Origin of the sequence: Phaeobacter sp. HS011 (assembly GCF_018101215.1) — a bacterium.
Lineage (GTDB): Bacteria > Pseudomonadota > Alphaproteobacteria > Rhodobacterales > Rhodobacteraceae > Phaeobacter > Phaeobacter inhibens.
The window spans coordinates 1-114,859 of record NZ_JAGEUF010000010.1; the positions used below are offsets into that span (position 1 = coordinate 1).

104 protein-coding genes, 1 tRNA gene and 1 pseudogene (1 of these 106 cut by a window edge) are annotated in these 114,859 nt (G+C 61.6%); 56 read left to right on the forward strand and 50 right to left on the reverse strand.

Translation table 11 applies throughout. The features are described from left to right. Positions 1-103: 103 nt before the first annotated feature. The 4 genes from fdhF to J4721_RS16905 all read right to left on the reverse strand — a co-directional run bounded on the left by fdhF (position 104) and on the right by J4721_RS16905 (position 6,279). Positions 104-2,878 (reverse strand): formate dehydrogenase subunit alpha, encoded by a 2,775-nt coding sequence (gene fdhF, locus J4721_RS16890; RefSeq protein WP_211003458.1) that lies wholly within the window; start codon positions 2,876-2,878, stop codon positions 104-106. Positions 2,879-2,881: 3 nt separating this feature from the next. Beyond that, positions 2,882-4,612, reverse strand: coding sequence for an NAD(P)H-dependent oxidoreductase subunit E (locus tag J4721_RS16895; protein ID WP_211003459.1), 1,731 nt, complete (start codon positions 4,610-4,612; stop codon positions 2,882-2,884). Positions 4,613-4,663: 51 nt separating this feature from the next. After that, the gene (locus tag J4721_RS16900; protein WP_044040825.1) at positions 4,664-5,560 is read right to left on the reverse strand and encodes a LysR family transcriptional regulator; all 897 of its coding nucleotides are present in this window, start codon (positions 5,558-5,560) and stop codon (positions 4,664-4,666) included. Between the two features lie 176 nt (positions 5,561-5,736). After that, positions 5,737-6,279, reverse strand: a complete 543-nt coding sequence (locus tag J4721_RS16905) for a winged helix DNA-binding protein (protein ID WP_231739821.1) — start codon at positions 6,277-6,279, stop codon at positions 5,737-5,739. Between the two features lie 1,015 nt (positions 6,280-7,294). Between J4721_RS16905 and J4721_RS16910 the strand changes: the two genes are divergently transcribed. Beyond that, positions 7,295-9,160, forward strand: a complete 1,866-nt coding sequence (locus tag J4721_RS16910) for a methyl-accepting chemotaxis protein (protein ID WP_014880804.1) — start codon at positions 7,295-7,297, stop codon at positions 9,158-9,160. Between the two features lie 459 nt (positions 9,161-9,619). Here the strand turns inward: J4721_RS16910 and J4721_RS16915 are convergent, their stop codons facing one another. After that, positions 9,620-10,843, reverse strand: a complete 1,224-nt coding sequence (locus tag J4721_RS16915) for a 50S ribosomal protein L11 methyltransferase (protein ID WP_211003331.1) — start codon at positions 10,841-10,843, stop codon at positions 9,620-9,622. A gap of 323 nt (positions 10,844-11,166) precedes the next feature. On the opposite strand from J4721_RS16915, the gene J4721_RS16920 reads away from it, so the two are divergent. The 12 genes from J4721_RS16920 (at position 11,167) to J4721_RS16975 (ending at position 21,332) form a co-directional block, all read left to right on the forward strand. Further along, positions 11,167-12,684 carry an ABC-F family ATP-binding cassette domain-containing protein gene (locus J4721_RS16920; RefSeq protein WP_211003330.1) on the forward strand — a complete coding sequence of 506 codons (1,518 nt, stop codon included), beginning with the start codon at positions 11,167-11,169 and terminating at the stop codon, positions 12,682-12,684. Between the two features lie 187 nt (positions 12,685-12,871). After that, on the forward strand, positions 12,872-13,351 hold the full coding sequence (locus tag J4721_RS16925; protein ID WP_211003329.1) for a GNAT family N-acetyltransferase: 480 nt from the start codon (positions 12,872-12,874) through the stop codon (positions 13,349-13,351). Positions 13,352-13,385: 34 nt separating this feature from the next. Beyond that, positions 13,386-13,462, forward strand: a tRNA-Arg gene (locus tag J4721_RS16930). A gap of 307 nt (positions 13,463-13,769) precedes the next feature. After that, on the forward strand, positions 13,770-14,804 hold the full coding sequence (locus J4721_RS16935; RefSeq protein ID WP_247656182.1) for an ABC transporter substrate-binding protein: 1,035 nt from the start codon (positions 13,770-13,772) through the stop codon (positions 14,802-14,804). Position 14,805: 1 nt separating this feature from the next. Continuing rightward, the gene (locus J4721_RS16940; protein ID WP_211003327.1) at positions 14,806-15,837 is read left to right on the forward strand and encodes an iron ABC transporter permease; all 1,032 of its coding nucleotides are present in this window, start codon (positions 14,806-14,808) and stop codon (positions 15,835-15,837) included. After that, the gene (locus tag J4721_RS16945) at positions 15,834-16,850 is read left to right on the forward strand and encodes an iron chelate uptake ABC transporter family permease subunit (protein ID WP_211003326.1); all 1,017 of its coding nucleotides are present in this window, start codon (positions 15,834-15,836) and stop codon (positions 16,848-16,850) included. Before J4721_RS16940 ends, J4721_RS16945 begins: the two co-directional genes overlap by 4 nt. Further along, positions 16,850-17,632, forward strand: a complete 783-nt coding sequence (locus J4721_RS16950) for an ABC transporter ATP-binding protein (protein ID WP_014875494.1) — start codon at positions 16,850-16,852, stop codon at positions 17,630-17,632. Before J4721_RS16945 ends, J4721_RS16950 begins: the two co-directional genes overlap by 1 nt. A gap of 11 nt (positions 17,633-17,643) precedes the next feature. Continuing rightward, positions 17,644-18,696 carry a siderophore-interacting protein gene (locus tag J4721_RS16955; protein WP_211003335.1) on the forward strand — a complete coding sequence of 351 codons (1,053 nt, stop codon included), beginning with the start codon at positions 17,644-17,646 and terminating at the stop codon, positions 18,694-18,696. Further along, on the forward strand, positions 18,693-19,703 hold the full coding sequence (locus tag J4721_RS16960) for a MotA/TolQ/ExbB proton channel family protein (protein ID WP_211003325.1): 1,011 nt from the start codon (positions 18,693-18,695) through the stop codon (positions 19,701-19,703). Before J4721_RS16955 ends, J4721_RS16960 begins: the two co-directional genes overlap by 4 nt. Before the next feature lie 4 nt (positions 19,704-19,707). Next, complete coding sequence (locus J4721_RS16965) at positions 19,708-20,085, forward strand: biopolymer transporter ExbD (protein ID WP_014875497.1); 378 nt, start codon at positions 19,708-19,710, stop codon at positions 20,083-20,085. 9 nt (positions 20,086-20,094) lie between these two features. Continuing rightward, positions 20,095-20,472, forward strand: coding sequence for a biopolymer transporter ExbD (locus J4721_RS16970; RefSeq protein ID WP_211003324.1), 378 nt, complete (start codon positions 20,095-20,097; stop codon positions 20,470-20,472). Further along, positions 20,469-21,332 (forward strand): energy transducer TonB, encoded by an 864-nt coding sequence (locus tag J4721_RS16975; protein ID WP_211003323.1) that lies wholly within the window; start codon positions 20,469-20,471, stop codon positions 21,330-21,332. The genes J4721_RS16970 and J4721_RS16975 overlap by 4 nt, the downstream gene beginning before the upstream one ends. A 153-nt stretch (positions 21,333-21,485) precedes the next feature. Here J4721_RS16975 and J4721_RS16980 read toward each other — a convergent pair whose 3' ends face one another. After that, positions 21,486-23,585, reverse strand: a complete 2,100-nt coding sequence (locus J4721_RS16980) for a TonB-dependent siderophore receptor (protein WP_211003322.1) — start codon at positions 23,583-23,585, stop codon at positions 21,486-21,488. Between the two features lie 504 nt (positions 23,586-24,089). On the opposite strand from J4721_RS16980, the gene J4721_RS16985 reads away from it, so the two are divergent. Next, complete coding sequence (locus J4721_RS16985; RefSeq protein ID WP_211003321.1) at positions 24,090-25,238, forward strand: FAD-dependent oxidoreductase; 1,149 nt, start codon at positions 24,090-24,092, stop codon at positions 25,236-25,238. A gap of 94 nt (positions 25,239-25,332) precedes the next feature. Here the strand turns inward: J4721_RS16985 and J4721_RS16990 are convergent, their stop codons facing one another. Both J4721_RS16990 and J4721_RS16995 read right to left on the reverse strand, forming a co-directional pair. Then, the gene (locus J4721_RS16990) at positions 25,333-25,773 is read right to left on the reverse strand and encodes a MarR family winged helix-turn-helix transcriptional regulator (RefSeq protein ID WP_076616691.1); all 441 of its coding nucleotides are present in this window, start codon (positions 25,771-25,773) and stop codon (positions 25,333-25,335) included. A 54-nt stretch (positions 25,774-25,827) separates the two neighbouring features. Beyond that, positions 25,828-26,325, reverse strand: a complete 498-nt coding sequence (locus tag J4721_RS16995) for a MarR family winged helix-turn-helix transcriptional regulator (protein ID WP_211003320.1) — start codon at positions 26,323-26,325, stop codon at positions 25,828-25,830. Positions 26,326-26,464: 139 nt separating this feature from the next. Here J4721_RS16995 and J4721_RS17000 point away from each other — a divergent pair, with 139 nt between their 5' ends. The 4 genes from J4721_RS17000 (at position 26,465) to J4721_RS17015 (ending at position 28,432) form a co-directional block, all read left to right on the forward strand. Then, on the forward strand, positions 26,465-26,962 hold the full coding sequence (locus J4721_RS17000) for a signal transduction protein (RefSeq protein ID WP_211003319.1): 498 nt from the start codon (positions 26,465-26,467) through the stop codon (positions 26,960-26,962). Between the two features lie 31 nt (positions 26,963-26,993). Further along, positions 26,994-27,545, forward strand: a complete 552-nt coding sequence (locus tag J4721_RS17005; protein ID WP_102855140.1) for a cytochrome b — start codon at positions 26,994-26,996, stop codon at positions 27,543-27,545. Then, positions 27,542-27,988: an anthrone oxygenase family protein gene (locus J4721_RS17010; protein WP_014875506.1), complete on the forward strand. Its 447-nt coding sequence runs from the start codon at positions 27,542-27,544 to the stop codon at positions 27,986-27,988. Before J4721_RS17005 ends, J4721_RS17010 begins: the two co-directional genes overlap by 4 nt. Positions 27,989-28,063: 75 nt before the next feature. Then, a complete protein-coding gene (locus tag J4721_RS17015) occupies positions 28,064-28,432 on the forward strand; it encodes an antibiotic biosynthesis monooxygenase (protein WP_211003318.1) in 369 nt (122 codons plus the stop codon). A 107-nt stretch (positions 28,433-28,539) separates the two neighbouring features. Here the strand turns inward: J4721_RS17015 and J4721_RS17020 are convergent, their stop codons facing one another. From J4721_RS17020 to J4721_RS17055, 8 genes are all read right to left on the reverse strand, one after another. Then, positions 28,540-29,469: an MYG1 family protein gene (locus J4721_RS17020; protein WP_211003317.1), complete on the reverse strand. Its 930-nt coding sequence runs from the start codon at positions 29,467-29,469 to the stop codon at positions 28,540-28,542. Between the two features lie 233 nt (positions 29,470-29,702). Next, complete coding sequence (locus J4721_RS17025) at positions 29,703-30,461, reverse strand: hypothetical protein (RefSeq protein WP_102914681.1); 759 nt, start codon at positions 30,459-30,461, stop codon at positions 29,703-29,705. Positions 30,462-30,591: 130 nt separating this feature from the next. Beyond that, complete coding sequence (locus J4721_RS17030) at positions 30,592-31,572, reverse strand: sterol desaturase family protein (protein ID WP_211003316.1); 981 nt, start codon at positions 31,570-31,572, stop codon at positions 30,592-30,594. Between the two features lie 215 nt (positions 31,573-31,787). Beyond that, positions 31,788-32,111 (reverse strand): antibiotic biosynthesis monooxygenase, encoded by a 324-nt coding sequence (locus J4721_RS17035; RefSeq protein ID WP_211003315.1) that lies wholly within the window; start codon positions 32,109-32,111, stop codon positions 31,788-31,790. Between the two features lie 146 nt (positions 32,112-32,257). Next, positions 32,258-33,799, reverse strand: coding sequence for an ankyrin repeat domain-containing protein (locus J4721_RS17040; RefSeq protein WP_211003314.1), 1,542 nt, complete (start codon positions 33,797-33,799; stop codon positions 32,258-32,260). Positions 33,800-34,017: 218 nt separating this feature from the next. Then, positions 34,018-34,416: a hypothetical protein gene (locus J4721_RS17045; RefSeq protein WP_211003313.1), complete on the reverse strand. Its 399-nt coding sequence runs from the start codon at positions 34,414-34,416 to the stop codon at positions 34,018-34,020. An 83-nt stretch (positions 34,417-34,499) separates the two neighbouring features. Then, the gene (locus J4721_RS17050) at positions 34,500-37,838 is read right to left on the reverse strand and encodes a M10 family metallopeptidase C-terminal domain-containing protein (RefSeq protein WP_211003312.1); all 3,339 of its coding nucleotides are present in this window, start codon (positions 37,836-37,838) and stop codon (positions 34,500-34,502) included. 592 nt (positions 37,839-38,430) lie between these two features. Then, on the reverse strand, positions 38,431-38,742 hold the full coding sequence (locus J4721_RS17055) for an ETC complex I subunit (RefSeq protein ID WP_014875515.1): 312 nt from the start codon (positions 38,740-38,742) through the stop codon (positions 38,431-38,433). Between the two features lie 228 nt (positions 38,743-38,970). On the opposite strand from J4721_RS17055, the gene uvrB reads away from it, so the two are divergent. Continuing rightward, complete coding sequence (gene uvrB, locus J4721_RS17060) at positions 38,971-41,169, forward strand: excinuclease ABC subunit UvrB (protein WP_102914663.1); 2,199 nt, start codon at positions 38,971-38,973, stop codon at positions 41,167-41,169. A gap of 139 nt (positions 41,170-41,308) precedes the next feature. On the opposite strand, the gene J4721_RS17065 is transcribed toward uvrB, so the two are convergent. Further along, positions 41,309-41,614, reverse strand: coding sequence for a hypothetical protein (locus tag J4721_RS17065; protein ID WP_014880837.1), 306 nt, complete (start codon positions 41,612-41,614; stop codon positions 41,309-41,311). A 147-nt stretch (positions 41,615-41,761) separates the two neighbouring features. Between J4721_RS17065 and J4721_RS17070 the strand changes: the two genes are divergently transcribed. Then, entirely contained in the window at positions 41,762-41,947 is a 186-nt protein-coding gene (locus tag J4721_RS17070; RefSeq protein ID WP_027246438.1) for a PLDc N-terminal domain-containing protein, read from the forward strand. A gap of 152 nt (positions 41,948-42,099) precedes the next feature. Here the strand turns inward: J4721_RS17070 and J4721_RS17075 are convergent, their stop codons facing one another. The 3 genes from J4721_RS17075 to J4721_RS17085 form a co-directional block, all read right to left on the reverse strand. Further along, on the reverse strand, positions 42,100-42,357 hold the full coding sequence (locus tag J4721_RS17075; protein ID WP_102855147.1) for a zf-TFIIB domain-containing protein: 258 nt from the start codon (positions 42,355-42,357) through the stop codon (positions 42,100-42,102). 107 nt (positions 42,358-42,464) lie between these two features. Next, positions 42,465-42,872: a universal stress protein gene (locus tag J4721_RS17080; protein ID WP_076616723.1), complete on the reverse strand. Its 408-nt coding sequence runs from the start codon at positions 42,870-42,872 to the stop codon at positions 42,465-42,467. Positions 42,873-42,969: 97 nt separating this feature from the next. After that, positions 42,970-43,287 carry an antibiotic biosynthesis monooxygenase gene (locus tag J4721_RS17085; protein ID WP_014875520.1) on the reverse strand — a complete coding sequence of 106 codons (318 nt, stop codon included), beginning with the start codon at positions 43,285-43,287 and terminating at the stop codon, positions 42,970-42,972. A 158-nt stretch (positions 43,288-43,445) separates the two neighbouring features. On the opposite strand from J4721_RS17085, the gene J4721_RS17090 reads away from it, so the two are divergent. Beyond that, complete coding sequence (locus J4721_RS17090) at positions 43,446-44,150, forward strand: hypothetical protein (protein WP_247656183.1); 705 nt, start codon at positions 43,446-43,448, stop codon at positions 44,148-44,150. A gap of 27 nt (positions 44,151-44,177) precedes the next feature. On the opposite strand, the gene J4721_RS17095 is transcribed toward J4721_RS17090, so the two are convergent. The 3 genes from J4721_RS17095 to J4721_RS17105 form a co-directional block, all read right to left on the reverse strand. Beyond that, the gene (locus J4721_RS17095) at positions 44,178-46,463 is read right to left on the reverse strand and encodes a right-handed parallel beta-helix repeat-containing protein (protein WP_211003311.1); all 2,286 of its coding nucleotides are present in this window, start codon (positions 46,461-46,463) and stop codon (positions 44,178-44,180) included. A gap of 172 nt (positions 46,464-46,635) precedes the next feature. Beyond that, entirely contained in the window at positions 46,636-47,049 is a 414-nt protein-coding gene (locus J4721_RS17100; RefSeq protein WP_211003310.1) for a DUF4864 domain-containing protein, read from the reverse strand. A gap of 145 nt (positions 47,050-47,194) precedes the next feature. Then, positions 47,195-48,838, reverse strand: a complete 1,644-nt coding sequence (locus J4721_RS17105) for a lysine--tRNA ligase (RefSeq protein WP_211003309.1) — start codon at positions 48,836-48,838, stop codon at positions 47,195-47,197. A 294-nt stretch (positions 48,839-49,132) separates the two neighbouring features. On the opposite strand from J4721_RS17105, the gene J4721_RS17110 reads away from it, so the two are divergent. Both J4721_RS17110 and J4721_RS17115 read left to right on the forward strand, forming a co-directional pair. Further along, entirely contained in the window at positions 49,133-49,555 is a 423-nt protein-coding gene (locus J4721_RS17110; protein ID WP_014875525.1) for a tellurite resistance TerB family protein, read from the forward strand. 36 nt (positions 49,556-49,591) lie between these two features. Further along, on the forward strand, positions 49,592-50,113 hold the full coding sequence (locus J4721_RS17115) for a GNAT family N-acetyltransferase (protein ID WP_211003308.1): 522 nt from the start codon (positions 49,592-49,594) through the stop codon (positions 50,111-50,113). 89 nt (positions 50,114-50,202) lie between these two features. Here the strand turns inward: J4721_RS17115 and dacB are convergent, their stop codons facing one another. Continuing rightward, positions 50,203-51,687, reverse strand: a complete 1,485-nt coding sequence (gene dacB, locus J4721_RS17120) for a D-alanyl-D-alanine carboxypeptidase/D-alanyl-D-alanine-endopeptidase (RefSeq protein ID WP_211003307.1) — start codon at positions 51,685-51,687, stop codon at positions 50,203-50,205. Positions 51,688-51,787: 100 nt separating this feature from the next. On the opposite strand from dacB, the gene J4721_RS17125 reads away from it, so the two are divergent. Beyond that, the gene (locus tag J4721_RS17125) at positions 51,788-52,636 is read left to right on the forward strand and encodes a DMT family transporter (RefSeq protein WP_247656184.1); all 849 of its coding nucleotides are present in this window, start codon (positions 51,788-51,790) and stop codon (positions 52,634-52,636) included. Here the strand turns inward: J4721_RS17125 and J4721_RS17130 are convergent. Next, the gene (locus J4721_RS17130; protein ID WP_247656185.1) at positions 52,616-53,230 is read right to left on the reverse strand and encodes a nicotinate-nucleotide adenylyltransferase; all 615 of its coding nucleotides are present in this window, start codon (positions 53,228-53,230) and stop codon (positions 52,616-52,618) included. The genes J4721_RS17125 and J4721_RS17130 overlap by 21 nt on opposite strands. Before the next feature lie 492 nt (positions 53,231-53,722). Between J4721_RS17130 and ettA the strand changes: the two genes are divergently transcribed. The 5 genes from ettA (at position 53,723) to J4721_RS17155 (ending at position 57,433) form a co-directional block, all read left to right on the forward strand. After that, positions 53,723-55,390, forward strand: a complete 1,668-nt coding sequence (gene ettA, locus J4721_RS17135; protein ID WP_014875530.1) for an energy-dependent translational throttle protein EttA — start codon at positions 53,723-53,725, stop codon at positions 55,388-55,390. A gap of 103 nt (positions 55,391-55,493) precedes the next feature. Beyond that, positions 55,494-56,090: a hypothetical protein gene (locus J4721_RS17140; RefSeq protein WP_211003306.1), complete on the forward strand. Its 597-nt coding sequence runs from the start codon at positions 55,494-55,496 to the stop codon at positions 56,088-56,090. Positions 56,091-56,349: 259 nt separating this feature from the next. Beyond that, positions 56,350-56,601, forward strand: a complete 252-nt coding sequence (locus tag J4721_RS17145; RefSeq protein ID WP_014875531.1) for a hypothetical protein — start codon at positions 56,350-56,352, stop codon at positions 56,599-56,601. A 217-nt stretch (positions 56,602-56,818) separates the two neighbouring features. Beyond that, on the forward strand, positions 56,819-56,992 hold the full coding sequence (locus J4721_RS17150) for a hypothetical protein (RefSeq protein ID WP_155805537.1): 174 nt from the start codon (positions 56,819-56,821) through the stop codon (positions 56,990-56,992). 222 nt (positions 56,993-57,214) lie between these two features. Continuing rightward, complete coding sequence (locus J4721_RS17155) at positions 57,215-57,433, forward strand: hypothetical protein (RefSeq protein WP_102859092.1); 219 nt, start codon at positions 57,215-57,217, stop codon at positions 57,431-57,433. Positions 57,434-57,483: 50 nt separating this feature from the next. Here J4721_RS17155 and trxC read toward each other — a convergent pair whose 3' ends face one another. Next, a complete protein-coding gene (gene trxC / locus J4721_RS17160; protein ID WP_014875533.1) occupies positions 57,484-57,909 on the reverse strand; it encodes a thioredoxin TrxC in 426 nt (141 codons plus the stop codon). A 119-nt stretch (positions 57,910-58,028) separates the two neighbouring features. Beyond that, positions 58,029-59,270, reverse strand: coding sequence for a hypothetical protein (locus tag J4721_RS17165; RefSeq protein ID WP_211003305.1), 1,242 nt, complete (start codon positions 59,268-59,270; stop codon positions 58,029-58,031). A gap of 434 nt (positions 59,271-59,704) precedes the next feature. Here J4721_RS17165 and J4721_RS17170 point away from each other — a divergent pair, with 434 nt between their 5' ends. Beyond that, on the forward strand, positions 59,705-60,256 hold the full coding sequence (locus tag J4721_RS17170; RefSeq protein WP_211003304.1) for a L,D-transpeptidase: 552 nt from the start codon (positions 59,705-59,707) through the stop codon (positions 60,254-60,256). A gap of 296 nt (positions 60,257-60,552) precedes the next feature. Then, positions 60,553-60,759 carry a cold-shock protein gene (locus tag J4721_RS17175; RefSeq protein ID WP_014875536.1) on the forward strand — a complete coding sequence of 69 codons (207 nt, stop codon included), beginning with the start codon at positions 60,553-60,555 and terminating at the stop codon, positions 60,757-60,759. A gap of 129 nt (positions 60,760-60,888) precedes the next feature. Here J4721_RS17175 and J4721_RS17180 read toward each other — a convergent pair whose 3' ends face one another. Further along, a complete protein-coding gene (locus J4721_RS17180) occupies positions 60,889-61,530 on the reverse strand; it encodes an arylesterase (RefSeq protein ID WP_211003303.1) in 642 nt (213 codons plus the stop codon). Positions 61,531-61,581: 51 nt separating this feature from the next. Between J4721_RS17180 and J4721_RS17185 the strand changes: the two genes are divergently transcribed. Both J4721_RS17185 and J4721_RS17190 read left to right on the forward strand, forming a co-directional pair. Continuing rightward, positions 61,582-62,298, forward strand: a complete 717-nt coding sequence (locus tag J4721_RS17185; protein ID WP_102855156.1) for an ABC transporter ATP-binding protein — start codon at positions 61,582-61,584, stop codon at positions 62,296-62,298. Beyond that, the gene (locus tag J4721_RS17190) at positions 62,295-64,820 is read left to right on the forward strand and encodes an ABC transporter permease (RefSeq protein ID WP_211003302.1); all 2,526 of its coding nucleotides are present in this window, start codon (positions 62,295-62,297) and stop codon (positions 64,818-64,820) included. The genes J4721_RS17185 and J4721_RS17190 overlap by 4 nt, the downstream gene beginning before the upstream one ends. A gap of 90 nt (positions 64,821-64,910) precedes the next feature. Here J4721_RS17190 and J4721_RS17195 read toward each other — a convergent pair whose 3' ends face one another. After that, a complete protein-coding gene (locus J4721_RS17195; protein ID WP_014880855.1) occupies positions 64,911-65,375 on the reverse strand; it encodes an Rrf2 family transcriptional regulator in 465 nt (154 codons plus the stop codon). Between the two features lie 216 nt (positions 65,376-65,591). Between J4721_RS17195 and J4721_RS17200 the strand changes: the two genes are divergently transcribed. Both J4721_RS17200 and J4721_RS17205 read left to right on the forward strand, forming a co-directional pair. Next, on the forward strand, positions 65,592-66,179 hold the full coding sequence (locus tag J4721_RS17200) for a gamma-glutamylcyclotransferase family protein (protein WP_102855158.1): 588 nt from the start codon (positions 65,592-65,594) through the stop codon (positions 66,177-66,179). Beyond that, entirely contained in the window at positions 66,176-67,363 is a 1,188-nt protein-coding gene (locus J4721_RS17205) for a DUF2254 domain-containing protein (protein WP_211003301.1), read from the forward strand. Before J4721_RS17200 ends, J4721_RS17205 begins: the two co-directional genes overlap by 4 nt. 238 nt (positions 67,364-67,601) lie before the next feature. Here J4721_RS17205 and gltX read toward each other — a convergent pair whose 3' ends face one another. After that, positions 67,602-68,927 (reverse strand): glutamate--tRNA ligase, encoded by a 1,326-nt coding sequence (gltX, locus tag J4721_RS17210; RefSeq protein WP_211003300.1) that lies wholly within the window; start codon positions 68,925-68,927, stop codon positions 67,602-67,604. Positions 68,928-69,124: 197 nt separating this feature from the next. Between gltX and J4721_RS17215 the strand changes: the two genes are divergently transcribed. Next, complete coding sequence (locus J4721_RS17215; protein ID WP_254683953.1) at positions 69,125-70,648, forward strand: sensor domain-containing diguanylate cyclase; 1,524 nt, start codon at positions 69,125-69,127, stop codon at positions 70,646-70,648. An 83-nt stretch (positions 70,649-70,731) separates the two neighbouring features. Here the strand turns inward: J4721_RS17215 and J4721_RS17220 are convergent, their stop codons facing one another. After that, the gene (locus tag J4721_RS17220; protein WP_014880860.1) at positions 70,732-72,390 is read right to left on the reverse strand and encodes an NAD+ synthase; all 1,659 of its coding nucleotides are present in this window, start codon (positions 72,388-72,390) and stop codon (positions 70,732-70,734) included. Between the two features lie 170 nt (positions 72,391-72,560). On the opposite strand from J4721_RS17220, the gene J4721_RS17225 reads away from it, so the two are divergent. Together J4721_RS17225 and J4721_RS17230 are read left to right on the forward strand one after the other, a co-directional pair. Next, positions 72,561-74,075 (forward strand): MORN repeat-containing protein, encoded by a 1,515-nt coding sequence (locus tag J4721_RS17225; protein WP_247656186.1) that lies wholly within the window; start codon positions 72,561-72,563, stop codon positions 74,073-74,075. Between the two features lie 278 nt (positions 74,076-74,353). Next, complete coding sequence (locus tag J4721_RS17230; RefSeq protein WP_211003298.1) at positions 74,354-75,925, forward strand: 2-isopropylmalate synthase; 1,572 nt, start codon at positions 74,354-74,356, stop codon at positions 75,923-75,925. Between the two features lie 76 nt (positions 75,926-76,001). On the opposite strand, the gene J4721_RS17235 is transcribed toward J4721_RS17230, so the two are convergent. Next, entirely contained in the window at positions 76,002-76,802 is an 801-nt protein-coding gene (locus J4721_RS17235; RefSeq protein ID WP_211003297.1) for a 23S rRNA (adenine(2030)-N(6))-methyltransferase RlmJ, read from the reverse strand. 72 nt (positions 76,803-76,874) lie between these two features. Continuing rightward, positions 76,875-77,945 (reverse strand): annotated as a pseudogene (locus J4721_RS17240) (agmatine/peptidylarginine deiminase). 337 nt (positions 77,946-78,282) lie between these two features. Between J4721_RS17240 and J4721_RS17245 the strand changes: the two are divergent. From J4721_RS17245 to rodA, 5 genes are read left to right on the forward strand one after another with little or no spacing between them, the layout of a single operon-like run. Further along, positions 78,283-79,329, forward strand: a complete 1,047-nt coding sequence (locus J4721_RS17245; RefSeq protein ID WP_014875550.1) for a rod shape-determining protein — start codon at positions 78,283-78,285, stop codon at positions 79,327-79,329. Positions 79,330-79,381: 52 nt separating this feature from the next. Then, positions 79,382-80,317 carry a rod shape-determining protein MreC gene (mreC, locus tag J4721_RS17250; RefSeq protein ID WP_014875551.1) on the forward strand — a complete coding sequence of 312 codons (936 nt, stop codon included), beginning with the start codon at positions 79,382-79,384 and terminating at the stop codon, positions 80,315-80,317. Continuing rightward, positions 80,307-80,843, forward strand: coding sequence for a rod shape-determining protein MreD (gene mreD / locus J4721_RS17255; protein ID WP_014875552.1), 537 nt, complete (start codon positions 80,307-80,309; stop codon positions 80,841-80,843). The genes mreC and mreD overlap by 11 nt, the downstream gene beginning before the upstream one ends. Next, positions 80,843-82,789: a penicillin-binding protein 2 gene (gene mrdA, locus J4721_RS17260; protein ID WP_102914653.1), complete on the forward strand. Its 1,947-nt coding sequence runs from the start codon at positions 80,843-80,845 to the stop codon at positions 82,787-82,789. The genes mreD and mrdA overlap by 1 nt, the downstream gene beginning before the upstream one ends. 25 nt (positions 82,790-82,814) lie before the next feature. Beyond that, the gene (rodA, locus tag J4721_RS17265; protein ID WP_014880865.1) at positions 82,815-83,954 is read left to right on the forward strand and encodes a rod shape-determining protein RodA; all 1,140 of its coding nucleotides are present in this window, start codon (positions 82,815-82,817) and stop codon (positions 83,952-83,954) included. Here rodA and J4721_RS17270 read toward each other — a convergent pair. Continuing rightward, the gene (locus tag J4721_RS17270) at positions 83,951-84,808 is read right to left on the reverse strand and encodes a LysR family transcriptional regulator (RefSeq protein WP_211003296.1); all 858 of its coding nucleotides are present in this window, start codon (positions 84,806-84,808) and stop codon (positions 83,951-83,953) included. The two genes, rodA and J4721_RS17270, sit on opposite strands and share 4 nt — an antisense overlap. A gap of 91 nt (positions 84,809-84,899) precedes the next feature. Here J4721_RS17270 and J4721_RS17275 point away from each other — a divergent pair, with 91 nt between their 5' ends. From J4721_RS17275 to J4721_RS17285, 3 genes are all read left to right on the forward strand, one after another. Next, complete coding sequence (locus J4721_RS17275; RefSeq protein ID WP_211003295.1) at positions 84,900-85,310, forward strand: VOC family protein; 411 nt, start codon at positions 84,900-84,902, stop codon at positions 85,308-85,310. After that, positions 85,307-86,233 (forward strand): glyoxylate/hydroxypyruvate reductase A, encoded by a 927-nt coding sequence (locus J4721_RS17280; protein ID WP_211003294.1) that lies wholly within the window; start codon positions 85,307-85,309, stop codon positions 86,231-86,233. Before J4721_RS17275 ends, J4721_RS17280 begins: the two co-directional genes overlap by 4 nt. A gap of 584 nt (positions 86,234-86,817) precedes the next feature. Then, positions 86,818-88,503 (forward strand): tryptophan halogenase family protein, encoded by a 1,686-nt coding sequence (locus J4721_RS17285; RefSeq protein ID WP_102914649.1) that lies wholly within the window; start codon positions 86,818-86,820, stop codon positions 88,501-88,503. A gap of 93 nt (positions 88,504-88,596) precedes the next feature. Here the strand turns inward: J4721_RS17285 and J4721_RS17290 are convergent, their stop codons facing one another. The 8 genes from J4721_RS17290 to J4721_RS17325 all read right to left on the reverse strand — a co-directional run bounded on the left by J4721_RS17290 (position 88,597) and on the right by J4721_RS17325 (position 97,206). Further along, positions 88,597-90,612, reverse strand: coding sequence for a M3 family metallopeptidase (locus tag J4721_RS17290; RefSeq protein ID WP_211003293.1), 2,016 nt, complete (start codon positions 90,610-90,612; stop codon positions 88,597-88,599). 96 nt (positions 90,613-90,708) lie between these two features. Then, positions 90,709-91,530: an amino acid ABC transporter permease gene (locus J4721_RS17295; RefSeq protein WP_102873702.1), complete on the reverse strand. Its 822-nt coding sequence runs from the start codon at positions 91,528-91,530 to the stop codon at positions 90,709-90,711. A gap of 64 nt (positions 91,531-91,594) precedes the next feature. After that, positions 91,595-92,407, reverse strand: a complete 813-nt coding sequence (locus tag J4721_RS17300; protein WP_027246413.1) for a transporter substrate-binding domain-containing protein — start codon at positions 92,405-92,407, stop codon at positions 91,595-91,597. A gap of 33 nt (positions 92,408-92,440) precedes the next feature. After that, a complete protein-coding gene (locus J4721_RS17305) occupies positions 92,441-93,592 on the reverse strand; it encodes a HesA/MoeB/ThiF family protein (protein ID WP_211003292.1) in 1,152 nt (383 codons plus the stop codon). Next, positions 93,592-94,047 (reverse strand): dUTP diphosphatase, encoded by a 456-nt coding sequence (dut, locus tag J4721_RS17310; RefSeq protein ID WP_211003291.1) that lies wholly within the window; start codon positions 94,045-94,047, stop codon positions 93,592-93,594. The genes J4721_RS17305 and dut overlap by 1 nt, the downstream gene beginning before the upstream one ends. Before the next feature lie 42 nt (positions 94,048-94,089). Further along, positions 94,090-95,292, reverse strand: a complete 1,203-nt coding sequence (gene coaBC / locus J4721_RS17315) for a bifunctional phosphopantothenoylcysteine decarboxylase/phosphopantothenate--cysteine ligase CoaBC (protein WP_211003290.1) — start codon at positions 95,290-95,292, stop codon at positions 94,090-94,092. A gap of 100 nt (positions 95,293-95,392) precedes the next feature. Further along, positions 95,393-96,331: a ChaN family lipoprotein gene (locus J4721_RS17320; RefSeq protein WP_211003289.1), complete on the reverse strand. Its 939-nt coding sequence runs from the start codon at positions 96,329-96,331 to the stop codon at positions 95,393-95,395. Next, positions 96,328-97,206 (reverse strand): RNA polymerase factor sigma-32, encoded by an 879-nt coding sequence (locus J4721_RS17325; RefSeq protein WP_014875566.1) that lies wholly within the window; start codon positions 97,204-97,206, stop codon positions 96,328-96,330. The genes J4721_RS17320 and J4721_RS17325 overlap by 4 nt, the downstream gene beginning before the upstream one ends. A gap of 295 nt (positions 97,207-97,501) precedes the next feature. On the opposite strand from J4721_RS17325, the gene cobU reads away from it, so the two are divergent. The 4 genes from cobU (at position 97,502) to J4721_RS17345 (ending at position 100,988) form a co-directional block, all read left to right on the forward strand. After that, entirely contained in the window at positions 97,502-98,020 is a 519-nt protein-coding gene (gene cobU / locus J4721_RS17330) for a bifunctional adenosylcobinamide kinase/adenosylcobinamide-phosphate guanylyltransferase (protein ID WP_102849535.1), read from the forward strand. Next, entirely contained in the window at positions 98,017-98,622 is a 606-nt protein-coding gene (locus J4721_RS17335) for a histidine phosphatase family protein (RefSeq protein WP_211003288.1), read from the forward strand. The genes cobU and J4721_RS17335 overlap by 4 nt, the downstream gene beginning before the upstream one ends. A gap of 58 nt (positions 98,623-98,680) precedes the next feature. Continuing rightward, positions 98,681-99,364, forward strand: coding sequence for a glutathione S-transferase (locus tag J4721_RS17340; protein ID WP_211003287.1), 684 nt, complete (start codon positions 98,681-98,683; stop codon positions 99,362-99,364). Positions 99,365-99,485: 121 nt separating this feature from the next. Then, positions 99,486-100,988 (forward strand): YifB family Mg chelatase-like AAA ATPase, encoded by a 1,503-nt coding sequence (locus tag J4721_RS17345; RefSeq protein ID WP_211003286.1) that lies wholly within the window; start codon positions 99,486-99,488, stop codon positions 100,986-100,988. A 22-nt stretch (positions 100,989-101,010) separates the two neighbouring features. Here J4721_RS17345 and gshB read toward each other — a convergent pair whose 3' ends face one another. The 3 genes from gshB to rsmI form a co-directional block, all read right to left on the reverse strand. Further along, positions 101,011-101,943 carry a glutathione synthase gene (gshB, locus tag J4721_RS17350; RefSeq protein WP_076616796.1) on the reverse strand — a complete coding sequence of 311 codons (933 nt, stop codon included), beginning with the start codon at positions 101,941-101,943 and terminating at the stop codon, positions 101,011-101,013. A 98-nt stretch (positions 101,944-102,041) separates the two neighbouring features. Then, complete coding sequence (locus J4721_RS17355) at positions 102,042-102,446, reverse strand: YraN family protein (protein WP_211003285.1); 405 nt, start codon at positions 102,444-102,446, stop codon at positions 102,042-102,044. Between the two features lie 2 nt (positions 102,447-102,448). After that, a complete protein-coding gene (gene rsmI, locus J4721_RS17360) occupies positions 102,449-103,309 on the reverse strand; it encodes a 16S rRNA (cytidine(1402)-2'-O)-methyltransferase (protein ID WP_211003284.1) in 861 nt (286 codons plus the stop codon). Between the two features lie 84 nt (positions 103,310-103,393). On the opposite strand from rsmI, the gene J4721_RS17365 reads away from it, so the two are divergent. Genes J4721_RS17365 through murJ form a run of 3 tightly spaced genes read left to right on the forward strand, consistent with a single transcriptional unit; the run spans position 103,394 to position 108,907 of the window. Beyond that, complete coding sequence (locus J4721_RS17365; RefSeq protein ID WP_044040829.1) at positions 103,394-104,566, forward strand: penicillin-binding protein activator; 1,173 nt, start codon at positions 103,394-103,396, stop codon at positions 104,564-104,566. Further along, positions 104,526-107,354, forward strand: a complete 2,829-nt coding sequence (locus J4721_RS17370) for a [protein-PII] uridylyltransferase (protein WP_199536270.1) — start codon at positions 104,526-104,528, stop codon at positions 107,352-107,354. Before J4721_RS17365 ends, J4721_RS17370 begins: the two co-directional genes overlap by 41 nt. Beyond that, positions 107,351-108,907: a murein biosynthesis integral membrane protein MurJ gene (gene murJ, locus J4721_RS17375; protein ID WP_211003283.1), complete on the forward strand. Its 1,557-nt coding sequence runs from the start codon at positions 107,351-107,353 to the stop codon at positions 108,905-108,907. Before J4721_RS17370 ends, murJ begins: the two co-directional genes overlap by 4 nt. 50 nt (positions 108,908-108,957) lie before the next feature. Here murJ and J4721_RS17380 read toward each other — a convergent pair whose 3' ends face one another. Continuing rightward, on the reverse strand, positions 108,958-109,644 hold the full coding sequence (locus tag J4721_RS17380; protein ID WP_027246400.1) for a rhomboid family intramembrane serine protease: 687 nt from the start codon (positions 109,642-109,644) through the stop codon (positions 108,958-108,960). Between the two features lie 128 nt (positions 109,645-109,772). Between J4721_RS17380 and trpS the strand changes: the two genes are divergently transcribed. Next, positions 109,773-110,801: a tryptophan--tRNA ligase gene (gene trpS / locus J4721_RS17385; RefSeq protein ID WP_027246399.1), complete on the forward strand. Its 1,029-nt coding sequence runs from the start codon at positions 109,773-109,775 to the stop codon at positions 110,799-110,801. A 54-nt stretch (positions 110,802-110,855) separates the two neighbouring features. Further along, positions 110,856-111,062, forward strand: coding sequence for a cold-shock protein (locus J4721_RS17390; protein ID WP_014875579.1), 207 nt, complete (start codon positions 110,856-110,858; stop codon positions 111,060-111,062). 172 nt (positions 111,063-111,234) lie between these two features. Here the strand turns inward: J4721_RS17390 and J4721_RS17395 are convergent, their stop codons facing one another. The 4 genes from J4721_RS17395 to paaG are packed head-to-tail and all read right to left on the reverse strand — an operon-like array spanning position 111,235 to position 114,377. Further along, complete coding sequence (locus J4721_RS17395; RefSeq protein WP_014875580.1) at positions 111,235-111,831, reverse strand: TetR/AcrR family transcriptional regulator; 597 nt, start codon at positions 111,829-111,831, stop codon at positions 111,235-111,237. Between the two features lie 6 nt (positions 111,832-111,837). After that, positions 111,838-113,148 carry a phenylacetate--CoA ligase PaaK gene (gene paaK, locus J4721_RS17400; RefSeq protein ID WP_211003282.1) on the reverse strand — a complete coding sequence of 437 codons (1,311 nt, stop codon included), beginning with the start codon at positions 113,146-113,148 and terminating at the stop codon, positions 111,838-111,840. Between the two features lie 15 nt (positions 113,149-113,163). Further along, positions 113,164-113,589, reverse strand: a complete 426-nt coding sequence (gene paaI, locus J4721_RS17405) for a hydroxyphenylacetyl-CoA thioesterase PaaI (RefSeq protein WP_211003281.1) — start codon at positions 113,587-113,589, stop codon at positions 113,164-113,166. Between the two features lie 2 nt (positions 113,590-113,591). Then, entirely contained in the window at positions 113,592-114,377 is a 786-nt protein-coding gene (gene paaG / locus J4721_RS17410) for a 2-(1,2-epoxy-1,2-dihydrophenyl)acetyl-CoA isomerase PaaG (RefSeq protein WP_211003280.1), read from the reverse strand. Positions 114,378-114,503: 126 nt separating this feature from the next. Between paaG and paaZ the strand changes: the two genes are divergently transcribed. Beyond that, on the forward strand, positions 114,504-114,859 hold the 5' end (the start) of the coding sequence (gene paaZ, locus J4721_RS17415; RefSeq protein ID WP_211003279.1) for a phenylacetic acid degradation bifunctional protein PaaZ. Its footprint extends 1,675 nt past the window's final position; 356 of the gene's 2,031 nt are visible here — the first part of the coding sequence; its start codon is at positions 114,504-114,506; its stop codon lies off the right edge, out of view.

The window sequence follows — 114,859 nt, forward strand, 5'->3', positions numbered from 1 at the left end:
CCCCCCCCCCCGGCGCGGGGCGCCCCCCCGCCGCTACGAGATGAAACGGGCGCGGTACCCCTGGTTCCGCGCCCGCTCTGTTACTTCTGTCAGCTATACCGGATTACTCGGCTGCGATCTGCCCTTCGATCTTCTCGACCTTCACGGCCGAGAATTTAAACTCGGGGATCTTGCCATAGGGGTCCAGAGCCGGGTTGGTCAGGATGTTGGCGGCCGCTTCCACATAGGCAAAGGGCACGAACACCATGTCCTCGGCGATGGCCCGGTCAGCCCGCGCCATGATCTCGATTGAACCGCGACGGGTGGACAGGCGCACCATTTCGCCCGGCTCAACGCCCATCAGCTTCAGCGTGCGCGGGTTGAGCGAGCAGTTCGCCTCCGGCTCCACCGCATCCAGCACCAGTGACCGGCGCGTCATCGAGCCGGTATGCCAGTGCTCCAGCTGGCGGCCGGTGGTCATGATCATCGGATACTCCGCATCCGGTGCCTCATCCGGCGGGATCACCGAGGCCGGGGTAAAGCGGGCGCGACCTTCGGGGCGCGGGAAGCCATCACCGAACACAATCGCCTGACCGGGGTCGGTCTCATGCAGCGACGGATAGGTGATGGTCTCGGTCTCCAGACGCTCCCAGGTGATGTTGTTCAGGGACTTCATGTTCAGCTTCATCTCGTTAAAGACTTCGCTGACATCCTTGTAGTCCCAGGGCAGGCCAATGCGCTGCGCCAGTTCCACGGTGACTTTCCAGTCCTCGCGCGCTTCGCCCGGAGGCGCCACGGCAGGACGCACCCGCTGCACCTGACGGTTGGTGTTGGACACGGTGCCGTTCTTTTCATAGAGCGCCGAGGCCGGCAGGATGATGTCGGCATAGTTCGCCGTCTCGGTCAGGAAGATATCCTGAACGATCATCAGCTCCAGCTTGGCAAAGGCATCGCGGGCGTGATCCGCATCCGGGTCGGACATCGCCGGGTTTTCACCCTGGATGTACATGCCCTTGATATTGCCGGCATAGGCCTGATCGACAATCTCGGTCACGGTGAGGCCCTTCTCGTTTGAGAAGTCGCCGCCGCCCCAGACATCGGTGAAGGATTTGCGCACATCATCCGAGGTCACGGTCTGGTAATCCGGCAGGAACATCGGGATCAGGCCCGCGTCGGACGCGCCCTGCACGTTGTTCTGGCCGCGCAGCGGGTGCAAGCCCGCCCCCGGTTTGCCGACGTTACCAGTCATCAGGGCTAGCGAGATCAGACAGCGCGAATTATCCGTGCCGTGAATGTGCTGGGAAATCCCCATGCCCCAGAAGATCAGCCCCGCATTCCCACCGGCAAAGATCCGGGCAACACGGCGCAGCTGGTCCGGCTCAATACCGCAGATCTCCGACATCTTCTCGGGGGTGAACTGCTTCAGGTGCTCTTTCTCGGCGTCCCAATTCTCGGTCCAGCGATGGATATACTGGCTGTCGTAGAGCTCTTCTTCAACGATCACATTCATGATCGCGTTCAGCATCGACACGTCTGCACCAGGGCGGAACTGCACCATCTCGGTCGCGAACCGGCGCAGGCCAACGCCGCGCGGATCCATCACGATCAGCTTGCCGCCGCGCTTGGTGAACTGCTTGAAATAGGTCGCCGCCACCGGGTGGTTCTCGATCGGGTTGGAACCGATGACGATCGCCACATCTGCGTTTTCAATCTCGTTGAAGGTCGCGGTCACCGCGCCGGAGCCGACGTTCTCGATCAGCGCCGCAACGGAGGACGCGTGACACAAACGGGTGCAGTGGTCGACGTTGTTGTGCTTGAAACCCTGACGGATGAACTTCTGGAAGAGGTAGGCCTCCTCATTGGTGCATTTCGCAGAACCAAAGCCCGCAACCGATTTCGGGTCTTCGTCCCGCAGCTTCATCAGGCCTTTGCCGGCCAGATCCATCGCCTCTTCCCAAGTCGCTTCGCGGAAATGGGTGGAGAGATTGCCCGGATCGACGTTCAGGCCTTTGGCAGGCGCGTCATCGCGGCGGATCAGCGGCTTGGTCAGCCGGTGCGGGTGGTGAATGTAATCGAAACCAAATCGACCCTTGACGCAGAGGCGGCCTTCGTTCGCGGGGCCATTGATGCCCTCGACATGCTTGACCTTGCCGTCCTTGACCTTCAGCGACACTTTGCAGCCGACACCGCAGAACGGGCAGACGCTTTCGGTCTCGGAATCATAGTCCTTGCTGTCACCAACCTGATTGTCGTCCATCACGGTCGCGGGCATCAGCGCGCCGGTCGGGCACGCCTGCACGCATTCACCGCAAGCCACACAGGAGGACGCGCCCATAGGATCCGCAATGTCAAACACCGGATAGGCATCATGACCACGGCCGGCCATGCCGATCACGTCATTCACCTGCACTTCGCGGCAGGCCCGCACGCAAAGGTTACAGGAAATACAGGCGTCCAGATTGACCTTCATCGCCACATGGCTGTCGTCCAGCAGCGGGATGCGGTCCTTTTCCAGCTTGGGGAAACGCGACTCTGAAACCCGGTTCAGCTCCGCCATATCCCACAGATGCGAGGACTTATCGCGCGCCTCGTCCTGCTTGGGCTGATCAGCCACCAGGAGTTCCATCACCATCTTGCGGGCATTCTCAGCCCGCGCGTTGTTGGTGGTGACAACCATGCCTTCAGCGGGTTCCCGGATACAGGAGGCTGCCAGCGTGCGCTCGCCTTCGATCTCGACCATACAAGCCCGGCAATTGCCATCCGGGCGGTAGCCCGGCTGCGGCTTGTGGCACAGATGCGGGATTTTCAGCCCACGACCGTTGGCGACTTCCCAGATGGTCAAACCTGCGTCTGCTGTGACCTGTTCGCCATCGAGTGTGAAAGTGATTTTATCGCTCATGGCTTATACCTCCTCGGGGAAGTGTTTGATGGTCAGGCGGATCGGGTTGGGTGCGGCCTGTCCCAGACCACAGATCGACGTATCAACCATCGCGGCGCTCAGCTCTTCCAACAGCCCCTGATCCCACTTCTTTTCGCCCATCAGCTTGACGGCTTTTTCGCAGCCCACCCGGCAGGGGGTACACTGGCCGCAGCTTTCATCCTCGAAAAAGCGCAGCATGTTCAGCGCCGCATCGCGGGCCGAGTCCTTGTCGGACAGAACCACAACAGCGGCTGACCCGATGAAGGTGCCATGCGGCTGCAGCGTGTCAAAATCGAGCGGAATGTCATGCATCGAGGCGGGCAACAGGCCCGAGGACGGGCCACCCGGCTGATATGCTTTGAAGGCGTGGCCATCCAGCATACCGCCGCAGGCCTCGATGATGTCAGTGATGGTCGACCCGGCAGGCAGCAGATGCACGCCCGGCTTCTTCACCCGACCCGACACCGAATAGCTGCGCAGCCCCTTGCGACCGTTCTTCTCAACCGAGTTCAGGCACTCCGGCCCCTCGCGGTTGACCTTACAGACCCAGTAGAGGGTCTCGACATTGTGAACCAACGTCGGACGGCCGAAGATACCCACCTGCGCCACAAATGGTGGGCGGTGGCGCGGCTCGCCGCGCTTGCCTTCGATCGATTCAATCATCGCGCTTTCTTCACCGCAGATATAGGCCCCTGCCCCGCGGCGCAGGTCGATATAGCCTGCCTCGACGATGCCCGCCTCTTCCAGCGCGGTGATTTCACGGCGCAGAATTTCCAGCACTGCCGGATATTCGTCGCGCATATAGATAAAGGCTTTCTCGGCTTCGACCGCCCAGGCGGCAATCAGCATCCCCTCAAGGAAGACATGCGGCGTGCGCTCAAGGTAGTAGCGATCCTTGAAGGTGCCCGGTTCGCCCTCATCACCGTTCACGGCAAGATAACGCGGGCCTGCGTTGGCGCGCACAAAGCCCCATTTGGTGCCGGACGGGAAACCAGCACCGCCCAGACCGCGCAGACCGGCTTCTTTGACCTTGGCCTGAACCGCTTCCCAGTCGCCATTCGCACGCAGGTCTTTCAACGTGGCATAGCCGCCTTCGGCCTCGTAGGCCGCAAAGGTTTCATACGCGGGGATATGCGCGTGGGTATCATCTGCCGCAATCGCGGCCTGTACCTTCTCGGGCGTCGCGTGGTCGATGTGGTTGTGGCCAATCTCCAGCACCGGCGCCGTGTCGCAGCGGCCCATGCAGGGCGCGCGCAGAACGCGAACCTGGGAGGCATCGAGACCGTCTTCCAACGCCTTTTGCAGCGCTTCGGCCCCCGCCAGCTCGCAGGACAGCGAGTCACAAACCCGGATGGTCAGCGCCGGTGGCGGTGTCTCGCCTTCGCGCACCACATCAAAATGGGCGTAGAAACTCGCAACCTCATAGATCTCCGCCTGCCCGGTGCGCAGCTCCTCAGCGAGGGCGCGAATATGGGCCGCGCTGAGGCAGCCGTATTTATCCTGAATGAGATGCAGGAATTCGATCAGCAAATCCCGATTGCGGGGCTGGTCACCAATCAGGTCCAGAACCTCGCTATGCGCCTGATCCTCCAGCTGTCGGCCCTTGGGGGTTTTGCGCCCCTTGCCTTTGCCAGATTTCCACACGCCCTTGCTATTGTCCAAAGGTGCCACAATGACCTCCACTTCGCGTCGCCAGTTAAGGCGGCATTCCATTGAAGAAGCCTATCGTCAAATCGGAAATTTCGAAGGTACGATAACGAACGCTTATTGCACGAAATCGTCAACCACCGCCCGCAGAGCCTGTACCGTGGTCAAAGCAGGCTGCCGGTCCAGCGTCACCATTGCGATCGGTTTGGTTGGGGCCGGGTCTGTCAGCGGCAGCACCGTTGTTCCGTCCAGCGTACCAAGCGCCTCGACAAGCGCCTGCGGCAGGATTGTTGCAACTGACCCCGCCCGCGCCATCACCATCGCCGCCATGAACCCGCTGGATTCCGAACGCACCTCAGGTCGCAGCCCCTGATCGGCAAAGATCCGGTCCAGAATACGTCGGTTCTGCATTTGCGGCTCCAGTAGGCTCAGCGGCAGGTCTGCCGCCTCCGCCCAGCTGATGCCATCAGCGTCCGCAGGTCGCTCCGCCACCATATTCTCTGGCGCAACCAGAACATATGTCTCTTCATAGAGCGGCTGAATGCTCACCTGATCCGGGCCCAGACTGTCGTGATAGGTCACGCCGGCATCGATGGTCCCATCAAACAGCCGCTGTTGGATCACCAGCGAGCTGAGCACCTCGATACGCGCCAGCACCCGCCGGTGGGCCAGATGCAGCCGGTCCACCAGTTGCGCCGCATAAGCTGTCGCCGTCGGCACCACGCCCAGCACCAGCGTGCCGGTAACCTCCCCACGCGCCGCCGCAACCTCCTGTTCCAATGCCTTGGCATCATCCAGAATGCTGCGCGCCCGCCGTACGATCATCATGCCTTCTTCGGTCAGGCCCTGAAACCTGTTCCCACGGCGCACAATCGACACGCCAAGACGTTCCTCAAGATTGCGGATCCGCATGGAGAAGGCCGGTTGCGACATGCCGCTGTCCTGCGCCGCCTTGGCAAAATGCCGATGGCGCGCCAGGGCGCTCAGCAACCTCAGATCCTTGAGTTCAATCACCGCTCTACGTCCATGCTGCTGCCGGAGCGCCCGATCCGTGCCCGCGCCCCCTCCGCCGGAGGAGCGATTGGCCGAACACGCATGGGCGCAGGCCACCCTGCACCGAAATCCACTCTCTGTCGAGAGAGCGACAGATGTCGGCGGGTTCCAGCAGACGGACCGGCGCCGGGCGGACCTTAGGCTTGCCGCTGAGCCGTTGCCGAACGGGCAATGCCATCGTAGATGCCGGTCAGGATATTCAGGACCCGCGTCGCCTCGCCCACTCGATTTTCCACGCCCGGCACTTGTTCCAGCGCCTGCAGCAACAGCTTGCGGCGCTGTACATCATAGGCTGCGGTTATCTCCAGCCCGTCATCAGTCGCCGAATAGGTCACCCCGCCACGCCCGGACCCCGTCTTGCGGATCAGACCCGCAGAGGCCAGCTTGCGCAGCGAATACTGAATATTCGGCACGTCATCACGGTTAGTGACCCGGGCCAGTTCCTTGATCGTCTTGGGCCGGTCATTCATGCGGATTACATTCAACAAGGTGATTTCAGGACCCGAGGCCGCCAGATCCGATACCAGACCCAGACATTCTGATTGCCAGCGTGCAAATCCCTCAAACGTCCGCATCAAGGCAAACTCGAAATCGCTCAGATCGTCTTCCGCCCCCTGATGCGCGATCTGATCCACAGCCTCAACGGCCTCTGTCTTGGGTGATCCGGAATATGTATCCAACAATAGTCTCCTTACATCAGCGGCAAAATGAGCCTCCGGTGGCGGCGAAACCCTCTGTCAAGGTGTTTTGCCTGCATTCGTTCCCCAAAAACGTCACCACGCCCCTTAGTAAATGTCTGGCGTTAGGTTTCAACCCGTCCGTGCAGCAGAAAGTGAAGCCAAACCCGGTGAATTCTTCCAACAGCTTGGAGAATCAACGGAAAATAAAAAGCCAGATAAATTTTAAATGACGCAAAACACGATGGAATATAGATAAAATACCACCCTGCAGAGACTTTACGACAGAAAATTTCACACAAACCCCTACGGAAACGGACCTCATTCCAGCGTCAAGGGCATAGAAACAGCACCGTCAACGCGACGCAAAACCACAAGTGAATCATCATCTTGCGCAAAGACCGACCGCCCCTCACCGATATCACAGCGCAAAACGCCCAACCTGGTGAGGCGCCGGTCATTGCCGCTTGAGCCATTAATTCACCGGTAAGTCCTGATGGCTATGCTACCCGCCGAATATGTGCAGACGCACATGTCATGAAAAGGAGCAGACCTTGGAACGACGGGCGGACCTCAAGTTGGTTATCGCGCAGATGGTGGCCACGATCACGACGATCCGCCGCCCTGTCGCGAACCGGCGAGTCACGAACCGGCCTCTTACCAACCGGCCAGCCCCGGTCCGATACGCGCGCTGCACGTCCGTCTCAGGGCGGTGTCTGCAGTTGTGCCGCGGGGTAGCCGCGCCTTTTTCTGTCGTTTTTTGTCTTAATTGGGGCCGCGCAATTTCGCGCTTGCTGACTACCGGCATCCAAGCCTGTGCAAAGGAATGCCATGTTGTGTTCGCCATGTCGCCGCCCCCAATCGGGCATGGTTTTCTGGGGTGTCCAATTCCGGTCACCCCTTTCGTGAAGCGAGGCAGCCCGATAGCGCGGCTGCCCATTGGGGGCTGTCGGTTGTGATCCGACACACATACCGCCCGCGCGCCGGTTCCGCGCAACGGTGATTGAAAGGTGCTGAAATGAAATTCCGAAACCCTGCACGTGCGGCCCTGAACAGGCTCTCTGTCTTTGCCAAATGCAGCCTGCTTATTGCAGTGTCCACCCTTGTGGTCACCCTGTTTCTAACCTGGGAGAACCAGAAAATTCTGGGTGAAGCAGTCGACAGCGGTGTGCGGACGCTGGCCGAAGGCGTCACCGTAACTGTGGCCGCGCGCAGCGGCGGCGCAATTCGCTTTGGCGACACCGATCGCCTTGAAAGCGATCTTGAATCGCTGATCGAGCTGTCGAACGGTCGCGCCAACCACGGCATCGCGATCAACGGCAAGGGTAAGACGGTTGCCTCCACCGGCGTCGCGACAGAGGCCGAAATCGCCGAGCTGACGCTCGTCGCCCAAAAAGCGATGGAAACCAATCAGATGGAGTATAGCGAGAACGGCTATCTCGTCGCTGCACCAGCAACAGCGGGGGCCGAAGGCACTGTCGTGGTTGGCGCTGTCGGCATGGTCTGGTCGCCGGATGTGGCCTTTGCCGAAGTTGCCCCGAACCAGCTGCTGTCCTTCCTTGCGGCCGGCGGCGCCTTTGTGGTCATGCTGGGCCTTTCCGTGGTTGCGCTGCGGTCGATGATGTCCCGCCCCCTTGGTGATGTGGCCACCGCCATCAACCGCCTCGCCGATGGGGATTATGACCATGACACAGAACACCAGACGCGCGGCGATGAAATCGGCCTGATTGCACGCCACATTGAGGCGCTGAAGGCTCAACTCTCTGCGGCCCGCACCGTCGAAAAACAGCGCCATGCCGATCAGGCCGCACAGAAGCTGGTTGTGGAGCGTCTGAACGTCGGGCTTCAGACGCTCTCCGAAGGGGATCTGTCGCAGACCATTGATGAGGAATTCTCGGCCGACTACGAAAGCCTGCGACAGAATTTCAACAAAACCGTCGACAAGATGGTCGGCATCATCGATGCGGTGATCGAAAACTCCTCGCGGATCCGCGCCAGTGCCGAGGAAATCAGCCAATCCTCCGGTGATCTGTCACAACGCACCGAATCGCAGGCAGCCACGCTGGAAGAAACGGCCGCCGCGATGGAGCAGCTGACCGTCAGCGTAAAATCCGCAGCGGATGGCGCGCGTGAGGTCGAAGGCATCGTATCCGAGGCCAAGGAAACTGCCGTCAACAGCGGCGAGGTCGTCACCCGTGCCGTGGATGCCATGTCCAAGATCGAAAAGTCTTCGGAACAGATCTCTCAGATCATCTCGGTCATCGACGACATCTCGTTCCAGACCAATCTTCTGGCCCTGAACGCTGGCGTCGAAGCCGCCCGCGCGGGCGAGGCCGGACGTGGCTTTGCCGTCGTCGCATCCGAAGTGCGCGCCCTGGCGCAACGCTCCTCGGATGCCGCGCAGGAGATCAAAGCACTGATCAGCGAGAGCACCAGCCACGTAGGTGAGGGTGTGGACCTTGTCGGCCGCGCCGGCGAGGAATTGAAGCAGATCATCGATCGGGTCGCCACCATCTCTGGTCACGTCAGCGGCATCGCAACCGGCGCGCAGGAGCAATCCACCACGCTGGGCGAGATCAACACCGGCGTCACCCAGCTGGATCAGGTGACCCAGCACAATGCCGCCATGGTCGAGGAATCCACCGCAGCCAGCCAGATCCTGCGCAACGACGCCAATGAACTGGCCCGTCAGGTTTCGGTATTCAAGACCCGCAAGGCCGCAGGCAATGTGGTGGCAATGGCTTCAAACAGCCCCGCACCAGCCCGGCCACCTGCAAAGGCCCAGCCACCGGCTGCGCCAAACCCCGCGCCCTCGGCGCATGGTGACGATGATTTCTTTGACGCCAGCCCAACTAAGGCAGCCGCCGGGTGGGAAGATTTCTGATCCTGCGGGTTCGGCCCAAGAACAAAGGCGCGCCCCTTCGGGCGCGCCTTTTTCGTTGCCCCAATCCTCCCCGCCACATGAGGCAGAGCCAGGGCGCATATGATCCGTCGCAAACCTGCCCGCAGTTTCCAGCCCCGCATTTCCCGTCGCGAGCCCCAGCAAAACATCGCAGGCCAATGGTGGCGCAGAGGCTGGGGTTCCCCCAACAATGGGCTGTCTGGTCAAGCGGGCCGCCACGCTAATATGCAGGCGCAGTTGTGTTCACAAAAATATGGGGGCTGCCTCCTGCGAAGCGCCCCCCTTTTTACATGACAAGCCGCGGCAGGCCGTGATCACAGGCCTCGATGACAGGCCTCGATGACAGGCGCCAATGACCAATGGCAACGACTGATCACATACGCTCAGCCCGACCAACCCCATTGCGCAGGCGCAGCCTTGGCAAAGGCTGCGCGCCGAGGGTCAGGAATAGGCACGGACCGGCGCCTCAACCGGCGCGCCAGGCGTCGGCGTCCAGACCGGATAATCCAGCGCAGCCAGAGGCTTCGGTTCGGACGGTTCCGCCTCCAGCCGCCAGGCGGGCTGCAGCCAGACCTCAGCGCGATCTGCCGCAGGCTCCGCATTATGGACCGTCACGCTCAGCGCGGCCGCGTCATGCTGCGCTGTCACCTGCAGGCAATCGCCGGGCGACAGCCGCCGGGACGCATCCAGCAGGAACGCCGTCCGCCCCCAATGCCCATCCGAATAAAGCCCGTTTGTCAGCCCGATCCCCGGTGCCAGCTGCATCTCAAAGCTGACAAAGACCGCATGCACCACACCGCTATGGCTGCAGCTCAACCGCTGGCTGCTGCGCGCCGGTGTCACATCGGGGCGGGTAAAATCAAACTGAAACAGATCCGTGCTCGGTCCCAGAGGTCGCAGCCCGCAGGCCTTGAAATCGCCGGGCGTGATCTGGGCCACACGCGCCAGATGATGAAACGCGCTGAGGTCGAACCCCTCCGCCGCCTGCGGTCGCCACTGCTGCAGCAATGCCTCACTCTCAACCAACTGGGCCACCAATGTCCCGGTTTCCGGGATCGCCCGCGCACCCGGCTTGGCCAGCGCGGACATCGCATGGCTCAGCGTATCCAGCGCCCCTTCCCCCAGCAGCACCGTATCCACGATTTCGGAGACCACCACATCGGCCTGCTCCGGCATATCGACGCCGATGACAATCTCATGCGACCACTTCGAAAGAACCGTAATGCGGTCGCTCAGACCATTGTCAGCGATGACCCGTCGGGCCGCCTGCGCGATCAGCGGCTGCTGTTCACAGGTATAGACATGTTTGGCCCCGGCCCGTGCCGCCAACATCGCCGTCAGCCCCGCGCCGCAGCCGATATCCAGCACGATGTCTCCGGGTTTCACCTTCATTGCGATGGCCTCGGCATAGGCGCGGTTGCGCGCTTGATCTGCCAGCATGGGAAAATGCCAGCGCGGCACAAACGTCTGATGCAGCCGCTCCTGCAGGATCTGCGCCTCATGGTGGTGTGGGTCCAGCTGCAACGCCTCTGCCAACAGCTGCGAGGTCTGCACCCCGCCATCCGCAAGGGAGGCCGTTTTCGCAAGCTGCACAAATGTCCCGGCATCCGCGCGCCCCGCATGTGTGACCAGCGAGACGGGGTTCAGCGATTGTGTTTTAAGCAATTTTTAGTCTTCCCTATTTGAGGCAAATGCAACTGATCGTGACTATCCTCCACGCGGGTCTAAGAATTGGTAAAGGCATCGCAGCGCATCTCTCATGCACGCCCCACGGCCCCCTTGCCAACCGCTGCTCAGTTTCCTAGCCTGAGGCAAAGGTCACACATACAATGGGAGGGCATCAGCTGAACATGCGTATCATCCGCCGACTTCAGCACGGCCCCCGTCTGGCCCTGTAAATCCGTTTGCAGGGCTGGCCAGAGGACAGTTTCAGACCTGGTCTGCCTATTGCCGCTGCCGCGGCCATATCTTCTTGACCCGAGTTTTCCATGTCTGTCATCAATCTCAATGCCTTGGGTATCACCCTTGGCGACCCGCTGTTTTCCGACCTCTGCCTGACCCTTTCAAAAGGCGACCGTATCGGTCTGGTCGCCGCCAATGGGCGCGGGAAATCAACCCTTCTGGCCTGTCTCGCCAATGAATTGCCCCCCACAACAGGCGAGATCACCCGCGCCCGTGGCCTGCGTATCGGCTATGTGACACAAAGCCTGCCCGCTGAGGCGCTGCCCATCACGCTTTATGATTGGGTGCTCGCCGCGCTGCCCGCCGATCAGGCCGACTACGAACGCTGGCGCGTCGATGTGGTGCTGGATGAGCTACAGGTGCCTTATGACTTCCAGCACCAGCCGCTGGGCACGCTCAGCGGCGGCTGGCAACGCACCGCCATGCTTGCTGCCGCCTGGATCACTACGCCGGATCTGCTGCTGCTGGATGAACCGACCAATCATCTGGATCTGCATCGCATCGCCTTTCTGGAAGGCTGGCTGTCGCAGCGCCCGCGCGATCTGCCGATGGTGATCACCTCCCATGACCGCGCCTTTCTGGATGCCACGACCACGCGCACCCTGTTCCTGCGCACTGAGGGATCGCGGGTGTTTCAGCTGCCGTTTTCCGCCGCCCGCACCGCTCTGGACGACCATGACGCCGCCGAGGCGCGCCGCCACAGCAACGACCTGAAGAAAGCTCAACAGCTGCGCCAGCAGGCGGCCAAGCTGAAGAATGTCGGCACCAACTCCGGCTCCGATCTGCTGTTGACCAAGACCAAGCAGCTCGCGGATCGCGCCGATCGGCTGGAGGCTGCGGCAACACCCGCGCACCGCGAACATTCCGCAGGCGACATCCGGCTGGGCAACAGTGGAACCCATGCCAAAGCATTGATCACATTAAATGATGTCATGGTGGACACACCAGATGGACGGCCTCTTTATAGCACAGGCCAGAAGTGGATTACCCCCGGCGACCGCATCGTCCTGCTGGGCGCCAATGGCACCGGCAAAACGCAGTTGGTCCGAATGATCCAACAGGCCCTGACCGGCACACACGCAGATATCAAATGCGCGCCCTCGGTTGTTCCGGCCTATTCGGATCAGCACCTCAGCCAGCTGTCCGGGCAGGATACCCCGCTGGCGCTGATCACGGCGGCCTCAGATGTTGGCGACCAATCCGCGCGCAGCCTTCTGGCTGGTGCCGGGGTCAAATTCGCCCTGCAGGACGCACCAGTGGCGGCACTCTCAGGCGGGCAGAAGGCGCGGCTGGCGATGCTGCTTCTGCGGCTCAAAAATCCGAATTTCTATCTGCTGGATGAACCGACAAACCATCTGGATATCGAAGGACAGGAAGCCCTGGAGGCAGAGCTGGTCGCCCATGGCTCCGCCTGTCTGCTGGTGAGCCATGACCGCAGTTTCCTGCGCGCGGTTGGCAACCGGTTCTGGCAGATTCGCGGCCGCCGTCTGGAGGAGGTCGCTGACCCCGAGGCCTTCCTCGCCTCTGAAATGGCCCCCCTCTGAGAGACCGGGGCGGCGGGTCCGTCGCCCCGCCGTCATCTGCCTAAATTTTAGGCAACCGCGCAGCGCGCGGCCCAGCCGGTCGTCTCAGTGCCGCAGAACCGCTTGCGCTGACGAGGGCTTTTGGGGACCCTGCGGACAAAGATACAAGCCCCAAACGGGGCACGGCCCGATCAGAGGATAGCCCCCAATGCCCGCCACGATTGCCATCACCCGCGCCAGCCCGGCAGAGCCTGAGGCCCGGTCTCTGATCCGCCGTCACCTGGACCAGATGGCCGCACAATCCCCCGAAGAGAGCTGCCATGCGCTCGACGGCAGCGGGCTTGACGCCCCGGATGTGGCCTTCTTCCTGCTGCGGCGCGAGGGCACGGCGATTGCGATGGGCGCGCTCAAAACCTTGTCAGGCGGTGGGCGCGAATTGAAATCAATGCACACCCTTGCCGAGGCCCGCGGCAGCGGCGCCGGACGTCAGATGCTCGAGTTTCTTCTGCATCAGGCCCGCGCGGAACAGGCAACAACCATCTATCTGGAAACCGGCTCCACATCCGATTTCCTCGCCGCAAGACGGCTTTACGAAAGCTACGGTTTTGTCGAATGCCCGCCGTTCGAAGGCTACGCCGAAGACCCATGGTCACTCTTTATGCGCCTCGACCTGCCCGCCGCGGCTTGACCCTTCCCCGCGTCCTGTCATAACTGGCGCCAGCGGTCCCTTAGCTCAACTGGATAGAGCAGCTGACTTCTAATCAGCAGGTTGAGGGTTCGAGTCCTTCAGGGATCGCCAGTACTCCTTTGCCATTCGGCAATATGCAACAGACCTGTCAGCTGTGACGGCTCTGGAAAATTCCGCCTGCCCTCTGTGACCGACACCTCAATTGCCCTTAACTTGACAAAAGAACTAAGGTTAAATAGGTGACGGAATGCGCCCAAAAGGGCGCTCTCAGCAAGATTCTGCGCCTCTCGCGGCGCCGAAATCCAGCCATCCCCGAGATCAGACAGTGATCAACAATGCGGCAGCCTCCTGTCGCTGGCTGGAGAGACACGTGAGACAGGCCTATCCACCTCAGAAGACGGGGAAAAACCTCCGACATATGCGGGTTTCCCGACGTGGATCCAGCTGGCGCAAACCACTGGCGTCCTGTGCGGCGCCACTGGCCGCGCTGCTGCTGGGCCTCCTGCCGCTGCACAGCAGCGCAGATCCTTTCCCGGTGGTGATTGACCATCGCTACGGCACCACAACAGTGCCCGCCAAACCCACGCGCATCGTCTCGCTCAGCTTCATCGGGCATGATTTTCTGCTGGCTCTGGGAGAGCGCCCTTACGCGCTGCGCAAATGGTATGGCAGCGATCCCTATGGCGTCTGGCCATGGGGACATGACGCATTGGGGGACGCCCAGCCGGTGGTGATGCAGGGCGAGATCGATATCGAACGGATCGCGGCCATGGAGCCTGACCTGATTGCCGCCCAATGGTCCGGCATCACCGCGCAGCAATATGCGCTGCTGTCTCAGATCGCCCCGACCCTGCCGCCCCGTACCGAAGATGGCGACTACGGCGCCCCCTGGCAGCAGATGCTGCTGCGACTGGGAACCGCCACAGGCAAACACGCCGCCGCAGAGGCCATCGTGACCCGGATCGAGGGGCGTTTTGCGGATCTGCGTGAAGCCCACCCAGAATGGCAGGACGCCAGCGCCATGATGGCCTGGGCAGGCCACACCCGCGCCTATACCCGCGCCGATATTCGCGGCCAGTTCCTCAGCGCTCTGGGATTTTTGGTGCAGGACGCGCCGGATGGGCAGAACGCGCTCAACCAATTCTACATCGAATTCCCCGCCGAAGACCCGTCGGCAATGGATGTGGATGCGCTGATCTGGCTGGATACCGGGCGCAACGTCGAAAAACTCGCCCGGATGCCGCTGCGCCATACCACGCGGGCCTACCGCGAGGGGCGCGAAATCTATGCGGACAAATTGCTGTCCGCCGCGTTGTCCCATTCCAGCCCGCTCAGCCTCGATTATGCGCTCGACCAGCTGGTGCCCTTGCTGGAGGCGGCGGTGGATGGCGACCCCGCAACCGTGGTGACCAGCACCGCAGGTGCCGGGCTGCTGGCGGACGGAGGCTCCTGACATGGCTGTTTCAACACTCACACTGCCGGGGCGAGCCCCCACGGGTGATCTGCGGTTGCTGTGGCTCGCGGCCGCGCTACTCACGCTCTGTCTGCTGTCGGCTGCCGCCCTCAGCCTTGGCGCACGCGCCACCAGCTGGGCGGAGATCTGGGGGGGGCTGACAGCCTATGACCCGAACAATGCTGATCATATTGTGGTTCGCAATATGCGCCTGCCGCGGTTGATCGGGGCCGGGCTGGCGGGCGCCGCCCTTGGTATGTCTGGCGCGCTGATTCAGGCGATGACCCGCAATCCGCTGGCCGATCCCGGCCTGCTGGGGATCAACGGTGGGGCAGCCCTCGGGGTTGTGCTGTGCATTCTTGTCCTGGGGGTGACCGATCCGGCAGAGTTCATCTGGGTGGCCCTCGGTGGCGGTCTTGCCGCATCCGTTCTGGTGTTCCTCCTTGGTGGTGGAAGTCAGGCCAATCCGCTGCGCCTGATCCTGGCCGGGGCCGCTGTCAGCGCGTTGTTTCTCGCGCTCACCCGCGCCCTGCTGCTGGTCAGTCGGCAGACGCTGGATGTCTATCGTTTCTGGGTACTGGGCGGGTTCGACGGCATTCTGCCCGCCACGCTCCAGTCGCTGCTGCCGTTTCTCATTCTGGGCGCTCTGCTGGCCATCATCGCAGGCTTCGGTCTCAACGCGCTGATGCTGGGCGAGGACACCGCCAAGGGGCTGGGCGTGCGCACCGGGCTCACGCGGCTCACTGCCGGGGCCGCGATTGTGCTCCTTTGTGGCGCAACCGTTGCCATGGCCGGGCCGATTGCCTTTGCCGGGCTGATCGTACCGCATATGGCCCGCTGGGCCGCGGGACCTGCGATTGGCTGGTTACTGGCCTTCTCTGCCGTGTTCGGCGCGCTGCTGCTGATCGCGGCGGATCTCCTTGGTCGGCTGGCCCTCTTTGGTGGCAACATGCAGGCCGGGGTGATGACTGCGCTGATTGGCGGGCCGGTGCTGATCTGGCTGGTCCGTCGCAACGGGGTGCGCAAGCTATGATCTGGACCCTCCGCTTCTCCAGCCTGTCAGTGCAGATATCCCGCCGCGCGGTCCTCACCGCGACCCTGTTGCTCAGCGTCCTGCTGATGACGGCCCTGCTGGCCCTGACCCTTGGCAGCTACCCGCTGCGCCTAGCGGATATGCAGGAGATCCTGGCCGGTGGCGGCACCGCGATCCAGCAGATGATCCTGCTGGACCATCGTATGCCGCGCATCCTGACCGCACTTGGCGCAGGCGCTGCTTTTGGCCTCTCTGGCGCGATGTTTCAGACCATGATGCGCAACCCGCTGGCCTCCCCTGATGTGATCGGCTTCAACGCCGGGGCCAGCTGCGGCGCGCTGGTCGCGATGATGCTCACCGGCGGCATGGTACTGCCCGGTGCCATTGCCGGCGCGCTCATCACCGCCGCCGTGGTGACACTCTTGGCCTGGTCGCGTGGCCTGCCGCCCTATCGGCTGATCCTGACCGGCGTTGGGGCCAGCCTCGTGCTGACCGCAATCGGAGACCTTCTGATCAGCCGCATGGATGCCCAGACCGCCGCTGATATGGCGCAATGGCTGATCGGCACGCTGAACGCCCGCAGCTGGAGTGACGTTACCCTCGTCTGGGGTGGCCTGCTTGTGCTGGCCCCGGCTGTGATCTGGCTGCAATTCCCGCTTACCCGGATGGGCATGGCCGATGATCTTACAACCGGGCTGGGAATGGCGTTGTCACCGCTCAGACTTGCCGTCACCGGCACCGGCATCCTGCTCGCCGCGTTGGCTGTCAGCACGGGAGGTCCGTTGCCATTCGTGGCCTTCGCCGCCGGTCCCATCGCCCGCCGCCTGATCCCCAATGGCCGACCGGTCCTGCTAGCCGCTGCGGCGTCCGGCGCGCTGATCACTCTGCTGGCCGATACAGCCGCCCGCGCGGTGCCGATGATCCAGCTCCCCGCCGGTGTCTTCACCGCACTGATCGGCGCCCCGGTACTGATCTGGCTGCTCTTGGCCCAATTCAGAAAAGGAGCCCTGTGATGGCTGCCACCGCCCGCCTGCGCGCCGAGGATCTCTCGGTGTCCTACAGCCGCACACCCGTGCTCAACAGCCTGTCGACAGATCTCCCCGATGGTGCGCTCACCGTGATCGTCGGCCCCAACGCCTGTGGCAAATCCACCCTGCTGCGGGCGCTGGCGCGGCTCCAGCCTGCGGGCAAGGGTCAGGTGCTGTTGGATGGCAAGGCAATCCACCGACAAGGCAGCCGCGCCGTGGCGCAGCGGCTTGCGATCCTGCCGCAGACCCCAACCGCCCCGGAGGGGCTGACCGTACGCGACCTCGCCACCCGTGGTCGCACCCCGCATCAATCCCCGCTGCGGCAATGGTCCAGACAGGATGCCGAGGCAGTCACCCGCGCGCTTGATCTGACCCATATGACACCCCATGCCGATCGCCCGCTTGAGGCACTCTCCGGCGGGCAGCGCCAACGTGCCTGGATCGCCATGGCGCTGGCCCAGGACACAGACATCCTGCTGCTTGATGAACCCACGACCTACCTCGATCTGCCGCATCAGATCGAACTGCTGAAACTGGTGCAGCAGCTCAACCGGGACACCGGGCGTACCGTGGTCATGGTGCTGCATGACATCAATCTGGCCGCACGCTTTGCCAGCCATATGATCGCGCTGAAGGATGGGCAGGTCTTCTGCGAAGGTCCTCCGGATGAGGTGATCACCGAAGGCGTCATGCAATCCGTCTTCGCCCTGCCCTGCCGGATCATTGCCGATCCCGTCCACGGCAGCCCGCATGTCATCCCGGAGTGAGTGAGACCACCATGACCATCAACCCGACCTTCCCGCTACAGACCACCGCCACCCTGTCCACGCTGCCCTTTGGCACCCTGCGCGCGCCCCTTGTCGCCATGGCGCAGGAGCATGAGCTGCCGGTGATCGAAGACACCGACAGCGCCGTCACGGTCGAGGTGCCCGGCTTTGGCCATTACCATTTCACAGCACAGGGTGACGGTCTCGAGATCCGCGTCTCTGCCGCCCTGCCCGACCGTCTGCATATGCTGAAGGATGGGTTTGCCGAGCATCTGGAGGGGCTCCAGCCCGGCCTGTCCCAGACCCTGCGGTGGTCGGACACCGCCACCGTCGGCGCGCTTCCCCCAAACGTGCATGTCACCACCGTGCAGTCGATCACCCCGGTGGGCCGCGCCTTCCTGCGGGTCCGGGTAAAGGCGGCGGATCTGAGCAGCTTTCAGGAGGACGCCATTCATTTTCGGCTGCTGTTGCCCGCTGCGGATTGCGCCGATCCCGAGTGGCCCCGTGTTGCTGAAAACGGCGCCACCGTCTGGCCTCTGGGTGACAAATCCCTGCACCGCCCGGTCTACACCACCCGCCATATCGACCATGCCGCCGGAGAGATGACCTTTGACATCTTCCTGCACGATGGTGGCCGCGCCACCAATTGGGTTCTCGGCGCCAAACCCGGTGATACGCTCAGGATTGCAGGTCCCGGCGGTGGCGGCATTCCGCAGACCTCGCAGATCCTGATCTATGCCGATGAAACCGCCCTGCCCGCCGCCGCGCGCATTCTGGAAACCCTGCCGCGCGACAGTCGCGGAGCGGCGGTCCTCCTTGCCGCAGACGGGGCCGATTGCGGTTATCCCATCGCCGCGCCGGAGGGCATCAGCGTCACCTGGCTGCGCCACGCTGACCAGCAAAGCCTGTGCGATCTGGCTCTGACCGCCCGTGCCGAACGCCCCGATCATTTCCTGTGGTTTGCCTGTGAGAAATCCGATGTGCAGCGCCTGCGCGCCGCCGTGAAGCAGGATAAACCCGCCCCCGGACAAAGCTATATCGCTGCCTATTGGAGCCAGTCATGACCCTTCGCAGACCAGCGGCCCTTGCCGCGCTGTTGTTGATCCCCTCGCTTGGTATGGCGCAGGAGGCCCCCGTTGCCCCGACCACATCAGCGCCACAGATCATCACGCAATCCCCGGCGACCACGGCACCTGCCGCACCGGCAGGCACATCCACGCCTGCGGCTCCGGTTGCATCGGTTGCACCGTCAACACCGGACCGCTCCGGCACCAGCACCTCCGCGACCGCCGCTGACGATCTAACTGCCGAGACGACACCCGCAGCCGCGAACAGCACCCCGCTCCATGACAGCTCCGCAGCAACGCCTGCACCCGACCCCGAGGCACCGCTCTCCCGGCAGGAGATGCTGGCTGAAACCGCCAGCGACGCGGCCACGCAGGCCGCCAAATTCCTGCGCGATGGCGGCCCCTCCATCTGGGCGATTGCGGCGCTTTCCGTGATCACGCTGGCGCTGATCCTGTGGAAAATCTGGCGGCTGGCGCTGATCGGCGCCTGGTCCCGGGGCAAGGCTGGCCGCGCCGTCGCCGCCTTTGAGCGGGGCGAACAGGACACCGCCCGCGACATCGTCCGGGGCCGCCGTGGCATCCGCTCCAAAGTTGTCGCCTCCGCGCTGGCCTCGGTCTGTACCCTGCCTGAGGATCGCGCCCGCGAGGAAACTGCCCGCGTCGCCAAGCTGCATCTGGCCTCCGCCGGCACTGGCCTTGGCGCGTTGGAACTGATTGCCACCATCGCCCCGCTGCTGGGCCTTCTGGGCACGGTTCTGGGCATGATCGCGGCCTTTCAGGCGCTGCAGGCCGCCGGGTCCAAAGCTGATCCCGCGCTGCTGGCCGGCGGTATCTGGGAGGCGCTGTTGACCACCGCTGCCGGCATGGCCGTGGCCATTCCTGCCTCCGCCGCGCTCACCTGGTTTGAGGCCGTGATCACCCGCATTCGCCGCGACGTTGAGGACAGCGCCACCCGCATCTTTGTCGCCCATCAGCCGCAGTCGCTGAAACTCGCCGCTGAGTAAACCGATGCAGTTCACCCAAGCCCCGAAACCCCGGCGCAAACCCAGCCTGACGCCCATGATCGATGTGGTGTTTCTGCTGCTGGTGTTCTTCATGCTGGCGTCCCGCTTTGGCACCGATGCGGTGCTGGACCTGCCGCTTGCAGGTCAGGGGGGCAGCTACACCGGCCCGCCCCGGCTGATCGGCATCGGTGCGGGCAATCTGGATCTGAACGGGCTGCCGGTGGCCGACAGCAACCTGGCCGAGGCCCTGGCCCCGCTGATGGACAGCCCCGGCGATATGCTGGTGCTGCGCGGGCGGGATCAGGCCGATCTGCAACGCATCACCGATGTGACCAGCCTGCTGCGGCAGGCGGGGTTCACCAATTTTGTTCTGGTGGAGTGAGGAGGCCCCATGGACATGACCGATCCCCCCCGCCGCGCGCGCGGTGAATCCATCGTGCCAATGATCAACGTGGTGTTCCTGCTGTTGATCTTCTTCCTCATGACCTCGCGCCTCGCCCAGCCTGACCCGTTTGAGGTCACCCCGCCCGAAGCCGGGCTGGAAGGCGAGGCCAAATCCGATGATGTGCTTTATATCGATGCCACGGGACGGCTGCATTTTGATGGTAGCGAAGGCCGCGCTGCGCTCAGCCGGCTTGCCAGCGCCCCCGGCAAAACCATGCAGCTGCGCGCCGATGCGCAACTGCAGGCAACAGATCTGGCGCGGATCCTGCGACAACTGGCCGAGGCCGGGCTGGCCCACGCCGAACTGGTGGTGCGCCCGCAATGAAACGTGCCGCCGAACTCACCGTCTTTGCCGGGATCGCCACGATGATTCACGTGGCGCTCTTTGTCAGCGCACCGAAATCCGGCGCTGAGGCCAGCGGCGGGGGCGGCGATGCCATGGTCTCGGTGCAGGCCGCCAGCGCCACGGTGGCCGAGATGGTCGAAACCTGGGAGCGCCCGCCGCAGACCCAGCCGCAGATCGACACCACCCTGACACCGCCGCAGACCGCCCCGACCGCCCCTGTGGTGCCCCAGTTCGAACTGGCCCAGGCGCCCAGCGCCGCGCGGCAGATCGCCCTTGCCAAGCCCACGCCCGACGATAGGCTGCAACTGGACACGACACCGCCGCCCCCACCACCGCCGGTCGCCAAACCGCGGCCGGAACCGGACCCGACATTGCGCCCCCGCGCAAAACCCCGTGCAAAACCGCGCCCCAAACAGGAACCGACCCCGCAGGACGCGCCGAAGGCCGCGCAGACCTCTGCAGGCCGCAGCGAACAACGTGCCGCCGGTTCGGGTGGTGGCGCACAGGCCGGTCAGGCCGGACGCGCTGCCGCTGCGACGGCGCAGGCCGGGCAACAGGCGAAACTCAAATCCATCTGGGGCGCAAAAATCCGCGCCCGTGTCGAACGCAACAAACGCAGGACCTCTGGCACCCGCGCCACCGGACGGGTGCTGCTGCGCATCACCGTGGCGCGCAATGGTCAGCTGATCAGCCACCGTATCGCCAAATCCTCCGGCAATGCAGCGCTGGATCAGGCCGCGCTGAAGGCCGTGGCGCGCGCGCGCAAGTTTCCCGCCGCCCCCAAGCAGCTGACGCTCAATCAAATGACCTTCACCCTGCCAATGACCTTCTCAAAATAACCCGTCAGATCGATGACACATCCCAAACAGCCCGCAGATCTCATGCGGGCCGTTTGCATATTCGGCCTACAAAACCGGTCCGCACGACACAAAAAACTGCGCCCGCAGATCTTGCGGACGCAGTTGTCGTTCACCCTTCACACGGGTTCAGGCTCAGAACTTCGATGTCAGTGTCAGCGCAATATTGCGCCCGTCTCCAAAGTAGCAAGCGCCGCCCTGACAGGTGGTGACATACCGCTCATCCGTGAGGTTCTGCACATTGAGCGACACCAACCAATTGTCCTGACTGTAGGACACCGCCGCATCATACAGCGTATAAGACGGCGTCAGATAAGTCCCCGTCCCGCCCCAGGCTTCGCCGTTGTAACGCACGCCGCCGCCAAAGCTCCACCCCTGCAACGCGCCCGCTTCAGGTGCGTAATTCAGCCAGAGCGAGGCCGCATTTTTGGGCACCTGCGCGATATAATCGCCTTCGGCATCTTCGCTATCGAGATAGGTATAGGCCGCATCCACTGTCAGATCACCAAAGCGGTGGAACAGCTCCAGCTCCAACCCCTTTGCCGAGGCAGCACCGGTCTGCACCTGGAAACCCGGGTTATTCGGATCTGCGACTGTCATATTGGATTTCGTCAGATCGAACACCGCCGCCGTCAACAGCGTGTTACTGCCAACTGGCTGGTATTTGATACCCAGTTCGTATTGCTCGCCACGGGTCGGTTCAAACGCCTTGCCGTTCACATCGCTGCCAATCGCATCCTGACGGAAACTTTCGGCGTAACTGACATAAGGCGCCACACCATTGCCAAAGCGGTACATCACCGCCGCATTTCCGGTCCATTCGCTATCGCTGGCCGCAATACTGGACGCGCCAAAGCTGCCATTGCTCGGCCCGCTTTCGATCTTGCCATAGCGCAGACCAAAATCAACAAACAGCCGGTCATCATAGGTCGCGCGCTGCTGCACATAAGCGCCGGTTTCGGTGATGGAGGTCCCGGGTGTGTCCGTCACCGCAATCGTCGGGTAACCGACATAAACCGGGTTGAACGGATCAATCGGGCCAACCTGTGCGCCGTAACCTGTGTCGCTGTCATAATGACCGCGTGTATAGCTTGCCCCGACAATGGTCCGCATATCGAAACCACCAAACCGATATTCCGCCGTGCCATAGGCATCAAATCCCCAGGTCTTCAGCGTGTTTTCAGCGCGGTAGAAGGTCCGATTGATGGTGCCATCCGGATTGTAGCGCCCAGAGCCAAAGTTATCAAAGGCCCACCAGGCATGCTGATACTCGCCGTCACTCTCCAGATAGCGCGCATTGGCGTTGAGGCTCCAAACCGCGTTGAAACGGTGTTTGAACATCGCCGTGATGGCACGCTGTTCTGTGTTGAACCTGTCAAACCCCGGCTCCCCCACAAACAGGCTGTTGGGCAGGTAATCGCCATTGCCAAGCCCGGTCGCAGGCAACAGCGTGCCCGCCATGGAGGCAAACTGGATCAGCGGGCTGCCATCGCTTTTCTGATAGTTGGCCAGAATGGTCAGCTCCGTGTCGTCGCTGGGCCGCCAGGTGATCGACGGCGCCAGCACAACAGTGTCATCCTGCGAATGATCAACCTGTGTTTCCGCATCGCGCAGTAAGCCAACAAAACGATAGCGCAGGGTGCCGCTGGCGTTCAGATCACCGCTGACATCCACCGCCGCCTGTTTGCGGTCATGAGATCCGACCTGCACCTGAAACAGATTTTCCGCCTCCTGTGCGGCGGTCTTCGACGTGGTGTTCACCACCCCGCCAACCGCGCCGCTGCCATAGATCCCAGAAGACGGACCTTTCAGCACCTCGACGCTGTTCAGCAGGAAAGGTTCGGGCTTGGTGTCATTGTAAAACCCGTACCGCGCAGGCAGCCCGTCGTGCAGGGTGCTGGCGTCAAAGCCACGCACCAGATACCAGTTGGCGCGGCTGTCCAGCCCCCATTGGCCGCCCACGACCCCGGCAGAATATTGCAGCGCCTGTTCGACATTCTGAGCACCGCGCTCCGCCAGCTCCTGCGCGGTCACCACAGTGACCGAGCGAGGCGTCTCGGCGATGGCATCACCGGTTTTGGCCACAGTGCCGGTATCAAGGGAAACGCTCTTGCCAAAGAAGGCATCACCGGTTTCCTGAGTTACAATAATTGGTTCCAGTTCGACAACTTCAGCCATTGCCGGCACAGAGGCCAGCAGGGCAAAGGTCGACACAGCAGTTCGTCGCAGAATCATGTCCCGTCTCCGCTTTTGCGGTTGATGTTCTGCCTGACGTTTCGCTGGGTATTTGGGGGTTAACGGCGCCCTGCCTCCGTGGCAAGACCTGATGCCCACCCCGGTTACAAAAGCACTTGCGGCGGCGCAAAAACCGCATCCCATACCCGCTTTGGCCTCATCAACGGCGGGGCAGAACAACCTATGGTCGGCGGATGCACGGTGCGCATGCCTACGGTCGGATCCTGTTAACCCCGCCGAAACTTCTGTTGCAGCGCCACCAGATATCCGCGCCCGCAGCCTGCGCAACGCCCAGAAAAAGTATCAACATCGCTGCCCGAATGTTTCGCACGCGAAACAATTGGACAGAAAGGCTGACCTGCCACGGCACATGCGGTATCCGTCAAGGCGGCGGTCGGCCAATGCCCTCTCTCGCATGGAGGTAGCAAAACGTCATTGCAATTACATAGTGTGCTATTTATATAGATAGCAGGCATTGTAATTTACCCAGTCCGGAGACCCGCCATGAAGACACGTATCCATGCCATCGCAGGCACAATTGGCTTTCTGACCATTCTGCTTTTCTGGACGTCCACCGTCCTGTCTGAACTGTTTGGCTCCCATGCGACAGTGGCGGCGGTGAAATCCGCGATCCTGATGGGCATGTTCGTCCTGATCCCGTCGATGGCGATTGTCGGCGGCTCCGGTTTTTCGCTGGCCAGCGGGCGTAATGAGGCCTTGGTTTCGGCCAAGAAGAAGCGGATGCCCATTATTGGCGCCAATGGTCTGCTGGTGCTGGTGCCGATGGCCTTCTTCCTTGAATCCCGGGCCGCGGCCGGACAGTTCGATGCCACCTTCTACAGCTTGCAGGTCGTCGAACTGCTGGCGGGGGCAACCAATTTGGTCCTGATGGGGCTGAACATGCGCGATGGTATTCGCCTGTCAGGAAAGGCCGCGCCGACCACCCAGGTCACACTGACCAGCAGCGAGACAATCGCAACCGGGACGATGGCGTTTCACTTGACCAAACCTGCAGGGTTTAAGCATCAGGCGGGCCAATGGATCCGGCTGACCATCGCGGGCACCGCCGCAGATGATGGCAAAGCCAGGTCCCGTATCCTCTCCATCGTCAGCGCACCGGATGAGCCGCAGATCACGATCGCGACCCGGCTGAGCGACAGCGCTTTCAAACGCAGCCTCAGCACGCTGCCCGACGGGGCCGAGCTGACGGTCGCCGGCCCCTCCGGCACCTTCACCCTGCACGAGGATGCCAGCCGACCTGCGGTTTTCATTGCCGGTGGCATCGGGATTACCCCGTTCATGTCAATGCTTCGGGACGTCACCGCAACCAAGACCCCGCATAAGATCGCGCTGTTCTATTCCAATCGCGCACCGGCGGCAGCCCCTTTCCTGAGCGAACTGGAGGAGCTGCAAAAGGCCAACTCCAACATCCAGCTGATCGCCACCATGACGGATCTGGATGCACATGACGGCTGGGTCGGCGAGACCAGCAAGATTGATCAGGATATGCTCCGCCGCCACCTCAGAGAGCTTGATGCGCCGATCTACTATTGCGTCGGCCCTGCGGGCATGGTGACCGCCACGCAAAAAATGCTCAGCGCCGCCGGCGTGGCAGAGCAGGACATCCGGGTGGAATCTTTCACCGGCTACTAGGGTCTTTTGACAAACGTGAAACCGGTCCGCCCCCCGGAACCGGTGCGCCCGCCCCCCTCCCCAGGCCTTTGCCGGAGAAAGGGGGCGGGTTGCCTCAGGCCAGGTCCGCCCCACGGAATGTTTTGACCACCCGCTGAAGCAGGTCGATAAATGTTTGGCGTTCCGCCTCGGACAGATCAGCCAGCATCGCGCCGTTCACATCTCCAGCCGCCCGGTAGGCCTGATCACGGATCGTCTTGGCCTTCTCCGTCAGATAGATCACCCGGGCCCGCCCATCCTCAGGATGCGCCTGTCGGACAATCAACCCGTCTCGCTCCATCCGGTTCAGCGTATTAGCCATGGTTGCCTGTTCGACATCCGTTTTGGCCACCAGTTCACGCTGGGTCTGCCCGTCGCGCTGCCAGAGCGCCAGCAGCGCCGGAAACTGCCCGGGCACAATGCCCAGCGGCTCGATTTCCTTGCGCAGCCCCTCAAAGGCAAGCCGCGCCAGTTGATTTATCAGATATCCGGCTGAGGTATTTTGATCAAAGGTCATGCGTTACCTATATTATTCCATAGCATAGAATGCAATAACGCCGCGAAACGCGGGTCACCTCGTCTCTCCATCAACCCTGTGAGAACTGACCCTGTCAGCACGGGCTTCTTTTTCGCTGATCGCGGAGCGTTCGACACTTCGGATGATCTTGGTGACCAGAGTCAGGATCTCCGCCTGCTCCTCTTTTGTGAGACCAGACAGCATATAGGTGTTCTGCTCCGCCGCGATCCGCAATGCCGGACTGCGCAGAGACCGTCCGTGCTCTGTCAGGCGTATTTCCCGCCGCCGCCCGTCACTCAGATCCCTCTGGCTGACGACCAGACCATCGCGCTCCATCCGTTTGAGCGTATTGGCCATGGTGCCCTGTTCAATCCCAACCCGTTGGACCAGCTGTTTCTGCGTCAGCCCCTCCTCCTCCCACAGGTGCAGCATGATCGGAAACACACCAATCGACAGCCCCAACGGCTGTATCCGCTCTTGCAGCGCCTGTGCAAACAGCCGCGCCAGATGGTTGAACAGATATCCGGCAGACGTCTCTCTTGGCTGTTTCATAACATCCTCAGTTAAATTGCATTGCAGGCTATTCATTTATAAATAGCTCACTATATAATACACCACAGCAACGATGATTCGGAATGCATGTAACAAAATAAATAGCTCGCTATAAAATCAGACCCGAAGGAGCGCTAGAATGATGAACTCAAAATCCACCCTCGCCCTGCTGTTGACCCTGATTGCGCCAGTCGCAGCCCCTCTTGCAGCCCAGTCCACTGAAACCACCCCCGGTCAGGAGCTGTCGGACCTGATCTTTGGATCAATCGGCGACGGCGCGACGGCTGAGATCGACATGGGGCAATTCGTGGACTTCGGCCGCTCGATCTTCACCTCCATTGACAGCAATGAAGATGGGGCCATAGCGCACGGCGAATTTCTCGAATGGGATTTCGGCTTTGAGTTCATCGCCGATGAAAAGGGCCGACAGCAGGCGTTTCAGGCCGCACGCAATATCCTGTTCGCAAATTGGGACCGCAACAGTGATGGTACGATTGACCTCCGCGAATACCACCGCGCGATGGCCTGGGACTATCGCCGGGCGGATACCAATGATGATGCTTTCCTGAGCCGTGAAGAATTCCTGCGAGGCTACACCGTCATCAAGACCTACCGCGCCGCGCTCTCTGAGCAGTGAGCCGCCACAGATCTGACAAGGAGGGACCAACATGAAAAGCCGATCCAATCGCTATGGCACCGTCGCGATCACCATTCACTGGCTAAGCGCGCTGTTGATCTGTGCCCTGCTTGCCTCCGGGTTCCGTGCTGCGGGCCTGACGGATGGCGACGCCAAGATCGGGATTCTCAGCGCGCATGTGCCCATGGGGATCACCATTCTGGCTCTCACACTGGTTCGGATTGCATGGTGGGTCTTTGCAGACAGCAAACCCGCCAGCCCGAAGGGGGATCCGATCTGGCAGAGCTTGAGCGCCAAAGCCGTGCATCTGCTGTTCTATGTAGTGATCCTCGGGATGGCGGCCAGCGGCATTGGCATGCTCGCGCTGTCCGGAGCCGGTGCAATCATCCTTGGCGCCGCCGCCGGGGATCTGCCGAATTTCCACGACTACGCCCCCCGGATACCCCATGGGATCGGGGCGCGGGCCATCGTCGGCCTGCTGGTGCTGCATGTCGGCGCTGCACTTTATCACCATTTCATCAAGCGTGACGGGCTCATCTGGCGGATGTGGTACGGCTCACGCGCGGACGGAGATGCAAAATGATACAACAGACGTTCAACATCCTCGCGATTTGCGGCGCAGCCGGGTTTTCCGGCGTGATGCTGTGCATCGGGGTCACATTGGGTGGCTACTGGCGCAGCCTGCCACCCGAAGAGTTCCTCACTTGGTTTGCCGCCAACAATCACTTTGTCTCGAACACCATCCCGCTGATCGTGGGGCCGACGCTGATCGGCCTTGGCGGCTCCCTCTGGGCCGGTTGGGGCGCCCCCGGCTTTGCGCTCTGGGTGGCCAGCGGGCTGTGCATGCTGGTGGTTCTGGGGCTGACGTTTGCCTATTTCGTTCCGACGAATGCCGCCTTCGCCAGCAAATCCATTGAGGTCGCGGCCACAGCCGCCAAGCTGGATCAATGGCTCATGCTGCATAACCTGCGCATCGGTCTGGCCATGATCGGCGCCCTTCTCGGCTGTATCGCCCTCAAGCTGTGAGGCCACGTTCTGTCGCCTCACACCAGAAATCACATAGCTCACTATTTAAAAAACCTCCCTAAGAAAGGACCCATCATGAAACATCTGCTCGCCCTGATCACCGCCCTGTCGCTGAGCCTCGGCCTGTCCCCTGCACAGGCGGATGAAAGCACCCAGAATGTGGTGCTGATCAATACCTTCACCGTTCCCGCCGACAAGCTGGACGAGGCCATTGCCATGTGGGACGCCGCCCGCGAGTTCCTGCACACACAGCCTGGCTATATCTCGACCAAACTGCACCAGTCTCTTTCGGCGGATGCGCAGTACCAGCTGATCAACGTCGCCCAGTGGGAAACCCCTGGGGCCTATCAGGCTGCCACCGCCCTGATGCGCGAAACCGCAAATCTGCCCCGTATCGAAGGCGTGGTGCCCGGCCCGGCGCTGTACAATGTGATCCGCGACTGAGTGGAACTCTGCGGAATAGGGCGCGTGTCGTCCCCTATTCCGGCTCTCGGCCCTGCCCCTCCTGCATGACGCGAAGTGGCAGGGTCAAGCGCCTTGGCAAAGACAGGCTATTCGCTGGTCTGCGACACAGCCTGAACAGCGCGATTTGCCAGGTCCATAATCGCCTCTCGGCTGCGCGCCACCGCGATGAACCGAGCGTTGTGGCAGAATTTTGCCCCCGCAACACCAGAGGCAGCCTCAAGCGCCTCATCGGTGAGACCCGCCCAGGCCGCAGGCAGATCGGCGCGGCTCTCGAAACTGTCGCCGCTCTTGCGGATGGTGGTCAGCGTCCAGTCGCTGCCGCGCGGATGCACCACGAACAGCAGGTGATCGGCGCCCGCTTTCTCCACCGCTGAGCGGAAGGGCATGCCCATCGGCAGTTCCAGCACCTTGCCCGCACCTGCCCCCTCAATCGCCTGAAGCACCATGGTCTCGGCCCGCCGTTTCGCAGCCTTGCCCCGGATCGAGGCCTCTACAAAGGCCCGCGCCACCGGCAGCGCCGCAAGGAACGCCTGATCATCCGCGCCATCGCGACGGTCATCAAACACCGGCTTCAGGGTTTCCAGCAACACCGGCAGCGTCATCCCCGCCAGAGGCCCGGCAACACCGGGGTCAATCGCGCCATTGTCCAGCAGATCCACCGGAAGCACGAAGCTCTGATCAAAACCGTGATGAATGGCGTCGACATCAGCCTCCGGCACATCAAGACCACGGAGGTAATCGCGCCCGAAATGGTGCCAGATCAGACCAAAGGAGCTGTAGGGCTGGCCATCCTCGCGCAGGGGATTGGGGCGCTGGTGATGGTCGAAGATCTGCGCCTCCCCATCATAGGCCTGCCCCACATCATAGATGATCCGCCCCGCCGCCGGCGTGATCCACGCAGCATCCCGCGAGCGTATCAGCTCCGCATCGGGGAACAGGCGGGTCAGGATCACCGAGGACAGAAGTTCATCGGCATGAAACCCGCCGGAATGGGTCACAAGATGGGTGATGGTCATAAAAAACGCTCCACAGCGGCAGGACATAATACAGGCGCTACAACGACACCCATCGGGTTCAGGGGCGGTGCTGAAAGGGGCGCCAAGTCACACCGCTGCCCCCGTCAGCACATCGCCCGGTTTCCCCCCGCGATACCTCAAGACCCGGCCCGAAGACAACCGCGCCCTGTCAGGCATGCTGCGTGATCTGCTGGATCAGAATTCATCCGGAACAACATCCGATGGCCGTCTTCTTATGCACCGGATTTGCTGACCAGAACACGGGCCCATTTCTCGCCGCGCCACAAGTCGCGCAGCGCTCCGATCTGGCTCAGTTCCTCGCGCTGGCGGGCAGCTCCTGCCTCCCGCAGATCAAGGATGATGGACCCGTCTTGCCTAACACTTGTCTCCCAGAACCGCGCATAGGTGTTCGCCGGGTAATGAAAACCGCAGCTGAGCAATGACAGCGCCAGATCGACCTCTGTGATCCGGGTTGCATCCTCGTGTCCGGGGTTGAGCGTCGTCACGGCCTCTGCCGCCACACCATTGGCCAGCAGGAACGCCCGCGCCGTGGCAAGACTGCTGTAAGCCGCCGCCTCAGCGTGAAACCCGAAATGCGTTGCGTCATTGCTTTCCAGATCAATCAGCGTCAGCGCAGGCTGGAAATCCCGGGCGATGAACAGGTCAATGAACCCATAGCCACATCCGATGTCCGCGACATGTTTCGGCGCGAGGGAGTCCAAGGTGGGTTTCAGCGCGAGATATTCGAGATAGAGAACCGAAATCGCACGCCGGAGCAGCAGATCGCCCCGTCGGGCCACCTCCGCCTGAAGCGCCTCAGGCTTTCCCTTGGACCATTGGCGGATCGGCAGGCCCCGGCGATCAAGATCAAAGAGAACCTCAGAACGCTGCAACACCGTATTGAGAATGTCCTTTTCGGAGAACATTGACAGGTCAAGCGTATTCACAAGCTGCGACTGGGCGACCTCCTGCACACGATCTGCATCGAACATTTCTGTCTTCCTTGTCTTCGCATCGGATCTGCGCAGTATCGCAGCTTATTTCACTTATACGAGACACAGGTTCGCGACGAATAACAACCGGCTTACCAAACATATTCAGCCACAAAGGACGCGTCTGGTCTCAGCTTTTCATCAAACGCTTGCGACGCTCCCGGATGCGCGCATCAGCCCCGATCGTCCCGTCATGAAAAGATCCGAAGAACTTGTCCCAGGGGATCTCAAGCGAGCCATAGTTACACTCAAAATAGCGATGGTGCATCTGGTGGTGAAACGTCCCGAGGGCCAGCCGGTTCTTGTCCTTCACCAGCAACCCTTCAAAACCTGTGTGGGTCGTTGCGGCCGTCAGCGCATAATATTGCAGATGAAACAGGATATGGATCGGGTGCGCCGCAACACCCCAATGGATCAACACCGAGCCGAGAAAAATAAGATGTTCAACCGGGTGCATGGACAGCCCCGACCAGGGACCAACATTGATGTTTCGGTGATGCAGCGCATGCACGTGTTTGTAGAGAAATGACACATGCAGCAGGCGATGAATCCAGTAGAAATAGAAACTCTCCCAGATCGGGATCAGCAGGAACAACGCCACAAACCAGATCGGATGCGCCGCGAAGGTCAGCATCGGCGCATAGCCATTGGCCAGCGCCCAGAACATCAGGACCTCATAGGCGGTCCAGACCGTCACGCCGCTTGCCAAGGTCCAGAACATATTGTCCCGGATCTGCCCGCCTAACGTGAACTGGCGTCCGGCCTTCATCAGGGGGCGCGGGTCATATCGCAGCCTCTGGCCCTGTTTGGTGAAGGTATAGAAATAGAGATGCAGCCCTCCGGCGACAGCTGTCATCAGGATAAGATTGCGCAGATACATCTGCGCGATCCAGTCAAATGCAAACTCCCTGCTCTCTGCCAGAGGGGGCTGAAACCAGTAAAAGGACATGAATGCGACAGCGACGAGGATCAGCTTTTCTGTGATCAGAAACCAGGAGTTCCAGATCCACCCAACCATCTCCAGAGGCCGTGGCGGCCATGTGAAAAACGGGGATACCTTGATCGGAACAGGCGGAACATGGTTCCAGCCCTTGAGCGGTGTCTTGTCCATCAGCTTTGTCTCCGCGCGAAACGGTATGCTGCCAGTCTGACAGAACATCCCGCGCGTGAACATATTTAATAGCTGCCCAGAAAACCGATGCCTTTCAGCATCTTCCATGGACATATAGGCACGTATCGCCCGCATCGACGCTGATGACCGGGGCCATCACAGAGGCGCGGTGCGAAAATGGCGCCGTGATCAGCGGGTCCAGTGGCCAGCTGCGTTCAGTCGGTTTCGATCACCGTGTAGAGACCGGGGGTGAATTTAAGCCCGTCTACAGGCGCGATCCCTGCGGTTTGCATCATCTTCGCCGAGGCCGCCTTGAACGCCTCTGCGCTTTCCCAAACCGCAATATTGACCAGCATGAATTTGGCATTTGGCGCGATCGACTGATGCAGAGCGGTCGAGACATATCCGGGTTGGGTTTGCAGAAAATCGCGTGACAATTTCCAATAGTCGATCGAGGCCTGCAAAGCGCCTTCCGGAACTTCAAAGACGTTGATCAAGGTGACAGTACCGCCCTCTGCCTGTGCAGCGTCGGCGCTCATGATGCACCTGAAAGGTGAAGAACAGTGAGAGAGATCATATACAAAGGCTCCAAGAGTTCAATTTGCATAGCTGACTGTATAAAGTTAAACAGTCAGCTATGCAACTCCCTACAGCTATCGGGCGCCTGACAGAACGGCCCCAGGAGTCAGACGACGCCGCCGTCGACAACCTGCCCGGGGTATTTCTCGGCCCAGTCCATCAGGAACTCCGCCACCTCTGCCACGCCTGTCAGCTCCATCGCGCGGCGCGGCAGGGCAATGCCCTCGCCCAGCGCCAGCTCCAGACAGGCAATGTGATCGCGCGCGGCGGCCTGAGGGCAGTGTTCCGCCCCATGCAGGATGGTCGACAGCAGCGTGCCGCCATAGCCGTTCACATGGGTGAGATCGGGCTTCAGGCTCAGCAGGTAGCGCAGAACCTCCGCCACCCCTTCCCAGCCCGCGACCTGAACCGGGGTAAGCCCCTCGCTGTCAGGGCGATCATGGTCAAGGCCGAGAGCGACAAGCCGCCGGATATGATCCAGCTTGTCGGGCAGATGCAGGATCTGGCGAATGATGTCGCGGTAGGCCTCAGGGATCGCCTCAGGCGTCAGCACTGTCCCCGGCAACGTCCCCTCTGCGGCTGCTGCCAGGGTCTCCTCCACCGGGGTCAGGGTTGTGTCCGCGCCCCGCTCTGCCAAGAGCTGCGCCAGATCGCGGTTGCCGAAGATCCGCGCATAAGCATAGGGGGTCGCGCCCTGAAACCGGCGGTTCAGCGCCGCGCCATTGTCCAGCAGCAGCGTGATCATCTCCCGGTCGGCCATGCGGCGGGCAGCCTGATGCAGCGCGGGCACCACCCAAGGCGCCTCACCGCCGACAGAGCGCCCGTCAAAGGCGTCCACCCTGGCACCGTGATCCAGCAACAGCTGCACCGCCGGTACGTCGTGAAAATCCATGGCCCGCAGTAGCGCGTTGGTGCCTTCCGGCTCCGCGCCGTGCGCCAGCAGCATCCGCAAGCCGTCGTGGTGCCCCAGCTCGGTCGCGTGATAAAGGCTTTCGCCATCATCAGGATTGGCCCCCTGCTCCAGCAGCCATTGCCCCAGCGCCATATTGTCGGCGTGGCCAATCGCAAAATAAAGCGGCGACAGGCGGTGGTCGCTGTCGTCATGCACCGGCGCGCCAAGGTTGATATCCGCGCCCGCCGCAAGAAGCGCCTCGGCGATTGCCAGCATATCCGCCTCCCGCTCCGGGGCGTGGTGGATCCATCTGGAGCGCGCCAGAATGGTCAGCGGTGGTGCAACATCGCCAATCAGCGCCGTTGCATGCTGCGTGGACTGGTCCAGCGCCGTTAGCACATCCGCCTTGCGCAGCAGGCTGAGGCAGAGGCCGAAATCGCCATCCGCGAGTGCTGGGCTATCGGCGAGCAACTGATCTGCAATCGCAAAATGACCGGCGTAGAGCGCCCGGCACAGACGCTGGCGTTTGGTGGCCAGATCCATCCCCAGCAGCTCCGCCGCGAACTTAAGCGCAGGCCAGGAGGGAAATCCGTTTTCCCGCGCGATCACATGCAGATAGTCGGCATGCCTCAGTGGGGTGCCGGGCTTGCGTGGTCGCAGGCTCGCAATCCGCTGCAGGGCGATTGTGTCGTGGGAGTGATGGGCTTTGCGCAGCGCCTTTGCGTCGCGGCGCAGTTGGTCCAGAGATTTGGTCATCGGTGTCCTCATTCAACGCCCGACGGTCCGCTAGGTGCGAGCATGAGACATACCGAAGAAGGCTGTCGTCTGATGTGGTTTGGGGTGCCGATGACGGCTTTCCGCGGACCTGGTGGCTAACCCGATAGCGATGTCATGTTAGGCCGATGCTCCGCTTGGAGCAAGAGGCCGGGGGCACGTCGATTGGCACTCCCTATCTGCCTGCGGGAACGGTCCTGTCAGTACATCACTGTATTGAGGGTGATATGGATCGGGGAGCCTGTCGGCATTTTGGTGCTGCCGCGGGCGATCAGCCAGCCATCTGCACGTTCAAGTCGCGCCACCACCTGCAGAGTCGGGGATAGGGCTGACAGCGCCGCCGACGAGAGGGTGAAATCAATCCGCTTGGCCCGCCCTGTGCTGATAAGGTCGAACTCCAGCGCCGGATCCGAGGTGCCAGGCTGACCCGGATCTGACAGGGAAATGGTGATCCGCCCTTTTGGGATCTTGGCGTTTTCTGCAAAGATTAATCTGCCCTGCACGACCTCCGACTGGGCCTTGGCGCGATACGTCAGAGCCGTCAGTGCGAAACCGGCAGCCCCCAGCAACAACGTGCGGCGATGAGAATGGTGGGGCATGGTGTGTCCTTTGTCGGCCTGAGGCAGGCACAGGGAGTGATGAGACCCCCTGCGCCAAGTTTATCGGCTATTTCTGGACCGGATCAGATGATCACAAAATCATCTGCGCCCAGTTGCAGACCGGACTGCAGCTGCGCAAACTGGATCGCATCAACGCCCCCCAGCCGATCCGCATCATAGGAAAGCGCACCGCTGTCGGTGTTGTAGACAATGCGATCCCCGCCATCCAACGCGGTGCCAGAGGCGCTGCTGTGGAAGGCGCCGAAGTCCAGCACACCGATCTCTCCCGCGTCGCTGAAGATGGCGCTGTCCAGCAGGATCGTATCGCTGGCGGCATCGAAATCCCGGATCTCGTCGATATTGTCCGCACCGAGTTCGGTGGAGAAACGGAAGAAATCGTCGCCTTTGCCACCGATCAGCGTATCAGCCATCAGCCCGCCATCCAGCAGGTCATTGCCACGTCCGCCCCTGAGGACATCCGCGCCAGCCTCACCCGGTTGCGCCGGTGCCGGTGGGAATTCGACCGAGACATTCAGCTCATAAGTGGAGCCTTCTGGCACGCTTTCGGACCAGCCTTCAGGGGCATCCGGCGACCAGCTGCCCTCGACGATGAAATAGGTGCCGGTTTCCTCGACCACAAACACCGTGCTGGAATCACGGTTGCTGGTGGAGCCGGGATCGCCGCCGCCATCATCGTTCTGGGTGACGATATTGCCCTCGCCGTCCAGCAGACGGACCCAGCTGTCGTGGACATTGGGATCGGCGATACCGTCGATGTCGATGGTCAACACGGTGCCCGCCGCCAGATCGATGCTGTAGTAGCCCCCCTGCCCGTTGCCGGTGGCATTCACCGTTGTATGCAGCACGCTGGTGGAGTCAAAGATATCCGGGTCCTCGGTCAGCGAGAAATTATCCGAGATATCAAAGGCCGTCTCAATCGAATTGTTGGTCGCATCCGGACCCAGTGTGGCATAGCCGGTGCCCAGACCGGGCTGTGGTATCGCATCCGCTGCATCGGCGAAATCACCCAGCAGGATGTCATCCCCGGCAGCACCGCGCAGGGTGTCATTACCGCCCTGCCCGGTCAGCACATTGTCCGCAGCGTCGCCCTTCATCCGGTCGTTGAAACCAGAACCAGACAGATTTTCGATGGAAACATAGGTGTCGCCCTCGGTCTTGCCATTGGTCATGTTCAGCTTCACGCCACGGGTCGCATTGGCGTAGTCGGCGGTATCGCTGCCCGCTCCGCCGTCCAGCAGGTCCGCCCCGCCGCCGCCACTCAGAACATCGTCGCCCGCACCACCGCTCAGGGCATTTTCGCCGTCCGTGCCGATCAGGTGATCGTCATGGAGCGAGCCAACCGCGTTTTCCACGTCAACGATGATATCATGGCGGATGGTGGTGCCGCGTCCGACGATCTGCACCGGGCCGTCCGCGTCACCGCCACGGGCCGTGCCGTTTTCCAGATCGACAGTCACCCCGACCGAGCTGGCGGTATAGACGACCGTGTCCACGCCTGCGCCGCCGTCGAGATAGTCCTGACCGCTGCCGCCGATCAGAACGTCGTCGCCGTCCTCACCATAGAGCATGTCACCGTCGTTGCCGCCATCCAGCGTGTCGTCACCGCCGCCGCCATTGAAGACGTCGCCGCCGCCCTGACCCCAGAAATGGTTGTTGTCGGAGGTGCCGATAAAGCGGTCGATGCGGTCATCCGAGCCGATCAGGTTTTCAATGCTGTAGAAGGTATCGCCCGAAGCGGTGCCCCCGCTGGCCACATTGGTCTCCAGATTGACCAGCAGTTGGAACGGGCTTTCCTGGCTGAAATCCACGGTGTCGATCCCGGCACCACCGCGGAACACATCCACACCCGCCTGACCGCGCAACAGGTCATCGCCGTCGCCGCCGTCCAGCAGATCATCACCGGCACCGCCGTTGATGGTATCATTGCCATCGCCACCATAAAGCGCGTCATTGCCATCGTCGGTTTCGGTCTGATCCTCAAGATCGGCAATATCAATGGTGTTGTTGATATCGCGGCTGGCCAGCGTATCGCGCCCGCCAATGATCAGATCATCGCCCCCAAGGCCAAAGATGGTGTTGCCACCGGCACCACCATCCAGTGTTTCACTGCTGGCATCGCCAATGATCAGGCTGTCGGTTGCATCAGTTGGCCCTTCATTCGGCGCATCCGGCGCGTCGCTGCCCGGTGTTCCCGGCGTGCCGCCTGCGTAGATGATGGTCTCCACATTGGCGATGTCGCCCAGATCCAGCCCATCGGCCACCACGATCACGGTGTCATTGCCGCCGTTTTCGTCCTCGCGAACGATGTCATCAATGGAATCAACAAAATAGACGTCATCGCCACCATTGCCCGCCATACGGTCATTGCCTGCGCGCCCGTCCAGAACATTGTCGCCGTCATTGCCGATCAGGATATCGTCGTAGCTGCTGCCAATGCCGGTTTCGACGTAATATTCCGTCTGATCCGCGTTGTGCCCGGCAAAGATCGACACGTTGTTGTTGTGCCCGTTGACGCTGGAGAACTCACCCGCGCGCAGGTCCAGAATGGTGCTGGCGGTAGAGCCGGAGAAATCGATGGTATCATCGCCGCCGGTGTCATGGATCACAAAGCCGATATCGTGCTGAGGCCCGTCCTCGGTCAGCAGGTAGCCATATTCGGTGCTGTTGAAGCCATAGGTATTGTCATCGGTATTGAGGTTGATGGTCTGATAGGTCCGCACCCCCTCATCATCGACGGTGGAGAAATAGCGGCGAATGATCGCCTCGATATCGCCCATAAGCGGTGTGACCGCCGACCAGCGCGTATCCTCGCCCACGTCGATACCATCGAAATAGGACATGACGCTGTATTGCTGGCGGTCATAGGTCCAGGTTGCATTGTTCAGATAGTTGATCTGCACACCGCCGGGGCCGCTGTAATTATAAAGGCCGGGGTGGTTCAGGCCGAATTCATGGCCAAACTCATGCACGAAGGTATCAAAGACATAACCACCAAGGTCGGTGATATCCGGCTCGGTATCGTGGAAGCGCTGGCCAACGCTGACATAGCGGTCGCTGGAGAAGGCGCTGCCGTCACTTTGTTCGCCGATTTCGGGGCTGACAACCTCCATCCAGTGCAGATCCGCGTCATAGGGCGCATCATCGACGATCTCGAACTGCAAAGGCGTGACCGAGGACCACATTTCAAGCGCGCCGATTGCGGCGTCCTTATAGGCGGGGTGATCATTCAGCCCGGTCAGGTTGATCACCAAGGGTTCGGCGGCGATTTCCGGGGTCAGACTGCGGCCAAGCGCGCCCAAGTAGTCAAGAAACCCTTCGTAATCCTCGCTCTTGCCGAACGGGTTCTCCGGCGCCTGATCATTGGTCCACCAATCGGTGTTGCTGTCGGTTGTTGCGGGCATTTTTGCCTCCCTGTCATTCAACCCCGAGTGGTCAGACGTGATGGGCAAAATTCACCCGCAGCCCTCCGCAGGCATGGCGGAGCGCCCGGGCAGCCATCGGCTGACCTCGGAGATTATAGATATATTGGTTTCGTGCCCTGATCGTTTCCGAATTGAATGATCGTTCAACTCACTATTTTTGGTGAGTTTTTCGACAGTCCTTCGTTTTGGCAAAAGCTGGCCCATTGACGTCGGGGCATGAGCGGAGTTGTGCGGGCAGATGCAAAGGCCGTAGAACCGCGCAGAACCGCGAATTGACAGATAGTCGCCGCCGTGTCGGTCGAATCAATCATAGGTAGCAAGGTTAAGGCATGCCGGGTGGCCCCGAAGCTAGCCCCGCCGTGCCATGAAGGGCCAACTGTCCGGGTGCCGGGCCGCAGGCATCCTCTGCCATCAGGGGGGAAGCCAGATTTGGTGAAAGCCAGATACAGAAAAAGGCGCCCGATGGGCGCCCTGTCTGGCGATTGCCCTGCCCCTCTCGCCCGAAATAACGCGCAGTTAAAGGGGGAGGCAAGTCGCCCAAATATGAGTAGCAGGCTAAATGCCCACAGCCTTAATGCGTCCAGGGGGCGCGGCGGTTGGTGGCGAAGTTTTCGCCGTAGCCACCGGCGCGGACATTGGCCTTGCGGCTCTTTGGCTCGGTCACCACAGCGTCGATGCCATTGGCCTCCGCATATTCAAGCGCCGCTTCCTTGGTGTCGAAACGCAGGCGCACCTGGCTCTGGGTGTCATGAGAGGAGGTCCAGCCCATCAAAGGGTCAACTTCCCGTGCGCTGGACGGCACGAAATCCAGAACCCACTTGCGGGTCTTGGCCATACCGGAGGTCATGGCGTTTTTGGCTGGCCGATAAATCCGCGCTCGCATGGGATATCTCCTCTCAGATCTCTGTCCCCTATATGCGCTGAACCCTGCGGGCGGGCAAGGTGGCAAATGCCGCAGATTGCGCAGGTTTGGGTGGAAAACCGGGGTTTTCCTGACCTTTGGCGCGCGTTTGAGGGCAAAGCGGGGCCTTCATCCAGGCGCGCAGGCAAAATCCCCCTTGAATAAGAACAAAAACAGACCAATCTCTGCCCCTAGCAGGAGAGAGCCACAATGCCATACGCCCATTCCGACAAATCCATGCCGATGATGGCTGACCGCGCGCCGCAGCACCGCCCCAAGCTGGAAGGCGGACGCGAATTTGTGATGCATACGGAATTCGATCCTGCAGGCGACCAGCCCACCGCCATCAAGGAACTCTCCGAAGGGGTGCTGGAGGGCGAGCGCAATCAGGTGCTGCTGGGTGCCACCGGAACAGGCAAGACATTCACCATGGCCAAGGTGATCGAGGAAACCCAGCGCCCGGCCATCATACTTGCGCCGAACAAGACGCTGGCGGCGCAATTATACGGAGAATTCAAAGGCTTCTTCCCTGAGAACTCGGTAGAATACTTCGTCTCATTCTACGATTATTACCAGCCGGAGGCCTATGTCGCGCGCTCCGACACCTATATCGAGAAGGAAAGCCAGATCAACGAACAGATCGACCGGATGCGCCACTCCGCCACCCGGTCGCTGCTGGAACGGGATGATGTGATCATCATCGCGTCGGTCTCCTGTATCTATGGTATCGGCTCGGTCGAGACCTATTCAGCGATGACGCAGGACCTGAAGGTCGGCGACGACTATGACCAGCGGCAGGTGATGGCCGATCTGGTTGCCCAGCAGTACAAACGCAACGATCAGGCGTTTCAGCGCGGCAGTTTCCGGGTGCGCGGCGATTCGCTGGAGATTTTCCCCGCCCACCTTGAGGATCGCGCCTGGCGGCTGTCCTTCTTTGGTGAGGAGCTGGAGGGCATCACCGAGTTCGACCCCCTCACCGGCGAGAAAACCGGCACATTCGATCAGATCCGGGTCTATGCAAATTCCCACTATGTGACGCCGAAACCGACGCTGAAACAGGCGGTCATCTCGATCAAGGAAGAGCTGAAGATGCGGCTTGACCAGTTGGTTGGTGAGGGCAAGCTGCTGGAAGCGCAGCGGCTGGAACAGCGTACCAACTTTGACATCGAAATGCTGGAGGCCACCGGTCATTGCAACGGGATCGAGAACTACTCGCGCTATCTGACCGGCCGCGCCCCCGGAGAGCCGCCCCCCACCCTGTTTGAGTTCATCCCTGACAATGCCATTGTTTTTGCAGATGAATCCCATGTCTCCGTGCCGCAGATCGGCGGCATGTACAAGGGCGACCACCGGCGCAAATTCACGCTTGCGGAGCATGGCTTCCGCCTGCCCTCCTGCATGGACAACCGCCCGCTGAAGTTTGAGGAATGGGATGCCATGCGCCCGCAGTCGGTGTTTGTCTCCGCCACGCCGTCCAAATGGGAGCTGGAACAATCCAGCGGCGTCTTTGCCGAACAGGTGATCCGCCCCACCGGCCTCTTGGACCCGCAGGTCGAAATCCGCCCCGTCGACATGCAAGTGGACGATCTGCTGGACGAGGTGCGCCGTGTCACCGCCGATGGGTTCCGCACGCTGGTGACAACCCTCACCAAACGTATGGCCGAGGATCTGACCGAATATATGCACGAACAGGGGATCAAGGTCCGCTACATGCACAGCGACATTGATACGCTGGAGCGGATCGAGATCCTGCGCGATCTGCGTCTTGGGGCCTTTGACGTGCTGATCGGCATCAACCTGTTGCGCGAAGGTCTGGATATCCCCGAATGCGGGTTGGTCGCCATTCTGGATGCCGACAAGGAGGGGTTCCTGCGCTCGGAGACGTCTCTCATTCAGACCATTGGCCGTGCCGCCCGGAATGCCGAAGGCCGGGTCATCATGTATGCCGACCGGATCACTGGTTCGATGGAGCGCGCACTGGGGGAAACCAACCGCCGCCGTGACAAGCAGATCGCCTATAACGAGGAACACGGCATCACCCCCGCAACCGTCAAGAAAAACGTCGAGGATGTTCTGGCCGGTCTTTACGCGGGCGATGTGGATATGAACCGCGTGACCGCCACCATCGACAAACCGATGCATGGCGCCAATCTGGAAGCCCATCTGGCCGGGCTGCGCGAGCAGATGCGCAAGGCCGCCGAGAACCTGGAGTTCGAGGAAGCCGCGCGTCTGCGCGACGAGGTCAAGCGGCTGGAAGCGGTGGATCTGGCGATTTCCGACGACCCGCTGGCGCGGCAATCCGCGATCGAGGCCGCATCCGATGCGGCGGTCAAATCACGGGGGCGGTCCACCGCAGGCAAGGCCGGGACACGGGCCTATCGGGGCAAATCGCAGAAGAAATTCTCGTAGGCTGAGCGCGGGCTGCGGATCAGGTTAGACCCACGAGAAGACAGCGGAAGAGTTGGGGCCAGCGCCCCAAGAACAGGACACGAAAAAGCCCCCCGCGATGGCGGGGGGCAAACTGTGCCGGATCAGGCAGCTACGTCTATCAGTTGGATTCGGCGGCGACTTCGTCAGCGGCGTCTTCCGGCGGGGTCACCTTCAGGCCGGGAACCGAGATTTCAGCCTCTTCCATGGTTACATCGACGTCCGGAACCTTCACCGTTGCGGTTTCTTCGGTGATGGAAACGGAGCCAACCTCAGCATCGAATTTCGGCAGGTTGCCGCCCTCTACGCTGACATCAACGTCAGGCAGGCTGGCTTCTTCGGTCTGGTCCACATCTACCATGTAAATGCCAATTGCGATGGCAACTACAGCAATAACACCCAGAATGATTCCTGTTGCGGTTTTCATATCATCGTTCCTTTCCAAAGACGGTGCATCACGTCGATGCGTCGAAAAGCAAACGACCTCATTGCGCAAATGGTTCCCGAAAAATTATCGGAACCTTTTTACGAACCGAGGGGTTGATCTAGCAGAACACAAATAGTGGAGAGAAAAATGGGTTACAGTCTTCTTGGTCTAATTATTCTAATCGCAGATCTATACGCGATTTATCAAGTTCTGACATCCGGCGCCTCGACAGCGGCCAAGGTGATCTGGACCCTCGTCATTCTGATCCTGCCTGTCATTGGCCTGATTGCATGGCTGATCGCAGGTCCGCGCGGCAGCAAAGCGCATATCTAACAGTATGTTACGAAAACATCCCGGCACCAAGACATGGTGCCGGGGCGTTTTTTATAGCTGCGCGAGCACGGTCACAGAAGACGAAGGCCCAGACGCAGACTCTGATGCGCAGTCTTCACGCACCCAAGATCCGACGTCGGTCCGGGTCTGCCTCAAAAATCAAACAGATCCTCAAGAAACCCACCGCGTTTTTTCTTATAGCGTTTCTCGGAATAATTCCGGTCTGAATCGCGTTTTTCAGGGCGATGGCTGTCACGCGGCGGCGCGGATTGCTGCGGCGCGGATCGCTCAATGATTTTGTCCAATTCACCACGGTCCAGCCAGACACCCCGGCATTGCGGACAGTAATCGATTTCCACTCCGGCCCGATCGGTCATTACCAGCTGTGTGCCATCAATTGGACATTGCATCGTTTTCTCCTCACAAAACATGATTGCATTGCAAGTGGGGTCGCTCTGCCCCGGCGACAAGTCTTACGGCGCAATATTGCGGTCCCGGTGTCAAAAGATCGCAAGCCTCAGCGCACGACATGCACCGCACAGGCCGCATGGCGCACCACCTGCGTGGCGGTGGATCCCAGCAGCAGATCCTGCATTCCGGGGCGATGTGACGCGATGATGATGAGATCGGGAGAATTATTCTCGGCCCAATCCAGGATGGCGCGGCCGGAGTGGCCGTCGATCAGCAGGCCGCTGGCATTCGGCAGCGTCTTGGCCAGACCGTCCAACTCTGCCTGCAATGCCTTGCGGGCAGCCTCAAGATAATCAACCGGCATGTAAGAAATTGCGTAGGCCGGCACCTGTTCGACCACGTGCAAAAGCGTAATCTGCGCCTCTGGCGTAGCCAGCAGACCCGCAAGCTTCAGCGGGCCGCTGACATCGCGATCCGGATCAAATGAAATCGGGACAAGAATATGGCTATACATCTGCGCTCTCCTCTGTCTGCAACCGTATCATGGGACAGGCCTCAAGCGCCTGCCTTGATCGAGATCAGCCGCCCACAGATGGGAAACGCGCCAGAGATCAAAAGGTTGCGGCAACCTCATACATCACCGGTTCAAAACTGCGACAAAGCTCGTTGATCTTGCGGTTACGGTTGCGCATCTCGGCACTGCGCAACATGGCCATGAAATCCTCACGTCGACGCCACTGGGAATAATTGGCAATCCGCGTCTGTGCGTCGTTCACATGCAGCCCGGCGGAAATGAACCCCGGCTGATGTGAAATAAATTCGGCATAGGCCTCTGTCAGGGCATCCAGCAGATCCTGGCAGGTGCCCGGCGTCATCTCAAATGTGGTGATGACGGTTTGGGTTTCGGTATTGGTCGCGATCGTCGGCATGGCTTCCTCCGTTGTCCGCCCCTAGCCTACGCCGGTTTGGGCAGATCCGGCAGAAGTTTTTGCGCAAACCGGCCCCGGATAAGTTGCCCCATAAAAAGAGTGGTGAAAAATATAAACAACTTTAAGATGTTTATATGTGTCACCGGTTTGCTCGTCTCATGGCTCTGATTTTTGCCTGTCTGATGCCTTTGGCCCCGGCCTTTGCCGGGGCGTGGTTGCAGCAGGAGGGTCAGGGGTTCAGCGCGACCAGCCTGACGCTGCGGCGGGATCTGGCCGCCGTGAGGGGCCTTAGCCCGGAGCAACGCATCCCAGCGGAGTTCGGCTATTACGGGGAATACGGGCTGCATGCGCGCTGGACGGTGGGGGTGGACCTGAACGTCACCCGAGGCAGGAGCGCCCATGCGTTGTTGTTTGCCCGCCGTCCCCTGCCCCAACTGGGACGGGCCAATACGGCGGTGGAGCTGGCACTGGGGCTGAACCAGAGCAGCGAGGTCTGGGCACCAATGCAGCGGGTGACACTGTCGTATGGCCGTGGGTTTGACACCCGGTGGCGCGACAGAGCGCTTTCGGGGTGGATTGCACTGGATCTGGGGCATGAGTGGCGCAGCAAGGGGCGGGAGCAGACCTGGAAACTGGATGCGACAATAGGGCTGAACCGCCCCGGCAAACTGGCGCCACTGCTGCAGGTGGAAACCAGCAAGACGGCCGGGGCTGCAGTTTCCGTTGCGGTCACCCCCAGTCTGAGGGTGCCGCTGGCGCGCCGCTTCGGAAAGGACGCGCCAGAGCTGGTGATTGGTTTGCAACACAAGCGGGCCGAGACCCGGTCGCTGGGCGTCAAACTGGCGATCTGGCACCGGTTCTGATCCCCGCCTGCCTGTGTCCAGGTCGGGTTATTTGTCCACCCGGACCGTCACCTGCACGGTGCCGCGCACCGCCTCCGGCCAGATCAGCTGCACCTGATCCCGGCGACTGCCAACCCGCAGTTTGGTGTGAGGCATGGCGTGGCGATCAGCGCCGCCGCTGACCTCCACCGGGCCAATTGCGATGACGCTATCAACCCCCCGCGCCTGCCCACGGAACGGCAGCGCATCATCGGTGTCCACGGTCCAGGTCTTGGCGGTACTGCCCTGCACATGTTCAATCCGCAGCGGATTGGCAACGGCGGCTGAGACATTGTGATAGGTGTTTCCCTCGTAAAAGATGCTCTTGGAGCGGCTGAAATCGAGATCGGCAAAACTGGTGTCGACCCGCTCGGCCCGGTCGATGGACCCGTTGATGGAGCGGAATTTGTTCCCCGACACCGTCATCCCATTCAGGAAATGGCCGGTGCCATAGGGTTTGACCACGATATAGCTGAACCAGCGCGCCACATCGCCAGAGAGGAACACATTGTCGGTGATCGACAGCGCGCTGAAGGAAAAGCCGCTGCTGAAATCGGGCCGCGCATCGCGTTCATTGGTCCATTCGACAAAACAATTGTCGATGTAATTGTCCGACACGGTGGAGGCGCAATTGGTGCTGGTCAGGATCAGACCAGCGGTGCGGCTGCCATCAGCGACGGTATCGCCCTGAAAGAAGTGGTTGCCGGTCACTGTCTGGTTCTGCCCACCCAGCAATGCGAAATGGCGAAACTTGGTGGCGCGGTTGTTGCGCAGCTTGGCGTCATTGGCATTGATATTGAGCGCGATGGATTGCCGGGCGCTGACATTCAGTGGTTCCTCATCGGACAGGAACTGGCAATTGTCGATCAGGATACCCTGACAGCCGGATCCGATGGAGGTGATGCCACGGTTTCTTGGCCGCGAGATAAAGCAATGGTCCAGGCTGAACACGGTGCCGGCTGGGGCCAGACGAATACCGCTACAGCGGCCCGCGCATTGGATCTCGACCTCGGTCATGCCGAACTTGCTGAGCGCGCTGAAGCCGCTGAAATCCAACATGTATTTGAAATCGCGGAAAGTGAACTGCTGGGTGCCCACCGCATCATAGAGCGGCGCGGTCAGGGTCAGTTCCCGCGCGCCCACGTTCTTATCCCGGACATAGATTTCGCGCCCGACGCCGCTGCCTTCGACCAGCGCGCCGACGGGGATGTTGGCGATATTGGCGACATTGGTCAGCTTGCGCGCATCGCTGGTGCTGTAGGTCACCTGCGCGGTCACCGTATCGGTGTCCCAGGCGGCATTGGCGGCAGCCTCCAGCTGGCCGTTGCGGATCACCCGGCGGGTGGCATAGCTGGTCTTGTTGGGCACCGCCGCCTGCATATCAACCGGTCCGCGCAGCGTCACCTTGCGCCCGCAGAGGTCCAGCGATTCATGGTCGGCATTGTTCAGAAGCGCCTGAAACGCCTTCTTGAAGCCCAGTTCCTCATCCCCGAAAGCCGCAGCATAGCTGGGGAAATCGAAATTGCGGGTCAGCAGCAGCATCCGGCTGGTGGGCATGCGAACGGTGCCTTCGAACTGCATCTCATGGTTCATCGACACCGTGCTGCCGAGGTAGAATTCCCCCGCAGGGACCAGCACACGGCGGCCAGCGGCAGCAGCATCGGCCGCCTCAAAGGCGGCGGTATTATCGGTGCTGCCATCCCCGATTGCGCCGTAATCCGTCACATCCACAAGGCTGATCATGTCCCGCAGGAACACGCCTGTGACATCGCGCACCGCGATATCCTCAATCCGCACAACACCGCCATTTGGCCCGATCAGATCCAGCCCCACATGGGCAAAGCGCGCGGCACGGCCCCAGGGCATATCTACGCCATTGCGACTGCCCGTGCCGACAATGGCCGAGACCTCAACCACCTCCCCATAGGTGGAGAGGCTGGTTCCCGGCCCGGTTTCCACAACGCCGCCCAGATGGCCACCGCCGGACTGCCCGGCCCAGGCTGCGATGCGCACGGTGGGCAGGGCGCCGCTGATCGCCTTCACCTTTGCGGTGATCTGCAGATAGCATCCGGGCGTCAGCATGGTGCGCGTCATATTGCGCAGCTTCTGCACCGAGGTGGTTTTTTGCAGCTCAAGACAGCCGCCGAAATCGGCGTCCGCCGCGACAAAGGCCGCATTGGCTGCCCCCTGATAGGTGTCCGACCCCGGTGTACCATTGCCGCTAGACCAGTTGTTCAGCCCCTCAGCAAAGGCCGGGGGCATCAGCTCTACGCCGTCAGTGATCGCTATGTTCATCAGTCACCCTTTCCAAAACCGCCGTTTCCGGCTGATCAGGCCGCAGCCCGGTTCAATCAGGGAAAGGGTTATACCGGGCGGGATTTAACGCGCTGTCAGAGGGGCGTTCGCAGGGTGTGCACCACCCGGCCTCTCAGAGCGGTCGGCCGGATAGTTGGGACAAGTGGTCAGGTCAGGCGGTGGGGGCATCTGCGGTCAGCAGCTGGACGGCATTGATTTTCCAGCCCGACCCAGTCTCAACCATCTGATAATCAAGGAGATGTACGCGTCCCTCTGGGTCGGTGATCATCACCCGCTGCCACAGTCCACCCGCAACAGTGCGCAGGTCCAGATAGCGCACTTCATCCGGTTGCCAGACCATGGGGTAGCCGGACTGCACCATGGTCGCAAACCGCTCAGAGCTGCCAAAGAGCCCTTGGATCATCGGTGACGCATGAGAAAAGGCGGCCTCAGCATCGCCGCGCAGGAAGGCGGCGATCTGATCACTGATCACCCCGGTAATTGCCGTATCCCGCCCCTCGGCAGCGGTGGAAACAGGCAGCGCCATCATGGCAACACAGGCACTCATCAACATAAACTTGCGCATAGAAGATCTCCCTTGATGGGAATTCAGCTAGGCCGCCGCCTGCACCCGTCAATTCACGTGGCGCAAACGGAACCTTCCCCAAGACGGAAAAAGGGCACCCGTTGGGGTGCCCTTTTCACATGTTTTCCTGTCGTGCAGCGGCTGGTCAGACCAGCTCACCTGCCAGCGCCTGATCAATCAGTTTGATGGTGTCCTCAACCCCGTACAGGGCGATGAACCCGCCAAACCGCGGCCCTTGTGAGGCACCCAGTAGCACCTCGTAGATCGCCGAGAACCACGCCCGCAGCGGTTCAAACCCGTGGATCTTGCCGATGGCAAAGACGACGGACTGCAGGAATTCCTCATCAGCGAAATCCGCCTCGGGCAGCGGGTCGGTGTTGCCTGCGATTTCGTTCTTCTTGGCAATGGCCGCGAGGGCCGCATCCGAAGATTTCAGCGCATCCGCCAGATCCTGAAGCGCCCCGCGCTCCTGATCGGTGGGCAGGCGATAGGTTTTCTCCGGTTTCACGAAGTCATTGAAATAGGCCACCGCAAAGCCGGCCGCCTGATCCATTGTCGGATTGCTTTCAGGCGTCGCATCAGGGGCGTATTTGTTGATGAAGCCCCAGAGCGTTTCCTTGTCCTCTGCGTTGGATACGCTGGCAATGTTCAACAGCATCGCGAACGGCACCACCATATCCGACTGCGGCACGTCACCGCCGTGGATGTGCCAGACCGGGTTGTTCAGCTGCCCTTTCAGGTCTTGGGCGTGATAGGCGCGCAGCTGCTGGTGGTATTCGTCCACCGCCTTGGGGATCACGTCGAAATGCATCCGCTTGGCGGTCTTCGGCTTTTGGTACATGAAATAGGCCAGACTCTCGGTCGAGGCATAGGTCAGCCATTCGTCGATCGAAATGCCGTTGCCGGAGGTTTTCGAGATCTTCTGACCGTTGGCGTCCAGAAACAGCTCATAGGTGAAATGCTCCGGCGGGCGGTGGCCCAGCACCCGGCAGATGCCATCATAGATCGGCGTATTGGTGGAATGGTCCTTGCCGTACATCTCAAAATCGACACCCAGCGCCGCCCAGCGGGCGCCGAAATCCGGTTTCCACTGCAGCTTCACATTGCCGCCGGTCACCGGCAGAGTCCATTCGCGGCCGTCTTCATCGTCAAAGGTGACGGTGTAGGTCTCGGCGCAGACCTTCTTCATCGGCACATAGAGAACGCGGCCAGTCTCTGGGTGGATCGGCAGGAAGATCGAATAGGTCTGGCGGCGCTCCTCGCGCAAGGACTTCAGCATGATCGCCATGACGTCGTCGTATTTGTCGACGGCGCGTTTCAGCACGTCGTCGAACTGGCCAGATTTGTAGAATTCCTGCGCCGAATAAAACTCATACTCGAACCCGAAAGTATCAAGGAAGCGGCGCAGCATGGCATTGTTATGGTGGCCGAAACTCTCGTGGGTGCCGAAGGGATCGGGAACGCTGGTCAGCGGCTTTTGCAGATGGTCCTGCAGGCTTTCGGCGTTGGGGACATTGCCCGGCACCTTGCGCATGCCGTCCAGATCATCCGAGAAGCAGATCAGCTTCGTCGGGATGTCGGAGATCACCTCAAAGGCGGTTTTGATCATGGTGGTGCGGGCGACCTCGCCGAAGGTACCGATATGCGGCAGGCCGGAGGGGCCATAGCCGGTCTCGAACAGAACATAGCCCTTTTCCGGCGCGCCCTTGGCGTAACGTTTGAGAACCCGGCGGGCTTCTTCAAACGGCCAGGCTTTGCTCTTGAGAGCTTCTTCGCGCAGATCAGACATTGTTTTCTCCATCGGCAACCGGGCACTGCTCCGGTCGGGTTGCCTGCCGCCGCGAGTGGTGCCGCTACGGGCACCGGAATTGCGGGCGACAAACCACTGCCGGGCACCCCATGCACCCGGTCGGCTTCACCTATGGCGGCGGGCGAAATGAGTCAAGAAACAGCAGCCCTGACGGACCTTCCGCGCCGGTGCCTGCGGCAGAATATGCGCGATGACGTATTGTCCCGTTGATCGGGGTCGACACGATGCCTATTCTCCTATGCAGAACATGCGCCAATTTACTGGAATTTCATAATGAACACCCAAACCGCCCATCCCTTTACCCCGCAGGATTGCCTTGTTGCGCTGATGGTGGCGGTGTCGGCCTCGGATGAGAATATCCGCACCGCTGAACTGGTGAAGATCCAGTCGGCGGTCAATATGCTGCCCGTGTTTGCTGATTACGACATTGATCGGGTCAATCGCACCTCGCAGACGGTGTTTGACCTCTTTGAGCAGGAAGACGGGCTGGATGCGCTGTTTGGGCTGATCCGTGAGGATCTGCCGGAGCGGCTGTTTGAGACCGCCTATGCGCTGGCCTGCGATGTGGCCGCAGCGGATGGCAGCCTGGCGGAGTCCGAACTGCGCCTGCTGGAAGAGATCCGTTATGAGCTGAACATCGACCGGCTGCATGCTGCTGCTATCGAACGCGGTGCCCGCGCCCGGCATATGGTCTGATGTGACATAGGTACGGGCAGACAGGGACAGGCGGATATGACAACGCTCACGACCGCGCCCCGGCTGACAACGTCGCGGTTGGTCCTGCGAGGACCCGAGCGCGACGACCTGCCCGCCTTTACCCGCTTCATGACCAGCGCCCCGTCGATGATTGCACAGGGTGAGACGATTACCGCAGATCAGGCTTGGTTCGGGTTTCTGTCTGGGGTTGGCCACTGGCATTGGCATGGCTTTGGCTTCTTTATGGTCACATTGCGGGAGAGTGGGCAGCCGGTCGGTCGCGTTGGCCTGATCAAACATTCCAACTGGCCGGAGATTGAGCTGGCCTGGCATCTGTTTGAAGGGGCCGAGGGACAGGGTTTTGCCACCGAAGCAGCCATAGCCGTCAGGACATGGGCTTCTGAGGATCTGGGGCTGGACCACCTCTACAGCTATATTGATCATGACAACATACGGTCGCAGGCGGTGGCAAGGCGGCTGGGGGCTGTCACAGACGGCACCCGCGCCCCGCATGAGCCGCAGGCAGAGATCTGGGTCCACGCCATGGCGGGCGGTTAGACCTGCCAGCCAGATCCACGGCTGAGCCGCAGGACAGACCCGGAGGCAGGCAGGCAGGTAAAGCCGCGTTTCTCGTCTCGCGCAAAGGGTCAACTGCCGTAAACCCGCCCCCATCGCTCAATCAGCTTTTGTTGCACCTGTTTGGCGCGGCGGTTCCAGGATCTTGCCCCCTGCGGGCGTTCGCGCTCCGCCCGCGAGATGCGGGACCGCGCCTTCTGATCGGCACTGAAAATGGCAAAGGCCAGCACGGTGCCATCGGTGGCCGTCATGAAACCGCCCAGACCGGACACGAAGTTGAGCGTCCCGGTCTTGGCCGCGACCTTGATCGGGTGGCCTTTCAGGATACGGCCCTTGCTGTCGCGCATGGGAAAGGATTTCAGCAGAGGTTTCAACCGCCCATCGCGATAGGCGGCAACCAGCGCGCTGACCATATCATCTGGCGTCACCCGCGAATCCTCGCCAAGGCCGGAGTGATCCACCAGCCGGGTGTTGGCCATGCCATAGGTTGCCGCCGCCCAGCGGTTCATCTCCGCGGCAGAGTCGCGCAGACTGCGGGGCCGCCCGCCGCGTGCCTGCGTCGCAGCCAGACCAATCATTTCGGCCATCAGATTGTTGGAATATTTCAGCGTTGCCTTCAGCATCAGATCCAGCGGCGGGCTGTTGTGATGGGCCACCACCTGCCCCGAGGGGCGGGACTTGGCCATCTTTGGGTTGCCCAGCTTGACGCCATTGGCCCGCGCCATGGTGCGGAAAACATCCGCCGCATAGGCCCCCGGATGGCGCACGGGCAGCCAGCGCGCGCCCCCTTTGCCCAGCGCCTTGCTGGCGACAGTCCAACGGTCGGTGTCCTTGCCCTCGGAATAGCTATAAACTGGCAGGCTGCGCTGTGCGATTTTCATCGTCGCAACAGAGACCTCGGGGCGATATTTCTTGGTCCGGGCATCCATGGTGACGGCCCAGCCCTGACCGGCGCGCTTCCACTCAAAATGGACCCGGTTGTAATTGAGCGCCAGTCCTGAAATCGCCGGGCTATAGCCGACATGATCGGGTTGGCCGGGATCAATTGTCCTGATCTGCGGCAGCGTGCCCTCCCAGACGCGGAAGGCGCCGCGGACTTCGCGGATGCCCGCAGTCTTGAGCGCCTGAGCCAGCTGCGCCAGATTGTCTGTGTTCAGCATCGGATCGCCGCCACCCACAAGCACCAGATCACCCGCAACCACACCGCCGCTGATGCCGCCGGTCGCAACAATCTGCGTGGTAAAGCGATGGTCAGCCCCCAGCGCATCCAGCGCGTAAAGCGCGGTCAGCGCCTTGGCGACACTGGCTGGCGGTAAACCGGCACCTGCCCCTTCGGCCTCCAGCCGCAAACCGGTTTTCACATCGGCCACCGCGCAGGCAACCTCACCCGAGAGGCCTGCGCGGGACAACAGCCCCTTCAGCCCGCCACCAGCACGGATCAGGCTGGCCGGATCGCGCGCCACCGGACGCAGAGAGACCGCAGGCGCATTGGCCAGGGCGGTGTTCGTCGCCGCAGAGGCGAGGCAGGTGGTCAGAAAAAAACGTCGCGAAATCATATTAGCAATAGTCTACTCAAAACCCCTACAATTCTGCAAACGTGCCACAGGTTTTTATGTCGCGGGGCCGCGGGGATTTGGCCGCTTTCCCCGGATGTGGATGCCTGTTACCGCTGGCGCGATGGTACGGGCAGTGATGATCATGTTTGTCGCCATGTCAATGATCCCTGCCGGGGACCTTTGCGGGAAACTGCTCACATCGGGCGGTCTGGCGACACCGGGATTTGTGGCATGGTCGCGGTTTGCAATCGGCACAGTCTTGGTGCTGCCCTTTGCCTGGCGCGGGGCGTGGCCGCTGTTTGGCGACTGGCGGCTATGGCTGCGGGCGGCTCTGCTCAGCGGTGGCATCCTATCCATTCAGATCGCTCTCAAGACAGAACCACTGGCCGATGTTTTTGCCGCCTTCTTTATCGGGCCGATTGTCAGCTATGTGCTGTCGGTGCTGCTGCTGCGCGAAGCGGTGACACCAACGCGCAGCCTGTTGATGGCGCTGGGGTTCTGTGGCGTGTTGCTGGTTGTGCGCCCCGGGCTGGGCGGATCCGCCAATCTGATCTGGGCCGCAGCAGCAGGCGTCTGCTATGGTGGCTTCCTTACCAGCTCACGCTGGCTTTCGCATCTGGGCACACCGTTGCAGCTGAGCCTAACGCAGCTGTCAATCAGCGCGCTGCTGACCCTGCCGTTGGGGCTTGCTACCCTGCCCGCCCCCAGCCTGAGCGCCGCCGCCCTGACCTTTGGCAGCGCCGGGTTCTCAATGCTGGGCAATCTGCTGCTGCTGTTTGCCTATGCGCAAGCGCCCGCATCGCGCCTGGCACCGCTGATCTATTTCCAGCTGATAGCAGCTGTCTCACTGGGATGGTGGGTCCTTGATCAATGGCCCGACGCGCTGACCTGGGCTGGTCTTGCGGTGGTGATCGGCGCCGGGCTTCTCTCAGCGGGGCTGCGTCGCTGACCAATCGCCACGGGCCCGGATCTCGGTTGAGCTGGCGTTGACCATCGGCACATTGACGAAACACCATGCCGGTGCGCAGACCTCTGCCAACAGCCGGCTCTGCCCGCCCTTCAGCCGGTAGGGCGCATAGAGCCGCGCCGCAGGCGACAGCCGTGCTGAAATCCGATCACCGGGTCGCGCCAGCACCCCCACAGGCACCGTTTCCAAGATCTGCTGCCAATCCTTCCAGCGATGGAAATCCGCCAGATTGTCCGCCCCCATCAGCCAAACAAACCGCACCCCGGGATGGCGTTTGCGCAGGCTGCGCAGGGTTTCGGCAGTGTAGCGCGTGCCAAGCTGAGCCTCGATCCCGCTGATCTGCACACGGGGGTGATCCATCAGCTCCTGCGCTGCCGCGATCCGCCGCTCTAAGGGGGCTGGCGAATGCGCCTTCAGCGGATTGCCCGGCGAAACCAGCCAGACCAGCTGATCCAGCCCGAACCGCTTCAACGCCGCAAGCGAAATCGCCCGGTGCCCCTCATGCGGCGGATCAAAGGACCCCCCCAGCAGACCAACAATGGTTCCGGGCGGGATATGGGGCAAGCGATGCATCATAACTGCCTTGATGCACATAGTTTCAAGAGAGATCAATCAGGTGTTGTGGACCAACCGAAGAACAGTTTGAAGTCATCCCGCCTGCCCGCCCTGCATGCATCGGCATCTCGCGGCATTCCAACCTGGGGACCTGCGGTGCGCGCATCGGGGACATACGCGCATGGGTCGACACAGCTTCCTTTTCGGTCTGACGGAGTGGCGCTGCCGCCCAGGCAGCTAGGGGCGCTGCCCCTCGGCCATATGGCCTCACCCCGGAGTATTTGAAGAAAGGTGACTGGTTGCACCGCCTGTCATCTTTCCCAAAATACTCTGGGGTCCGGGGCAAAGCCCCGGCGATAAAAGGTCTGACAGGCCCTCCCTCAGGGAGGTCACGCGCGTCAGGCCGCGATGGGCAGACCCTCAAGAGCACCCGCCCCGCATCCCGCATTGCCCCCGCCTTCCCCATCCGCTATCACACCAGCCAGCAAATTCCCCCCTTAACGGAGCTGTCTCATGGCTGCCTATCAATACGTCTACCACATGCAGGGGGTCTCCAAGACCTATCCCGGTGGCAAGAAATGCTTTGAAAACATCCACCTGTCCTTTCTCCCCGGTGTGAAAATCGGTGTCGTCGGCGTCAACGGCGCCGGTAAATCCACCCTGATGAAAATCATGGCCGGGCTGGATACAGATTTCACCGGTGAGGCCTGGGCGGCTGAGGGGGCCAAAGTTGGCTATCTGCCGCAGGAGCCGAAGCTGGACGAAAGCCTGACTGTGCGTGAAAACGTCATGCTGGGTGTCAAAGCCAAGAAAGACAAGGTCGACCGTTTCAACCAGATCGCGGTCGAGATGGCCGAGAACTACACCGATGAGCTGATGGAAGAGATGACCGCGCTGCAAGACAGCATCGATGCGGAAAACCTCTGGGATCTGGACAGCCAGATCGACATCTCGATGGAGGCGCTGCGCTGCCCGCCGGATGATGCTGAAATCGCCAACCTGTCGGGCGGTGAACGCCGCCGAGTAGCCCTGTGCAAGCTGTTGCTGGAAGCGCCGGAAATGCTGCTGCTTGACGAACCGACCAACCACCTTGATGCCGAAACCATCGCCTGGCTGCAGCAGCACCTGATTGACTACAAGGGCACCATCCTCTGCGTCACTCACGACCGCTATTTCCTGGACGATATCACCAGCTGGATCCTTGAACTGGACCGCGGCAAGGGCATCCCATACGAAGGCAACTACTCTGCCTGGCTGGAGCAAAAGGCCAAGCGCCTTGAGCAGGAAGCGCGCGAAGACAAATCCAAGCAGAAGACGCTGGAACGCGAGTTGGAATGGATGCGTCAAGGTGCCAAGGCGCGGCAGGCCAAATCCAAGGCCCGGATCAACGCCTATAATGATCTGGCCAGCCAATCCGAGCGCGAGAAACTGACCCGCGCCCAGATCGTCATCCCCAACGGTCCGCGTCTGGGGTCCAAGGTGATCGAGGTTGAAGGCATTTCCAAACACTACGGCGACAAACAGCTGGTTGAGGGGCTGTCCTTTGACCTGCCCCCCGGCGGCATTGTTGGCGTGATCGGCCCCAACGGCGCCGGTAAGTCCACCCTGTTCCGCATGCTGACCGGTCAGGAGCAGCCCGATGAGGGCAATGTCAGCTATGGCGACACCGTGAAGCTGTCCTATGTCGACCAGTCGCGCGACGATCTGGATGACAATGAAACCGTCTGGGAGGCCATCTCCGGCGGCGCCGAAATCATCGAGTTGGGCGACGCGCAGGTCAATTCCCGCGCCTATTGCTCCTCCTTCAACTTCAAGGGCGGCGACCAGCAGAAGAAACTGTCGCTGTTGTCCGGCGGTGAACGCAACCGGGTCCATATGGCGCGCTTGCTGAAAGAGGGCGGCAATGTGCTGCTGCTGGATGAACCGACCAACGATCTGGACGTGGAAACCCTGCGGGCGTTGGAAGATGCCCTCGTGGATTTCGCCGGCTGCGCCGTGGTGATCTCACACGACCGTTTCTTCCTCGACCGGATCTGTACGCATATTCTGGCGTTTGAGGGTGACGCCCATGTGGAATGGTTCGAGGGCAACTTCGAGGACTATGAAGAAGACAAGAAACGCCGTCTGGGCCCCGACGCGCTGGAGCCCAAGCGATTGAAGCACAAGAAGTTTGTGCGGTGAATTATTGGGGCGGGGTTGGTGCTAGCATCCACCCCGCCGTCAATGCTTTACAATCGTGACTTAAGCGATCAACCTCATAAAAACGAAGCTTTAGGTTGATACAATGCTCTCATTTTCACTGAACACTTTCGTAAAAATTTGCCTCCGCGACACTGGTGGACGTATTTCGGAAATCCAAAAGAAGCTTGAAGGCTCCGGCGGGTACGACTTCTACAATTCCTTTCATCGCGCCACGCGAGCAAGGCTTTCCGGCAAGCAGACAGAACAGGCACAAGAGATAATTCTAAACTTAGCCAATGAGACTGAACGCAAGAGAAACCTAGAAGCTTTTTCTCAGGTCGACAAAAAATTCGGGAGCGCTCGAACCATCGAAGGACTAGATGTAAAACGGTCTATCACGTTTGACGGGTATGGAATCGAAATCTTTGTTGACCCACTGTTTCGAGTGGAACGATCTGGAGTGTTAAAAGCTTACGCGGTTTGGCTTCCTCTACAACCAGAGCTATCTCGAAAGTACGCAGCTGTTGCCTGTCTCATAATGAGAGAAGCATACAGAGGCACCTCTCTCGCAAACATGCAATTTCACTACTACGACAGTAATAAAGACCGCACCTATTCCGAGAAGCAGATAAACAACAACACTAGCCTCATACTAAAGAGTGACGTTTCCAGCATTTCTAAGCTCGCCAAAGAAGTTTAACCCTAAGACCCGCGCCTGACCTTGGGGAGGCGCGAATGCGCCTTGGTCATACTAAAATCTTACCTCTGGCATGACGAGGAGGTCAGGCGTGGGTCGTGGTACTGCGCGCCACGACCCAGATGCCGTCCTGCCAAACCCTTTCCCAGCACCGACATGGCATCGGCATAATTTGAACAAAATCATCGCTAGTCTTTAACCATACTCTAACGATGCCCCCTGCGAGAACCGCTTGGGGACTGGGCCAGAGAAAGGGCGGAGCATGGCAGGGATTGGTATTTTGGTAGGCGTCATTGGCGGACTGAATGCGGCCATTCTGGGCTATACGCTGATCGGTCTCTCCTTCGGGATGAGCTTGTTGCTTTATCCGCTGTTTGGGGTGCCCTCCGCCATGCTGGCGATCCTACTGCTCTGGATGCAGAAAACTGCGCGCGAGACGCTTGGCCGGGAGGTGCTGGACGATCTGGGACAGGCCGCCCACCCGGAATTCGCTGGCAAACCCGCACGCGCCTGATCTCTTTGCAATAAATACGCAGGCATAGTTCTTTTGAGCGCTATACGCGCAAGTCTGTGCTGTTCCTGCCATAGTTCGCGAATAAGCTGCAACACATACCAATATACTCGCCGCCTGACCGTAAGGCGTATTGATTGCACGGCCTACTTTAGGTCAAATTTACCTCAATTGATGTGAGGGTGCGATGGCTTGGTTGGCGATGTTGACGAGTGCTGGGGTGACAATGCTGATCACCGTGCTGGGCCATGTGGCCTATGACCTTCCGATCTGGGGTCTGTTCCTGCTCTACTCCGGCCTTGGCGGCCTGCTTGGGCTGGGGCTGACACTGTGCCTGATGATCAAAAGCGGCGGGTTTTCGCGCAAGATGACGGCACCAAATTCGCAGGATTAGTCAATTTCAGGATGACCACGCGATCATACCCGACTAAAACTATCATCCAATTTTCATTTCAAAACAACGCCCTAACGGAACGACTGTGGCGGACAAGGCGGTGATCTGCCCGCGCGTTAACCAAATCTATAGAAAATTTGAACTATTCTTGTGGATATCAAAGCGTTGCGATCCGCTTAAAAAATTGTAGATTAAATGCAACTCAACCCAAAGGGTAGGACTATGGCGTGGATCGGGATCATTGTGGGCACTTTTGCAGGGGTCTTCTCTGCTGTGGCGGCCTATGCCCTCTATGCCCTGCCCCTCTGGTACAGTCTGATGCTCTATCCCACAGTCGGGACAACAAGTGCGATTTTGACGATTTTGGTTATGATCCACCTGCCGCCCGGATTACGCCCAATGGCACAGCCGCACCGGGATGAGCTTCGCCGCACCGCCTGAGGCGGCGCCCTCAGCCGGTTTCGCACTGACCGGGACGACCCACACTATCTTTATCCCTTGGCCCAGCTGACGATCTGCCCTGCGCGCATGGCACCGGCTTGTCGCTTCTGCTCCTTGCCACGGGCAAAGCGCACCAGCGTCGGGATCCCCTTGATGCGGTAACGCGCGCCGGTGGACTGATGGGTCTGGGTGTTCAGCTTGACCAGCCGCACCTGCCCCTTCAGCGACTTCGCCGCCTTGGCAAAATCCGGGGCCATCATCTTGCAGGGGCCACACCAGGGCGCCCAGAAATCCACCACCAGCGGCAGATCATCCTGTGCCGCAGCCTTTTGCAGGGTGGCGGGATCAACATCAACCGGCCCGGCCGGGATCAGCGCCGCGCCGCAGGTGCCACATTTGGGACCCGCAGCCAGACGGTCCTCCGGCACGCGGTTCAGCTGCGCACAGCTGAGGCAGGTCAGGGTCTTTGCGCCCATATCGTGGTCTCTCCTTGCAGAAGATCGCCGTTGCGACCTGCCCCCGATATACGGGACACTGCGCGCGGGACAAGAGCCATGCAGCCGCCGTGAGAGACCTGCGCCCAGAGCACACGGCCCTAAAAGGTGAGCTTCGCGCCCAGAATGACGCTATGGGACTGCACGCCGGCATCGCCCGTACGCCGGGGCAGGATCAGCGGCACAAACCCATCATTGAACAGATACTCCGCCCCCAGCGTGACATTCGGGGCCACCGCAACCTCCATCCCCAGAATGACCTGAGACATGGATTCCCATTCGGTGCCAGATGCCCCCTGCCGCCCGTGGCTGGCCGAGAGCGAATAGACCGCCGGGCGTCCCAGAAACTCACTCCGGTAGCGCCCCTGAAGCGTCAGCGCGCTGACCTTATGGTCGGTGGCAGGCCAGCGGTCGGTGGTTTGGGTGAATTCGGCCATGACGTCGAACCGCTCTCCGCTGAGGGTGGCGTGGACATCCCAGGCCCCGTTCCAGCCGCGATCAATGCCGCTGCCGGGCGGATGATGGGCGATGGCGCTGTCATAGATCGTCCCGCGTAGAAAACCGGCCCCCAGTTTCAGCCCCATCCCATTGGCCAGCGGGATACGATGGGCCGCGTTCAGCGCATAATTGGTGTAGTGGTCATCGTTCTTCGGGCTGCTGATCACCCGATTGCCGCGATGGTTGCGGATGATCGACAACGCCAGTTCGGTGCGATCCGTAATATAGCCGATCTCAATCAGCGGATCCTTGGTCTGGGCCCAAAAATAGTGGCTGCTATGGGTGTGTGTGAAGGGCGCGTAGCTGGCAAAGTTGCCGAAGTTCACGGTCTTGCGCCCCACCGCCACATAGAAGGGAGAGCGGTCCAGGTCGCCGATTGCCAGCCAGGCCTTGCGCAGCTGGATATCGTTCTGGCCGGGATATTCGACCTCGGTATATTCGCCCTGCACCACCGCTGTCAGCAAAGGTGTCGTGGCCGTGGCGATGAGCGAGATATCATTGATGACCCCATAGGTATCAGAGGTGCCGCTGGTGTGGGTTGGCGGCAATCGCGACAGGATCGGGAACTTGCCGGGCGTATTGGTGTTCTCATAGATCACGGTGCCTAAGAAGCGCCCGCCAAAGGTGATCCTATTGATACCCAGCTGCCCGGACTGCCGCGCCCGCAGGGCGATGGCGACCTTGTTGGTCACATCCTCCTGCCGGTCCAGCATGCGTTCCGAATAGCGCAGTGAGGTGGCGAGAAAACCGACGCTCTCCTGTGCCTCGCCCGTGTGGGCTGCGGTCATGCCCACAGCCATCGTCAGCGCGGCCAACACCGCGCGCCCCCGAAATGAAACAGTCACAATCGTTACTCCAGTATATGACCCCCGACAGACCACCAGCCGTGCTGCGCACAACACCCGGCCGATCTCAGACAGGGTCAATCCGGTTGCAGGCCAGACAGGCCCAACACCAAACCGCTAGAAAATAACGCGTACCCCCGTGCGACCTTGCCGGTGGAACTGCCCCCGCAGCTGTGCCGGAAATACCGTCGCCAATCGCTGAAATCCGCCGAAACTGGCGGTGGATCAGAAACGCGATCCGATCACAGGGTATCACAGGTTCGTGATCTGACGAAGCCTGATCTGCCAAGGATACTGCAGCCTGGCTGCGGGCGGCTGTTGCGCCGACGTCGCGCAGGTGGCCTTGCGACGGATCCGCACCGGGCCCACTATTGACCGGATCGGCACTCCACCGCAGACTGGCTGCATCTGTTCCAAAACTGAAAGAGCCCCGCATGTTGTCACGCCGCGCCTTTCTGGCCAGCTCAGCCGCAGCCTCGATCTGGCCCCAGATCGGGTCAGCCGAAACGGTCTTTGATCCGATCCCGCAAGAAGTTCGCATCAAGAAGGAATTCGCCCCCGGGCAAATTCTGGTGCTGCCGCGATCCTACTACCTTTATTATGTGACCGAGCCGCGACGGGCGCGTCGTTACGGGGTTGGGGTTGGTCGCGCAGGCCTCGAATTTACCGGCACCGCCGTCATTCAGGCCAAGAAAGAATGGCCGACCTGGCGCCCGACCGATGAGATGATCGAACGCGATCCGCGCAGCTACGCCCGCTTTGTCGATAACAAATACATCCAGCCCGGTGGCACTGATAACCCGCTGGGCGCGCGCGCGCTCTACCTGTTTCAGAACGGCATCGACACCTATTTCCGCATTCACGGCACCAACCAGCCGCAGACCATCGGACATTCCGTCTCCAACGGCTGCATCCGCATGACCAACGAGCATATTGTCGATCTCTACGAACGGGTGCCTTTGGGAACCGTGGTGACGGTGCTCTGATCAGGACCAGACCAAAGTGGTAACGCGTGATCTGGCGCCGCTTCGGCGCCAGTCTGCCTGTCTGCGTGCTGAGCTTTGCCGATCAGCGGGCCACCGCTGCCCAGGCACTGCCCAACTAACAGGCACCCCCCGCTATAACACTTGCACCGAAAGGACATTGGCGACAAGATTGTCCCCGCAAGGTTACGCAGAACTCATCGCTGTCCTAGGAGGCTCGGTCATGAATACGCAATGACATTGCCGGGCTGTCGCATGTCGCGGACAGGGATTTGAGTAAAGACTGGGAGAAGAAGACGATGGCCACAGGCACCGTCAAATGGTTCAACACCACCAAAGGCTACGGTTTCATCGCACCCGATGCGGGTGGTAGCGATGTATTTGTACATATTTCTGCAGTAGAGCGGTCCGGGCTGACCGGCCTCGCCGACAATCAGAAAGTAACTTACGAACTGCAACCAGGCCGTGATGGCCGCGAGTCTGCGGTGAATATCGAACTGGCCTGATCGGTCAGAGAGACAATAAGATCAGCTGTCGGCCCCTTCATCGGGGCCGTCTTTTGTTGTGGGGTATCTGTTCCGCCTGCACGGCGTTCAGGGTCGCAACCGCCGGGTCGGCCCCGCTTGGCGATAAGCCTATTGCTTAGCCAACTCGATCAGTTCCAGCACCTTCGGACCGATGGCGGCCACATTCAACGCCACGCCTTCAGCATTGGGGTGGATCCCGTCCTCCTGCAGATATTTCCCCGCAGCCTGAATATCATCACCGGTAGCGGCCCGAATACCGGCGAGGCTGTCCGCGTGAAGCAGCGTGTCATAGTCCCGCGCGAGATCGGGGAAAATCGCATCGAACTCCGCTTTGAAATCCGCGCCGTAGTTGCCCGGCGCCTGAATGCCGACCAGCAGCACCGGAACCGCATTGGCCTGTGCGACCTCCAGAATGCGGGTGAGATTGGCGCGGCTTTCGGACGGCGCAAGGCCGCGCAGCAGGTCATTGCCACCAAGGGCCACGATCAGCGCATCCGGTCCGTCGGCCAGCGTCCAGTCGATCCGGGCGGCGCCCCCTACGGTCGTGTCACCGGAGACACCGGCATTGATCAGCCGCACCTCAGCCCCCTTTTCGCCCAGCCAGCGTTGCAGCTGCGGCACCCAGCCCTGTCCCTGCGGCAGGCCATAGCCCTGCACCAGACTGTCACCAAGCGCAGCAATACGCACCGGCTCTGCCTGCGCAATCGCCGCAGTTAATATAAAAATCAGTCCTGCTATCATCTTGCGCATTGCTACAAAGGCTCCATATCGAGAGTGGTCCCAAAACAGGCGCGATATCACATGCAGTCCAGCACGATCCCCTCATCCGATCCTATTCTGAACCTCCAACATGCGTCTTTGTCACTGGTTGGCAATACCGGACCTGTCGAAATTCTACATGATATCTCCTTGGCGGTGGATAGCGGCGAAACCCTCGGCCTGATCGGCCCCTCTGGCTCCGGCAAATCCTCCCTCCTGATGGTGATGGGCGGTCTTGAGCAAGCCACCGGCGGCACCGTCTCGGCGCTGGGGCAAGATCTGACCGCGATGGATGAGGATGCGCTGGCGCGCTTTCGCCGTGACAATATGGGCGTCGTCTTCCAGAGCTTTCACCTGATTCCGACCATGACCGCGCTGGAAAATGTGGCCACACCGCTGGAGCTTGCCGGCCACAAAGATGCCTTTGAGAGGGCACAGGCTGAGCTGGAGGCCGTCGGACTGGGCCATCGTGCGGGCCATTTCCCGGCGCAGATGTCCGGCGGCGAACAGCAGCGCGTGGCGCTGGCCCGCGCCCTGGTCACGCGCCCGCGGATCCTGCTGGCGGATGAGCCGACCGGCAATCTGGACGCCACCAACGGCGATGCAATCATGGACCTGCTGTTTGACCTGCGCGACCGCTACGGGGCGACGCTGATCATGGTCACCCATGCGCCGGAACTGGCCGCGCGCTGTGACCGGGTGATCCGGCTGCGCGATGGCCGACTGGATCACGACGCCGCGCGTGAGGCCGCTGAATGAGCCCCTCTGCCCTGTCGCTGGCCACACGGTTTGCCAAGCGCGAGCTGCGCGGTGGCCTCTCCGGGTTTCGTGTTTTCCTGATCTGTCTGGCGCTGGGGGTTGCGGTGATTGCCGGAATCGGCTCCCTGCGCTCAGCGATCCAGACCGGGCTGAGCGAGGAAGGCGCAGTGCTGCTGGGCGGCGACGCCGAGCTGGGCTTTACCTATCGGCGCGCCACAGCCGAGGAGCAGGCCTGGATGGAGGCTCGCGCCCTCGCCCGTTCTGAGATCATTGATTTCCGGTCCATGGCGACGGTGGGCGACGAGCGCGCGCTGACCCAGGTAAAGGCCGTGGATGATGCCTATCCGCTGGTGGGCACGGTGATCCTCTCCCCCGACTTGCCACTGGAAGCCGCACTGGCGGGAACAGGGGATTTCCCCGGCGGCGTAATGCAGCGGGTTCTGGCAGATCGGCTTGGCCTGTCCGTTGGCGATGAGTTCACCCTTGGCAGCCAGCGGTTTGTGCTGACGGCGTTGCTGGAGAATGAACCCGATGCCGCCAGCGCAGGGTTCACCCTTGGGCCGCGGACCCTTGTACGCACAGAGGACTTGGCGCAATCCGGCCTCTTGCAACCGGGCACGCTGTTTTCCAGCAAATACCGGCTGACCCTGCCCCCGGATACCGATCTGGAACAGCTGAAAACCCGCGCCGAGGCAGAGTATGACAACAGCGGCATGCGCTGGACCGATGCCCGCAACGGAGCGCCGGGCATTGCCACATTTGTCGAGCGGCTGGCCGGGTTTCTGGTACTGGTTGGCCTCTCCGGGCTGGCGGTGGGCGGTATTGGCGTTTCCGCAGCGGTGCGTGCCTATCTGGCGGGCAAAACGGCAACCATCGCGACCCTGCGCACCCTTGGTGCCGACCGCCGGACGATCTTCCTGACGTATTTTCTGCAAATCGGCGCGCTGGCACTGCTGGGCATCGCGATTGGCCTGGTGATCGGCGGCTTGGCCCCGGTGCTGCTGGGACCGCTGATCGCGGCGCAGCTGCCGTTTCCGGCGGTTTTTGGCATCTCAGTTCCGGCACTGAGCGAGGCGGCCCTTTACGGGTTGCTGACCGCCTTTGTCTTTGCCCTCTGGCCGCTGGCCCGGGCGGAGCGGATCCGGGCGGCGGCGCTGTTTCGCGACGCGCTGGACAGCCGCAGCCGCTGGCCTGCGCCGCGCTATATTCTGGCCACCGTCGTTGCCGTCGCTGTACTGATCGGCGCGGCGGCCCTGTTCAGCGGCGCGGTTGAGCTGACGCTCTGGACTGCGGGCGGTCTGATTGGCGCGCTGGCGGTGCTGCTGCTGGCCGCGCTGGTGCTGGGCTGGATCGCGCGCCGCTCAGCGCCCTTGGCCCGTGGCAACCCGGCGCTGCGATGGGCACTCTCCGCCATCGGGACCTCGCGCGATGGCGCCGTCCCGACAGTGCTGGCGCTGGGGCTGGGCCTGACGGTGCTGGCGGCCATCGGTCAGGTCGATGGCAATATGCGCCGCGCGATTGAGGGCAACCTGCCCGATGTGGCCCCCTCCTACTTCTTTGTTGATATCCAGCGCGATCAAATGCCGGACTTCCTCACCCGCGTGGAACAGGACCCGGCGGTCGACCGCGTCCAAAGCGCCCCGATGCTGCGCGGGGTGCTCACCACCATCAACGGTCAACCCGCGACTGAGGTTGCCGGAGATCACTGGGTGGTGCGCGGAGATCGCGGCATCACTTATGCGGCAAAACAGCCCGAAACCACGCAGATCGTGGCCGGCACATGGTGGGCGGAGGATTACAGCGGTCCACCGCAGGTCAGCTTCGCCCGCGAAGAGGCCGAGGAACTGGGTTTGGATCTGGGGGATACGCTGACGATCAACGTCCTGGGCCGCGACATCACTGCGACAATCACCAGCCTGCGTGAGGTGGATTTCTCCACCGCTGGCATGGGGTTTGTGATGGTGCTGAACGAAAACGCCCTGGCTGGGGCGCCACACAGCTATATCGCAACCGTCTATGCCGAACAGGAGGCAGAGGCGCAGATCCTGCGCGATCTCGCCCGCGCGATGCCGAATATCACTGCCGTGCGGGTGCGGGATGCGCTGGACCGCGTGTCTGAGATCCTGCGGCAACTGGCCTCCGCCACCGCTTATGGTGCGGCGGCCACCCTGCTTACCGGTTTCATGGTTCTGATCGGCACCGCCGCTGCCGGGGAACCGGCCCGCCGCTATGAGGCCGCCGTGCTGAAAACGCTCGGCGCGTCGCGACGCCGCATTCTGATCAGCTTCGCTCTCAGATCGGTGTTTCTGGGCGCGGGGGCCGGACTGGTTGCGCTGATTGCGGGGATGAGTGGTGCCTGGGCGATCAACACCTATGTGTTTGAGAGCGACTATCAGGTGATCTGGGGCAACGCGCTGGCGATCATCAGCGGTGGCATCCTGACTACGCTTCTGGCCGGGCTTGCCTTTGCCTGGCGGCCGCTTCAGGTGCGCCCCGCACGGATCCTGCGGGCGCGCGACTGAACCTGCGCGCGCCGTTGTGGCGCAAGGAGGGACCCACATCAGACACCAGCTGCGGCAGGCTGGTGCCTGTCGCCGCGCGGCTGTACCGACCTAATTCACATAGCGCGCACAGCTGGCGGCGCCGGGCGGCTGAAACAGGGCAAACAGCGCGTCATTGTCACAGATCAGCGCCTCCAGCGTGATGCCGTCCAGCGATTGATAGAAGGCCTGCGCGGCCTCCGACAGGGCGAGGCGCAACCGGCAGGCCGACACCAGCGGGCAGGTATTGTCGGCATCGGCAAAACACTCAACCATCGGCACCGTGCCCTCGACATCGCGGAACACGTCGCCAATGCCGATTTCCGCCGCAGGCTTGCCCAGCGACATGCCGCCATTGCGACCACGTTGGGTATGAAGATATCCCAATTGCGCCAATTGGTTGATTACCTGCGCCAAATGGTTCTCGGAGATATTGCAGCGCGCCGCAATTTCCGATTTGGTGACCAGGCGGTCCGCATGGGCCGCACAGTACATCAACAGCCGCACTGCAATATTCGTCCGTTTCGTGATCCGCATGATCGCCCCTCCGAGGTGCCTTGATCGTCGGATCATGACATGGCTGCGCAAAGGCCACTTTGACATGCATCAAAGCTGCAATAGCTCTGTGCTGATCTCTGCACCGCAGGGTCGCCATCACCGCCGCCGCCGTCACGGCAGAGCCCAACTGCCTTGCCCCGATCCGGCACGCCGCGCAGATATTGCCGATTGAGACATTGCTGACAGGAGATCCGAATGACTGCCCCCGTTCCCCCAGCCCCCTATTTCTTTGGCTACGGCAGCCTGGTGAACACGCGCACCCATGCCTATGGACAGGCCCGCCCGGCACGGCTCAGCGGCTGGCGGCGGGCCTGGGTGCAGACCGATCTGCGCCCGGTGGCCTACCTCTCTGCGGTGCCCTGTGCCGACAGTCGCATCGACGGGCTGGTCGCCGAAGTCCCTGGCGCGGATTGGGCGGCTTTGGACGACCGCGAGTTCGGCTATGATCGTCTGGCGGCCCGGGACGCGGTGCAGCACGATCTGGCGCCGGAGACCGAGATCGCCGTCTACGCAATCCCCGCCAGCAGCCAGCGTGCGGCCAGCATGCGCCATCCGATCCTGCTGAGCTATCTTGATGTGGTGATCCAGGGGTATCTCGATGTCTTTGGCACAGAAGGCGTTGCCGATTTCATGCGCACGACCGATGGCTGGGACGCGCCAATCCTGAACGACCGCGCCGCCCCCCGCTATCCCCGGGCGCAGGCGCTGACCACGGAGGAACGTGATCTGGTGGACCAGCATCTGGGCGCGGTCGGGGCAACCCTGATTGGGCTCGATCAGTGATCTCGCGCACGCTTCTCTACATTCAGCGGATCACCCGGCAATTGTGGTTCCGGGTGGTGCTGATTTCAGCCTGCTCTCTCCTGGCGCTGGCCATCGCGCCCTGGCTCACCCCGTTTATCCCCGAGGATCTGGGCGAACGGTTCGGACGCGAAGCGGCGCTGCCGGTACTCAATATCCTCGCCTCCGGCATGCTGGCCGTGACCACATTTTCGCTGAACGTCATGGTCTCCGCCTATCGCACCGCCGCCGCCACCGCGACCCCGCGGGTTTACCGCCTGCTGCTTGAGGATACGATCACCCAGAGCGTTCTGGCCACCTTCGTCGGTGGATTTGTCTTCAGCTTGAGTGCGGTAATCCTGTTCCGGGCCGGGTTCTACAGCGAGGATGCGGCCATTGTGATCTTTGCGCTCACCGTTGGCGTTGTCGCGCTGATTGTCGGGGCGATTTTGCGCTGGATTGATCACCTGTCGGGCCTTGGCAGCATGGATCACACCCTGCGCCTGATCGAGGACCGCAGCCGCACCAGCCTGCGCCAGCGCGCCGATGCGCCCTGTCTGGGCGCGCAACGCGCCGAGGATGACACCCGGTTCAAGGCAAACGGCACGGCGATCCCGGCGCAGGCTTCGGGGTTCGTGCGGTTTGTGGATGTGGCGCAGTTGCAGACATTGGCGGAAGAGGCTGACACCCAGATCGCGATCCATCGCACCCCGGGTGAATTTGTGTTGCGCGGGCGGCCCGTGGCCTATGCGAAATCCGGGGATGAGGACCTGTGCGAGGCCGCCAGCCGCTGCATCGAAATCGGCGATGTGCGCAGTTTTGATCAGGATCCCTCGTTTGGACTGACCCTGCTTGCGGAAACCGCACAGCGGGCGCTGTCTCCCGGGATCAATGATCCCGGCACCGCGCTGGAGGTCATGGGGCGGCTGGAACGCTTGTTGTGGGAGAATACCCCGGATGAGGATCAGCAAGGCACGCGCGACGTGTCCTTTGACCGAATGTTCATGCCCGCCATATCCGCCCGGCATCTTCTGTCCTGCGCCTTCCCGCCCATCGCCCGCGCCGGAGGGGATGATCCTGCAGTGATCGACTGGATGGACAAGGCCCTCGCGGCACTGGGGCATCATCCCAACCCGGCCATGGCGAAAGCGGCCACAGAGATGCGGGACCAAAGCTCTGACCGCTGAGGTCTGACACATGTAAGAGCGGGCGCTCCCGTCCGCGCGCTGGACCAGGAAACCTGATCCGCACACAGTTGGGCATGGCAGACCGCCCACCGGGCGGTCTGCAGCGCCGCGCTCCGGCGCGGCGCCCGGCCCAACCACAACAGCGGCATCTTTGATGCCGATGAGGCGGGCGGGAGCACGCCCCAATACAAAAGGCGGCCCACCCGGAGCCGCCTTTTCAGACGTGTACTGGCAGAGATCAGCCGCGGGCGCGCACCGTCTCCATCAGCGCCAGCAGGGCCGACATATCGGGCCCGCGTTCCATTCCGGTTACGGCTTTGCGCAGCGGCATGAACAGGCCTTTGCCCTTGCGGCCGGTCTTTTCCTTCACTGCGGCGGTCCATTTTCCCCAGCTTTCGCTATCGTAAGGCCCCTCGGGCAGGAGCGCCATCGCCTCCGCAATGAACGCCGTGTCCTCTTCTGCAATCAACGGCTCCGCACCATCACGGCACAGCTCCCACCAGCCGCCCAGATCCTTCAGCGTGGAGATATTCTCCTTGGCCACATCCCAGAACGCGGCCTGTTTCTCAGCCGGGACCCCCAGCGCGTCCACATGTGTCTGGACATCAGCCAGCGACAGCGACTGCAGGTAGCGGGCGGTCAGCGGGTAGAGATCTTCCACATCGAATTTGGTCGGCGCTGCGCCAAAGCGGTTGATGTCAAAACCGTCGATCAGCTCCGCCATTTCCGAGCGTATCTCAACCGGGTCGGAGGAGCCCAGACGCGCCATCATGCTCAGCAACGCCATCGGCTGAACGCCCGCTTCACGCAGATCACGCAGCGCCAGCGTGCCGAGGCGTTTGGACAGCGCCTCCCCCTGCGGGCCGGTCAGCAGCGAGTGATGGGCAAAGGAGGGGACAGTACCGCCCAGCGCCTCAATGATCTGAATCTGTGTCGCAGTGTTGGTCACATGGTCAGAGCCGCGCACCACATGGGTCACGCCCATCTCGGTGTCGTCCACCACGGAGGCCAGCGTATAGAGGAACTGGCCGTCGCCGCGGATCAGCACCGGATCAGAGACCGAAGCGGCGTCAATGGAGATGTCGCCCAGAATGCCGTCAGCCCATTCGATCCGCTGCTGGTCCAGCTTGAACCGCCACACACCATCGCCACGTTCGGCGCGCAGGGCGGCCTTTTCGTCGTCGTACAGGGCCAGCGCCGCGCGGTCATAGACTGGCGGCTTGCCCATGTTCAGCTGTTTCTTGCGCTTGAGGTCCAACTCAACCGGCGTCTCAAACGCCTCGTAGAAACGACCGATCTCGCGCAGTTTGTCAGCTGCAGCAACATAGCGTTCCAGCCGCTCGGACTGGCGCTCAACCCGGTCCCAACCGAGACCCAACCATTCGAGATCCTGTTTGATCGCGTCGACATATTCTTCCTTCGACCGCTCCGGATCGGTGTCGTCGATACGCAGGATGAAGCTGCCGCCGGCCTTACGGGCGATCAGATAATTCATCAGCGCGGTGCGCAGATTGCCAACATGGATATAGCCGGTCGGCGACGGGGCAAATCGGGTGGTTGTCATCACAAGTCTCCTGTTGCCCTGCCCCATGTCACATGGACACCGTTTTGTCCAGTTGTGGCGCGGGTGCTGAACTTGCCTAAAAAGTCGTTTCAAAGTTTCGGCGTTTTCCCGGGGGATGGCTTAGGTTTCATTCAGACTTCCTGTGTCAGCCTGTCGCAGCACAACGATACGACTGGTACGAAACAATGGGGTCTCCCGTGAACAAAGTGATCCCGAATGAGATGTTGCAAGCGGAGAGTCTGCCCGAGCCATCCCATGCCCGGCTCATGGATGTATTGAACAAGCTGGATCAGGGCGTGATGGTCTGGACCGAGGACGGGCATTGCCAGGTCTTCAACGAGCGCCTGCTCACCCTTCTGGAGCTGCAGAACGGGGATATCTATCCCGGCTATTCGCGCGCGGCGTTTTTTGCCACCGCCGTCAGGCTGGGCCATGTGACCGAAGACAGCGCCAAGCAGGCGGAGCAGGATTTCAGCTCTGACAAGGAGCGGTTTTCGGCGACCCGCAGGATGCCGTCGGGACGGCGGCTGCAGATCGACACCCGCAGGCTGTCCACCGGGGGATTTGTAACCTGCTACACTGATGTCACCCAGATTGAACGCAGCGCACGGGACCTGACCCAGGCGCGGCAGGCTGCCGAAGAGGCAGAGCTGACCGCCCTGAAGACGCTTGCGGCGGAACAATCCTGGCGCGAGGAAGCCAAGCTGTTGTCCCAGCTTGATGAATGGCTGCACTCCTGCAAATCCCAGGAGGAGCTGTTTCGCATTGTCAGTGCCTTCATGGCGCAGTTGTTTCCGCAATCCCGGGGAGAGTTGTATATCTATTCCAACTCACGCGATGTTCTGGACGGAAAATGCCACTGGGGCGGCGGCGAGGCGCATGACCACATCTTCCCCGATGCCTGCTGGGCCCTGCGGCGAGGTCGGCAATATCTCTATTCGGCGGATAAAATCGCCTTTGCCTGCGCCCATGTGGAAGAGCAGCCCAGCACCAGCGATCATAAGGAGTACGTCTGTTTTCCGGTGGTCGCCCATGGCAATACCGTGGGTCTGTTGCATGTGAAATTCGCGCCCGAAACCGATGCCAAACGCAAGGTGGCGCTGCATCGTCTGGCGCTGCGCTGCGGTGAGCATATCTCACTGGCGGTGGCCAATGTGCGGCTGCGCGATGAACTACACGATCAATCCACCCGCGATCCGCTGACCGGCGTCTATAACCGACGTTATTTCCTGGGAGAGCTGCGCAATGCGGTGGCCCTCGCCGACCGGCGCGCCAGCCAAGTGGGGCTGCTCAGCTTTGATGCCGACCGGTTCAAGACCTTCAATGACACCCATGGCCACGATGCGGGCGACATGGTGCTGCGCGCCATTGGCGACACGCTGAAGGAGCTGTTTCACAACGGAGAGGTCTGCTGCCGGATGGGAGGCGAGGAATTTGCAGTGTTCCTGCCCGACACCGACAAGGAACAGACCATTGAGGTGGGCGAGGCTCTGCGCGCTGCAATCGAAGATATCACCCTGCGCTACGGCTCCGGCACGTTGCCACGGGTCACCATCTCCATCGGGGTTGCCAGCTATCCCGAGGACGGGCTGCTGCCGCAGGATCTGATGCATGCCGCGGATCGCGCGCTCTACGCTGCCAAGGACGCAGGCCGCAACTGCGTGGTGGATTGCCAGAAGGCCGACCCGGCCAAGGGCCCGTTCTCAGGAGCCCAAGACTGACAGCGCCCGTCGCCACAGGTTTAGTTGCCGACCGCAAGTGACGTCGACGAATGCCTTTGCGGCACCCAAACCGCTGCCCCGCCTCAGCTTGGATCGCGCCAGCGGTTCACGATCGGGTAGCGCCGGTCCAGCCAGAACGCACGCGGCGTCAGACGCGCACCGGGCGCCGACTGAAAACGCTTGTATTCGCTGATATAAATCAGGTGCTCCACACGTTTGGCATTCTCCCGCGAGAACCCTGCCGCGACGCAATCGGCAATCGACCCATCCCGGTCCACCAAGATCTCCAGCAACGCATCCAGTTCCGGGTAATCCGGCAGGCTGTCGCTGTCTTTCTGATCATCGCGCAGTTCGGCACTGGGCGGCTTGTCAATCACATTGGGGCGGATCACCTCGCCCTCTGGCCCCATCATCCAGTCCCGGTGATTGTCATTGCGCCAGCGGCAAGTCTCAAATACGCGGGTCTTGTAGAGATCCTTGATCGGGTTATAGCCCCCCGCCATATCGCCATAGATCGTCGCATAGCCCACGGCGACCTCGGATTTATTGCCGGTGGTCAGCAGCATCTCGCCAAATTTGTTCGACATCGCCATCAGCAGGAGCCCCCGCAGGCGGGACTGGATGTTTTCCTCCGTCAGCCCCTCGTCCAGACCTGCAAACAGCGGCGCCAACGTGTTGGTGATGGCAGCACGCCCCTCGGCAATCGGGACGTAGTCGTAGTGCACGCCCAGCGCCTTGGCCACGGCTTCGGCATCGTCCAGCGACTCTTGCGAGGTATATTCGGACGGCAGCATCACGCAGCGGACATTCTCCGCCCCCAGCGCATCAACCGCAATGGTAGCCACAATGGCGGAATCGACCCCACCGGACAGACCCAGCAGCACCTTCTTGAAGCCGGTCTTGCGCATGTAGTCGCGCAGCGACAGCGTCATGACGTGATAATCCTGCTCCCATTCATCCGGTAGCGAGGCCTTGGGGCCTTCGACGGCGCGCCACCCCTCGGCGGTGCGTTCCAGATCGAGATGCTGTATCGCCTCGTCAAAGACCGGCATCTGCAGCGCCAGCGCACCGCCCGGGTTCAGCACAAAGGAACCGCCATCAAAGACCTGATCATCCTGACCGCCCACCATATTGAGGTAGATCACTGGCAGATCGGTTTCGACCGCGCGGGCCACCATGTGGTTGAACCGCACATCCATCTTGTTCCGGAAATAGGGCGATCCATTGGGGATCAGCAGGAACTCAGCACCGGTTTCCGCCAGTGTCTCGGCCACATCCTCGTACCAGCCGTCCTCGCAGATGGGGCTGCCGATCCGGGTATTGCCAACCGCGTAAGGCCCACCCAAGGGACCGGCATCAAAGATCCGCACCTCGTCAAACACAGTGGCATTGGGCAAATGGTGTTTCAGCACCTGCGTGGTGATCTTGCCGCCCTTCAGGATCAGATAGGCGTTGAACAATTTGCCATCTGCTACCCAGGGGCTGCCGACCGCCAGAGCTGGCCCATCGGCGCAATCGGCGGCCAACCGCTCAACTTCGGCAATCGCGGCCTGGTGAAAAACCGGCTTTTGCACCAGATCCTGCGTGTTGTAGCCGGTGATGAACATTTCCGGCAAAGCGACCAGATCCGCCCCGGCGTCACGCCCTGCGGCCCAGGCCTCGCGGGCCTTGTTTGCATTGCCCGCCAGATCCCCGACGGTGGGGTTCAACTGGGCCAGTGTCACGCGAAAACGATCAGCCATCCTGCTTGCGTCCTTCGATAATCCTGCCTTCTGCCATTAAACAGATCGCGCCCCGAGGGAAAGACCACAGCGGCAAAAGACATTGCGACGGCGGCGGCTGTGGCATAGTTTCCTGTCAAACAGATCAACAGGCCCGCACCGCGGCTCTCCTTATGGCAAGCAGATATTCCATGACCCGTTTCACCACCGCCGCTCTTTTGACCTCTGCCCTGGCGCTTGGCGCTGCCGGGGGGATCCGTCCGGCCCTGGCACAGGACGATGGCAAGGTACTGACCACACAGGATGAAATCGGCGGCATCTATGAGGGCACCTTTCGCGGTGGGTTGCAGCATGGCACCGGCACCTACACCCTGCCCAACGGCTATGAATATACCGGCGACTGGGTCGATGGTGAGGTGCGCGGACGCGGCGTGGCGCGGTTCCCCAACGGCTCCGTCTACGAGGGCGAGTTTGCCAAGGGCAAACCGGAGGGCGCGGGCAAAATCACCTTTGCCGATGGCGGCACCTACGAGGGGGAGTGGTCCGACGGGGTGATCAACGGTCAGGGCATCGCGGTCTACGCCAACGGCGCCCGCTACGAGGGCGGCTTTCGTGATGCCAAGCACCACGGCAAGGGCCTCATGCGCAACCCGGGCGGCTATCAGTATGAGGGCGACTGGGTCGATGGCCTGAAGGACGGCACCGGCAAAATCACCTACCCCGACGGCGCCACTTACGAGGGCGATATCCGCAACGGGCAGCTGGAAGGCACCGGCAAGCTGATCATGCCCGACGGGCTGATCTACGAGGGCGACTGGGCCGCGAACCAGATGGATGGCACCGGGGTGCTGACGCAGCCCAATGGCGACATCTACGAGGGCCCTTTGGCGGCCGGGCGCCGTCAGGGTGAGGGCAAGCAGATCCATGCCAATGGCGATGTCTATATCGGCAATTTCGAGGATGATCTGCGCCACGGCGAAGGCACCTTCACCAAGACCGATGGCTATGTCTACAGCGGCGAATGGCTGGCTGGCCAGATCGAAGGCATGGGCCGCGTTACCTATCCCGACGGTTCGGTCTACGAAGGCCAGTTCCGCGATGATCTCGCCGATGGGGTGGGCAAAATCACCTATCCCGATGGCTCCACCTACGAAGGCGACTGGGTCGCCGGCGTGATCGAGGGGACCGGCACCACCACCTATCCCAACGGGCTGGTCTATACCGGCGAATTCAAGAACGCCAAGAACCACGGTCAGGGGGTCATGACCTATCCCGACGGCTACCGCTACGAAGGTGGCTGGAAAGACGGTCAGCGTGATGGTGATGCGGTTGTGACCTACCCTGACGGCTCGGTCTATACCGGCAGCTTTGCCAACAGCCAGCGTCACGGCACTGGCAAGATCGTGATGACAGATGGCTTCAGCTATGAAGGCGACTGGACCGAAGGCAAGATCAGCGGCAAGGGGGTCGCGACCTATGCCAATGGCGACGTTTATGAGGGCAGCTTCCTCAACTCCAAACGACAAGGCCCCGGCGTGATGCGCTATGCCAGCGGTCAGGAGGCCGAAGGCACCTGGGAAAACGGCGCCCTGAAAACCACCGGCGGCGCCACGCAGGGCAACGATGACGCCGATGCAGATCAGGCCACCGAAGATCAGGCCAGCGACACGGTTCCCGCCGCAGCCGATGACGACGCCAGCAACTGATCCGCGTCACCCGGCCAAGGCGGCGGATCGGCGACAGTCGCAAGCTTTGCCCCCGCGCCGATAATTTCTGTCTTCCCATTCGCCTTCGGCTCTGTATAACTCTGCGTCATGACCATGCGTGCAGATATCCTTCGCTCCGCCACCGCGTTTCGCGGTGCAGATCTGCGCGCCCTACTGATCCTAATCCGCCTCTGAGCGTGCCATCCGGCGCGCCCGCTCAGAGGGGAAGGCATGCGCGCCAAGAATTGGATTTTAGGACAGACAAGAAAGATACCGACATGACGACTGCAGCTGACAAAGATCGCGTTTTGATCTTCGACACCACTTTGCGCGATGGCGAGCAGAGCCCCGGCGCAACCATGACCCATGACGAAAAGCTCGAAATTGCCGAGTTGCTTGACGATATGGGCGTGGACATCATCGAAGCCGGGTTTCCGATTGCCTCCGAAGGCGATTTCAAAGCGGTCAGCGAAATCGCCGAACGGTCCCGCAACTCGGTCATCTGTGGCCTCGCTCGGGCCAATTTCAAAGATATCGACCGCTGCGCCGAAGCGGTGAAGAACGCCGCCCAACCACGTATCCACACGTTTATCGGCACCTCAGAATTGCACCGCGCCATCCCCAACCTCACCAAGGATGAGATGGCCGAGAAAATCCACGACACGGTCACACACGCCCGCAACCTGGTGGACAATGTGCAGTGGTCGCCGATGGATGCAACACGCACCGAATGGGATTACCTCTGCCGGGTAATCGAGATTGCGATCAAGGCGGGGGCGACCACCATCAATATCCCCGATACCGTGGGCTATACCGCCCCGGTCGAAAGCGCCGATCTGATCAAGCGCCTGATCGAAACCGTGCCCGGCGCCGATGATGTGATTTTTGCCACCCATTGTCACAATGACCTTGGCATGGCGACGGCGAATTCTCTGGCCGCGGTTGCAGGTGGCGCGCGACAGATCGAATGCACCATAAACGGGCTTGGCGAACGCGCCGGCAACACCGCACTGGAAGAGGTCGTCATGGCCCTGAAGGTGCGCAATGATATTATGCCCTTCACCACTGGCATCGACACCCAGAAGATCATGCATATCTCCCGCCGGGTCTCGACGGTGTCGGGCTTTGTCGTGCAGCCTAATAAGGCGATTGTCGGCAAAAACGCCTTTGCCCATGAAAGCGGCATCCACCAGGATGGCATGCTGAAAAACAAGGAAACTTTTGAGATCATGCGGCCCGAGGATGTGGGCATTGCCGGCACCTCGCTGCCGCTTGGCAAACACTCCGGCCGTGCAGCCTTGCGCGACAAGCTGAGCCAGCTCGGCTTTGAGGTGGGCGACAACCAGCTGAAGGATCTCTTTGTCCGGTTCAAGGAACTCGCCGACCGCAAGAAAGAGGTGTTCGACGACGATATCATCGCCCTGATGCGCACCAGCGGCGATGAGGATGATCACCTCAAGCTGGTCTCCATGAAAGTGGTCTGCGGCACCGGCGGCCCGGCTGAGGCCACCCTTGAGATGGAAGTTGAGGGCAAGGATGTGTCTGAGACCGCAGAAGGCGACGGCCCGGTTGATGCAGCCTTCAGGGCGATCCGCAAAATCCACCCGAACTCGGCGCATCTGCAGCTCTATCAGGTCCATGCGGTGACCGAAGGCACTGACGCGCAGGCCACGGTTTCGGTCCGGCTGGAAGAAAATGGCGTGATCGCCACCGGCGAAAGCGCCAACACCGATACGGTTGTCGCCTCTGCCGCGGCCTATATCGGCGCGCTGAACCGGCTGATTATCCGCCGCGACAAAATGGGCGAAGGCGCCGACACGCGTGAGATTTCCTACAAGGACATCACCTGAGCCACGCGCGAAACTAAAACAACAAAAGGCCACCCAAAGCGGGTGGCCTTTTTGACGTCGCTATCCGGGCGGGGATCTAACCCAGCTGTGCAAACAGCTTGGTCAGCCGCCGTGCCTCATCCTCGGTGCCGAAAGGCGCGTTGACGATGAACATGCCGGAGCCAACCATGCGGTGTCCCTCGCGGGCGGGCGGAAACCGCACCTCATGGCGCAGCGCGCCCGGCAGGTTCTGTGCCTCCAGCGCGGTCAGCATCGGCTTATGCGTGCCATCGGTCAGGATCGGGTACCACAGCGCAATCACCCCCACGTTCCACTTGCGGTGCAGCTTGGCGATATGGCCGGGGATCTGCGCATAGTCGCGCTTCACTTCGTAACTTGGATCAATCAGCATCAGCCCACGGCGCGGGGTCGGCGGCGCCAGCGATTGCGCCAGCTCAAACCCATCCTGCTGATGCACATGAACGCGCCGCCCCAGCCCATGCGGCCAAAGCGCCTGCCGCAGGGCGGCGCTCTCCTGTGGGTGCAGCTCGGCAAAATTGAGACTGTCGGCCTCGCGCAGGAGATGCGCCGCGATCAGGGGGGAGCCGGGATAGGCCTTCTCGCCATCTGCGCTGCGGGTTCGGGTAATGGCCTCTGCCAGCGGATGCTCCGCGTCCAGCATGGATCCGTCCAGCAGGCGGTTGATCCCAGCCGCGGCCTCTCCCGTCTTCACTGCCTCTGCCGCATCCAGCTGATAGAGCCCGCGCCCGGCGTGGGTCTCGATATAGCTGAGCGGCTTGTCCTTCCGCGTGAGATAATCCAGCATCCGCGCCAGCAGCGCGTGTTTCTGAACATCGGCCAGATTTCCGGCATGGTAGATATGTTGATATGACAGCATCCCAGCCCTCTACCGCCAAACCGCCCCGGACAAAAGCCCCTTGCCGCAGCGGAGGGCGTTGGATCCGATGGCTCAGACCGCTGGCATCTGCTGCGTTGCACAGTGAATGCCACCGCCCAATTCGCCCAGCGGGTCCACGTTCAGCGTGACAATCTCCCGTCCCGGATAGTGACGCGCCAGCGCGTTCCGCGCGATCTCATCGGTTTCGCGATCCCCGAATTCCGCCGCGATCACCGCGCCATTGCAGACATAATAATTGGCGTAAGAGGCGACAAAATCGAAGCTTTTGATCCGACGGATATGAGGTTCCGGGATAACCTCCACCGCCAGCCCCGCCGCAATCAGCCGGTCATGCGTGTCCAACGCGGCCATATGGAACGGATCGGCGCTATCGGGGGTATCGGGCAGGTTCACAAGAACACGCCCCGGCCCGGTGAAACGTGCGAGGCTATCGATATGATAATCAGTGATATCCTCCCCCCGGACGCCCTCCGCCCAGATCATGCGATCCGCCCCATAGGCCTCCAGCAGCCGTTGTTCTATCTGAGCGCGCGACAGGCCGGGGTTCCGGTTCTTGTTCACCCAGCTGCTCTCATGTGCCATCAGCAGCCCGTGCCCGTCCTGCTCCACGCCGCCGGCCTCGCCATGCAAACCGGTTGGCAACAGCGGCAGCCCCAAACGCTCAGCCACCCGTTCTGCGATCTGGCTGTCCCGCCGGTTGACCTGCTTTTTGCCCCAGCCGTTGAACTGGATATGGCTGATCGCCATGCCGCCTGCGCCATCAATCACAAAGATTGGCCCTGAATCGCGGCACCACAGATCCTCGGTCGGGATATCCCACAGCTCGACATCCGCAGACAGCTTGGCGCGCGCGCCGCTGTGATCCGCTGCCGCCGCGAGCACTGTGACAGGTTCAAACGCCGCAATCGCATTGGCGATATCTGCAATCGTCTACTGCGCCATGTCGCGGAACACAGGATCGGGATGCACCTTCCTGCTGACCGGCCATTGCATGAAGCTGCGCTGATGCGGCGCTTCCTCCGGTGGGACAAAAAATCCGGACCCGGCAACGGCAGTTTGTCCTGTGATCAGATTTGCCATGCCGAAGGCCCCGCCAGCCAGTAAGAAATTTCGCCGCTTCATCGCCGTTCCCTTCGCCGACCAAACATCCGTAAGGATCAAGCTTAACAACGCTGTGCAAACAAGAGAAGCAACATCGCGCGGCCCTGTACCGCCTCCGATAGTTGCCGGAGGCATGCGGTTTTTGAGGGGCGCGCTTATCAGATCCGCGCCACACCTGCCCGCACTGCCAATCGGATCGGTTGTCTGCCTTTCCCATGGGGCACCCCGCGGTGGTGGCGAAAAGGCGCCTTTTGGTCCGAATCCGCCCTTTCGCCACCTCTCAGCGCTGCTTATAAGACATAAAGCCCGCTCTCAGCAGAGTCGCGGGACAGGTGGCAGTTTTACAGGGTCTTAATATATGTCGATCTTCGGAAGTCTTGGCGGGTTGTTCACGTCTGATATGGCAATTGACCTCGGTACGGCGAACACGCTTGTCTATGTAAAAGGTCGCGGTGTCATCCTGTCAGAGCCGTCGGTTGTGGCCTATCACGTGAAAGATGGCGTCAAGAAAGTACTGGCCGTTGGCGAAGACGCCAAGCTGATGCTGGGCCGCACCCCCGGCTCCATCGAGGCGATCCGCCCGATGCGCGAAGGCGTGATTGCGGACTTCGACACCGCCGAAGAGATGATCAAGCATTTCATCCGCAAGGTACACAAACGCTCCACCTTCTCCAAACCGAAGATCATCGTCTGCGTCCCGCATGGCGCCACCCCGGTTGAAAAACGCGCGATCCGCCAGTCGGTGCTCTCCGCAGGTGCCCGCCGCGCCGGGCTGATCGCCGAGCCGATTGCCGCCGCCATTGGTGCCGGGATGCCGATCACCGATCCAACCGGCAACATGGTCGTGGACATCGGCGGCGGCACGACCGAGGTTGCGGTCCTGTCGCTGGGCGACATAGTCTATGCCCGCTCCGTGCGCGTCGGTGGCGACCGGATGGATGAGGCGATCATCAACTACCTGCGCCGCCAGCAGAACCTGTTGATCGGGGAATCCACCGCTGAACGCGTGAAGACCTCCATCGGTACCGCCCGGATGCCCGATGATGGCCGTGGCCAGTCAATGCAGATCCGTGGTCGTGACCTGCTGAACGGCGTGCCAAAAGAGATTGAAGTCAGCCAGGCCCAGGTGGCCGAGGCGCTGGCCGAACCGGTGCAGCAGATCTGCGAAGCGGTGATGACCGCGCTGGAAACCACCCCGCCGGATCTGGCGGCGGATATCGTGGACCGGGGCGTGATGCTGACCGGCGGTGGCGCGCTGCTGGGTGATCTGGATCTGGCCCTGCGTGAGCAGACCGGCCTGGCCGTCTCCATCGCGGACGAGAGCCTGAACTGCGTGGCGCTTGGCACCGGCAAGGCGCTGGAATACGAAAAACAGCTGGCACACGCCATCGATTACGACAGCTGAGCGGACGGACCATCACTAGGATGGTCGACGCCCGGCGCCGGGAAGGAACACCTTGGCCAAAGATCGGTCCCAGCGCGATGACTACACCGCCCCGCTGCGCCGCCTGCTGACCGGGGTTGTCTGCCTGTGTCTGCTGGCGATTTTCCTGATCTGGCGGATCGACAGTCCACGGGTTGAACGGTTCCGCGCACAGGTCGTTGATGCGGTGGTGCCCAGCATGGACTGGGCCATGATCCCGGTTGAGGGCGCAATCAATCTCTTCCGTGATTTCCAGAGCTATCAGCGCCTTGCCGAGCAGAACCGGGAATTGCGCAGCGAGCTGCGTCAGATGCGCGCCTGGAAAGAGGCCGCGTTGCAGCTGGAGCAGGAAAACGCCCGCCTGCTGGATCTCAACAACGTGCGGCTCGACCCGCGTCTCACCTATGTGACGGGCGTGGTCATGGCCGACAGCGGGTCGCCGTTTCGTCAATCGGTGATCCTCAACGTAGGCGCCCGCGACGGGGTGCGCGACGGCTGGGCGGCGATGGATGGTATCGGTCTGGTCGGGCGGATTTCCGGCACCGGGCAGGACACCGCGCGGGTGATCCTGCTGACCGATGCAGCCAGCGCTGTGCCCGCCCTGATCCAACCTTCGGGGCAGAGCACACTGGTGGCCGGCGACAACAGCCCGGCACCGGTGATCGACTTTCTCGAAAACCCCGATCTGGTGCGCCCAGGCGACCGGGTGGTGACCTCGGGGGATGGCAATGTGTTTCCGGCGGGCCTGCTGATCGGGCAGGTCACGCAGGACCGCTTTGGCCGCCTGCGGGTGCGCCTCTCGGCGGATTATGAGCGGCTCGAATTCCTGCGGGTGCTGCGCCACCACGGCTCCGAGGTGATCAAGGACCCCGGTGGGCTGGTGGTGCCTGCACCGGGCATCAACATCCCGCAACCCCGCCCCGAAGGTCTGGGCAATGAGGCCGCAGCGGGGGCCACAGATGGCGAATAACGCCCCGGCGCGGATCTGGGTCATGCGGGCGGCCTTTCCGGCCCTGGCGCTTGTGATCATGTTCTTTCACCTGCTGCCACTGGATACGCTACCCTCTCGCTGGGCGCCGCCGGATCTGCTGCTGGCGCTGGTCATGGCCTGGTCGATGCGCCGCCCCGACTATGTGCCGACCGTGCTGATTGCGCTGACGTTCCTGCTCGCGGATCTGTTGTTTCAGCGGCCACCGGGGCTGATGGCGCTTCTGGTCGTGCTCGCCTGCAGCTTTCTGAAATCACAGGTCCAGCCGCATCGCGAAACCGCCTTTATCGGCGAATGGGTCACCGTGGCCATAACCATCACCGCCGTGACCCTGCTTAACCGGCTGATCCTCGCGGTTCTGGGGGTGGTGCAACCGTCGCTGGGGTTGATTCTGATCCAGATGGTGGCAACATTGCTGATCTATCCGCTGGTCGCGCTGGCCAGCCAAAGCCTGCTGGGGGTGCGCAAACTCTCCCCGGCAGAGGCAGAAGCCCTGGGAAGCCGCTGATGAAACGCAACGTCAAAGACGTCGAAGCCTCACACCGCAAACTCAGCCGCCGCGCGCTGCTTTTGGGCGGGTTGCAGCTGGCCTTTGCCGGTGGTCTTGCGATGCGAATGCGGCACCTTCAGGTCGATCAGGCCGATCAGTTCCGCCTGCTGGCCGAGGAAAACCGCATCAACCTGCGCCTGATCCCGCCCGCCCGCGGACAGATCTATGACCGCAACGGCACCATTCTGGCGCAAAACGCCCAATCCTACCGGATCACCGTGGTGCCGGAGGACGCGGGCGATGTGGGTGACGTTATCGGCAAGCTGTCGCGCCTGCTGACGCTCGACCCCGAAGACATCGAGCGCGCGATGGCCGAGATGCGCCGCTCACCGCCGTTCCTGCCAATCACACTGGCCGATCAGATCAGCTGGGATGATATCTCCAAGGTGGCGGTGAACGCCCCCGCCCTGCCCGGCATCACGCCTGAGGTCGGCCTCACGCGGGTTTACCCCCAGCAGGAGGATTTTGCCCACGTGGTGGGCTATGTCGGTCCGGTCTCCGACTATGACCTCAGCAAGATGGAGGACCCCGAACCGGTGCTGATGATCCCGCGCTTTCAGATCGGCAAGGTCGGGTTCGAGGCCAAGCGCGAAGACGTGCTGCGCGGCAAGGCCGGCGCCAAGCGGGTCGAGGTCAACGCCACCGGACGTGTCATGCGCGAGCTGGACCGCCGCGAGGGTGAGGCCGGCGCGGATATGCAGCTGACCGTTGATGCGGATTTGCAGTATTACACCCAGGCCCGCCTGGGCAAGGAAAGCGCCAGCGCCGTGGTGATCGACTGCGAAAGCGGCGATGTCCGCGCCATTGCCTCCTCCCCCAGTTTTGATCCCAATCTGTTTGTGCGGGGCATCTCGGTTGCCGATTACCGGATGCTCACCGAAGACCCCTATCGCCCGCTGGCCAATAAATCGGTGCAGGGCACCTATCCACCGGGATCGACCTTCAAGATGATCACCGCCCTCGCCGCGCTGGAAGAAGGCTTGATCGGCACCGAAGACACCGTCTGGTGCCCCGGCCATCTGGAGGTCTCGGGCCGCCGTTTCCACTGCTGGAAACGCGCAGGCCACGGCCATGTGGATCTCAACACCTCGCTCAAAAGCTCCTGCGACGTCTATTATTACGACCTCGCCATCAAGGTTGGCATCGACAAGATTTCCGCCATGGCGAAACGCTTCGGCCTTGGCGTGCGCCATGATCTGCCGATGTCCGCCGTGGCCAAGGGGATTGCCCCGAACAAGGAATGGAAATCGAAAACCTACGGTCAGGACTGGCTGGTTGGCGATACCGTGAACTCCTCCATCGGGCAGGGCTATCTTTTGGCCTCGCCGATGCAGCTGGCCGTGATGACAGCGCGTCTGGCCACTGGTCGCTCGGTCACGCCGCGCCTGCTGAAATCCATCGACGGGGTGGAGCAGCCCAGCGGCGCCGGAGAACCGATCGGCGTCAATGAAAACAACCTGCGCACCATCCGCCGGGGCATGTACTCGGTCAGCAATGAGCGGCGCGGCACCGGCTACCGCTCCCGGATCATCGCCGACGGCATGCGTATGGCCGGCAAAAGCGGCACCAGCCAGGTGCGCAATATCACCGCCGCAGAACGCGCCGCCGGGGTGATCCGCAACGAGGATCTGCCGTGGGAACGCCGCGACCATGCACTGTTTGTGGCCTATGCACCGGCTGACGCTCCGAAATTCGCCGTTGCAGTGGTGGTCGAGCATGGCGGCGGCGGTTCCAAGGCAGCGGCCCCTATCGCGCGCGATGTGCTCTTGCAGGCGCTCTATGACGGCAGCCCGCCGCTGGAGGCCTACCCCAAGAAGGACCGCACCAACATCGAAGCCCTGCAGCAACGTCTGGAACGTGAGCGCATTCAGCGCAATCGCGACAGCGGCAGCGGGCAGGCTTGAGAGCGCCGCGTATGAGAGGACCCGCATGAGCTATCTCGCCAATAACGCGCAATCGGTGCCCACCGGCCTGCGCAAGATCCTCTATCTGAATTGGCCATTGGTCCTGCTACTGGCCAGTGTCGCCAGCGTTGGCTTCCTGATGCTCTACTCGGTGGCGGGCGGCAGTTTCTCTCCCTGGGTTGAACCACAGGTCAAACGCTTCGTTCTGGGACTGTCGGTGATGCTGGTGGTCGCCATGATCCCGATCTGGTTCTGGCGCAATATCTCCGTTCTGGCCTATTTGGTCTCCGTCCTGCTGCTGGTGGCGGTGGAGTTTTTCGGCACCGTCGGCATGGGCGCTCAGCGCTGGATCGACATCGGCTTCATGCGGCTACAACCGTCCGAGCTGATGAAGATCACGTTGGTGATGCTGCTGGCGGCCTATTACGACTGGCTGCCCCCGGAACGCTGCTCGCGTCCGCAATGGGTGATCCTGCCGGTCATCCTGATCCTGCTGCCCACCTTTCTGGTGCTGCGCCAGCCTGACCTTGGCACCTCCATCCTGCTGATGGCGGCCGGTGGCGGCGTGATGTTCCTTGCCGGTGTTCACTGGGCCTATTTCGCCGCTGTCATCGGGGCCGGTGTCGGGCTTGTGGCCACCGTATTCAAAAGCCGGGGCACCGACTGGCAACTGCTGAAGGACTACCAGTTCCGCCGCATCGACACCTTCCTCGACCCCTCACAGGATCCGCTTGGGGCGGGATATCATATCACCCAGTCGAAGATCGCGCTCGGTTCCGGGGGCTGGTCGGGGCGCGGCTTCATGCAGGGCACCCAGTCACGGCTGAACTTTCTGCCGGAAAAACACACCGATTTCATCTTCACCACCCTGGCCGAGGAATTCGGCTTCATCGGCGGATTTACCCTTCTCTTCATCTATATGCTGGTGATCACCTTCTGCATTGCCACCGCGCTCGCCACCAAGGACCGCTTTGCGTCGCTGGTCACATTGGGGATTGCGATCAGCTTCTTCCTGTTCTTTGCAGTGAACATGTCGATGGTGATGGGCCTCGCCCCGGTGGTGGGCGTGCCGCTGCCGATGGTGTCCTATGGTGGCTCTGTGATGCTGGTTCTGATGGGCGCCTTTGGCCTTGTGCAAAGCGCGAATATCCACCGCCCACGCTAAGCGCCCGTTAAGGCGCCCAGCAGCACCCGTGTCAGCGCGCTGTCCGCATCGCGCTGATGCAGCAGGACACCCAGCCGCCTCTCCGCACCGTCAAACGGGGTGAACCGCAGGCCAGCATGCCTGCGCAGCCCCTCCCAGAGCGGCACAACGGCCTGCGCGGTGCCCTCTGCCACCATCTGCGCGATCAGTTCAAGCGCATCCAGTTCCGCCAGAATATCCGGCATATCAACCCGCTGCGTCAGTGCCTGCCAGCAGCGCGCCCCACCCCAGGCGTCGCGGCTGTAGATCAGGAACGGCAACGCCTCATCAGATGGTCCGTCAGATGGCCCATCACGGTCCGTCTCTGCCTGCAACAAGCCAATGGGCTGGCGGGCGACCTCTTTGAAAACATAGGCTTTGGGGAGCGCAAACGGTGGCTCAATCAGCAATGCGGCGTCCACCTGCCCCTGTTGCATCAAAGCATAAAGCCCTTCCGATGTTCCGGGCACCAGCTGCAAGGCCACCTCCGGCGCCGCTTGCCTCAGGTGCCGAAGGATCGTTCCCGCGTAGTCCCCCATGGCTGTCGACACCGCCCCGAGCCGCAGCGTGCCGCTGAGGGTGGCCCCGCGCAGCTGCCCCCGCAGCTCTGCCTCGGCACGCAAGATCTCGCGCATCTTTGGCAACAGGCGACGACATTCCGCTGTTGGCTGCATGACGCGCCCGGTGCGGCACAGAAGCACCACGCCGACATCGGCCTCAAGTGCAGCGATCCGTTGCGAAATCGCCGATGCGGTGATCCCCTCACGGCGCGCCGCCGCCGCCAGGGATCCCTCCTCTATCGTTGTGACAAGGCTGGAAAGGAACCGTATATCCATAGTTTTTCTTATGTTTGAATACAGAAAAACAAGCTACCCTTTTTCATCACCCCCTTCTATCCCTAGTACACAGATCACAGGGAGCAGACCGATGAGCATCTTTCACCTCGCCTATCACGTCGATGATCTCGACAGGGCGCGCGGCTTTTATGGTGGCCTGCTGGGCTGTCAGGAAGGGCGCAGCACCGAGACTTGGGTCGATTTCAACTTCTTCGGCCATCAGATCTCGCTGCACCTCGGGCCGGTTTTTGCCACCGCCAAGACCGGCAAGGTCGGCGATCACATGGTGCCGATGCCCCATCTGGGTGTGATCCTGCCGCAGGACGAATGGCGCCTGCTGGCGGATCGGCTTAAACACGCGGGGCTGGCGTTCACCATCGCCCCCACCACGCGATTTGCAGGCGAGCCGGGCGAGCAGAGCACGATGTTCTTCCATGACCCGGCGGGCAACCCGATTGAAATCAAAGGTTTCGCCGATATGGCGGGAGTATTTGCCACATGATCAACGTCCAGTTTGCCGCCCTGCCCGAACGCTGGGCCACCTATGAGACCCCTTTGCGCGCTGCCTTTGCGGAGGCCGGGCTGAAGGTCGATCTGCGTCTTGATCACGCCCCGGATGAGGTGGACTATGTGGTCTATGCCCCCAATTCCGATTTGCAGGATTTCACCCCCTATACCCGCTGCAAGGCGGTGCTCAGCCTCTGGGCCGGAGTGGAGAAGATCGTCGGCAACCAGACCCTGACAATGCCGCTCTGCCGGATGGTGGACCCCGGCCTGACCGCGGGTATGGTCGAATGGGTCACGGGGCATGTGCTGCGCTATCACCTCGGTATCGACCGCACGATCCGCACGCAGGACCGATGGGAGCCGGTGGTCCCCCCGCTTGCCGAAGAGCGCCCGGTGACGGTTCTGGGCCTTGGCGCATTGGGACAGGCCTGTGCCAGCATGCTGGCCACACTGGGCTTTCCGGTCACCGGCTGGTCGCGATCCAAGAAATCCATCGACGGCATCACCTGCCGCCATGGCGACGACGGCCTGCGGGACGCCCTTGCCACGGCACAGATCGTGATCCTGCTGCTGCCAGACACCCCCGCGACCGAGAATACGCTCAACAGCGACACCCTCGCCCTGCTGCCCAAAGGGGCGCGCATCATCAACCCCGGTCGCGGTCCCCTGATTGACGATGACGCCCTTCTGGCCGCCCTCGACAGTGGCCAGATCGGCCATGCAACGCTCGACGTCTTCCGCATTGAGCCGCTGGCGATGGATCACCCCTATTGGGCCCATCCAAGGGTCACCGTGACACCGCATATCGCGGCAGAAACACGCCCCCTTACCGCCGCGCGTGTCATTGCCGACAACATCCGCCGAGGCGAGGCTGAGGCGCCGTTCCTGCATCAGGTGGATCGCACCCTCGGATACTAGAGACGGATACGCAGTGGACAAGATTTAACAATTAGCAACCACAGCGCACGCCCCGCTCAGGATCGTTTCAGGCCGCTGTGTCAGACTGATCCCAATCGCGATTACAGGATCCGGGTTTGGCACCCCGGCTCCAACCAGGAACCGGGCCCCGACCTCTGGGGTCGTGCAGAGAATTTGAGCACGCGGGCCATCAACCCGCCCCCTCCGCCCCCGTGGCGGCGCCGTCCACTTTATGCCGCAACCCTCCGGTTGCAGAACAAGGCCCCGATCAACGGTCAATAAGTTGATCCAGCCCCAGAGCCACCCCGGACAGCCACAGGCTGCACCGGTAAATCCGCGCGTCTTGCAGATCCAGCTATCCCGTCCCAATCCGCCCGACAGCCCAGTAAACCCTGTTGCAGAGCGGTAGTTTTCAAAACTTGAAGACTGGTGTGCCCAGCCTGCCCTCTCTCAGAATACAGCCCTTCGTGCCCCGGACCGTCTGACAACAGGTTCGACACGGCATTTTGCGGAATTGTTGCTAGCCAGACGCCAGATAGCTGCGCTACGGTCCTTGAAAAAACTATAAAACAGGGACGGAACACATGAACAATCGCTTAAGGAAGATCACCATCGTCGGCGGCGGCACGGCGGGGTGGATGACGGCGCTGATCCTGGAGACAGAACTCTCCCGCACGTCAGCGCCCAAGGACCGGCCAAAGATCTGCCTGATCGAAAGCCCGAATATCGCCACCGTCGGGGTGGGCGAGGCAACCGTGCCGCGGATGCCCAAAACCCTCCGTCAGGCCGGCATCTCAGAGCGCGCCTTTTTCCGTGAAACCAACGCCTCGTTCAAACTGGGGGTAAAGTTCTGCAACTGGAACAAGGATGCCAAGGGAAATCGCATCGACTACGTGAACCCCTTTGCCCACGGTCAGTTGCTGGATGGGCTGGAGCCAGCTGAATATTTCCTGCGCTTTGGCAATGGGGATCGCGACTACACCCAGTCCATCGCCCCCCATGATGATCTGGGCCGCCTGTGCAAGGGGGCCCGCCCCTTGGGGCAGCCGGAGTTTGAACAGCGCTTTGGTTATGCCTACCATCTGGACGCGGTAAAATTTGCTGGCATGCTCACCAAGGTTTGTACCAAGCACGGCGTGGAGCATATCCAGGATGAGGTGACATCGGTTGAACTGGATGAGCAGGGCAATGTCAGCCATCTGATGCTGGAGCAGCGCGGCCGTCACGATATCGAAATGGTCATTGACTGCACCGGGTTCCGCGGGCTGATCATAAATCAGGCGCTGGGTGAGCCGTTTATGGATTACTCCGACTACCTTCCCAATGACCGCGCCATGGCCTTGCAGATCGACCATCCCGACCCGGAAAAGATCGAAAGCCTGACCCGCTCCACCGCCCTTGGGGCCGGTTGGACATGGCGCGTACCGCTCTACAACCGGGTCGGCACCGGCTATGTATTTTCCTCCGCCCATCGCACCGATGATCAGGCGGCGGATGAGTACCTTGAATGGCTGGGCGACAGCGGCAAAGGGGCGACACCGCGCATCATCCCAATGCGGATCGGGCGGGTGCGCAATGCCTGGGTGAAGAACTGTGTGGCCATCGGTCTGGCCGGCGGCTTTATCGAGCCGCTGGAAAGCACCGCAATCCATATGATTGATCACGCGGTGCGCTGGCTCACCGAACATATGCCCACGCGCGACATCGCCCCGTCCCTGCGGACCAGATACAACCGCCAGATGGACAAGCTCTATGACGAGGTTCTGGAGTTTATCTGCCTGCACTACCGGCTCGGCAATCGCACCGATGACCAATACTGGATCGACGCGCGCACGGAGATGAAGATCCCGGATCGCCTTGCCGAGAACCTTGAACTCTGGCAGCACCGCCTGCCGATGCCCCATGATATCGAATTTGCCACCCTGTTTGATTACCGGGTCTATCAGACGGTGCTTCTGGGCAAACAAGTCTATGATACGGGCTATGGCCCCGGCATCCGGGATCGCCTGCGCCCCTTGAAGAAGCCAATTTGGTTCCAGTGGTGGAAGGGCGCAAAGGTAGATCTGGCGAACATCCTGAAGTCGATGCCGGATCACAAAACGCTGCTGCGCGATATTCGCGGCGAGCTGGATCAGCCCGGCTTTGGCATGGGGGCTGCGATGAAGCCAACGGTGTCTATGCCATGTCCTGAAGCGGTGCCTTGCATGATCCAGAATATGCCCAGTTTCAGCGAAATCGAGAACGGTCAAAAAGACCTGCAGCTGTTCTAGGATCACGGGCAAACGCTCAAACAGTTCGCAAATGAGAGAGGGCAGACGCATCGCGCCTGCCCTCTCTCATTCCGGACAAAACCATCGCGCGGATTATTTCGCCGCCAGCCCGCGCCCCTTCAGCAACGCATCAACGCCCGGCAGGCGCCCCCGGAACGCCGTGTACAGCTCCGCCGGATCGCGGGAGCCACCGGTGGAGAGAATATGCGCCTCCAGCGCCTCGGCGCGCTCAGGATCAAAGGCCCCATTTGCCTCTTCAAAGGCCTCAAAGGCATCAGCATCCATCACCTCCGACCACATGTAGCTGTAGTAGCCCGAAGAGTAGCCGTCCCCGGAGAACACATGGGCGAAATGAGGGGTGGCATGGCGCATGATGATCGCGGATGGCATGCCGATCTCAGCCAAGACCTCCGCCTGTCTGGCCATCGGATCGCTGGGTGCAGGCCCGTCATGAAACGCCAGATCCACCAGTGCGGAGGCCACATATTCCACCGTCTGGAACCCCATATCAAAGGTCGAAGCCGCCAGCACCCGGTCGCGCATCTCCACCGGCATCGGCTTGCCGGTGTCGGCGTGGGTGGCGAATTTGCCCAGAACCTCCGGCACGTCCAGCCAGTGCTCATACAGCTGCGAGGGCAGTTCGACAAAATCGCGCGCCACCGAGGTGCCAGAGATGCTCTCATAACTCACATCCGACAGCATCTGGTGCAGCGCATGGCCGAACTCATGGAACAACGTGCGCGCATCATCATAAGACAACAGCGCGGGCTCACCCTTGGCAAAGTTGCAGACGTTGATCACGACCGGGGTCTGCACCTCAGGGAATTTCGCCTGGCTGCGCATTGCCGAACACCACGCGCCGGACCGTTTGGAGGAGCGGGCAAAATAGTCCCCGATGAACACGGCCACATGCGCACCATTGCGGGTCACTTCCCAAGCGCGGCAATCCGCGTGGTACAGCGGCACGTCCAGCGGCGTGAACTCCAGCCCGAACAGGCGGGTTGCGCAGTCAAACGACGCCTCGATCATGCGGTCCAGCTGGAAATAAGGCTTCAGCTCCGCCTCATCCAGATCATGCTCCGCCTTGCGCCGTTTCTCCGCGTAGTAGCGCCAGTCCCAGGGCTCCAGCTCGCCGTTGATGCCGTCTTCCTGCATCATCTTGGTCAGCACCCAGGCATCCGCCTCCGCCTGCGCCTTGGCCGGCTCCCACACCTGCATCAGCAGATCGCGCACCGCGGCCGGGGTTTTGGCCATCTCGGTTTCCAGCTTGTAGGCTGCGAAGTTTTCATAGCCGAGCAATTTGGCGCGCTCTTCGCGCAGGGCCAGAATTTCGGCAGCGATTTCGCGATTGTCGCTGTCGCCCCCATTGGCCCCACGTGCAGCCCAGGCCTCGAACGCCGTCTTGCGCAGGTCGCGACGGGGAGAAAACTGCAAAAACGGCGTGATGAGAGAGCGCGACAGCGTGACCGCAGGGCCATCCAGCCCCTTGTCCTTGCCCGCTGCGCGGGCAGCATCGACCACAAATTGCGGCAGACCGGCCAAATCCTCTTCGCTCAGCGCCATGAACCAATCACGTTCATCCGCCAACAGGTTCTGGGTGAACTCCGTCCCAAGCGTCGCAAGGCGGGATTTGATCTCCTGCATGCGGGTGTCATCCGCGCCCTCCAGCGCTGCACCGCCACGCACAAATCCGCGATTGGTCAGCATCAGGACACGCTGCTGTTCCTCGGTCAGATCCAGCGTATCGCGCTGATCCCACACCGATTTGACGCGCGCATAAAGCGCCTTGTTGGCGGTGATGGCGGAAAAATGCGCTGCCAGTTTCGGGGAGAACGCCCGCTGCAACGCCTCGCGCTCGGGGTTACTGTCTGCACCAGCCACGCTGTAGAACACCGACAGAACCTGCTCCAGCTCGCGGCAAGGGGTTTCCAGCGCCTCGATCACATTGGCAAATGTTGGTGCCTCATCTGCGGTGGCAATCGCATCAATCTGCGCCTTATGCGCAGCCAGCGCCTCATCCAGAGCAGGGGCAAAATCGCTGTCCTTGATTTCATCAAACGGCGCAATTTCAAATGGCGTGTCCCAAGTGGACAGCAGCGGATTGGTCATGGCAAATCTCCTTTGAGAGGAAGCTATGCCTGCCCCCGCCCGCCGTCCAGAGGCACAGTCGAGAGAATTTCACCAATCACCGCCGGAGCCTTCCCGCTACCGGCGCTCCTCGCGACGTCGCAGGTGTTTCTCAAACCGTCTGAGCAGCAGCGACAAGCCAATCGTCAGCGTCAGATAGATCAGCGCCACCACGTTGTAGGTCTCGAAATAGCGGAAATTGCCTACCGCCGTCAGCTTGCCCAGCTGCGTAACATCCGCAACGCCCAGCACTGACACCAGCGAACTGTCTTTGACCAAGGCGACAAAATCATTGCCCAGCGGCGGCAGGATGGTGCGGATCGCCTGTGGAAACACGATGAAACGGAAGCGATGCCAGCGGCTGAGGCCCAGCGACTTTGCCGCCTCAATCTGGCCCTCATCCACCGATTGCAGACCGGCGCGAAACACCTCCGAGATGAAGGCGGAATAGGCGATCATCAGCGCGATAATGGCCCGCCACAGCAGCGGAAAATTGCGCGTGCGGATCGGGTCCAGCCCGATGTGATCCCCCAGCCAGTTCCGCAGTTCCACCAGTGCGGGTGCGAGCACAAAGGCGACGTAAAGCAGCAGCACGATGATCGGAATGCCGCGCACCACCTCGATATAGAACCGCGCACCCTGCCGGATCACCAGCCAGCGTGACCCCGCCGCCAGCGCCAGCCCAAGACCCAGAAGCGACGCGAGAAAGAAGCTGATCAGCGTGACAAAGATGGTCAGCTGGACGCCCCGCATCAACGTGCTGAGGATGGTGAGATAGAGATCATCCGAGGCCACCCGCCAGATCAGCGTCCCGCCAATCAGAAGCACCGCCGCCAGCCACCAGGGAAAATCGTCTTTCTTGCCGTCCGGTCTGCGCGGCTTTGGCTCTTGTGCGCTCATGTCTGCCCCTTGATGTAGAAATCCCCGGCGCCTGGGCCGGGGATTGGTCGGTGTCTGTGCAGGGTTATCCGCCGAGCTTATACTCAAGGAACCATTTGGTGTTCAGCGCCTCCAGCGTGCCGTCTGCCTCCATCGCGGCGATGGCCGCATTGATCGGCGCCACCAGATCGCTGCCCTTGGGGAAAATGAAGCCGAAATCCTCAGTCCCCAACGGCTCACCCACGATTTTCAGCGCTCCGTCAGAGGCCTGCACGTACCCGTTGGCGGCGGTGCTGTCCGACAGTGCCAGATCCACATCGCCCGTGCGCAGCGCCTGAATGGCCGCGCCAAAGGTTTCAAACAACTTGATGCGCGGGTTGGCCTCGTCACCATCCAGAATATCGTAAACCGTCACGTAAAACGGCGTGGTGCCGGGCTGCGCGCCCGCCAACAGGTCCGCATCCGCGGCAAAACCTGCAGCATCATCAAACCGGCTCTCATCCCCGGCCACGATCATGCGCATTTGCGAGGTCAGGTATTTGTCGGAGAAATCAACCTTTTCCTTGCGATCATCGCGAATGGTGATGCCGGTCATGCCCATGTCATACTGGCCATCGCTGACCGCCGGGATCATCGCGTCCCAGCTGGTGGTTTCATAGACAACGGTGATGTTGATCCGCTCGGCGATCTCCGCCATGGCGTCATATTCCCAGCCAATCGCCTTGCCGCTGGACGGTTCGACGAATTGCAACGGCGGATAGGCGTTTTCCACCGAAACAACCACTTCGCGCCCCTCAAGGTCCGGCAGATCCGCAGCCGTGGCTGCGCTTGCCAGCAATGCCACCCCTGCGGTTGCGGCCACCGTTTTCAGAGCCGTTTGGGTCCAATTGAATGTCATCTTATCCTCCCCTTTGGTGATGTAATTGCGTCGTCAGATTGTCTCGGATGACCCCGCATCGGAGTGCGGCGCGCCCGCCTCTTTGCCCGTCTCGTTGCTGCCCGCCTCGTGGCGGCCAGTCTCCTCCCCGGCTGCCTCCCCGCCCGCACAAATCGGGCAATCACTGCGCTGGCTGAGGGTGATCTTGCGGCTTTCGGAATAGAGCCCGTCATAAATCAGCATCTCGCCCTGCAGGGTCTGACCCGCGCCGGTGACCGCCTTGATCGCCTCCAGCGCCATCATCGCGCCAACAACACCGGGCAAGGGCCCCACGACCCCGGCCTCGGAACAGCTGGGCGCAAGCCCTGCGGCCGGTGCCTCGGGAAAGATGCACTGATAACAGGGGCCGCCTGCGGTGGGGTGAAACAGCGAAATCTGCCCCTCCCACTGCGACAGCGCGCCTGAAATCAGCGGCTTGCCCAGTGCCACGGCGGTGCGATTGACCAGATAGCGCGTTTCGAAATTGTCGGTGCCATCCAGAATCAGATCATAATCGCCAAAAAGATCGGTCGCGATATCCGCGTTCAGGCGGCGGTGATAGGGGCGCACGGTGATATGGGGATTCTGGGCCTCCATCGCGGCCTGCGCCGAGAACACCTTGGGGATGCCGATATCCTGATCGCGGTGGATCACCTGCCGCTGCAGATTGGCGTTTTCCACCAGATCATCGTCGATCACCCCAATGGTGCCCACCCCGGCGGCGGCAAGATATTGCAGCGCGGGCGCGCCCAAGCCCCCTGCCCCGATCACCAGAACACGGGCCTTGCGGAGTTTCTTCTGCCCCGGCCCGCCCAGTTCGCGCAGGACGATGTGACGGGCGTAGCGGTCCAGCTCGCTCTCCGAGAATTTGTCCGGGCGAGGTTTGGCGCCACCCTCGGCATCCTCCTCCGGCTGTGCGCGGCTGCGCAGGCGGCGCAACAAATGGCGATACGCCAGCACCAGAACCACCATACCGGCCAGCACCAGCCAGGGCGCCGCAGATCCACCGGTGGCCCCCCGCAGCGGTGCGGTTTCAGGCAAGGTCAGATGCACCGCCAGAATAGCGATATACAGCACCCCGAGCAGGCCCAGCCGCAGGGTGTGCCCCATCCCGAGAAACCGCCCGCCCCACCAGATCAGAGCCGCAAGAACAATAATCGACAGCATCAGCGCTGCCCCGTGGAGCCAAAGCCACCGCTGCCGCGCGCGCTCTCACTCAGGCTGTCGACCAGTTGAAAACGCGCCTGCAACACCGGCGCAACCACTATCTGCGCGATGCGGTCGCCATGGGCGATCTCAAACGGGGCGTCACCTGCGTTCATCACAATGACCCCCAGCGGGCCGCGATAATCGCTGTCGATGGTGCCGGGCGCATTGGGAAGGGTGATGCCATGTTTCAGCGCAAGGCCGGAGCGGGGGCGGATCTGCACCTCATAACCTTGCGGGATTTCCAGTCGCAGCCCGGTGGGCACCAGCGCGCGGGCACCAGGGGCAAGGGTCAGGCGCGCGCGATCCGGCAGGTTGGCGCGCAGATCGGCACCTGCGGCTTCGGCCGTCTGATAGGCAGGCAGCGGCACATCCCTGTCTGCGCCCTCGTCATATGTGATGCGGATCTCGACCATTCCTGTGCCTTGTCCTTATTCGATGTTTCCTATTCGGGCGGCTCAGCCTCTCTCTGTGAGCGCCGCTGCGATGCGATCCGCCAATTGACGTGCGACAGCGCCCTTGTCCATGCGCGGCCAGCTCTCTGCGCCTTGATCTGAGATCAGCACAACCGCGTTTTCGCTACCGCCCATGATACCTGTCGCGGGGGAGACATCATTGGCAATAATCCAGTCACAGCCCTTGCGCAGGCGTTTAGCGGTGGCGTTTTCCACCACATCATTGGTTTCTGCCGCAAACCCCACAACAAGTCTCGGCCGCCCCTCATCCAGATGCGACACGGATTTGAGGATGTCCGGGTTTTCGGCAAATTCCATCGCCGGCAGGCCATCCTTCGATTTCTTCAGCTTGCGATCAGAGGCGCTGGTGACCCGCCAGTCGGCCACGGCTGCGGCAAAGACTCCGGCGTCCGCAGGCAGGGCGGCGGTCACCGCGTCGGCCATCTCTTGCGCGGTCTCCACGGCCACCACCTCAACCCCCTCGGGCGGCGCGACGCTGGCAGGGCCCGTGATGAAGACCACCTCAGCGCCCAGATCGCGCAGAGCACGGGCCAGCGCAGTTCCCTGCGCTCCGGATGAGCGGTTGGCGATATAGCGCACCGGGTCGATCGGCTCATGGGTGGGGCCGGAGGTCAGGACAATACGCTGTCCCTTCAGCGGCCCGTCGGAGAGTTTGGCGACAATCGCGGCAACAATCGCGGCCGGTTCCGCCAAACGGCCGGGGCCAAATTCACCGCAGGCCATGCCGCCCTCATCGGGACCAACGCAAGCAACACCATCCGCCAGCAGGATCTCAAGATTGCGCTGGGTTGCCGGGTGCTGCCACATGCGCACATTCATCGCGGGCGCCAGCAGCACCGGCGTATCGGTTGCCAGCAGCAGGGTGGAGGCCAGATCATTGGCGTGACCATTGGCCATCTTCGCCATCAGATCTGCGGTTGCCGGGGCCACCACCAGTAGATCCGCGCTGCGCGACAGTTGGATATGGCCCATCTCAGCCTCGGCTGTCAGATCAAACAGGTCCCGGTGAACTGCCTGCCCGGCCAGTGCAGAGACTGACAAGGGGGTCACAAATTCCTCTCCCGCCTTGGTCAGGACCGGCACCACTTCGGCGCCCTGATCCTGCAGTCGGCGGATCAGCTCCAGCGATTTATAGGCGGCAATCCCGCCGCCGATGATCAGGAGAATACGTTTGTTCGCCAGCATTTGCCCATCCTTGCCGCAGGTCCCGGCAAACTCTACTGCGCCACGCCGCCAGTGTGAAACGGTTTTCGGCGACCCCTTGCCCCGCGCCGGGATAGGGTTGTTACTGGAACGCCAGACAGGGATCGGGACGGTGGATGGCAACCGCGTCCAGAACCACATCGAACACGCCCGCGATCTGGCTGTCTTCGGACTGGCCAAGGGCCGCGATCCGCAAATCGGGACGTGCCAATCGCAATGCCACTGGGGCGCCACGATCCAGCCGTGCATGACCATTGCCGGTGATAACAACAACAGGACCCTTGGATCTGTCATAATCTGGCTGCTGCATCGCGATCACAACGGCACGTGCCAGCGCCGCGTCCCGCAGTCGCTGCAAATTGACCAGCACCGGCAGCATTTCAGGTGGCATGGCGTTGCAGTGATTGGCCAGTTGATCCGCCTCCCGCTGAGATTGCTGCGCCTCTGGCAGCGGATCTGTCAGGCCATATCGCGCCGCGTCCACACCGAAGAAGACGGCCACCCCGATCTCCATCGCGCGGCGGGTGTCCGCGCGGGGTACCAAGGCGCCGAATTGCGCAGCCTCACTGCTGGCGGAGAATACCGGTTGATAGAGTGCAAAGTCGGGCCAGCCGGATTGTGCCCAATCCAGTATTTCGGCCAAGGCGGCAGAGTCTCGCAGCAGCGCTGGTGTCAGTCTTTGCGACTGTTCCATAGTGATCATTTCCCAGACCACCGCCTGGGGACGCAATTGCGCGATCAACTCCGCCTGTACCTGATGATGGGCCGGGTTGTCATGCACCTCACCCAGAAAGACCACGTCGGCCTCAGCCATAGCCGGCAGCACCTCAGCGCTGGAGCGAGCCAGCACCGCAGGCGATGGGGCATGTCCGATATTGCTGTCTGCCGCGCCACTGCCCGCCATGGCAACAGCCAGAACCATTGCGCATAACGCCACGCGCCCCAGTGCTGAGCCGCGCATAAAGAAGGCGCGTCCGATCTGGGGCGCGCCTTTGTTGATAACATCACTGTGGTTTTTCATAGGAGGAAATTCTGGACTTCCCGTGAACAGGTTTCAAGCGATTTGCGCATCTTCTGGAAGGCACCTGCCTCCAGCTGGCGCACACGCTCCTTGGACAGGCCCAACTCGGTTCCGAGGCTCTCCAATGTGCGCGGTTTTTCCCGCAGTTTGCGTTCCGTGATGATGAAGCGTTCGCGGTCGTTCAGCGCCTGCATCGCCTCCACCAGCCAAGTCCGCAGCTGCCGGGTGTCATGGCTTTCCTCGACCAGCTCGGCGGCCTGAGCGCTGTCGTCTTCCAGCGCCTCGATCCACTCGCGCCCCTCTTCCTCGGCTGACTGGACAGCATTCAACGAAAAATCCGCGCCCGCCAACCGCCCGTCCATCATCTGCACATCCCGCAGTGGCACGCCGATTTCGGTGGCGATCTGCTGGTGCAGCTGATGCTGGTCCAGGCGCGTGCCTTCCGACTGGGCCTGTCGCTCCAGCTGGGCCTGCACCCTGCGCATGTTGAAGAACAGCGATTTCTGCGAGGAGGTCGACCCGGTCCGCACCATCGACCAGTTGCGCATTACATAGTCCTGAATGGAGGCCTTGATCCACCAGACCGCATAGGTGGAGAAGCGCACACCCCGATCAGGATCGAACTTGTCTGCCGCCTTCATCAGGCCCAGACCCGCCTCCTGAATAAGGTCATTCATCGGCGCGCCGTAGCGGCGAAATTTGGACGCCATCGAGATGGCCAGTCGCATGTAGGCGTTGATCAAACGGTGCAGTGCCTGCACATCGCGTTCATCCCGCCAGGCGTAGGCCAGTTGCAGCTCTGTTTCCGCGTCCAGCAATTCCGCCTTCATTGCCCGCTTGGGCAACGGGTTTTCGATCATGGTATCAAGTGCCATTTTTCTTCCCCGTAGATGAATTTTGATCTGTTTACGCGCGCCGCGCGGATTTGGATCACTTCACAATTGGCAAATTCCCGAAAATAGGGTCGGGACTGTCGTCTGTGGCCGGACAGGTTGTGGCGAAAAACGCATAACGCGCCGCCACATCGGGCCGGTCTGGGGTGCAATAAACGTCTGAAATACGGCGTCATCTTAGGCAGGTTGACGCGCCCTTGTGGTCAACACATCTTGTGCTGCATTGCACCCGTGGCTACCCAGTCACGCAACACTCGATATGTTCAGGGTAGTAAAATTGCCGTCTAAAGTCACATTCATTCTTGGCGGCGCAGCGTCTGGCAAGTCGGCCTTTGCCGAAAGCCTCTGCCTAAGCTCCGGTAAAGACAGGGTTTACCTCGCTACTTCACAAGTGTTTGACGATGAGATGCGCGCGAAGATTGACCGCCACCTTCATCAGCGGGGCACCGGCTGGACCACCCATGAGGCGCCGATGGACCTCGCGCCGGTGCTCGACTCGCTGGCGGCGGATCAGATCTGTCTTGTGGATTGCGCCACCATGTGGCTCAGCAATCAGATGCTGGCGGAGGCGGATTTGCAAGCGGCGCAGCACGACCTGCTGGATGCCTTGCAGCGCTGCGCAGCTGAGGTGGTCGTGGTGTCAAACGAGGTGGGGCACGGCATCGTGCCGGACAATGCGCTGGCCCGGCAGTTCCGCGAGGCGCAGGGCCGGCTCAATATCGCATTGGCCGGGATGGCTGACCGGGCCGTGCTGGTCACCGCCGGACTGCCGCAGGTGCTGAAAGGAACGCTATGAGCAACGATGCGATCACGAGACTGTTTCTGGTCCGTCACGGCCCAACCCATGCCAAATCCATGGTCGGCTGGTCCGATCTGCCGGCTGATCTGTCGGACACGGGCGCGCTGAACCGGCTGCATGGATATCTCCCCGCTGAGGCGCTGGTGGTCTCCTCCGATCTGAGCCGGGCGCGCGACACGGCGACTGCTATCGGGCGCGACCGGCAGCGGCTGGAGGATCATCCGGATCTGCGCGAGATTCATTTCGGCGCCTGGGAGCTGCGCAGCTGGCGCGAGATCGACGCCGAAGACCCAGACCGCATCCGCGCCTATTGGGAAACCCCCGGCGACGTGACCCCTCCCGGCGGCGAAAGCTGGAATCAGGTCTGCGCGCGGGTGAATGGGGCTATCAATAGGCTGATCGACACCCATCGCGGGCGCAATCTGATTGTGGTGGGCCATTTTGGCCAGATCCTGACGCAGATCCAGCGGGCCGAGCGGCTGACCGCGGAAGAGGCTTTCTCGCACCGGATCGATAATCTGTCGGTCACGGAACTCACCCATCAGGGGGCTGATTGGGAACAGGGATGGGGTTGCGGCAAAATCAATCACATTCCGTGATGAATTACCTCACAAATATTATCTTTGGGAATGATCCGTGACGCGCTAGCCTCGCGTCATGACATATCAACTCTATATCGGTGATCGCAAGTATTCCAGCTGGTCGTTGCGCGGCTGGCTGATGCTGGAAAAATTCAACCTGCCTCATGAGGTCTCGCTGATTGAGATGTTCTCGGGCACCATGAAGGACAGAATGGCGGCGCTGGCGCCTGCGCGGCTGCTGCCGACGCTGCAACTGCCCGATGGTACGGTGATTGGCGAGACCGTCGCGATTGCCGAAACTCTGGCGGAGCGCCATCCCGAGGCAGGCATGTGGCCCGAAGATCCGCGCCAGCGCGCGACGGCCCGCTGGCTGGTGGCGGAGATGGCCTCTGGTTTCGGCGCGCTGCGCAGCGCCTGTCCGATGCAATTGGCCCATATCTATCAGGGGTTTGAACCCTCTGAGGCGGTTCTGGCGGATCTGCGGCGCATTGAGACGCTGTTTGCTCATGCGCGGACGGTCTCGGGCTGCGCCGAGGGCTGGCTCTTTGGCAGCTATTCCATCGCGGATGCCTTTTATGCGCCGGTGGCGGCGCGCATTGTCGGATTTGACCTGCCTGTTGCGGATGAGATGCGTGCCTATTGTCGCGTCACCCTTTCTGATCCTGTGCTGCGCCGCTGGCAGGATCGAATGGATGAGGTGAAGTATAGCACCGATCCCTACCCGATTGATTTGCCGCGCATCCCCTGGCAGCTGAGCTGAACTGCCGGTCAGCCATCAGGGTAAATAATGCGTAAAACCTCAGGGGCCCTCCACGCGCATTAACGACTCCGAAACCACGTTGTCAAAGCATCTCTCCCCACCCAAAGCGGAAAGGGGAGAGATGATTTCGCGCGCTTATACCGTTGCCTTTCAAGGCATTGAGGCCCGCCCGGTTGAGGTGCAATGCGCTGTCGCCCCCGGCTTGCCTGCTTTCTCCATCGTAGGTCTGCCCGACAAGGCAGTCAGCGAGGCGCGGGAGCGGGTGCGCTCCGCCCTTGCGACCATGTCGATCGCCCTGCCCTCGCGCCGGATCACGGTCAACCTGTCGCCTGCGGATCTACCCAAGGAGGGCAGCCATTTTGACCTGCCCATCGCACTGGCGCTGCTGGCCGCGATTGAGATTATCCCGTCTGAGGCGGCATCAGAAACCATTGCACTGGGGGAGTTGTCGCTGGACGGCAGCCTTGTACCGGTGGTGGGTGCCCTGCCCGCGGCTATGGCCGCCGCCAGCGAAGGGCGGAGGCTGCTCTGCCCCAGAGCCTCCGGCGCGGAGGCCGCCTGGGTCAGCGATGCAACGGTGATTGGCGCCAGCGGGTTAACAGATGTCGTACGGCATTTTACCGGGCAGATGGTGATCCCCCCGGCAGCGCCCGGTGACGTCATTGAGGGTCCGGCCGGCAAGGATCTGCGCGATGTAAAAGGTCAGGAACGGGCAAAACGCGCGCTGGAGATCGCTGCAGCCGGTCGGCACCATTTGTTCATGGTTGGGTCGCCGGGATCGGGAAAATCCATGCTGGCGGCGCGGATGTCTTCTATCCTGCCGCCCCTCACGGCGGCTGAGGCGCTGGAGACATCGATGATCCAGTCGCTCTGCGGGCTGATCGACGACGGTGGCATTCGCCGCGACCGACCCTACCGCGAACCCCATCATACGGCGTCGATGGCGGCCATTGTCGGCGGTGGACGGCGGGCGCAACCCGGTGAGATCAGCCTGGCCCATAACGGGGTTCTGTTTCTTGATGAGTTGCCGGAGTTCAGCCGCGCAGTGCTGGAAACGCTGCGCCAACCGCTGGAAACCGGCTATGTGAATGTGGCGCGTGCAAATGCCCATGTCAGCTACCCCAGCCGTTTCATGCTGGTGGCGGCGGCAAACCCTTGCAAATGTGGCGCGCTCAGCGATGCCAACCGGGCCTGTGCGCGGGCGCCGCAATGTTCGGCGGATTATCTTGGCCGCATCTCCGGGCCATTGATGGACCGGTTTGATCTGCGGGTGGATGTGCCGCCGGTGGCATTTGCCGATCTGGACATGCCGGGCGACAGCGAGACCTCGGCGGATGTGGCGATGCGGGTGGCCATCGCCCGCGAGATCCAGACCAGCCGCTACCACGATCATCCGGGGCTGCGCCAGAACGCCGATGCCGAGGGGCAGCTGCTGGAAGAGGTGGCCACGCCGGATGCCGAGAGCCGCGCATTGTTGTTGCAGGCAGCGGACCGGTTCGGACTGACCGCGCGCGGCTATCACCGGGTCCTGCGGGTGGCCCGCACCATCGCGGATCTGGACGGGGCGCCGGATGTCCGCCGCCCCCATATCGCCGAAGCGATCAGTTTTCGCATTGCCGCCTAGGCGGGTTTTCTCAACTGATAGCTCAGAGCTTGGCTTCGATCGCTTGCCAGATCTTTTCGGCGATATTCACCCCGTCAAAGCGCTCCAGCTCCTGAATGCCGGTGGGTGAGGTCACGTTGATCTCCGTGAGATAGTCGCCGATCACATCGATCCCGACGAAGACCTGGCCCTTTTCACGCAGCAAGGGTCCGATGGCGGCGCAAATCTCGCGATCCCGGTCGCTGAGGCTGATTTTCTCAGGCCGTCCGCCGACGTGCATGTTGGAGCGGGTTTCGCCCGCTGCAGGCACGCGATTGATCGCGCCAACCGGCTCACCATCAACGAGGATCACCCGTTTGTCGCCATTCGACACATCCGGCAGGAATTTCTGCACGATCAGCGGCTCCCGGCTGAAGCCGGTGAACAGCTCATGCAGAGAAGTCAGGTTGCGGTCATTGGCGTCGAGCCGGAACACACCGGCCCCGCCATTGCCATAGAGCGGCTTCAGAATGATGTCGCCGTGTTTCTCCTTGAACGCCTTGATGGTGTCCAGATCGCGGGCGACGGTGGTCGGCGGCGTCAGCTCGGGGAAATCCAGAACCAGCAGTTTTTCCGGGTAGTTGCGGACCCAGAACGGATCATTGACCACCAGCGTCTGGCCCTTGAGGCGGTCCAGCAGATGGGTGGAGGTGATGTAATGCATGTCAAAGGGCGGGTCCTGACGCAGCCAGACCACGTCAAAGTCGCTCAGGTCGACTTCGCGGCGCGGGCCGAGTTCCGCCGGGGTGCCAGCCACCCGCTGGACCGTCATATCATGGCCGCGCGCGGTGATGCGCCCCTCCTGATAGGCCAGCTGGTCGGGACCGTAGAAAAACAGGCTATGCCCGCGCGCCTGCGCCTCCTCAGCGAGGCGGAAGCTGCTGTCGGCGTTGATGTCAACGTCGGTGATCGGGTCCATTTGAAAGGCGATTTTCATAATGTCAGTCCCTCATGACATGGGCAAAATGACATGGGCAAAACCGCCCACGCGGAATACATGACCCAGCTTGGCGGCGGGTTCAATGGCTGAACTGATCAACCCTGACCATAGGCGTTTTCCAGCGCCTCAACTCTGCCGGTGCCATCCACCACCGCGACATCAAGCCGTGCCTCCGTCAGCTGGCCCGCCGGTTCATCCGCAAGAAACTGCGCTGCACTGGCCATCATGCGCTGCATCTGCGCGGCATTGATGCGCGCCATGGCCTGATCGCGGGTGGCGCTGTGTTTGACCTCAACAAACACCACCATCGCCCCAAGCCGCAGAATAAGATCGATTTCAGCGCTGCCGCCCCGCCAACGGCGTGCCGCGATCTGATAGCCCTGCCGCTCATAGTGGCGCGCAACCAACTCCTCCGCCGCATGTCCGGCGTGATGGGATTTTGCGCCACGTAGCCCACGGGCCGAGGCGCGCCTGGGCGGGGTGTCCTGCCGCCCGGCCACGCTCAGCCGGCGTCCTTGGCCATATCGAGCGCCAGTTGGTAGATCTTGCGACGGGGCAGATTGTGCATCTCGGCCACGATGGAGGCGGCGTCTTTTACGGAGTTGTCCTTCAACGCGGCGCGCAGATCGCTGTCGAGGTCGCCGTCGCTGACACTGACGCCGCGTGCCCGGTCAACGAGCACAACGATCTCGCCTTTGACGGGGGCCTGATCCAGCCCCTCGGCGAGGGTCAGCAGGCTGTCGCGGCGCACCTCCTCGAATTTCTTGGTGATTTCACGGCAGAGCGCGGCGGGACGGTCGCCGAGAACCGCCGCCATGTCGCGCAGGGAGGCCGCAATCCGCTTGGGCGATTCGTAAAAGACCAGCGTGCCGGGCACGGCTGCCAGCTCTTCCAGCCGCTTGCGCCGGGCGCCGCTGGCGTTCGGCAGGAAGCCCGCAAAGAAAAACGCATCCGTTGGCAGGCCAGCCAGTGTCAGCGCCGCCAGCGCCGCAGAGGCCCCCGGCGCCACGGTCACCAGATGCCCGGCCTCGGCGGCGGCGCGGCTGAGGTCATAGCCCGGATCGGCAATAAGCGGCATACCCGCCTCGGAGGCATAGGCAACCGATTGCCCCTCCGCCAGCGCGGCCAGCAGGCGTGCGCGGGCCCCTGCACCGCTGTGATCGTGATAGGCCACAATCTGCCGCCCGTTGAGCGGAACACCGTGGATTTCCATCAGTTTGCGCAGGGAACGGGTGTCCTCGGCGGCGATCATATCGGCAGAAGCCAGCACATCCAGCGCCCGCAGAGTGATGTCGCGCGCGGTGCCGATGGGCGTCGCAACAAAGTAGAGGCCGGATGGCAAATGGACGATCTTGTGATTCACGCTGGACCCGCCTTGTTGGTCGTTTATGATCCCTCAGGTACCAACACGGCGTACGCCGCCGGACAAGGGAGTTTCAAGTCCATTATGTTTGCTGTTTTTCAACACGCCCGCAAGGCGGCAATGACCGCTGCTACCGTGGTTTCGACGCTGGCACTGGCCGCCTGTGATACCTTGCCAACCGGTGGCGGGCCATCGATCAACACAACCAAACCCGTGCCCGTTGCCCTGCTGGTGCCGCGCGGGTCCGCGCAGTCCGGCGATGCGCTGCTGGCCAAAAGCCTTGAGAATGCGGCCCGGATGGCGATTGCCGATCTCAACGGGGCGCAGATTGATCTGCGAATCTATGACACCGCAGGCACGCCCCAGCAGGCCGCAACCGCCGCGACCACCGCAATCAATGATGGCGCGCGGATCATTCTGGGGCCAGTCTATGCAGAGGCCGCGAATGCCGCGGGTCTGGTAGCCGCACAGCGCAACGTCAACGTTCTGGCGTTTTCCAACAACACCGCAATTGCCGGTGGCAATGTCTTTATCCTCGGGCCGACCTTCGACAACACAGCACGCCGTCTGACCAGCTATGCCACCCGTCAGGGCAAGGGCAATATGGTGATTGTCAGCGGCAGTGACCCCGCAGGTCAGGCCGGCCGCGTGGCGATTGAGCGCGCAGCCGCAGGCACCGGGGCCAATATCAATGGCGCTGTCAGCTACGAGCTGTCGCAGCAGGGCGTGATCAACGCCATCCCGACGATCCGCTCAACCGTTGCCAGCAGCGGCGCGCAATCGGTGTTCCTGACCGCGAATACCGCCGGTGCCCTGCCCCTGCTGACCCAGCTGATGCCGGAGGCAGGCGTGGACCCGGCCGCAACACAGTATATCGGCCTCACCCGCTGGGATATTCCGGCACAGACGCTGGCGCTGCCGGGTGTGCAGGGCGGCTGGTTTGCAATGCCCGACACCAACCGGTCGCAGCAATTCCGCAGCCGCTATCAGGCCAGCTATGGTGCCGCTCCGCATCCGATCGGTGGTCTTGCCTATGACGGGATCGCCGCCATTGGCGCACTGGTGAGTGCAGGCAAATCCGACGCGCTGACCGGCGCGGCGCTGACCCGTGGCAATGGGTTCCAGGGCACCGGCGGCATTTTCCGCCTGCGCCCCGATGGCACCAATGAACGCGGCCTTGCGGTTGCGACAATCCAAGAACAGAAGGTTGTGGTTATTGACCCAGCTCCCAGCAGCTTCGCCGGTGCCGGATTCTGATCCAGCGCTGCCGGACACCGTCCATCTACCACCTTTGCTGGGGCCGCTGATCTGCGACCCCGGCAAAATTTTTGACGCCGTTGCCGTGCGCGCCGCCATCACCGCCCTGTCACGGGATTGCTCGGCGGCGGAGCTGCGCGCTGGCGTTGTGAAAATCCTGCGCGAGGCCAATCTGGCCGGGCGCGCCGCCATCGCCGAGGCCTTTGCCGAGGAACCCTTTGCCGCACGGGCGCTGACCCGGTCTTATGTCTATCTGACCGACGGTCTGGTCACTGCCGCCTATTTCACCGCCACCAGCCTGCTGCACCCGCTGTCCAACCCCACCCAGGGCGAACGGATCGCGGTGATTGCGGTTGGCGGCTACGGACGGGGTGAGATGGCGCCGCAGTCCGACGTGGACCTGCTGTTTCTCACGCCTTACAAAATCACCGCCTGGGCCGAGAGCGCGATTGAATCGATGCTCTATATTCTGTGGGATCTGCGCCTGAAGGTGGGCCATTCGAGCCGCACCATCCGCGATTGCATCCGGCTGGGGGGTGAGGATTTCACCATTCGCACCGCCATGCTGGAACAGCGGTTTCTGGATGGCGACGCCGGGCTGGCGGCGGATCTGGACCGGCGGCTGAATGCGGAGCTGTTTTCCAAGGACGCCCGCGACTTTGTCGAGGCCAAGCTGGCCGAGCGTGACGCCCGCCACCTGAAACAGGGTGAGCGCTATGTCGTGGAACCCAACGTCAAGGAGGGCAAGGGCGGTTTGCGCGACCTGCAGTCCCTCTACTGGATCGCCAAATACCTGTACCAGGTGCAGGATGTCGCCGAACTGGTGCCGATGGGGCTGTTCAGCCCGGAAGAGCTGGACTCCTTTGCCAAGGCTGAAAACTTCCTCTGGGCGGTGCGGGCACATCTGCATCTACTGACCAAACGGGCCACCGAACAGCTGAATTTTGACCTTCAGGTCGAGGTCGCCGCACGCATGGGATATGAGGACCGGGCCGGGCGACGCGCGGTTGAGGTCTTCATGCAGGAGTATTTCCGCCACGCCACCAAGGTTGGCGATGTAACCCGGATTTTCCTAACCAAGCTGGAAGCCACCCACCAGAAAAGCGAACCGCTGCTGGAACGGATTTTCCGCCGCCGCCCACGGGTAAAGCCCGGCTATGTGGTGGTCCATAATCGTCTGGATGTCGCCGATCCCGATGCCTTTTGTGCGGATAAACTGAACCTGTTGCGGATCTTTGAGGAAGCGCTGCGCACCGGAATGCTGATCCATCCTGACGCCATGCGGCTGGTCACTGCCAGCCTGCATCTGGTCGATGACGAAATGCGCAACGACAAGGAAGCGCGGCGCATTTTCCTTGATCTGCTGCTGAAACATGGCAACCCTGAACGCGCCTTGCGACGGATGAACGAACTGGGGGTGCTCAGCGCCTTTGTGCCCGAGTTCGAGCCGATCGTGGCAATGATGCAGTTCAATATGTATCACTCCTACACCGTAGATGAGCACACCATTCAGGTGATCGCCAACTTTGCGGCGATTGAACGGGGGGAGTTGGAGGATGAGCTGCCGCTGTCCTCGGAAATCCTGCGCAAAGGGCTGAGCCGCAAGGTGCTGTTGGTGGCGATGCTGCTGCATGACATCGGCAAAGGACGTGAACAGGATCATTCGATCCTCGGGGCGCAGATTGCACGACGGGTTGCGCCCCGGCTGGGCCTCAGCAAGAGCGACAGTGAAACCGTGGAATGGCTGGTGCGGTATCATCTGTTGATGTCGGATATGGCGCAGAAACGCGATATTGCCGATCCGCGCACCGTGCGCGACTTTGCCAAGGCGGTGAAGACAATCAAGCGGCTGGATCTGCTGTTGCTGCTCACGGTCTGCGACATTCGCGGTGTTGGCCCGGATACCTGGAACAACTGGAAGGCGGCGCTGCTGCGCGCGCTGTACAACCAGACCCGCGAGGCGCTGGAGAATGGCATGGAGGCGCTGAACCGCGCCCATCGCGGCACGGAGGCCAAGAAAGCCCTGCGCGCCGCCCTGCCCGACTGGTCCAAGGCGGAGCTGAAGGTGGAGACCGCGCGCCACTATGATCCCTATTGGCAGGGGTTGCATGTGACCGCCCATATCGACTTTGCCGAGATGCTGCGGGAGCTGACCGATCTGGATGATCCCGGTGGGATGATTGTTCGCCTGCACCCCGACGAAGACCGCGATGCGACGCGGGCCTGTTTCTGCATGGCGGATCACCCAGGTATCTTTGCCCGCATTGCCGGCGCGCTCGCCTTGGTGGGCGCAAATGTGGTTGATGCGCGATCCTACACGACGAAGGACGGCTATGTGACCGATGCCTTCTGGATCCAGGATTCCGAAGGTCACCCCTATGAGGCCGAGCGCCTGCCCCGCCTGCGCGAGATGATTCACAAGACCCTGAAGGGCGAGGTGATCACCGGCGAGGCGCTGAAGTCCCGCGATAAGATCAAGAAGCGCGAGCGGGCGTTTAACGTGCCCACGCATATCACCTTCGACAACGATGGCTCAGAGATCTACACAATCATCGAGGTCGACACGCGCGACCGGCCTGGGCTGCTCTATGATCTGGCGCGCACGCTGGCGGGGGCCAATATCTACATCGCAAATGCGGTGATCGCCACCTATGGCGAACAGGTGGTCGATGCGTTCTATGTGAAGGATATGTTCGGGTTGAAATATTACTCCGAAGCCAAGCAGAAATCACTGGAAGCCAAGCTGCGCAGTGCCATCGCCGAAGGGGCAAAGCGGGCCGGATCATGAAGCCGATCAAACTGCTGTCAGGCTTTCTCACCGTCGGATTCTGGACGCTGGCGAGCCGTATCCTGGGGTTTCTGCGCGAAATCCTGATCACCGCCTATATTGGCCCCGGTCCGCTGATGGATGCCTTTGTGGCCGCTTTCCGGCTGCCCAATATGTTCCGCCGTTTCTTTGCCGAGGGGGCGTTTAACGCAGCCTTTGTGCCAATGTTTGCCAAGCGGCTGGAGAGCGGCGAGGATCCGCAGGGCTTTGCACAGGAAGCCTTCAATCTGCTGGCCATCACAGTTCTGCTGCTGGTAAGCCTTGGCATGGTGTTCATGCCCGCGCTGGTCTGGGCCACGGCGGGCGGTTTTGTGGGCGATGCGCGGTTCGATCTGGCGGTGGGCTACGGCAAAATCGTCTTTCCCTATATTCTGTGCATGTCGCTGGCGGCGCTGTTTTCCGGCGTGCTGAATGCCACCGGACGGTTTGCTGCGGCAGCAGCGGCGCCTGTCTTGCTCAATATTTTTGCCTGTGCGGCGATGATTGCCGGGGCCACGATGGGGGGCGCGGTGATCACCTGGCTGGTCTGGACCATCCCGGTCGCAGGTGTCGCGCAGTTGGCGCTGGTGTGGATCGCCGCCAGCCGGGCCGGTATTCGCTTGCGCCCCGGCCTGCCCCGCTGGACGCCGCAGATGAAAAACCTCGTCCGTGTGGCGCTGCCGGCAGCACTGGCGATGGGGGTGACACAGATCAATCTGGTGGTCGGGCAGCAGGTGGCCTCTGACATTGAAAACGCGGTGAGTTGGCTGTTTGTCGCGGATCGCCTGTATCAGCTGCCGCTGGGGGTCGTGGGCATTGCCATCGGCATCGTGCTGCTGCCGGATCTGTCGCGCCGCCTGCGGGCGGGTGACGATGCGGGCGCACGCGATGCGTTCTCACGTGCCGGCGAATTCTCACTGCTGCTCACGCTGCCCTCAACTGCGGCTTTTCTTGCCGTTCCGTTGGTTCTTGTGTCCGTCCTGTATGAACGCGGCGCGACCGGTGCCGATGACGTGGCCGCCATTGCCTTGGCGGTTGCCATCTATGGCGCTGGCCTACCCGCCTTTGTGCTGCAAAAGGTGCTGCAGCCGCTGTTCTTTGCCCGCGAGGATACGCGCTCACCGTTCCGCTACGCAGTGGTGGCGATGGTGATCAATGCGGTGCTGGCTTTTGGCCTGAAACCCTATCTGGGCTGGATTGCCCCTGCCATCGCAGCGACTGTGGCGGGCTGGGCAATGGTCGCCTGCCTGTGGCTGGGCGCACGCCGCATGGGAGAGGTCGCGCGGTTCGACCAGCGGTTCTATGATCGGAGCCTGCGCATCCTTGCAGCCTCCGCCATCATGGGGTTGGCGTTGTTCGGCGTGGTGCAGAGCTTTGGCTGGCTGTTCTACCTGCCCAGCTGGCGCTATCTGGCGCTGTTGGGACTGATCGTGCTGGGCGCGGTGGTCTATTTCGGCGTCGGCCAGATCATCGGCGCGGTCCGTTTGGGGGATATCAAACGTGCCGTGCGTCGCGGCGGGACCCCAACCCGGTAAGGCCCCGTAAGCCACCCTAGCGCGTGAACCTGCCAATCAAGGTTGGCTGATCACTCCCTGCGGATATGATTGCGGATGCGGGCCCAGCCGCCGGGGGCGAGGAAGAAGGACAGGCCAAAGCCGGTGGCAAAGCCGCAGAGATCGGCGACCCAGTCAAGGGTGCCGCCGAACAGCAGGCCAAACAGCAGCTGGATCCCCATCAGAAAGGCAATCAGCGTGAAAGCGCGGCTTTGCTGCGCGCCGACAAGCGACAGCTGCCGCCACAGGATATAGGTGAAGGCCCCGATCAGCCCGTAGACCGCAGGAAAGCCACCGATCAGCGGCACCGATGATTGGGTCAGCAGCGCATAGCCAACAGCGCCGCCGATGCCAGAGACCAGAAACACCAGCACCATGGCCAGATCGCCAAAAATTTCGCCCACCATCTTACCCATGGCGAGCACGAAAACGCAGACAAACAGGGTCTGGGTGAATGCGACATGCACAAAGGGGTAAGAAACAAAACGGATCAGATGCTCCGTCGGCCATTGCCCGGTCTCCCACATCCACCAGAAGATGTCGGAAGAGAACGAATAGGTCTGAATTGCCTCCAGCCGCCAGCCGACGGCCTCAGGCCCGCCAAAGATCCCGCGCGCGCCAAGCGAAAACCCGGCTTCGATCCCCATGATGATCAACACAAGCGCCACCACAACCGGCGGCAGCGGGTTCACCGGAGACGGCTCTTTTTGGTATTCCATTGTGATCTTGCTCCTGCTTGCCTGCTCTGCCGCCCTGCCCGGCGGCCCGGTTGATCCGCGCGCGGTTGACGATGGTTCCAGCCATGGTTAAGCCAGCAAGGATCCTAATTCCAGACGGGAGTTTCTTGATGACCGAGACCACATTCACGCCCCGCGTGTTTTCCGGCATCCAGCCATCGGGCAATCTGCACCTTGGCAACTATCTTGGCGCGCTGAAGCGGTTCGTGGACTGGCAGGCCAAGGACGTGGAGAGCATCTACTGCATGGTCGACATGCACGCGATCACCGTCTGGCAGGATCCGGCGGATCTGAAGAAATCCACGCGCGAGCTTTGCGCCGGGTTCATCGCCGCCGGGCTTGATCCTGAACAGTCGATCCTGATCAACCAGAGCCAGGTGCCCGAGCATGCGCAGCTGGCGTGGATCTTCAACTGCGTTGCCCGCATGGGCTGGATGCAGCGGATGACCCAGTGGAAGGACAAGGCCGGTAAGAATGCCCAGAACGCCTCGCTTGGTCTGTTTGCGTATCCGGCACTGATGGCGGCTGATATTCTGGTCTACCACGCCACCCATGTGCCCGTGGGCGAAGATCAAAAGCAGCATCTGGAACTGACCCGCGACATCGCGATGAAGTTCAATCACGACTACGGCGTCGATTTCTTTCCGGTGACCGAGCCGGTGATCGAAGGCGCGGCCACACGCGTGATGTCGCTGCGCGACGGGTCGAAGAAAATGTCGAAATCGGATGCGTCTGATGCCAGCCGCATCAACCTGACGGATGATGCCGACACCATCGCCAAGAAGATCCGCAAGGCCAAGACCGACCCTGACGCCCTGCCCTCCGAGGTTGAGGGGCTGGAAGGACGGCCGGAGGCACGCAATCTGGTCAACATCTACGCCGCCATGGCAGAGCAATCGGTTGATCAGGTGCTGGCGGATGTCGGCGGCAAGGCGTTTTCGGAGTTTAAACCGATGCTGGCAGATCTGTCGGTTGCGAAAATGAGCCCGATCACCACCGAAATGGCCCGGCTGATGCAACATCAGGACGAGATCGACAAAATTCTCGCACGTGGATCGGAGCGTGCCCGAGAAATCACAGCCCCCATCCTTCGCAAAACTTATGACATTGTGGGCATGGTCGCGCCGGTCACTCTGTGATATCAGGCCTTACGATCCCGCACCCTGCGGGGAGATAGATACTGGAGAATTCGGATGGCCAATGGCACCGTGAAATGGTTCAACGCAACAAAAGGCTACGGCTTTATCGAGCCTGAGTCTGGCGGCAAGGACGTGTTTGTACACATCTCTGCGGTTGAACGCTCGGGCCTTAATGGTTTGAACGACAACCAAAAAGTTTCCTACGAGCTGGAAACTGGTCGTGACGGCAAGCAGTCCGCAGGTTCGCTGGAACTGCTGTAAGGATCGCGGCGCGGGTTTTCCGCGCCCATCCATCTAAAGACATTCTGACCACAGCTTTCTGTGGATAGAATCACCCTAAGGCCGCCCGTTTCAGGCGGCCTTTTGCATGTCTGGGTTCAATTATTTTTCCGACGCCAGAGACTGCTGCAACCGGAGTGATCCGGACGGGATGCTATAGCGACCGGATGCCGTTCATGGTCAGATCTGCCACCATCTGTGCGTAATCTTCACGCGCCTCAGGTCCAGCGCCGGAATTCCACATGTAGTACCAATTCAACATCCCGAAGACCGACATGGTGGCGGCACGCAGCTTGGCCGGATCTCTGGCGATGCCATCGGCAGCAACCCCGGCAAGCGCGTCACTGACCAGCTGAACCAATTCGCGCTGATACCCGCGCAGCAGTGCCTGCTGTGGCTCCGGCAGCGCCCCCATTGCGCTGATCTGGACCTGATGTTCGTGATCCGCGCCCTGATAGGCCAGCAGGATTTCGGAGACGATGCGGCGCAGCCGCTGCTCCGGTATCAACGCGCTGACATCCACTCCACAAACCCGGTCGCGCAACTCGCTCAGATAGGTATCAAGGACGCCGAACAATACGGCATCCTTACTGTCGTAATAGTGGTAGATATTGGCCTTGGAGATCCCGCATTCGCGCGCCAGCTGGGTCATTGACGCGCGGTCAAACCCCTGTTCGGCAAAGACTTTGGCCGCAGACTTCAAAATCTGGGCGCGTTTCTCGTCGTGGTCTTTTGCAATGGTGCGGGCCAAACCGTGTTACTCCTTGCTGCGGTTGTCGACAACGCGTTTGGCCTTGCCCTGGCTGCGCTCCACCGATCCCGGTTCGCCGACGATGATCTCCGTCGAGACGCCAACCATATCCTTGATCCGCTTGGTCAGCATCCGGGCCGCCGCGGTCTTGCTCAACTCATCTGTGGCATCCGGATTGGCCTCCACAAAGACCCGCATCGCGTCCATGCGGCCGGATTTATACAGCTCGATCTGGTAGTAAGGCGCCAGCCCGCCAGTGGCCAGCAACTGCTCCTCGACCTGGCTGGGGAAGACGTTGACGCCGCGCAGGATGATCATGTCGTCGCTGCGGCCGGTGATCTTCTCCATCCGCCGCATCGTGCGCGCGGTGCCCGGCAGCAGGCGGGTCAGGTCGCGGGTGCGGTAGCGCACCATCGGCAGGCCTTCCTTGGTCAGCGTGGTGAACACCAGCTCCCCCATCTCGCCGTCCGGCAACACCTCGCCGGTCTGCGGGTCGATGATTTCCGGCAGGAAGTGATCCTCCCAGATGACGGGGCCGTCCTTGGTCTCGACGCATTCATTGGCCACGCCGGGTCCCATGATTTCGCTGAGGCCGTAGATATCGACCGCATGCATGTCGAAAGCCTGCTCAACCTCGCGGCGCATCGCGTCCGTCCAGGGTTCAGCGCCAAAGACGCCAACCTTCAGCGAACAGTCGCGCGGATCCATGCCCACCTTGTGATACTGCTCAAGGATGTTGAGCATGTAGGAGGGCGTCACCATGATGCCGTCAGGTTTGAAATCGGTGATCAGGCCGACCTGTTTTTCGGTCTGGCCGCCCGACATCGGCACCACAGTCGCACCCAGCCGTTCGATCCCGTAATGCGCGCCAAGCCCGCCGGTGAACAGCCCATAGCCATAGGCGTTATGCACCATATCGCCCTTGCGCAGGCCCGAGGCCCGCAGGGACCGCGCCACCAGATCGGCCCAGTTGCTGATATCATTGGCGGTGTAACCCACCACGGTCGGCTTGCCGGTGGTGCCCGATGAGGCATGCAGGCGCATGATTTGTTCCCGTGGCACCGCAAACAGGCCGAACGGATAGTTGTCCCGCAGGTCGTTTTTGTAGGTGAAAGGGAACTTGGCCAGATCGGACAGCTCTTGCAGGTCGTCCGGATGCACGCCCGCCTCGTCGAACCGTTGCTTGTACATCGGCACGTTGTCATAGGCATGGCGCAGCGACCACTTCAGCCGGTCCAGCTGTAGGCTGCGGATCTCGTCGATCGAAGCGATCTCGATCGGGTCCAGTTCACCCTTCTTGGGGCTCAGGTCTTCCATGGCATCCTCCACGCCTTATTCGTCGAACAACTGGCCTTTGATCGCCCGGGAGAAACCCCGGAATTCCGCGATCTTCTGGCTGTCCTGATTGGTCACTGTCACGTCATAGATACCGCTGCGCCCGGTCAGAGAGACCTCATGCGCCGTGGCAATCAACTTGTCGCCCAGCCGCCCGGCCGCGGTGAAGCTGATCACATTGTGCTGCGCCACGGTCGACTGGTTGCGGCTGTTGCAGGCAAAGGCAAAGGCGCTGTCGGCCAGCATGAAGGTGACACCGCCGTGGCAGATGCCGTGGCCGTTGCAGTGGTGCTGGGCCACGGTCAGCTCCAGCGTCGCCTCGCCCTCATCCACATGGGTGATTTCCATGCCCGCCCATTTGGACGCATGATCCTCGGCCCACATCGCGGCGGCGGATTTTTCGGCGCGGTCTTTCGGGGTCATGGTCATTTGCCCTTGAACTCAGGGGCGCGTTTTTCGAGAAAGCTGGCCACACCTTCGGCGTAATCCACGCTTTCACCGCAGGTCTTCATCGCGTCCGCCTCAATCTCCAGCTGGTCGGACAGCGTGTTGACGGCGGCGGCTTGAATGGTCTGTTTCGTGAGCCCCAGACCAAGCGTGGGGCCGTTTGCGAACTTCTCAGCCATGGCGCGGGCCTCGGCCATCAGGTCGTCATCCGGCAATGCCTTCCAGATCAGGCCCCAGTCCTCGGCCTTTTTCGCGGGCAGCGGTTCAGCGGTCAGCGCCAGCCCCTTGGCGCGGGCCTCGCCCAGCAAGCGCGGCAGATGCCAGCTGCCGCCGGTATCGGGGATCAGGCCGACCTTGGAAAACGACTGGATGAACTTGGCACTCTCAGCCGCGAGAACCACATCGCAGGCCAGCGCCAGATTGGCCCCCGCCCCGGCGGCGACGCCGTTGACGGCACAGATCACCGGAAAATCGAGCGAGCGGATCAGGTTCACCAGCGGCGCGTAGAAGGTGCGGACGGTATGGCTAAGGTCCGGCGGGCCGTCCATCTTGCGCGGATCGCGGTCGCCCAGATCCTGCCCGGCACAGAAACCACGTCCGGATCCCGTCAGCAGTACAGCACGCGCGCCACCATCGCGGGCCGCTTCAAGGGCTGCGCGCAGGGCATGGTGCATCTCCTCTGTGAAACTGTTCAACCGGTCCGGACGGTTCAGGGTGATTTCCACCCATGTCCCGTGATCCTCCACCAACAGCGTCTCTGACATCGCAGCGCCTCCCCTCGTGCATCTGTTAACAAAGATCTTGCATAAACCGACCGGTTGGTCAATATATTTGCGACTTCTCATATTCAGACCGTGCATGTCCCGGTCCAGACGCAAAGGATCCCACCCATGAGCCTTCTTGATGTTTCCAGCTTTGCCGCTGGCCAATGGATTGCACCGGGTGCAGGTGCGCGCAGCATTGCCAGCGCAATCACAGGCGCGCCCCTTGCTCAGGCGGGCAATGATGCGCTGGGTGTACAGGGGATGCTGGACTATGCCCGCACGGTGGGCGGTCCCTCTTTACGCAAACTGACCTTCCACGACCGCGCCCGCATGCTGAAGGCCCTGGCGGGGCATCTGAACCAGCACAAACAAGCGCTCTACGATCTGAGCTTCAACACCGGCGCCACGCAGGCCGACCACATGATCGACGTTGACGGCGGCATTGGCACCATGTTTGTTTTTGCCTCCAAGGGGCGGCGCGA

What these genes read in the sequence shown, in the direction of transcription:
- fdhF (WP_211003458.1), bottom strand. Translation starts at nt 2,878, where the DNA reads ATGAGCGATAAAATCACTTTCACACTCGATGGCGAACAGGTCACAGCA.
- J4721_RS16895 (WP_211003459.1), bottom strand. Translation starts at nt 4,612, where the DNA reads ATGGAATGCCGCCTTAACTGGCGACGCGAAGTGGAGGTCATTGTGGCA.
- J4721_RS16910 (WP_014880804.1), top strand. Translation starts at nt 7,295, where the DNA reads ATGAAATTCCGAAACCCTGCACGTGCGGCCCTGAACAGGCTCTCTGTC.
- J4721_RS16920 (WP_211003330.1), top strand. Translation starts at nt 11,167, where the DNA reads ATGTCTGTCATCAATCTCAATGCCTTGGGTATCACCCTTGGCGACCCG.
- J4721_RS16925 (WP_211003329.1), top strand. Translation starts at nt 12,872, where the DNA reads ATGCCCGCCACGATTGCCATCACCCGCGCCAGCCCGGCAGAGCCTGAG.
- J4721_RS16935 (WP_247656182.1), top strand. Translation starts at nt 13,770, where the DNA reads ATGCGGGTTTCCCGACGTGGATCCAGCTGGCGCAAACCACTGGCGTCC.
- J4721_RS16940 (WP_211003327.1), top strand. Translation starts at nt 14,806, where the DNA reads ATGGCTGTTTCAACACTCACACTGCCGGGGCGAGCCCCCACGGGTGAT.
- J4721_RS16945 (WP_211003326.1), top strand. Translation starts at nt 15,834, where the DNA reads ATGATCTGGACCCTCCGCTTCTCCAGCCTGTCAGTGCAGATATCCCGC.
- J4721_RS16950 (WP_014875494.1), top strand. Translation starts at nt 16,850, where the DNA reads ATGGCTGCCACCGCCCGCCTGCGCGCCGAGGATCTCTCGGTGTCCTAC.
- J4721_RS16955 (WP_211003335.1), top strand. Translation starts at nt 17,644, where the DNA reads ATGACCATCAACCCGACCTTCCCGCTACAGACCACCGCCACCCTGTCC.
- J4721_RS16960 (WP_211003325.1), top strand. Translation starts at nt 18,693, where the DNA reads ATGACCCTTCGCAGACCAGCGGCCCTTGCCGCGCTGTTGTTGATCCCC.
- J4721_RS16965 (WP_014875497.1), top strand. Translation starts at nt 19,708, where the DNA reads ATGCAGTTCACCCAAGCCCCGAAACCCCGGCGCAAACCCAGCCTGACG.
- J4721_RS16970 (WP_211003324.1), top strand. Translation starts at nt 20,095, where the DNA reads ATGGACATGACCGATCCCCCCCGCCGCGCGCGCGGTGAATCCATCGTG.
- J4721_RS16975 (WP_211003323.1), top strand. Translation starts at nt 20,469, where the DNA reads ATGAAACGTGCCGCCGAACTCACCGTCTTTGCCGGGATCGCCACGATG.
- J4721_RS16980 (WP_211003322.1), bottom strand. Translation starts at nt 23,585, where the DNA reads ATGATTCTGCGACGAACTGCTGTGTCGACCTTTGCCCTGCTGGCCTCT.
- J4721_RS16985 (WP_211003321.1), top strand. Translation starts at nt 24,090, where the DNA reads ATGAAGACACGTATCCATGCCATCGCAGGCACAATTGGCTTTCTGACC.
- J4721_RS16990 (WP_076616691.1), bottom strand. Translation starts at nt 25,773, where the DNA reads ATGACCTTTGATCAAAATACCTCAGCCGGATATCTGATAAATCAACTG.
- J4721_RS16995 (WP_211003320.1), bottom strand. Translation starts at nt 26,325, where the DNA reads ATGAAACAGCCAAGAGAGACGTCTGCCGGATATCTGTTCAACCATCTG.
- J4721_RS17000 (WP_211003319.1), top strand. Translation starts at nt 26,465, where the DNA reads ATGATGAACTCAAAATCCACCCTCGCCCTGCTGTTGACCCTGATTGCG.
- J4721_RS17005 (WP_102855140.1), top strand. Translation starts at nt 26,994, where the DNA reads ATGAAAAGCCGATCCAATCGCTATGGCACCGTCGCGATCACCATTCAC.
- J4721_RS17010 (WP_014875506.1), top strand. Translation starts at nt 27,542, where the DNA reads ATGATACAACAGACGTTCAACATCCTCGCGATTTGCGGCGCAGCCGGG.
- J4721_RS17015 (WP_211003318.1), top strand. Translation starts at nt 28,064, where the DNA reads ATGAAACATCTGCTCGCCCTGATCACCGCCCTGTCGCTGAGCCTCGGC.
- J4721_RS17020 (WP_211003317.1), bottom strand. Translation starts at nt 29,469, where the DNA reads ATGACCATCACCCATCTTGTGACCCATTCCGGCGGGTTTCATGCCGAT.
- J4721_RS17025 (WP_102914681.1), bottom strand. Translation starts at nt 30,461, where the DNA reads ATGTTCGATGCAGATCGTGTGCAGGAGGTCGCCCAGTCGCAGCTTGTG.
- J4721_RS17030 (WP_211003316.1), bottom strand. Translation starts at nt 31,572, where the DNA reads ATGGACAAGACACCGCTCAAGGGCTGGAACCATGTTCCGCCTGTTCCG.
- J4721_RS17035 (WP_211003315.1), bottom strand. Translation starts at nt 32,111, where the DNA reads ATGAGCGCCGACGCTGCACAGGCAGAGGGCGGTACTGTCACCTTGATC.
- J4721_RS17040 (WP_211003314.1), bottom strand. Translation starts at nt 33,799, where the DNA reads ATGACCAAATCTCTGGACCAACTGCGCCGCGACGCAAAGGCGCTGCGC.
- J4721_RS17045 (WP_211003313.1), bottom strand. Translation starts at nt 34,416, where the DNA reads ATGCCCCACCATTCTCATCGCCGCACGTTGTTGCTGGGGGCTGCCGGT.
- J4721_RS17050 (WP_211003312.1), bottom strand. Translation starts at nt 37,838, where the DNA reads ATGCCCGCAACAACCGACAGCAACACCGATTGGTGGACCAATGATCAG.
- J4721_RS17055 (WP_014875515.1), bottom strand. Translation starts at nt 38,742, where the DNA reads ATGCGAGCGCGGATTTATCGGCCAGCCAAAAACGCCATGACCTCCGGT.
- uvrB (WP_102914663.1), top strand. Translation starts at nt 38,971, where the DNA reads ATGCCATACGCCCATTCCGACAAATCCATGCCGATGATGGCTGACCGC.
- J4721_RS17065 (WP_014880837.1), bottom strand. Translation starts at nt 41,614, where the DNA reads ATGAAAACCGCAACAGGAATCATTCTGGGTGTTATTGCTGTAGTTGCC.
- J4721_RS17070 (WP_027246438.1), top strand. Translation starts at nt 41,762, where the DNA reads ATGGGTTACAGTCTTCTTGGTCTAATTATTCTAATCGCAGATCTATAC.
- J4721_RS17075 (WP_102855147.1), bottom strand. Translation starts at nt 42,357, where the DNA reads ATGCAATGTCCAATTGATGGCACACAGCTGGTAATGACCGATCGGGCC.
- J4721_RS17080 (WP_076616723.1), bottom strand. Translation starts at nt 42,872, where the DNA reads ATGTATAGCCATATTCTTGTCCCGATTTCATTTGATCCGGATCGCGAT.
- J4721_RS17085 (WP_014875520.1), bottom strand. Translation starts at nt 43,287, where the DNA reads ATGCCGACGATCGCGACCAATACCGAAACCCAAACCGTCATCACCACA.
- J4721_RS17090 (WP_247656183.1), top strand. Translation starts at nt 43,446, where the DNA reads ATGGCTCTGATTTTTGCCTGTCTGATGCCTTTGGCCCCGGCCTTTGCC.
- J4721_RS17095 (WP_211003311.1), bottom strand. Translation starts at nt 46,463, where the DNA reads ATGAACATAGCGATCACTGACGGCGTAGAGCTGATGCCCCCGGCCTTT.
- J4721_RS17100 (WP_211003310.1), bottom strand. Translation starts at nt 47,049, where the DNA reads ATGCGCAAGTTTATGTTGATGAGTGCCTGTGTTGCCATGATGGCGCTG.
- J4721_RS17105 (WP_211003309.1), bottom strand. Translation starts at nt 48,838, where the DNA reads ATGTCTGATCTGCGCGAAGAAGCTCTCAAGAGCAAAGCCTGGCCGTTT.
- J4721_RS17110 (WP_014875525.1), top strand. Translation starts at nt 49,133, where the DNA reads ATGAACACCCAAACCGCCCATCCCTTTACCCCGCAGGATTGCCTTGTT.
- J4721_RS17115 (WP_211003308.1), top strand. Translation starts at nt 49,592, where the DNA reads ATGACAACGCTCACGACCGCGCCCCGGCTGACAACGTCGCGGTTGGTC.
- dacB (WP_211003307.1), bottom strand. Translation starts at nt 51,687, where the DNA reads ATGATTTCGCGACGTTTTTTTCTGACCACCTGCCTCGCCTCTGCGGCG.
- J4721_RS17125 (WP_247656184.1), top strand. Translation starts at nt 51,788, where the DNA reads ATGCCTGTTACCGCTGGCGCGATGGTACGGGCAGTGATGATCATGTTT.
- J4721_RS17130 (WP_247656185.1), bottom strand. Translation starts at nt 53,230, where the DNA reads ATGATGCATCGCTTGCCCCATATCCCGCCCGGAACCATTGTTGGTCTG.
- ettA (WP_014875530.1), top strand. Translation starts at nt 53,723, where the DNA reads ATGGCTGCCTATCAATACGTCTACCACATGCAGGGGGTCTCCAAGACC.
- J4721_RS17140 (WP_211003306.1), top strand. Translation starts at nt 55,494, where the DNA reads ATGCTCTCATTTTCACTGAACACTTTCGTAAAAATTTGCCTCCGCGAC.
- J4721_RS17145 (WP_014875531.1), top strand. Translation starts at nt 56,350, where the DNA reads ATGGCAGGGATTGGTATTTTGGTAGGCGTCATTGGCGGACTGAATGCG.
- J4721_RS17155 (WP_102859092.1), top strand. Translation starts at nt 57,215, where the DNA reads ATGGCGTGGATCGGGATCATTGTGGGCACTTTTGCAGGGGTCTTCTCT.
- trxC (WP_014875533.1), bottom strand. Translation starts at nt 57,909, where the DNA reads ATGGGCGCAAAGACCCTGACCTGCCTCAGCTGTGCGCAGCTGAACCGC.
- J4721_RS17170 (WP_211003304.1), top strand. Translation starts at nt 59,705, where the DNA reads ATGTTGTCACGCCGCGCCTTTCTGGCCAGCTCAGCCGCAGCCTCGATC.
- J4721_RS17175 (WP_014875536.1), top strand. Translation starts at nt 60,553, where the DNA reads ATGGCCACAGGCACCGTCAAATGGTTCAACACCACCAAAGGCTACGGT.
- J4721_RS17180 (WP_211003303.1), bottom strand. Translation starts at nt 61,530, where the DNA reads ATGCGCAAGATGATAGCAGGACTGATTTTTATATTAACTGCGGCGATT.
- J4721_RS17185 (WP_102855156.1), top strand. Translation starts at nt 61,582, where the DNA reads ATGCAGTCCAGCACGATCCCCTCATCCGATCCTATTCTGAACCTCCAA.
- J4721_RS17190 (WP_211003302.1), top strand. Translation starts at nt 62,295, where the DNA reads ATGAGCCCCTCTGCCCTGTCGCTGGCCACACGGTTTGCCAAGCGCGAG.
- J4721_RS17195 (WP_014880855.1), bottom strand. Translation starts at nt 65,375, where the DNA reads ATGCGGATCACGAAACGGACGAATATTGCAGTGCGGCTGTTGATGTAC.
- J4721_RS17200 (WP_102855158.1), top strand. Translation starts at nt 65,592, where the DNA reads ATGACTGCCCCCGTTCCCCCAGCCCCCTATTTCTTTGGCTACGGCAGC.
- gltX (WP_211003300.1), bottom strand. Translation starts at nt 68,927, where the DNA reads ATGACAACCACCCGATTTGCCCCGTCGCCGACCGGCTATATCCATGTT.
- J4721_RS17220 (WP_014880860.1), bottom strand. Translation starts at nt 72,390, where the DNA reads ATGGCTGATCGTTTTCGCGTGACACTGGCCCAGTTGAACCCCACCGTC.
- J4721_RS17225 (WP_247656186.1), top strand. Translation starts at nt 72,561, where the DNA reads ATGACCCGTTTCACCACCGCCGCTCTTTTGACCTCTGCCCTGGCGCTT.
- J4721_RS17230 (WP_211003298.1), top strand. Translation starts at nt 74,354, where the DNA reads ATGACGACTGCAGCTGACAAAGATCGCGTTTTGATCTTCGACACCACT.
- J4721_RS17235 (WP_211003297.1), bottom strand. Translation starts at nt 76,802, where the DNA reads ATGCTGTCATATCAACATATCTACCATGCCGGAAATCTGGCCGATGTT.
- J4721_RS17245 (WP_014875550.1), top strand. Translation starts at nt 78,283, where the DNA reads ATGTCGATCTTCGGAAGTCTTGGCGGGTTGTTCACGTCTGATATGGCA.
- mreD (WP_014875552.1), top strand. Translation starts at nt 80,307, where the DNA reads ATGGCGAATAACGCCCCGGCGCGGATCTGGGTCATGCGGGCGGCCTTT.
- mrdA (WP_102914653.1), top strand. Translation starts at nt 80,843, where the DNA reads ATGAAACGCAACGTCAAAGACGTCGAAGCCTCACACCGCAAACTCAGC.
- rodA (WP_014880865.1), top strand. Translation starts at nt 82,815, where the DNA reads ATGAGCTATCTCGCCAATAACGCGCAATCGGTGCCCACCGGCCTGCGC.
- J4721_RS17270 (WP_211003296.1), bottom strand. Translation starts at nt 84,808, where the DNA reads ATGGATATACGGTTCCTTTCCAGCCTTGTCACAACGATAGAGGAGGGA.
- J4721_RS17275 (WP_211003295.1), top strand. Translation starts at nt 84,900, where the DNA reads ATGAGCATCTTTCACCTCGCCTATCACGTCGATGATCTCGACAGGGCG.
- J4721_RS17280 (WP_211003294.1), top strand. Translation starts at nt 85,307, where the DNA reads ATGATCAACGTCCAGTTTGCCGCCCTGCCCGAACGCTGGGCCACCTAT.
- J4721_RS17285 (WP_102914649.1), top strand. Translation starts at nt 86,818, where the DNA reads ATGAACAATCGCTTAAGGAAGATCACCATCGTCGGCGGCGGCACGGCG.
- J4721_RS17290 (WP_211003293.1), bottom strand. Translation starts at nt 90,612, where the DNA reads ATGACCAATCCGCTGCTGTCCACTTGGGACACGCCATTTGAAATTGCG.
- J4721_RS17295 (WP_102873702.1), bottom strand. Translation starts at nt 91,530, where the DNA reads ATGAGCGCACAAGAGCCAAAGCCGCGCAGACCGGACGGCAAGAAAGAC.
- J4721_RS17300 (WP_027246413.1), bottom strand. Translation starts at nt 92,407, where the DNA reads ATGACATTCAATTGGACCCAAACGGCTCTGAAAACGGTGGCCGCAACC.
- J4721_RS17305 (WP_211003292.1), bottom strand. Translation starts at nt 93,592, where the DNA reads ATGCTGTCGATTATTGTTCTTGCGGCTCTGATCTGGTGGGGCGGGCGG.
- dut (WP_211003291.1), bottom strand. Translation starts at nt 94,047, where the DNA reads ATGGTCGAGATCCGCATCACATATGACGAGGGCGCAGACAGGGATGTG.
- coaBC (WP_211003290.1), bottom strand. Translation starts at nt 95,292, where the DNA reads ATGCTGGCGAACAAACGTATTCTCCTGATCATCGGCGGCGGGATTGCC.
- J4721_RS17320 (WP_211003289.1), bottom strand. Translation starts at nt 96,331, where the DNA reads ATGAAAAACCACAGTGATGTTATCAACAAAGGCGCGCCCCAGATCGGA.
- J4721_RS17325 (WP_014875566.1), bottom strand. Translation starts at nt 97,206, where the DNA reads ATGGCACTTGATACCATGATCGAAAACCCGTTGCCCAAGCGGGCAATG.
- J4721_RS17335 (WP_211003288.1), top strand. Translation starts at nt 98,017, where the DNA reads ATGAGCAACGATGCGATCACGAGACTGTTTCTGGTCCGTCACGGCCCA.
- J4721_RS17340 (WP_211003287.1), top strand. Translation starts at nt 98,681, where the DNA reads ATGACATATCAACTCTATATCGGTGATCGCAAGTATTCCAGCTGGTCG.
- J4721_RS17345 (WP_211003286.1), top strand. Translation starts at nt 99,486, where the DNA reads ATGATTTCGCGCGCTTATACCGTTGCCTTTCAAGGCATTGAGGCCCGC.
- gshB (WP_076616796.1), bottom strand. Translation starts at nt 101,943, where the DNA reads ATGAAAATCGCCTTTCAAATGGACCCGATCACCGACGTTGACATCAAC.
- J4721_RS17365 (WP_044040829.1), top strand. Translation starts at nt 103,394, where the DNA reads ATGTTTGCTGTTTTTCAACACGCCCGCAAGGCGGCAATGACCGCTGCT.
- murJ (WP_211003283.1), top strand. Translation starts at nt 107,351, where the DNA reads ATGAAGCCGATCAAACTGCTGTCAGGCTTTCTCACCGTCGGATTCTGG.
- J4721_RS17380 (WP_027246400.1), bottom strand. Translation starts at nt 109,644, where the DNA reads ATGGAATACCAAAAAGAGCCGTCTCCGGTGAACCCGCTGCCGCCGGTT.
- trpS (WP_027246399.1), top strand. Translation starts at nt 109,773, where the DNA reads ATGACCGAGACCACATTCACGCCCCGCGTGTTTTCCGGCATCCAGCCA.
- J4721_RS17390 (WP_014875579.1), top strand. Translation starts at nt 110,856, where the DNA reads ATGGCCAATGGCACCGTGAAATGGTTCAACGCAACAAAAGGCTACGGC.
- paaK (WP_211003282.1), bottom strand. Translation starts at nt 113,148, where the DNA reads ATGGAAGACCTGAGCCCCAAGAAGGGTGAACTGGACCCGATCGAGATC.
- paaI (WP_211003281.1), bottom strand. Translation starts at nt 113,589, where the DNA reads ATGACCCCGAAAGACCGCGCCGAAAAATCCGCCGCCGCGATGTGGGCC.
- paaG (WP_211003280.1), bottom strand. Translation starts at nt 114,377, where the DNA reads ATGTCAGAGACGCTGTTGGTGGAGGATCACGGGACATGGGTGGAAATC.